The organism is Pseudomonas sp. MNR3A, assembly GCF_009650575.1.
Lineage (GTDB): Bacteria > Pseudomonadota > Gammaproteobacteria > Pseudomonadales > Pseudomonadaceae > Aquipseudomonas > Aquipseudomonas machongensis.
Map to the genome: position 1 here is coordinate 171,415 of NZ_VZZS01000025.1, position 84,101 is coordinate 255,515.

General features: G+C 63.7%; 75 protein-coding genes, 1 tRNA gene and 1 pseudogene (1 of these 77 running past the window's edge). 46 read left to right on the forward strand and 31 right to left on the reverse strand.

Annotated features, from left to right (window positions below; all coding sequences use genetic code 11):
* Positions 1-32, reverse strand: partial view of a PleD family two-component system response regulator gene (locus tag F6X62_RS17500; RefSeq protein ID WP_054894851.1) — the start only. Its footprint begins 370 nt before the window's first position; the window shows 32 of its 402 coding nt (coding positions 1-32); the start codon lies at positions 30-32; its stop codon lies off the left edge, out of view.
* A gap of 195 nt (positions 33-227) precedes the next feature.
* Between F6X62_RS17500 and gshB the strand changes: the two genes are divergently transcribed.
* The 14 genes from gshB (at position 228) to F6X62_RS17570 (ending at position 14,058) form a co-directional block, all read left to right on the forward strand.
* A complete protein-coding gene (gshB, locus tag F6X62_RS17505; protein ID WP_151926002.1) occupies positions 228-1,181 on the forward strand; it encodes a glutathione synthase in 954 nt (317 codons plus the stop codon).
* Positions 1,182-1,270: 89 nt separating this feature from the next.
* A complete protein-coding gene (locus tag F6X62_RS17510; RefSeq protein WP_063546554.1) occupies positions 1,271-2,170 on the forward strand; it encodes an energy transducer TonB in 900 nt (299 codons plus the stop codon).
* Between the two features lie 110 nt (positions 2,171-2,280).
* The gene (locus F6X62_RS17515; protein ID WP_125931242.1) at positions 2,281-2,850 is read left to right on the forward strand and encodes a YqgE/AlgH family protein; all 570 of its coding nucleotides are present in this window, start codon (positions 2,281-2,283) and stop codon (positions 2,848-2,850) included.
* Positions 2,850-3,275, forward strand: a complete 426-nt coding sequence (ruvX, locus tag F6X62_RS17520; RefSeq protein ID WP_153774260.1) for a Holliday junction resolvase RuvX — start codon at positions 2,850-2,852, stop codon at positions 3,273-3,275. The genes F6X62_RS17515 and ruvX overlap by 1 nt, the downstream gene beginning before the upstream one ends.
* A gap of 46 nt (positions 3,276-3,321) precedes the next feature.
* On the forward strand, positions 3,322-3,840 hold the full coding sequence (pyrR, locus tag F6X62_RS17525) for a bifunctional pyr operon transcriptional regulator/uracil phosphoribosyltransferase PyrR (protein ID WP_054894842.1): 519 nt from the start codon (positions 3,322-3,324) through the stop codon (positions 3,838-3,840).
* Between the two features lie 12 nt (positions 3,841-3,852).
* On the forward strand, positions 3,853-4,857 hold the full coding sequence (locus tag F6X62_RS17530; protein WP_054894843.1) for an aspartate carbamoyltransferase catalytic subunit: 1,005 nt from the start codon (positions 3,853-3,855) through the stop codon (positions 4,855-4,857).
* Positions 4,854-6,125 (forward strand): dihydroorotase, encoded by a 1,272-nt coding sequence (locus F6X62_RS17535; RefSeq protein WP_153774261.1) that lies wholly within the window; start codon positions 4,854-4,856, stop codon positions 6,123-6,125. Before F6X62_RS17530 ends, F6X62_RS17535 begins: the two co-directional genes overlap by 4 nt.
* 189 nt (positions 6,126-6,314) lie before the next feature.
* Positions 6,315-6,845: an ATP-dependent protease subunit HslV gene (gene hslV, locus F6X62_RS17540; RefSeq protein WP_054894845.1), complete on the forward strand. Its 531-nt coding sequence runs from the start codon at positions 6,315-6,317 to the stop codon at positions 6,843-6,845.
* 76 nt (positions 6,846-6,921) lie between these two features.
* The gene (gene hslU, locus F6X62_RS17545; RefSeq protein WP_153774262.1) at positions 6,922-8,265 is read left to right on the forward strand and encodes an ATP-dependent protease ATPase subunit HslU; all 1,344 of its coding nucleotides are present in this window, start codon (positions 6,922-6,924) and stop codon (positions 8,263-8,265) included.
* A gap of 152 nt (positions 8,266-8,417) precedes the next feature.
* Entirely contained in the window at positions 8,418-8,795 is a 378-nt protein-coding gene (locus F6X62_RS17550; protein ID WP_063546560.1) for a gamma-butyrobetaine hydroxylase-like domain-containing protein, read from the forward strand.
* A gap of 233 nt (positions 8,796-9,028) precedes the next feature.
* Entirely contained in the window at positions 9,029-10,708 is a 1,680-nt protein-coding gene (gene phaC, locus F6X62_RS17555) for a class II poly(R)-hydroxyalkanoic acid synthase (RefSeq protein ID WP_063546562.1), read from the forward strand.
* Between the two features lie 60 nt (positions 10,709-10,768).
* Complete coding sequence (phaZ, locus tag F6X62_RS17560; protein ID WP_063546564.1) at positions 10,769-11,620, forward strand: poly(3-hydroxyalkanoate) depolymerase; 852 nt, start codon at positions 10,769-10,771, stop codon at positions 11,618-11,620.
* Between the two features lie 136 nt (positions 11,621-11,756).
* Complete coding sequence (gene phaC, locus F6X62_RS17565; RefSeq protein ID WP_112899346.1) at positions 11,757-13,439, forward strand: class II poly(R)-hydroxyalkanoic acid synthase; 1,683 nt, start codon at positions 11,757-11,759, stop codon at positions 13,437-13,439.
* Positions 13,440-13,443: 4 nt separating this feature from the next.
* A complete protein-coding gene (locus tag F6X62_RS17570; RefSeq protein WP_054894783.1) occupies positions 13,444-14,058 on the forward strand; it encodes a TetR/AcrR family transcriptional regulator in 615 nt (204 codons plus the stop codon).
* A gap of 94 nt (positions 14,059-14,152) precedes the next feature.
* Here the strand turns inward: F6X62_RS17570 and F6X62_RS17575 are convergent, their stop codons facing one another.
* The 3 genes from F6X62_RS17575 to F6X62_RS17585 form a co-directional block, all read right to left on the reverse strand.
* Entirely contained in the window at positions 14,153-14,956 is an 804-nt protein-coding gene (locus F6X62_RS17575; RefSeq protein WP_153774263.1) for a phasin family protein, read from the reverse strand.
* A gap of 10 nt (positions 14,957-14,966) precedes the next feature.
* Positions 14,967-15,389 carry a phasin family protein gene (locus F6X62_RS17580; RefSeq protein ID WP_153774264.1) on the reverse strand — a complete coding sequence of 141 codons (423 nt, stop codon included), beginning with the start codon at positions 15,387-15,389 and terminating at the stop codon, positions 14,967-14,969.
* A 130-nt stretch (positions 15,390-15,519) separates the two neighbouring features.
* The gene (locus F6X62_RS17585; RefSeq protein ID WP_063546572.1) at positions 15,520-15,795 is read right to left on the reverse strand and encodes a polyhydroxyalkanoic acid system family protein; all 276 of its coding nucleotides are present in this window, start codon (positions 15,793-15,795) and stop codon (positions 15,520-15,522) included.
* Between the two features lie 124 nt (positions 15,796-15,919).
* On the opposite strand from F6X62_RS17585, the gene ubiE reads away from it, so the two are divergent.
* The 11 genes from ubiE (at position 15,920) to F6X62_RS17640 (ending at position 26,065) form a co-directional block, all read left to right on the forward strand.
* On the forward strand, positions 15,920-16,690 hold the full coding sequence (gene ubiE / locus F6X62_RS17590) for a bifunctional demethylmenaquinone methyltransferase/2-methoxy-6-polyprenyl-1,4-benzoquinol methylase UbiE (protein ID WP_054894788.1): 771 nt from the start codon (positions 15,920-15,922) through the stop codon (positions 16,688-16,690).
* On the forward strand, positions 16,690-17,313 hold the full coding sequence (locus tag F6X62_RS17595) for an SCP2 domain-containing protein (protein ID WP_054894789.1): 624 nt from the start codon (positions 16,690-16,692) through the stop codon (positions 17,311-17,313). Before ubiE ends, F6X62_RS17595 begins: the two co-directional genes overlap by 1 nt.
* Positions 17,310-18,920: a ubiquinone biosynthesis regulatory protein kinase UbiB gene (ubiB, locus tag F6X62_RS17600; protein ID WP_153774265.1), complete on the forward strand. Its 1,611-nt coding sequence runs from the start codon at positions 17,310-17,312 to the stop codon at positions 18,918-18,920. Before F6X62_RS17595 ends, ubiB begins: the two co-directional genes overlap by 4 nt.
* A 73-nt stretch (positions 18,921-18,993) precedes the next feature.
* Positions 18,994-19,386 carry a phosphoribosyl-AMP cyclohydrolase gene (hisI, locus tag F6X62_RS17605; protein WP_054894791.1) on the forward strand — a complete coding sequence of 131 codons (393 nt, stop codon included), beginning with the start codon at positions 18,994-18,996 and terminating at the stop codon, positions 19,384-19,386.
* A gap of 2 nt (positions 19,387-19,388) precedes the next feature.
* Positions 19,389-19,721, forward strand: coding sequence for a phosphoribosyl-ATP diphosphatase (locus F6X62_RS17610; RefSeq protein ID WP_054894792.1), 333 nt, complete (start codon positions 19,389-19,391; stop codon positions 19,719-19,721).
* Between the two features lie 77 nt (positions 19,722-19,798).
* Positions 19,799-20,083 (forward strand): twin-arginine translocase TatA/TatE family subunit, encoded by a 285-nt coding sequence (locus F6X62_RS17615; RefSeq protein ID WP_054894793.1) that lies wholly within the window; start codon positions 19,799-19,801, stop codon positions 20,081-20,083.
* A 3-nt stretch (positions 20,084-20,086) separates the two neighbouring features.
* Positions 20,087-20,461, forward strand: a complete 375-nt coding sequence (gene tatB / locus F6X62_RS17620) for a Sec-independent protein translocase protein TatB (RefSeq protein ID WP_065863874.1) — start codon at positions 20,087-20,089, stop codon at positions 20,459-20,461.
* Positions 20,458-21,249 (forward strand): twin-arginine translocase subunit TatC, encoded by a 792-nt coding sequence (gene tatC / locus F6X62_RS17625; RefSeq protein ID WP_063546576.1) that lies wholly within the window; start codon positions 20,458-20,460, stop codon positions 21,247-21,249. Before tatB ends, tatC begins: the two co-directional genes overlap by 4 nt.
* Positions 21,246-21,953 carry a 16S rRNA (uracil(1498)-N(3))-methyltransferase gene (locus F6X62_RS17630; protein WP_153774266.1) on the forward strand — a complete coding sequence of 236 codons (708 nt, stop codon included), beginning with the start codon at positions 21,246-21,248 and terminating at the stop codon, positions 21,951-21,953. Before tatC ends, F6X62_RS17630 begins: the two co-directional genes overlap by 4 nt.
* A gap of 99 nt (positions 21,954-22,052) precedes the next feature.
* The gene (locus F6X62_RS17635) at positions 22,053-23,969 is read left to right on the forward strand and encodes a methyl-accepting chemotaxis protein (protein ID WP_153774267.1); all 1,917 of its coding nucleotides are present in this window, start codon (positions 22,053-22,055) and stop codon (positions 23,967-23,969) included.
* A gap of 152 nt (positions 23,970-24,121) precedes the next feature.
* On the forward strand, positions 24,122-26,065 hold the full coding sequence (locus tag F6X62_RS17640; protein ID WP_153774268.1) for a methyl-accepting chemotaxis protein: 1,944 nt from the start codon (positions 24,122-24,124) through the stop codon (positions 26,063-26,065).
* A 74-nt stretch (positions 26,066-26,139) separates the two neighbouring features.
* Here F6X62_RS17640 and F6X62_RS17645 read toward each other — a convergent pair whose 3' ends face one another.
* The 7 genes from F6X62_RS17645 to pip all read right to left on the reverse strand — a co-directional run bounded on the left by F6X62_RS17645 (position 26,140) and on the right by pip (position 34,907).
* On the reverse strand, positions 26,140-26,874 hold the full coding sequence (locus F6X62_RS17645) for an amino acid ABC transporter ATP-binding protein (protein ID WP_153774291.1): 735 nt from the start codon (positions 26,872-26,874) through the stop codon (positions 26,140-26,142).
* Positions 26,867-27,829 (reverse strand): amino acid ABC transporter permease, encoded by a 963-nt coding sequence (locus F6X62_RS17650; RefSeq protein ID WP_054894812.1) that lies wholly within the window; start codon positions 27,827-27,829, stop codon positions 26,867-26,869. The genes F6X62_RS17645 and F6X62_RS17650 overlap by 8 nt, the downstream gene beginning before the upstream one ends.
* A gap of 78 nt (positions 27,830-27,907) precedes the next feature.
* Entirely contained in the window at positions 27,908-28,705 is a 798-nt protein-coding gene (locus F6X62_RS17655; protein WP_054894813.1) for a transporter substrate-binding domain-containing protein, read from the reverse strand.
* 221 nt (positions 28,706-28,926) lie between these two features.
* The gene (mdoH, locus tag F6X62_RS17660; RefSeq protein WP_153774269.1) at positions 28,927-31,500 is read right to left on the reverse strand and encodes a glucans biosynthesis glucosyltransferase MdoH; all 2,574 of its coding nucleotides are present in this window, start codon (positions 31,498-31,500) and stop codon (positions 28,927-28,929) included.
* Positions 31,493-33,238 carry a glucan biosynthesis protein G gene (locus F6X62_RS17665; RefSeq protein WP_153774270.1) on the reverse strand — a complete coding sequence of 582 codons (1,746 nt, stop codon included), beginning with the start codon at positions 33,236-33,238 and terminating at the stop codon, positions 31,493-31,495. The genes mdoH and F6X62_RS17665 overlap by 8 nt, the downstream gene beginning before the upstream one ends.
* Positions 33,239-33,501: 263 nt before the next feature.
* A complete protein-coding gene (gene dtd, locus F6X62_RS17670; RefSeq protein ID WP_065863878.1) occupies positions 33,502-33,939 on the reverse strand; it encodes a D-aminoacyl-tRNA deacylase in 438 nt (145 codons plus the stop codon).
* A complete protein-coding gene (pip, locus tag F6X62_RS17675) occupies positions 33,936-34,907 on the reverse strand; it encodes a prolyl aminopeptidase (protein WP_054894800.1) in 972 nt (323 codons plus the stop codon). Before pip ends, dtd begins: the two co-directional genes overlap by 4 nt.
* Before the next feature lie 177 nt (positions 34,908-35,084).
* On the opposite strand from pip, the gene F6X62_RS17680 reads away from it, so the two are divergent.
* Positions 35,085-40,586, forward strand: coding sequence for a dermonecrotic toxin domain-containing protein (locus F6X62_RS17680; protein WP_153774271.1), 5,502 nt, complete (start codon positions 35,085-35,087; stop codon positions 40,584-40,586).
* Between the two features lie 56 nt (positions 40,587-40,642).
* On the opposite strand, the gene hutG is transcribed toward F6X62_RS17680, so the two are convergent.
* From hutG to hutC, 11 genes are all read right to left on the reverse strand, one after another.
* Entirely contained in the window at positions 40,643-41,446 is an 804-nt protein-coding gene (gene hutG, locus F6X62_RS17685) for an N-formylglutamate deformylase (RefSeq protein WP_153774272.1), read from the reverse strand.
* 10 nt (positions 41,447-41,456) lie between these two features.
* Complete coding sequence (gene hutI / locus F6X62_RS17690) at positions 41,457-42,662, reverse strand: imidazolonepropionase (RefSeq protein WP_153774273.1); 1,206 nt, start codon at positions 42,660-42,662, stop codon at positions 41,457-41,459.
* A 15-nt stretch (positions 42,663-42,677) separates the two neighbouring features.
* Positions 42,678-44,081: an amino acid permease gene (locus F6X62_RS17695; RefSeq protein WP_153774274.1), complete on the reverse strand. Its 1,404-nt coding sequence runs from the start codon at positions 44,079-44,081 to the stop codon at positions 42,678-42,680.
* A 104-nt stretch (positions 44,082-44,185) separates the two neighbouring features.
* Entirely contained in the window at positions 44,186-45,718 is a 1,533-nt protein-coding gene (gene hutH, locus F6X62_RS17700; RefSeq protein WP_125931228.1) for a histidine ammonia-lyase, read from the reverse strand.
* Between the two features lie 23 nt (positions 45,719-45,741).
* The gene (gene hutH, locus F6X62_RS17705; RefSeq protein WP_153774275.1) at positions 45,742-47,265 is read right to left on the reverse strand and encodes a histidine ammonia-lyase; all 1,524 of its coding nucleotides are present in this window, start codon (positions 47,263-47,265) and stop codon (positions 45,742-45,744) included.
* Positions 47,266-47,273: 8 nt separating this feature from the next.
* On the reverse strand, positions 47,274-48,104 hold the full coding sequence (locus F6X62_RS17710; protein WP_054894807.1) for a glycine betaine/L-proline ABC transporter ATP-binding protein: 831 nt from the start codon (positions 48,102-48,104) through the stop codon (positions 47,274-47,276).
* The gene (locus F6X62_RS17715; RefSeq protein WP_153774276.1) at positions 48,101-48,952 is read right to left on the reverse strand and encodes a proline/glycine betaine ABC transporter permease; all 852 of its coding nucleotides are present in this window, start codon (positions 48,950-48,952) and stop codon (positions 48,101-48,103) included. Before F6X62_RS17715 ends, F6X62_RS17710 begins: the two co-directional genes overlap by 4 nt.
* Before the next feature lie 26 nt (positions 48,953-48,978).
* Entirely contained in the window at positions 48,979-49,947 is a 969-nt protein-coding gene (locus tag F6X62_RS17720) for an ABC transporter substrate-binding protein (protein WP_153774277.1), read from the reverse strand.
* A 153-nt stretch (positions 49,948-50,100) separates the two neighbouring features.
* Positions 50,101-51,780, reverse strand: a complete 1,680-nt coding sequence (gene hutU, locus F6X62_RS17725) for a urocanate hydratase (protein ID WP_063541406.1) — start codon at positions 51,778-51,780, stop codon at positions 50,101-50,103.
* 447 nt (positions 51,781-52,227) lie between these two features.
* A complete protein-coding gene (locus tag F6X62_RS17730) occupies positions 52,228-52,803 on the reverse strand; it encodes a HutD family protein (RefSeq protein WP_153774278.1) in 576 nt (191 codons plus the stop codon).
* Positions 52,800-53,510, reverse strand: coding sequence for a histidine utilization repressor (gene hutC / locus F6X62_RS17735; RefSeq protein WP_172964844.1), 711 nt, complete (start codon positions 53,508-53,510; stop codon positions 52,800-52,802). Before hutC ends, F6X62_RS17730 begins: the two co-directional genes overlap by 4 nt.
* Positions 53,511-53,653: 143 nt before the next feature.
* Here hutC and F6X62_RS17740 point away from each other — a divergent pair, with 143 nt between their 5' ends.
* Positions 53,654-55,018, forward strand: a complete 1,365-nt coding sequence (locus tag F6X62_RS17740) for a formimidoylglutamate deiminase (RefSeq protein ID WP_153774279.1) — start codon at positions 53,654-53,656, stop codon at positions 55,016-55,018.
* A 55-nt stretch (positions 55,019-55,073) separates the two neighbouring features.
* Here F6X62_RS17740 and F6X62_RS17745 read toward each other — a convergent pair whose 3' ends face one another.
* Both F6X62_RS17745 and bamE read right to left on the reverse strand, forming a co-directional pair.
* Positions 55,074-55,646, reverse strand: coding sequence for a lipocalin family protein (locus F6X62_RS17745; protein WP_153774280.1), 573 nt, complete (start codon positions 55,644-55,646; stop codon positions 55,074-55,076).
* Positions 55,643-55,897 (reverse strand): outer membrane protein assembly factor BamE, encoded by a 255-nt coding sequence (bamE, locus tag F6X62_RS17750; RefSeq protein WP_054895277.1) that lies wholly within the window; start codon positions 55,895-55,897, stop codon positions 55,643-55,645. Before bamE ends, F6X62_RS17745 begins: the two co-directional genes overlap by 4 nt.
* Before the next feature lie 222 nt (positions 55,898-56,119).
* Between bamE and F6X62_RS25695 the strand changes: the two are divergent.
* Positions 56,120-57,154 (forward strand): annotated as a pseudogene (locus F6X62_RS25695) (cache and HAMP domain-containing protein); the annotation flags it as partial.
* Positions 57,155-57,283: 129 nt separating this feature from the next.
* On the forward strand, positions 57,284-58,009 hold the full coding sequence (locus tag F6X62_RS25700) for a methyl-accepting chemotaxis protein (RefSeq protein WP_370671317.1): 726 nt from the start codon (positions 57,284-57,286) through the stop codon (positions 58,007-58,009).
* Positions 58,010-58,060: 51 nt separating this feature from the next.
* Here the strand turns inward: F6X62_RS25700 and F6X62_RS17760 are convergent, their stop codons facing one another.
* From F6X62_RS17760 to F6X62_RS17770, 3 genes are all read right to left on the reverse strand, one after another.
* Entirely contained in the window at positions 58,061-58,657 is a 597-nt protein-coding gene (locus F6X62_RS17760) for a DUF924 family protein (protein ID WP_054895278.1), read from the reverse strand.
* A 3-nt stretch (positions 58,658-58,660) separates the two neighbouring features.
* Entirely contained in the window at positions 58,661-59,671 is a 1,011-nt protein-coding gene (locus F6X62_RS17765; RefSeq protein ID WP_054895279.1) for a class 1 fructose-bisphosphatase, read from the reverse strand.
* 229 nt (positions 59,672-59,900) lie between these two features.
* Positions 59,901-62,351, reverse strand: coding sequence for a glycogen/starch/alpha-glucan phosphorylase (locus F6X62_RS17770; protein ID WP_153774282.1), 2,451 nt, complete (start codon positions 62,349-62,351; stop codon positions 59,901-59,903).
* Positions 62,352-62,537: 186 nt separating this feature from the next.
* On the opposite strand from F6X62_RS17770, the gene F6X62_RS17775 reads away from it, so the two are divergent.
* A complete protein-coding gene (locus tag F6X62_RS17775) occupies positions 62,538-62,942 on the forward strand; it encodes a YkgJ family cysteine cluster protein (protein WP_054895281.1) in 405 nt (134 codons plus the stop codon).
* A gap of 211 nt (positions 62,943-63,153) precedes the next feature.
* On the opposite strand, the gene typA is transcribed toward F6X62_RS17775, so the two are convergent.
* Together typA and thiI are read right to left on the reverse strand one after the other, a co-directional pair.
* Entirely contained in the window at positions 63,154-64,974 is a 1,821-nt protein-coding gene (typA, locus tag F6X62_RS17780; RefSeq protein ID WP_054895282.1) for a translational GTPase TypA, read from the reverse strand.
* Between the two features lie 127 nt (positions 64,975-65,101).
* Positions 65,102-66,556 carry a tRNA uracil 4-sulfurtransferase ThiI gene (gene thiI, locus F6X62_RS17785; RefSeq protein WP_153774283.1) on the reverse strand — a complete coding sequence of 485 codons (1,455 nt, stop codon included), beginning with the start codon at positions 66,554-66,556 and terminating at the stop codon, positions 65,102-65,104.
* Positions 66,557-67,036: 480 nt separating this feature from the next.
* On the opposite strand from thiI, the gene glnA reads away from it, so the two are divergent.
* The 4 genes from glnA (at position 67,037) to ntrC (ending at position 71,919) form a co-directional block, all read left to right on the forward strand.
* Entirely contained in the window at positions 67,037-68,443 is a 1,407-nt protein-coding gene (glnA, locus tag F6X62_RS17790; protein WP_063541420.1) for a glutamate--ammonia ligase, read from the forward strand.
* Between the two features lie 151 nt (positions 68,444-68,594).
* On the forward strand, positions 68,595-69,137 hold the full coding sequence (locus F6X62_RS17795) for a chorismate mutase (RefSeq protein WP_063541422.1): 543 nt from the start codon (positions 68,595-68,597) through the stop codon (positions 69,135-69,137).
* A gap of 263 nt (positions 69,138-69,400) precedes the next feature.
* Positions 69,401-70,486 carry a nitrogen regulation protein NR(II) gene (glnL, locus tag F6X62_RS17800; RefSeq protein WP_063541424.1) on the forward strand — a complete coding sequence of 362 codons (1,086 nt, stop codon included), beginning with the start codon at positions 69,401-69,403 and terminating at the stop codon, positions 70,484-70,486.
* Positions 70,483-71,919 (forward strand): nitrogen regulation protein NR(I), encoded by a 1,437-nt coding sequence (ntrC, locus tag F6X62_RS17805; RefSeq protein WP_063541426.1) that lies wholly within the window; start codon positions 70,483-70,485, stop codon positions 71,917-71,919. The genes glnL and ntrC overlap by 4 nt, the downstream gene beginning before the upstream one ends.
* A gap of 421 nt (positions 71,920-72,340) precedes the next feature.
* Here ntrC and F6X62_RS17810 read toward each other — a convergent pair whose 3' ends face one another.
* Positions 72,341-72,778, reverse strand: a complete 438-nt coding sequence (locus F6X62_RS17810) for a hypothetical protein (protein ID WP_125931223.1) — start codon at positions 72,776-72,778, stop codon at positions 72,341-72,343.
* Between F6X62_RS17810 and trmL the strand changes: the two genes are divergently transcribed.
* The gene (gene trmL / locus F6X62_RS17815) at positions 72,777-73,232 is read left to right on the forward strand and encodes a tRNA (uridine(34)/cytosine(34)/5-carboxymethylaminomethyluridine(34)-2'-O)-methyltransferase TrmL (RefSeq protein WP_153774284.1); all 456 of its coding nucleotides are present in this window, start codon (positions 72,777-72,779) and stop codon (positions 73,230-73,232) included. The two genes, F6X62_RS17810 and trmL, sit on opposite strands and share 2 nt — an antisense overlap.
* A gap of 77 nt (positions 73,233-73,309) precedes the next feature.
* On the opposite strand, the gene gabP is transcribed toward trmL, so the two are convergent.
* Positions 73,310-74,698 (reverse strand): GABA permease, encoded by a 1,389-nt coding sequence (gene gabP / locus F6X62_RS17820; RefSeq protein WP_153774285.1) that lies wholly within the window; start codon positions 74,696-74,698, stop codon positions 73,310-73,312.
* Between the two features lie 643 nt (positions 74,699-75,341).
* Here gabP and F6X62_RS17825 point away from each other — a divergent pair.
* From F6X62_RS17825 to F6X62_RS17875, 11 genes are all read left to right on the forward strand, one after another.
* A complete protein-coding gene (locus F6X62_RS17825) occupies positions 75,342-76,115 on the forward strand; it encodes an ABC transporter ATP-binding protein (protein ID WP_065863893.1) in 774 nt (257 codons plus the stop codon).
* A gap of 12 nt (positions 76,116-76,127) precedes the next feature.
* Positions 76,128-76,880 carry an ABC transporter substrate-binding protein gene (locus tag F6X62_RS17830; RefSeq protein WP_054895292.1) on the forward strand — a complete coding sequence of 251 codons (753 nt, stop codon included), beginning with the start codon at positions 76,128-76,130 and terminating at the stop codon, positions 76,878-76,880.
* A 57-nt stretch (positions 76,881-76,937) separates the two neighbouring features.
* On the forward strand, positions 76,938-77,633 hold the full coding sequence (locus F6X62_RS17835; RefSeq protein WP_063541434.1) for an ABC transporter permease: 696 nt from the start codon (positions 76,938-76,940) through the stop codon (positions 77,631-77,633).
* Positions 77,630-78,319: an ABC transporter permease gene (locus tag F6X62_RS17840; RefSeq protein ID WP_063541436.1), complete on the forward strand. Its 690-nt coding sequence runs from the start codon at positions 77,630-77,632 to the stop codon at positions 78,317-78,319. Before F6X62_RS17835 ends, F6X62_RS17840 begins: the two co-directional genes overlap by 4 nt.
* A gap of 117 nt (positions 78,320-78,436) precedes the next feature.
* Positions 78,437-79,654: a methyltransferase gene (locus F6X62_RS17845; protein WP_153774286.1), complete on the forward strand. Its 1,218-nt coding sequence runs from the start codon at positions 78,437-78,439 to the stop codon at positions 79,652-79,654.
* A gap of 491 nt (positions 79,655-80,145) precedes the next feature.
* Complete coding sequence (locus F6X62_RS17850; protein ID WP_054895538.1) at positions 80,146-80,724, forward strand: hypothetical protein; 579 nt, start codon at positions 80,146-80,148, stop codon at positions 80,722-80,724.
* Positions 80,725-80,733: 9 nt separating this feature from the next.
* Positions 80,734-80,940: a helix-turn-helix transcriptional regulator gene (locus F6X62_RS17855; protein ID WP_043211003.1), complete on the forward strand. Its 207-nt coding sequence runs from the start codon at positions 80,734-80,736 to the stop codon at positions 80,938-80,940.
* A gap of 129 nt (positions 80,941-81,069) precedes the next feature.
* Positions 81,070-81,339, forward strand: coding sequence for a hypothetical protein (locus F6X62_RS17860; protein ID WP_256674049.1), 270 nt, complete (start codon positions 81,070-81,072; stop codon positions 81,337-81,339).
* Positions 81,340-81,360: 21 nt separating this feature from the next.
* Positions 81,361-81,615, forward strand: a complete 255-nt coding sequence (locus tag F6X62_RS17865) for a hypothetical protein (RefSeq protein ID WP_226938352.1) — start codon at positions 81,361-81,363, stop codon at positions 81,613-81,615.
* A 97-nt stretch (positions 81,616-81,712) separates the two neighbouring features.
* A tRNA-Thr gene (locus tag F6X62_RS17870) sits at positions 81,713-81,788 on the forward strand.
* Between the two features lie 164 nt (positions 81,789-81,952).
* A complete protein-coding gene (locus F6X62_RS17875) occupies positions 81,953-83,281 on the forward strand; it encodes an integrase arm-type DNA-binding domain-containing protein (protein ID WP_153774288.1) in 1,329 nt (442 codons plus the stop codon).
* Positions 83,282-84,101 lie beyond the last annotated feature (820 nt).

Here is an 84,101-nt window from a genome sequence, read left to right on the forward strand (position 1 = left end):
TCGATCACCATCACCTTCAGGGGCTGTTCCATGAAATGCGTCACCCATCGCCAAGCCAGGAATGAAACCTCGAGGGCTGCCATGCAGCGCTCTGACTGGCATTTTTAACACAGTCCGGGTAGGCATTCCATCTGCCTCCCCCCTTGACCGGCCGCGTTCCCGGCGCCACCCTGAGCCACTTTTCTTTCGTGCCATCGCGGCCACCTGCCGCCAAGAGGAATTACCCCATGAGCGTTCGCCTCGGGATTGTCATGGACCCCATCGCGTCCATTTCCTACAAGAAGGACAGCTCGCTGGCCATGCTGCTGGCGGCGCAGGAGCGTGGCTGGAGCCTGTTCTACATGGAGCAGCGCGACCTCTACCTGGGTGCCGGCCAGGCCCGTGCACAGATGCGACCGCTGAAGGTGTTCGCCGATCCGGCCCGCTGGTTCGAGCTGGGCGATGAGCAGGACAGCGCGCTGAGCGAGCTGGACGTGATCCTGATGCGCAAGGATCCCCCCTTCGACATGGAGTTCGTCTACAGCACCTACCTGCTGGAGCAGGCCGAGCGCGAAGGCGTGCTGATCGTCAACAAACCGCAGAGCCTGCGTGACTGCAACGAAAAGCTGTTCGCTACGCAGTTCCCGCAATGCATGGCGCCAACCCTGGTCAGCCGCCGCGCCGACATCCTGCGCGCCTTCGCCGCCACCCATGGCGATGTGATCCTCAAGCCGCTCGACGGCATGGGCGGCGCATCGGTGTTCCGTCACCGCCAGGGCGACCCGAACCTCTCGGTGATCCTCGAAACCCTGACCCAGCATGGCCACCAGCAGATCATGGCGCAGGCCTACCTGCCGCAGATCGTCGATGGCGACAAGCGCATCCTGATGATCGACGGCGAGCCGGTGCCCTACTGCCTGGCACGCATCCCGGCCAGCGGCGAGACCCGTGGCAACCTGGCCGCCGGTGGCCGTGGCGAAGCCCGTCCGCTGACCGAGCGCGACCGCTGGATCGCCGCCCAGGTTGGCCCGACCCTGCGCGAAAAGGGCCTGCTGTTCGTCGGCCTGGACGTGATTGGCGACTCGCTGACCGAGATCAACGTCACCAGCCCGACCTGCATCCGGGAGATCGATGCTGCCTACAACACCCATATCGGCGGCCAGCTGATGGACGCCATTGATCGCAAGCTCAAGGCGCGCTGACCACCGACGCGGAGCAAAACCCTGGAGTGGGGTATGATGCCGGTCCATTTCACTCGACCTGCTGCCCCACTGCGGTTGCTGGATACCCGATGACGCTGCCTGCCGACATCCCATCCGACCTGCTGCCACCGCGCGTTCGCCCGGTGGACCGGCTCGGTTTCACGCTGTTTCTTGCCGCCCTGGTGCACCTTGCGCTGATCCTCGGGGTGGGTTTCAGCGTGGTCAAGCCCGCCGAAGTCCGCCAGACCATGGACATCACCCTGGCCACCTTCAAGAGCGAGAAAGCGCCGGAGAAAGCCGACTACCAGGCCCAGGACAACCAGCAGGGCAGTGGCACCCTGGACAAGAAAGCCGTCCCCACCACCACCGAAGTGGCGCCGTTCCAGGACAGCAAGGTCAACAAGATCACCCCACCTCCGGCAGCCCGGCCGGAAACGCCAGCGGCGCCGGCAAAATCCGTGGTGACGACCAAGGCAGCGAAACCGCAGAAAGCCGAAACCGCGCCAAAGGAAAGCAAGCCTCAACCCAAGCCCCCCGCACCGGTGCCGGACTTCGACAGCTCGCAGTTGTCGAGCCAGATCGCCAGCCTCGAGGCCGAGCTGTCCAACGAACAGCAGTTGTATGCCAAGCGCCCCCGCATCCATCGTCTCAACGCGGCCTCGACCATGCGCGACAAGGGGGCCTGGTACAAAGAGGAATGGCGCAAGAAAGTCGAGCGGATCGGCAACCTCAATTACCCTGAAGAAGCCCGACGCCAGCAGATGTACGGCAGCCTGCGGATGATGGTGTCGATCAACCGCGACGGTTCGTTGTATGAAGTGCTGGTGCTGGAATCCTCCGGGCAGCCGGTGCTGGACCAGGCCGCCCAGCGCATCGTTCGCCTTGCGGCACCGTTCGCGCCGTTCACCGGGGACCTGGCGGAGTTCGACCGCCTGGAGATCATCCGCACCTGGCGCTTCGCGCGTGGGGACCGGCTGTCGAGCAATTGACCGGTACGGGCTGTGTCGGCCCGTCGCTGCGACTTGCCCCGCGATGGGGCCGGTACCTACACCGCACAGCCAGCTTGTCAGCCTCGCCACCTGACGCCACACTACCCCTCATGAAAACCCTCACGCCGAGCTACCTCAAGCACCAGTTCCTGATTGCCATGCCGCACATGGTCGATCCGAACTTTGCCCAGACCCTCACCTACATCGTCGAGCACAACGCCAACGGCGCCATGGGCCTGGTGGTCAACCGCCCGCAGGAGCTGAACCTGGCCGATATCCTCGAGCAGTTGCGCCCGGATGAGGAACCGCCTGCCAGCACCCTGCAGATCCCGATCTACCAGGGTGGCCCGGTGCAGACCGACCGCGGCTTCGTGCTGCACAGCGCCGAATGCACCTACCAGGCCACCATCGAGCTGCAAGGCCTGTCGCTGTCGACATCACAGGATGTGCTGTTCGCCATCGCCGAGGGCGTCGGCCCGAAGCAGAGCCTGATCACCCTGGGCTACGCCGGCTGGGAAGCCGGGCAGCTCGAGGCGGAGCTGGCCGATAACGCCTGGCTCAACTGCCCGTTCGACCCCGAGATCCTCTTCGGCATGGCCTGCGAGCAGCGCCTGCAGGCCGCCGCGCAAAGCCTGGGCATCAACCTCAGTCTGCTGACCAGCCAGGCAGGGCACGCCTGATGGCCGAGCTGCGCCTGCTGCTGGGCTTCGACTACGGCACCCGCCAGATCGGCGTCGCCGTCGGCCAGGTCATCACCGGCCAGGCCCGCGAACTGTGTACGCTCAAGGCACAGAACGGCGTGCCGGACTGGAACCAGGTCGAGAAACTGATCAAGGAATGGAAACCCGACGCCATCGTCGTCGGCCTGCCGCTGAACATGGACGGCACGTCCAGCGAGATGAGCGAACGCGCGGAGAAGTTCGCCCGCCGCCTGCATGGACGCTACAACCTGCCGGTACATACCCACGACGAACGCCTGACCACCTTCGAGGCCAAGGGCGAACAGATGGCCCGTGGCGGCCAGCGTGGCAGCTACCGCGACAACCCGGTCGACGCCATCGCCGCTGCACTGCTGCTGCAGGGCTGGCTGGAGGCCAATACCTGACCATCCGCTTTGCTGCCGGCGATGCCGGCGCCCCAAGGAGCACGCAATGAGCCTACCCAATCCCGCCGACCTGATCCGGCAGATGGCCGTCGACCTTCGCGCCCACCTGGCGCGCCGCGCCATCGCAGAGCCACGCTTCATCGGTATCCGCACCGGTGGCGTGTGGGTTGCCCAGGCCCTGCAGCAAGCGCTTGGCGACCAGAGCCCGCTGGGCACCCTCGACGTGTCGTTCTACCGCGACGACTTCAGCCAGAACGGCCTGCACCCGCAGGTGCGCCCGTCCGAGCTGCCGTTCGAGATCGAAGGCCAGCACCTGGTGCTGGTGGATGACGTGCTGATGAGCGGTCGAACCATCCGCGCTGCGCTCAACGAGCTGTTCGACTATGGGCGCCCGGCCAGCGTGACCCTGGTCTGCCTGCTCGACCTGGACGCAGGCGAATTGCCGATCCGCCCGAATGTGCTCGGTGCGACGCTGTCCTTGGCGGCCCATGAACGGGTAAAATTGACCGGACCCGCCCCGCTCGCCCTCGAGCGCCAGGACCTCGCCCCCGCATCCGCCCTTTAAGAGTCCCCCGCGATGACGCCATTCGACGCCAAGCGCCCGCTGCAGCTCAACGATCAGGGCCAGCTACGCCATTTCCTCTCGCTCGACGGTTTGCCCCGCGAACTGCTCACCGAGATCCTCGACACCGCCGACTCCTTCCTCGAAGTTGGCGCCCGGGCCGTCAAGAAGGTTCCGTTGCTGCGCGGCAAGACCGTGTGCAACGTGTTCTTCGAGAACTCCACCCGCACCCGCACCACCTTCGAACTGGCCGCCCAGCGCCTGTCAGCCGACGTGATCAGCCTGAACGTGTCGACCTCCTCGACCAGCAAGGGCGAAACCCTGTTCGATACCCTGCGCAACCTGGAAGCCATGGCTGCCGACATGTTCGTCGTGCGTCACTCCGACTCCGGCGCCGCGCACTTCATCGCCGAGCACGTGTGCCCGGAGGTCGCGGTGATCAACGGCGGCGATGGCCGCCATGCCCACCCGACCCAGGGCATGCTCGACATGCTGACCATCCGTCGGCACAAGGGCAGCTTCGAGAACCTTTCGGTGGCGATCGTCGGCGATATCCTGCACTCGCGCGTAGCCCGCTCCGACATGCTCGCGCTCAAGGCCCTGGGTTGCCCGGACATCCGTGTGATCGGCCCGAAGACGCTGATCCCGATCGGTATCGAGCAGTACGGGGTCAAGGTCTACACCGACCTGGCCGAGGGCCTCAAGGACGTCGACGTGGTGATCATGCTGCGCCTGCAGCGTGAGCGCATGGCCGGTGGCCTGCTGCCCAGCGAGGGCGAGTTCTACCGCCTGTTCGGTCTGACCACCGCGCGCCTGGCCGGCGCCAAGCCGGACGCCATCGTCATGCACCCGGGCCCGATCAATCGGGGCGTGGAAATCGAATCGGCGGTGGCCGACGGCAAGCACTCGGTGATCCTCAACCAGGTGACCTACGGCATCGCCGTGCGCATGGCCGTACTGTCGATGGCCATGAGCGGCCAGAACGCGCAACGTCAACTCGACCAGGAGAACGCCCTGTGACCATCAGCATCATCGGCGCACGGGTCATCGATCCCAGCAGCGGCCTGGACCAGGTCACCGACCTGCACCTGGAGAACGGTCGCATCCTTGCCCTCGGCGCAGCGCCAGCAGGCTTCAGCGCCAGCCGCACGATCCAGGCCGACGGCCTGGTGGCCGCACCTGGCCTGGTCGACCTCGACGTCGCCCTGCGCGAGCCGGGCTACAGCCGCAAGGGCAACATTGCCAGCGAAACCCGCGCGGCCGTGGCCGGCGGCGTCACCAGCCTGTGCTGCCCGCCGCAGACCAAACCGGTGCTCGACACCTCGGCCGTCGCGGAACTGATCCTCGACCGCGCCCGCGAGGCAGCCAACAGCAAGGTCTACCCGATTGGCGCCCTGACCAAGGGCCTGGAAGGCGAGCAACTGGCCGAGCTGGTGGCCCTGCGCGACACCGGCTGCGTGGCCTTCGGCAACGGCCTCAAGGAGATCCCCAACATCCGGACCCTGGCCCGCGCCCTGGAATATGCCGCCACCTTCGACCTGACCGTGGTGTTCCACTCCCAGGACCGCGACCTGTCAGCCGGAGGCCTGGCCCACGAAGGTGCCATGGCCAGCTTCCTTGGCTTGCCGGGCATACCGGAAACCGCCGAGACCGTGGCGCTGGCGCGAAACCTGCTGCTGGTCGAACAGACTGGCGTGCGAGCGCACTTCACCCAGATCACCAGCGCCCGCGGCGCACGGCTGATCGCCCAGGCCCAGCAACTGGGGCTGCCAGTCACGGCCGACGTGGCGCTGTACCAGCTGATCCTCACCGACGAGGCGCTGCGCGATTTCTCCAGCCTGTACCACGTACAGCCACCGCTGCGCACCCCGGCCGACCGCGATGGCCTGCGCGAGGCAGTGAAGTCGGGCGTCATCCAGGCGATCTCCAGCCACCACCAGCCCCACGAGCGCGATGCCAAGCTGGCACCGTTCGGCGCCACCGAGGCGGGGATCAGCAGTGTCGAACTGCTGCTGCCGCTGGCCATGACCCTGGTCGAGGACGGCCTGATCGACCTGCCGACCCTGCTGGCACGGCTGTCCAGCGGCCCGGCCCAGGCGCTGCGCCTGCCGGCGGGCGAGCTGAAGGTCGGTGGTGCGGCAGACCTGGTGCTGTTCGACCCGAGCGCCTCCACCGTGGCCGGCGAGCAGTGGTTCTCCCGTGGCGAAAACTGCCCGTTCATCGGGCATTGCCTGCCGGGCGCAGTGCGCTACACCCTGGTCGACGGGCATGTCTGCCACGAAGCCTGAGTAAGAGCCTTCGCGGGCAAGCCCGCTCCCACAGGTGAGACAACTGTGGGAGCGGGCTTGCCCGCGAAGGACCCACTTCAATGCTCCTGCCGTGCCCGACCATTCATCCCCCCCGGTTGAAATCCTTCCCCCCTCACCCCATATGAGTCTGCAACAGGCATTTTCGCCCCGCTGCGTGGAGACTCTCTCTTGACCACCATCGTTTCTGTCCGCCGTAACGGCAAAGTCGTCATGGGCGGCGACGGCCAGGTATCCCTCGGCAACACCGTCATGAAAGGCAACGCCAAGAAGGTCCGTCGCCTGTACAACGGCGAGGTCATTGCAGGCTTTGCCGGCGCCACCGCCGACGCCTTCACCCTGTTCGAGCGCTTCGAATCGCAACTGCAGAAGCACTCCGGGCACCTGGTGCGTGCGGCCGTCGAACTGGCCAAGGAGTGGCGCACCGACCGCTCGCTGAGCCGCCTGGAAGCCATGCTCGCCGTGGCCAACAAGGACGCCTCGCTGATCATCACCGGTAACGGTGACGTGGTCGAACCCGAAGACGGCCTGATCGCCATGGGTTCCGGTGGCGCCTACGCACAGGCCGCAGCCCGCGCCCTGCTGAACAAGACCGATCTCTCGGCCCGCGAAATCGCCGAGACCGCACTGAATATCGCCGGTGACATCTGTGTGTTCACCAACCACAACCTGACCATCGAGGAGCAGGACCTGGCCGAGTGATCAGCTGATCTGGTGTCCCGCCCACTGCGGGACTTTTTCCCACGCTGACTCACCACACCCCAGGACCCAATTCACCATGTCCATGACCCCCCGCGAGATCGTCCACGAACTCAACCGCCACATCATCGGCCAGGACGACGCCAAGCGTGCCGTCGCCATCGCCCTGCGCAACCGCTGGCGGCGCATGCAGCTGCCTGCCGAGCTGCGTGCCGAAGTCACCCCCAAGAACATCCTGATGATCGGCCCTACCGGCGTCGGCAAGACCGAAATCGCCCGACGCCTGGCCAAGCTCGCCAATGCTCCGTTCATCAAGGTCGAAGCGACCAAGTTCACCGAAGTCGGTTACGTTGGCCGTGATGTCGAGTCGATCATCCGCGACCTCGCCGATGCTGCGCTGAAAATGCTGCGCGAGCAGGAAATCGTCCGTGTGCGCCACCGCGCCGAAGACGCCGCCGAAGACCGCATCCTCGACGCCCTGCTGCCGCAGGCGCGGGTCAGCAGCTTCAACGAGGAAGCCCAACAGTCCAGCAGCGACTCCAACACTCGCCAGCTGTTCCGCAAGCGCCTGCGTGAAGGCCAGTTGGACGACAAGGAAATCGAGATCGAAGTCGCCGATGCGGTGGGCGTCGAAATCGCTGCGCCGCCCGGCATGGAAGAGATGACCAACCAGCTGCAGAGCCTGTTCGCCAACATGGGCAAAGGCAAGCGCAAGGCACGCAAGCTGAAGGTCAAGGAAGCGCTGAAGATGGTCCGTGACGAGGAGGCGAGCCGCCTGGTCAACGAGGAAGAGCTCAAGGCCAAGGCCCTGGAAGCCGTCGAGCAGCACGGCATCGTGTTCATCGACGAGATCGACAAGGTGGCCAAGCGCGGCAACGTCGGCGGCGCCGATGTGTCCCGCGAAGGCGTGCAGCGCGACCTGTTGCCGCTGATCGAAGGCTGCACGGTCAACACCAAGCTGGGCATGGTCAAGACCGACCACATCCTGTTCATCGCCTCCGGTGCGTTCCACCTGAGCAAGCCGAGCGACCTGGTACCGGAGCTGCAGGGCCGCCTGCCGATCCGCGTCGAGCTCAAGGCCCTGACGCCGCAGGACTTCGAGCGCATCCTCAAGGAGCCGCACGCTTCGCTCACCGAACAGTACCGCGAGCTGCTCAAGACCGAAGGCCTGCACATCGCCTTCGCCGACGAAGGCATCAAGCGCCTGGCCGAGATCGCCTTCCAGGTCAACGAGAAGACCGAGAACATCGGTGCCCGCCGCCTGCACACCCTGCTCGAGCGCCTGCTCGAAGAGGTGTCGTTCAGTGCCGGCGACCTGGCCAGCGCCCATGACGAGACGCCGATCAACATCGACGCCGCCTATGTGAACAGCCACCTCGGTGAGCTGGCGCAGAACGAAGACCTGTCGCGTTACATCCTGTAATACCACCACCGCGGGCGAGCCCGCTCCCCATGGGTCACCACAATGCCGAAGTATGTGGTGCCTCTGGGGAGCGGGCTTGCCCGCGAATGGGCCCTTGAATCCCTCCATCAGAAGCTGGAAGCTTGTTCCATCAGCTCCCGAGAGATTCCCCCATGGCCCGCCTCCCCACCGCCATCAACCTGCACAAAGCCTCGAAAACCCTCACACTCACCTACGCCCCCGGCGAGGTCTATCACCTGCCCGCCGAGTTCCTGCGCGTGCACTCCCCCTCCGCCGAGGTCCAGGGCCACGGCAACCCCATCCTGCAGTTCGGCAAGATCAACGTCGGCCTCAGCGGCCTGGAACCTGCCGGCCAATACGCCTTGAAACTGACGTTCGACGACGGCCACGACAGCGGCCTGTTCACCTGGGAATACCTCGAGCAACTGTGCCTGCGCCAGGAACAGCTGTGGGCCGAGTACCTCGACGAACTGCACAAAGCCGGCAAATCCCGCGACCCGGTCGAGTCAGTGGTCAAGCTCATGCTCTAGGTCAAGCTTCCCAGGCGTTAGAGCGCATTTTCTAATGTGTTCTGTTTGAATGACTTACAGACAGCCAATGACTGGCTGTCTTGCGCATTGCATGAAAGTCGGGTAACCAATGGGGCTGGCAAGTTCCTGCATCTGTTCGTTATCACTGGTCACCCGAGCAGCAGTACCGGGCGGTCGTCTGTGTACCCGCCACAGGCAGCCGGTACTCGTCTCAGGACAACGGAGCGTCGTAGATGAGTAACAAGAACAACGATGAGTTGCAGAAACAGGCCTCGGAAAACACCCTCGGCCTGAATCCGGTCATCGGCATTCGTCGCAAGGACCTGCTGAGCTCCGCGCGCACCGTACTGCGCCAGGCGGTGCGTCAGCCGTTGCACAGCGCCAAGCATGTGGCCCATTTCGGCCTGGAACTGAAAAACGTGCTGCTGGGCAAGTCCAACCTGCATCCCGAGAGCGATGATCGTCGCTTCAGCGATCCGGCCTGGAGCCAGAATCCGCTCTATCGCCGTTACCTGCAGACCTACCTGGCCTGGCGCAAGGAGCTCAACGACTGGATCGCCGAGAGTGACCTGTCGCCCCAGGATGTCAGCCGCGGCCAGTTCGTCATCAACCTGATGACCGAAGCCATGGCGCCGACCAACACACTGGCCAACCCGCAGGCGGTCAAGCGCTTCTTCGAGACGGGCGGCAAGAGCCTGCTCGATGGCCTGTCCAACCTCGCCAAGGACATGGTCAACAACGGCGGCATGCCCAGTCAGGTGAACATGGAAGCCTTCGAGGTTGGCAAGAACCTCGGCACCAGCGAAGGTGCGGTGGTGTTTCGCAACGACGTGCTGGAGCTGATCCAGTACAGGCCGATCACCGAGCAGGTGCACAGCCGCCCGCTGCTGGTGGTGCCGCCACAGATCAACAAGTTCTACGTTTTCGACCTCAGCCCGGAAAAGAGCCTGGCGCGCTTCTGCCTGCGCTCCAACCAGCAGACCTTCATCATCAGTTGGCGCAACCCGACCAAGGCCCAGCGCGAGTGGGGTCTGTCGACCTACATCGACGCCCTCAAGGAAGCAGTGGACGCGGTGCTGGCCATAACCGGCAGCAAGGACCTGAACATGCTCGGTGCCTGCTCCGGCGGCATCACCTGCACCGCGCTGCTGGGCCACTACGCCGCGCTGGGCGAAACCAAGGTCAATTCGCTGACCTTGCTGGTGAGCGTGCTCGACACCACGGTCGATACCCAAGTGGCACTGTTCGTCGACGAACAGACCCTCGAAGCCGCCAAGCGCCACTCCTACCAGGCCGGCGTGCTCGAAGGCAGCGACATGGCCAAGGTGTTCGCCTGGATGCGTCCCAATGACCTGATCTGGAACTACTGGGTCAACAACTACCTGCTCGGCAACGAGCCGCCGATCTTCGACATCCTGTTCTGGAACAACGACACCACACGGCTGCCGGCCGCCTTCCACGGCGACCTGATCGAGATGTTCAAGACCAACCCGCTGACCCGCGCCGACGCGCTGGAAGTCTCCGGCACCGCCATCGACCTGAAGAAAGTGCAGTGCGATATCTACAGCGTCGCCGGCACCGCCGACCACATCACCCCCTGGCAGTCGTGCTACCGCTCGGCGCACCTGTTCGGCGGCAAGATCGAGTTCGTGCTCTCCAACAGCGGCCATATCCAGAGCATCCTCAACCCGCCAGGCAACCCCAAGGCGCGCTTCCTGACCGGTGAAGACCGCCCGGACGACCCGTTGGCCTGGCAGGAGAACGCGATCAAGCACGCCGACTCCTGGTGGCTGCACTGGCAGGCCTGGCTGGGTGAACGCGCCGGTGAGCTGAAGAAAGCACCGACGCGCCTGGGCAATCGCGCCTACAGCGCGGGCGAAGCGGCCCCGGGGACCTACGTGCACGAGCGTTGAGTCGCACCGCCGCGGCCACCCGGCGGGCTGCGGCGCTTCATCCATCACAGAGTCAGGCGCATGTCGCAACCCTACGTATTCAGGACCGTCGAGCTGGACAACCAGTCCATCCGCACCGCCGTCCGCCCCGGCAAGCCACACCTGACGCCGCTGCTGATCTTCAACGGCATTGGCGCCAACCTCGAGCTGGTATTCCCATTCATCGAGGCGCTGGACCCGGACCTTGAGGTCATCGCCTTCGACGTACCCGGTGTCGGCGGCTCGTCCACGCCCCGCCACCCCTATCGTTTCCCGGGCCTGGCCAAGCTCACCGCACGCATGCTCGACTACCTTGACTACGGCCAGGTCAATGTCATCGGCGTGTCCTGGGGCGGGGCGCTGGCCCAGCAGTTTGCCCACGACTATCCCGAGCGCTGCAAGAAACTGGTGCTCGCCGCCACCGCTGCGGGGGCCTTCATGGTGCCCGGCAAGCCCAAGGTGTTGTGGATGATGGCCAGCCCGCGGCGCTATGTGCAGCCGTCGCACGTGATCCGCATTGCGCCGATGATTTATGGCGGCGCCTTCCGCCGCGACCCGGACCTGGCGTTGCACCACGCCTCCAAGGTGCGCTCCGGGGGCAAGACCGGCTACTACTGGCAACTGTTCGCGGGGCTTGGCTGGACGAGCATCCACTGGCTGCACAAGATCCACCAGCCGACCCTGGTGCTGGCCGGTGACGATGACCCGCTGATTCCGCTGATCAACATGCGCCTGCTGGCCTGGCGAATTCCCAATGCCCAGCTACACATAATCGATGATGGCCACCTGTTCCTGATCACCCGCGCCGAGGCCGTCGCCCCGATCATCATGAAATTCCTCCAGGAAGAGCGTCAGCGTGCGGTCATGCATCCGCGGCCGGTGGCGCGCAGGTAAGCGGGCGCCAGGACATTCAGTTACTCGGCGGTGCTGCCTTCGCGGGCAAGCCCGCTCCCACAGATCCAGTGCAGGTGGGAGCGGGCTTGCCCGCGAAGGCAGCACCGCAGACAAGGATCGACGAGGGATTGTTGCCATGAAGGACAAACCGGCGAAGGGGACGACACCGATCCCGGCCACCAGCATGAACGTGCAGAACGCCATTGCCGGCCTGCGCGGTCGCGACCTGATTTCGACCCTGCGTCAGGTCGGACGCATCGGCCTGCGCAATCCGCTGCACACCGCCCACCATCTGCTGAGCCTCGGCGGTCAGCTGGGCCGCGTGCTGCTCGGCGACACACCCCACCAGCCGCACCCTCGGGACGCGCGCTTCAGCGATCCGACCTGGAGCCAGAACCCCTTCTACCGGCGCGGCCTGCAGGCCTACCTGGCCTGGCAGAAGCAGACCCGCCAGTGGATCGAGGAAAGCTCGCTGGACGATGACGACAGAGCCCGCGCGCACTTTCTGTTCAACCTGCTCACCGACGCCGTTTCACCAAGCAACTCGCTGCTCAACCCACTGGCGGTCAAGGAAATGCTCAACACCGGTGGCCAGAGCGTAGTGCGCGGCCTCGCCCACTTGCTCGACGACCTGCGCCACAACGACGGCCTGCCGCGCCAGGTCGACGATCGCGCCTTCGAAGTCGGCAGCAATCTGGCCGCCACCCCCGGCGCGGTGGTATTTCGCAACGAGCTGCTGGAGCTGATCCAGTACAAGCCGATGAGCGAAAAACAGTACACCCGCCCGCTGCTGGTGGTGCCGCCGCAGATCAACAAGTTCTATGTATTCGACCTGGGGCCGACCAACAGCTTCGTGCAATACATGCTCAAGAACGGCCTGCAGGTGTTCATGGTCAGTTGGCGCAACCCCGACCCGTGCCACCGCGAATGGGGCCTTTCGAGCTACGTACAGGCACTGGAGGAAGCGCTGGACGCCTGTCGCAGCATCAGCGGCAACCGCGACCCCAACCTCATGGGCGCCTGTGCCGGCGGGCTGACCATGGCCGCGCTGCAGGGGCATCTGCAGGTCAAGGGGCGCTTGCGCAAGGTGCGCAGCGCCACCTACCTGGTGAGCCTGCTCGACAGCCAGTTCGACAGCCCTGCCAGCCTGTTCGCCGACGAACAGACCCTCGAGGCCTCCAAGCGACGCTCCTACCAGCGCGGCGTGCTCGATGGCGGCGAGGTGGCGCGGATCTTCGCCTGGATGCGCCCCAACGACCTGATCTGGAACTACTGGGTCAACAACTACCTGCTCGGCAAGACGCCACCCGCCTTCGACATTCTCTACTGGAACGCCGACAACACTCGCCTGCCTGCAGCCCTGCACGGCGAGCTGCTGGACTTCTTCAAGCTCAACCCACTGGTGCAGCCGGGTGGCCTGGAGGTGTGCGGCACACCGATCGACCTCGGGCAGGTCACGGTCGACAGCTTTACCGTGGCTGGCAGCAACGATCACATCACCCCCTGGGACGCGGTGTACCGCTCGGCCCTGCTGCTGGGCGGCGAGCGACGCTTCGTGCTGTCGCACAGCGGGCACATCCAGAGCATCATCAACCCCCCCGGCAACCCCAAGGCCTATTACCTGGAAAACCCTCGGCTCTCCAGCGACCCACGCGCCTGGTTCCACGATGCCACCCGTAGCGACGGCACCTGGTGGCCGCAGTGGCTGGAGTGGATCTCACGCCGCTCAGGCAGCCTCAGACCGCCGAAGACCGAACTGGGCAGCCCCTCCTACCCACCGCTCGGGCCGGCGCCTGGCACCTACGTGATGGCACGCTGAGCCCATGAAGACCCGCGACCGCATCCTGGCCTGCGCCCTTGAGCTGTTCAACCGCCAGGGCGAGCCGAACGTCTCGACCCTGGAGATCGCCAACGAGCTGGGCATCAGCCCGGGCAACCTCTACTACCACTTCCACGGCAAGGAGCCGCTGGTACTGGGCCTGTTCGAGCGGTTCGAAGACGAGTTGATGCCGCTGCTCGATCCACCACTGGAGGTGCGCCTGGATGCCGAGGACTATTGGCTGTTCCTGCACCTGATCGTCGAGCGCATGGCGCAGTACAGCTTCCTGTTCCAGGACCTGTCCAATCTCACCGGCCGCCTGCCCAAGCTGGCACGCGGCATGCGCGGGCTGATCAATGCGATCAAGCGCACCCTGGCGGCGCTGCTGGCCAGTCTCAAGAGCCAGGGATTGGTGGTGAGCGAGACCCAGGCGCTGGGGCAACTGGTGGAGCAGATCACGCTGACACTGCTGTTCTCGCTGGATTACCAGCGGGTACTGGGGCGCGAGGGCGATGTGGGGATTGTGGTGTACCAGGTGATGATGCTGGTGGCACCGCATCTGCAGGAACCGGCGCGCAGGGCGGCGGAGCAGTTGGCGGGGAAATATCTGGACGTGTAGGGCTGAAGTTGCGGTGTTGCCACTGACGCATTCGCGGGCAGGTCGCAGCGGCGGTTCACCGATGCGACTTGCCCGCGAAACGCACGCCGCGATATCAGCTTTGGCTAGCTGGGCTCACCGGTGCCGACGGCGTATTGCCAGTTGCTGCTGCGCTTGCTGCCGGTGCCGTGGTTGCGGCCGGAGCGGCGGGCTTCGCGGCAGCCGGCTTGGCTGCAGTCGGCTTGGCCGGGGCTTTCTTCACAGCAGGTTTCTTCGCTGCCGCAGGCTTGGCGGCTACCGGCTTGGCTGCGGGTTTCGCCGCAGGCTTGGCGGCCGGCTTGACAGCTGCAGCTTTGGCAGCGGGCTTGGCCGCAGGTTTAGCCGCGGCGGTCTTGGCAGCGGGTTTTGCCGCAGCAGTCTTGGCAGTTGGCTTGGCAGCGGGTTTCGCCGCAGCCTTGGCCAATGGCTTGGCAGCGGTCTTGCTCGCTGCGGACTTCGACGCCGAGGCCTTGGACACCGGTGCCACTGAGGCGCCTGTCAACTTCTCGATCTGCTTGGTCAGGCTGTCGACCTGCTGGTGCAGCGCCTTGATCTCGTTACGGCTGGGGACGCCCAGACGCGAGATTGCACTGTTCAGACGCTTGTCGAAGGCCTCTTCCAGCTCGCTCCACTTGCCCAGCGCGCGATCCTTCACATCGGAGACTCGCGAGGTAGTCGCCGACTTGGCCGCATCGGCATCCTTCTTCGCCTGCTTTTCAGCCTTCTCGCCATCCTTCACCAGCGAATCGAAAAGCTTGGGGCCGTCCTGGTCGACCTTGGAGTAGATCCCCAGACCTGCCAGCCAGATCTTGCGGGAGTACTTCTCGATCCCGCCGATCCAGGAGCTGCCTTCTTTTTCGGTGTTCTTCTTGCCAGCCATCCTGCTCTCCTTATGGTTTGCGCGCGACACGCTCGAGCAACTCGGTCAGCTGTTCGAGTTTGATGGACAACGCCTCAACGTCATGTTTAGACGGAATGCCGATGCGATTCAAGGCGCGGGCCACCCGTGCGTCGAAAGCCTTTTCGATTTTGTCGAGCTGGCCCTCTACCTTGCCACGTACCCGGCTCACTTCCTCGGCCGCTTCATCGAGCTGGCCGTTGGCCGCGTCGAGCTTCTTGTCGAGGGTTTTCTTGCCGCGTTTCTCGACGCCTTCACCGGCCTTGACCAGCTCCTTGAAGTACTCCGAGCCTTCCTGGCCGACCCGGGCGTATGCGCCGATGCCTGCCAGCCAGATCTTGCGCGCGTAGCCGCGCACTTCGCTCAGGGTGCTGTCCTGGGCGTCTTCTTTCTTTTTCAGGGTCAACTTGGCCATGCTCTGCACCTCACGTTCGATGTGGATGGAGGAACTGCCCTTGAAATGCGGGCTTGAGCATGAAGATAGGGTGGGAAATTAGAATTCTCACCCTAAGGTGAGGGGTCAGGGCCGCCATGCAGCCCCGGTCTCAGGCCAGCGCCTTGTCCAGCGCGCGCTCGATCTCGCCCTTGATGGTCCCGCTCATCATCGACAGCATCATGCCCAGTTTCAGCTCGACACGGATGCTGTCCTCGCCGATGTGCACGCTGCCGTTGGCGCCGCTGCGCGCGACATCGACGCGGTCGCCGTTCCAGGTGGCCTTGAGGTCGTACTCGCGCGACAGCTTGTCGACCAGGCTTTCAGCCTTGGCCCGGGCAGCTTCGCGACCGAGGGAATGTTTGCGTTCGACGCTGATCTGAGTCATGCGGGGTATCCAGGCAATGAAGACATAATCGGCATTATGCCCGCGCCCGCGAGACGGCACACCCCGCCAAGACAAATCCGCCCGTTCGCCCTAGAATGGCGGTAATTTTTTTCGGTGAAGCGATATGAACGACCAGCGCAAAGGCGACCACGCCGAACCCACCACCCACTTTGGCTACCAGGACGTCCCCGAGAGCCAGAAGGCGAAGAAGGTCGCCGAGGTCTTCCACTCCGTGGCCGCCAAGTACGACCTGATGAACGATGTGCTCTCCGGCGGCATGCACCGCCTGTGGAAGCGCTTCACCATCGAGCTGTCCGGTGTGCGCCCCGGCAACCGCGTGCTCGACATCGCCGGCGGCACCGGTGACCTGGCTGCCAAGTTCTCGCGACTGGTCGGCCCGACCGGCCAGGTGGTACTGGCCGACATCAACGAATCGATGCTCAAGGTCGGCCGCGATCGCCTGCTCGACCGCGGCGTGGCCGGCAATATCGAGTTCGTCCAGGCCGATGCTGAAAAGCTGCCCTTCCCCGACAACCACTTCGACTGCGTGACCATCGCTTTCGGCCTGCGCAACGTGACGCACAAGGATGAAGCCATCCGCTCGATGCTGCGTGTGCTCAAGCCCGGTGGCCGCCTGCTGGTGCTGGAGTTCTCCAAGCCCACCAACAAACTGATGTCGCGCGCCTACGACGCCTACTCCTTCGCCTTCATGCCCCTGGCCGGCAAGCTGATCACCAACGACTCGGAAAGCTATCGCTACCTGGCCGAATCGATCCGCATGCACCCTGACCAGGAAACGCTGAAAAGCATGATGGTCGATGCCGGTTTCGACCGCGTCACCTACCACAACATGACCAGCGGCATCGTCGCCGTGCACCGGGGAATCAAACCCTGATGCTCCTGGCCGGGCTGCTCGCCAGCGTCGAGCACGGGCTCAACCGTGTGCTGCGTATGGACAGCACGGCGCTGCCGCGCCTGGGTGCACTGGAAGGCAAGGTGATCGCCATCGACTGCCGCCAGCCCGCCCTGCAGTTGTTCATCCTGCCCGATGACGAAGGCCTGATGCTCGCTGCGCATTGGGAGGGCGAGGTCGATTGCACCCTGCGTGCGCCGGCCGGCAGCCTGGCCCAGCTGGCCTTCGCCACAGACAAGAACGCCGTGCTGCACAGCCCGCAGGTCGAGCTGCATGGCGACAGCGCGGTGCTGCTCGACCTGGTCGGCGTGCTCCAGGACCTGGAGCTCGATTGGGAGTACGAGCTGTCGCGCTGGCTGGGGCCGGTCCCCACCGCGCTGATCGCCGGCCACTTGCGCCTGCGCGCACGCTGGACCCGGCAGGGCCTGTCGCGGTTCAGCCAGAATCTGTCCGAGTACCTGGCCGAGGAATCGCGTACCCTGGTCGGGCAGCGCGAAGCCGAAGCGGCATTCAGCGAGCTCGATGCGCTGAAGGTCGATATCGAACGTCTCGAGGCGCGCATCCGTCGCCTTTCCCACACTCTTGATTCCAGCGATAACGCATGAAGCTGCTCGCCGTCCGCCGTCTGTTGCGCATCCAGCGCGTCGTGATCCGCTACCGCCTCGATGACCTGCTGTTCGACCTGCCCCTGCCCTGGTGGCTGCTGAGCATCCGCCTGCTGCTGCCCTGGCGCTGGCTACCGCGCAAGCCCAGCGAGCTCAGCCGCGGCGCGCGCCTGCGCCTGGCCCTGCAGGACCTGGGGCCGATCTTCATCAAGTTCGGCCAACTGCTCTCCACCCGCCGCGACCTGCTGCCAACGGACGTCGCCGACGAGCTGATGCTGCTGCAGGACCGCGTGCCGCCATTCGACCCACAGAAAGCCGTGGCGCTGATCGAAGCGCAGCTCGGTGCGAAAGTCGGCGAGGTGTTCAGCCGCTTCGACGTCGAGCCACTGGCCTCGGCCTCGGTCGCCCAGGTACATGCGGCACGTCTCAAGAGCGGCGAAGAGGTGGTCGTCAAGGTGGTTCGCCCGGGGCTCAAGCCCGTGATCGCCCAGGACCTGGCGTGGTTGTTCCTGATTGCCAAGGTGGCCGAACGGGCCTCCGCCGATGCGCGCCGCCTGCACCCGGTGGAAGTGGTCAGCGACTACGAAAAGACCATCTACGACGAGCTTGACCTGCTGCGCGAAGCGGCCAATGCCAGCCAGCTGCGGCGCAACTTCGAAGGCTCGGATCTGATGTACGTGCCGCAGGTGTACTGGGACCTGTGCCGCCCGAAAGTGCTGGTGATGGAGCGCATCTACGGCGTGCCGGTCACCGACATGGCCACCTTGGCCGACCAGCGCACCGACATGAAGCTTCTGGCCGAACGCGGTGTCGAGGTGTTCTTCACCCAAGTGTTCCGTGACAGCTTCTTCCACGCCGACATGCACCCGGGCAACATCTTCGTCAGCACGGTCAAGCCGTGGAGCCCGCAGTACATCGCCATCGACTGCGGTATCGTCGGCAGCCTGACCGCCGAAGACCAGGACTACCTGGCACGCAACCTGATCGCTTTCTTCAAGCGCGACTACCGTCGCGTGGCGCAGTTGCACATCGATTCGGGCTGGGTGCCGGCACACACCAAGGTCAACGAATTCGAAGCGGCGATCCGCACCGTATGCGAGCCGATCTTCGAAAAACCGTTAAAGGATATTTCCTTCGGCCAGGTGCTGATGCGCCTGTTCCAGACGGCCCGTCGTTTCAATATGGAAGTTCAGCCGCAGTTGGTGCTGCTGCAGAAAACCCTGCTCAACATCGAAGGCCTGGGGCGCCAGCTGTACCCTGACCTGGACCTGTGGAGCACCGCCAAGCCCTATCTGGAACGCTGGATGCGCGAGCGCATGAGCCCCAAGGCGGTGTTCGGCAACCTCTATAGCCAAGCCGAGCAGTTGCCGCACCTGGCCGACATGACCCGCGACCTGCTCGAACGCTTGTCGCAACCGCACCTGCACGACCCGCAACTGCCAGAGCGCCGCCGGGCGGGCGACAACTGGGCGCTGCGCCTGCTCGGTGCCGGCCTGCTCGGTGGCGGGGCGACCCTGGCCACCGGTGCCGCGAGCCTCAGCGCCCCGGTCGCCTGGCCGGCGTGGCTGATGCTGGCTGCCGGGCTCTACCTGATCGTGCGCCGATAGCCAGCCGCGCTGCTGGCTGGCACACTAGGCGCAAAGGGCCCGGTACGGGAGCGGGCCTGTTTTGGAGTCGACGATGAAAGACTGGCTGGACGAGATCAAGTGGAACAGCGATGGCCTGGTACCGGCGATCGCCCAGGACCACAAGACCGGGCGTGTGCTGATGATGGCCTGGATGAACCGTGAATCGCTCGCCCTGACTGCCGCCGAGAACCGCGCCATCTATTGGTCGCGCTCGCGGGGCAAGCTATGGCGCAAGGGCGAAGAGTCCGGCCATGTGCAGAAACTGCATGAGCTGCGCCTGGATTGTGACGCCGACGTGGTCATCCTGATGGTCGAGCAACTGGGTCATATCGCCTGCCATACCGGCCGTGAAAGCTGCTTCTATCGTGTCTTCGAAAACGGTGAATGGAAGATCGTCGACCCAGTCCTGAAAGATCCTGACACTATCTACCACGCGGGGCACTGAACATGAGCGACACACTCGATCGCCTGGCCGAAGTGCTCGAACAACGCAAGCAGGCGGCCCCCGACAGCTCCTACGTGGCGAGCCTCTACCACAAGGGCCTGAACAAGATTCTGGAGAAGCTTGGCGAAGAGTCGATCGAGACGATCATCGCCGCCAAGGACGCCGCCGTGAGCAAGGATTACAGTGATGTCATCTATGAAACCGCCGACCTGTGGTTTCATAGCCTGGTGATGCTCAGCGCACTGGGGCAGCATCCACAGGCGGTACTGGACGAACTCGACCGCCGCTTCGGGCTTTCCGGCCATGACGAGAAGGCCGCGCGCCAACCGACCTGATCGCCATGCCCCTGCAGGAGCGGGCTCGCCCTGCGATAACGCCCGCTCAGGCTACACATCATTCAAGGGAGTACACCATGGGTATCTTTGACTGGAAACACTGGATCGTCCTGCTGGTCGTCGTAGTGCTGGTGTTCGGCACCAAAAAGCTGAAGAACTTCGGCAGCGACCTGGGCGAATCGATCAAAGGCTTTCGCAAGGCCATGAACGAGGAAGAGAGCAAGCCTGCCGAGCAGACTCCGCCGCCTGTACAGCCGTCCGTGCAACCCACCCAGCAGCCGCACAACACCGCGCCGCTGAGCCAGCCGCACACCATCGAGGGCCAGGCTCAGCCGGTCCAAGAGCCACAACGGAAAGACTGACCCATGTTCGGCATCAGCTTCAGCGAGCTGCTGCTCGTCGGCCTGGTTGCCCTGCTGGTGCTCGGCCCCGAGCGCCTGCCTGGCGCCGCGCGTACCGCGGGGTTGTGGATCGGCCGGCTCAAGCGCAGCTTCAACAGCATCAAGATGGAAGTCGAGCGCGAGATCGGTGCCGATGACATCCGCCGCCAGTTGCACAACGAGCACATCCTGCAGATGGAACAGGAAGCCAAGCGCATCCTCAACCCGCAGACACCGCCCGCGCAGCCCGTGAACACGCCAGCCGCGAGCGAGACTCCCGCACCTGCCGCCGACGCCAACGCCGCCCCTGCGGCGCCCACGACCACCCCTGAGCCGCACCAGCCGCCCCGAGCCCCATGAGCGAAACTCCGGAACACGACCAGCCCATGCCGCTGGTCTCGCACCTGACCGAACTGCGCACCCGCCTGCTGCGTTGCGTCGCCGTTATCTTCCTGATCTTCGCCGGGCTGTTCTCCTTCGCCCAGCAGATCTACACCCTGGTCTCGGCGCCCTTGCGTGCGCACCTGCCGGCCAACGCGACGATGATCGCCACCGACGTGGCATCACCGTTCCTCACGCCGTTCAAGCTGACCATGATCGTCTCGCTGTTCCTGGCCATCCCGTTCATCCTCCAGCAGATCTGGGGCTTCATCGCGCCGGGGCTGTATCGCCATGAAAAGCGCATCGCCATCCCGCTGCTGATTTCCAGCATCATCCTGTTCTACGCCGGCATGGCCTTCGCCTACTTCCTGGTGTTCCCGCTGATCTTCGGCTTCTTCGCCAGCGCCACCCCTGAAGGCGTGTCGATGATGACCGACATCGCCAGCTACCTCGACTTCGTCATGACCCTGTTCTTCGCCTTCGGCGTCGCCTTCGAGATTCCGGTGGCGGTGGTGCTGCTGGTGTGGATCGGCGTTGTCGATGTGAAGTACCTGAAGAAGATCCGTCCCTACGTGATCATCGGCTGCTTCGTGGTCGGCATGATCCTCACCCCGCCGGACATCTTCTCGCAAACCCTGCTGGCCGTGCCCATGTGGCTGCTGTTCGAGATCGGCGTGCTGTTCGGCGGCCTGATCCGCAAGCGCAGCCATCCGCAGGATGAAGCCGCGGACGACCACAACGACCAGCCACCAGCGACCCAGGCGTGAACCTGCTGCTGCTCGAGGAGGCCGACTTCGTCGCGGCCGACCGTGTCGTACTGGCCGACCGCCGCTTCACGCACATGCAGGACATCCACCGCGTGGCGGTGGGCGACACCCTGCGCGTAGGCCGCATCGGCGGCCTGATGGGCCAGGCCGAGGTAGTCCGCCTGGAGGGCCACGAAGCCGAGCTGCAGGTCAGCTTCGACCAGGAGCCACCGGCGAAGCTGCCGCTCACCCTGGTGCTGGCCGTCCCCCGCCCCAAGATGCTGCGCCGACTGTTCCAGACCATCGCCACCCTCGGCGTGCCGCGGTTGATCCTGGTCAACAGCTACAAGGTCGAGAAAAGCTTCTGGCAGACGCCGTTCCTGCAGCCGGACAGCATCCGCGAGAACCTGATCCTTGGCCTTGAGCAGGCACGTGACACCGTGCTGCCGGAAGTCATCATCGAAAAACGCTTCAAACCCTTCGTCGAAGACCGGCTGCCCGCCATCGCCGACGGCACGCTCGGCCTGGTTGGCCATCCCGGCCCCTACCCGGCCTGCCCACGCGCGGTGCAAGGGCCCGTGACCCTGGCGATTGGTCCGGAAGGCGGTTGGATTCCCTACGAAGTGGAACTGCTGGGCAAGGCCGGCCTGGCCCCCGTACAACTGGGCGAACGCATCCTGCGCGTGGAAACGGCGGTCACGGCTCTGCTTTCCCGAATATTCTGACCATTCGGTCAGCATCCTGGCATCAAGTTTCTCCCCAACAGGCCGATGGCCTTGCAACACAAGAAAATTCTGGCTTTTCAAGTCGCCGGGGAGATCGTCATGTACGGAAAGGTTGTCCAGTCGCTGGGAAACGTGAGCGTCAGTCGCAAACTGGGGGCCGGCTTCGGCCTGGTACTGTTGTTGACCATGGCGATCACCGCCACAGGCTGGCGCGGCATGGACTCGATCATCGACCGCGGTGACAAGCTGGGCAACATCTCCTTGATCCTCGGCTACAGCCAGGACCTGCGCATCGCCCGCCAGCAGTACGAACGCAATCGCGACGACGCATCGGCGGGCGAGCTGGAAAAAGCGCTCGGCAAGCTCGAGCAGCAGGTCGAGATGATGCTCGGGCAGATCGAGCATCCGCAGGATCGCCAGCGCCTGGAGCAGCAGCGTCAAGCCGTGCGCCAATACCGCCAGGCCTTCGTCGAGCTCAAGCAGGCCGGCCAGCGCCGTGAAGCCGCACGCAGTGTGCTGGGTGACAGCGCCGACAAGGCCGCTGCGCTGATCGGTCAGGTGCAGCAACGCCTTGCGCAAGGTGGCGACATCAGCCTCTATCAACAGATCGTGCAGGCCAGCGCCTTGCTCCAGCAGGCGCGCTTCCAGGTGCGCGGCTACACCTATAGCGGCAAGGCCGAATTCCAGCAGACCGCGCTGGATGCCATCGACCAGGCGCTCGCTGTGCTCAAGGCCCTGCCGGCCAGGGTGCCCGCCGAATACGCCGCCAGTCTCGATGATGCCGCCAATGCCATGGGCGCCTATCGCGATGCGGTGAAGCAGTTCGGCGCAGCGCAGACCAGCGCGGAGCAGACCTTGCAACGCATGGTTGTACAGGGCCAGGTGTTGATGGATGCCGGTACGCAGATGACCGCATCGCAGACCGCCGTGCGCAACAGTGGTGCCCTGCAGGCCAAGACCCTACTGGGCGGAGCCAGTGCCCTGGCCCTGCTGCTAGGCATCATTGCCGCCTGGGCCATCACCCGGCAGATCGTCGTGCCCCTGCGCCAGACCCTCAGCGCCGCCGAACGCGTGGCCAGCGGCGACTTGAGCCAGGACCTGCTGGTGCAACGTCGCGACGAACTCGGCCAACTGCAAGCCAGCATGCAACGCATGACCCAGGGCCTGCGCGAACTGATCAGCGGTATCGGTGACGGCGTCACCCAGATCGCCAGCGCTGCCGAAGAGCTGTCGGCCGTCACCGAGCAGACCAGCGCAGGCGTCAACAACCAGAAAGTGGAGACCGATCAGGTCGCGACCGCCATGAACGAAATGGCAGCCACCGTGCAGGAAGTCGCGCGCAACGCCGAGCAGGCGTCGGAAGCGGCGCTAATGGCCGATCAGCAGGCTCGCGAGGGTGATCGTGTGGTCGGCGAGGCCATCGCCCAGATCGAGCGCCTGGCCAACGAAGTGGGTAACTCCAGCGAAGCGATGAACCAGCTCAAGACCGAGAGCGACAAGATCGGCAGCGTGCTCGACGTGATCAAGTCGGTCGCCCAGCAGACCAATCTGCTGGCCCTCAACGCCGCCATCGAAGCTGCACGCGCGGGTGAGGCTGGTCGCGGATTCGCCGTTGTCGCCGATGAAGTACGCAGCCTGGCGCAGCGCACCCAGCAGTCGACCGAGGAGATCGAGGAGCTGATCGCCAACCTGCAGAGCGGCACCCAGCGGGTATCCAGTGTGATGGACAGCAGCCGCGAACTCACCGACAGCAGCGTCGAACTGACCCGTCGCGCCGGCAGCTCGCTGGATACCATTACCCGCACCGTGTCGTCGATCCAATCGATGAACCAGCAGATCGCTACGGCGGCAGAGCAGCAGAGTGCAGTGGCCGAGGAGATCAACCGCAGCGTGATGAATGTACGGGATATTTCCGACCAGACCTCGGCGGCCAGTGAAGAGACTGCCAGCTCCAGCGTCGAGCTGGCGCGGCTCGGCACCCACCTGCAGGGCCTGGTAGCCCGCTTCCGTCTCTGAGCGCCGCCGGGCAAGGAATAATCACTACCTGCCAGTGGAACTTTCCCACAGGATTTACAGGTCGAGTCCCACGCGCGCTCTGCCGATGAGCAGAAGGACCATGCTGGCAACCTACCAGCATGGTCCTTCTCTCATATGGATGGAGACTCGCCATGTTCGGATATCTCAATCGCTGCCTCGCCAACCTCAGCGTGCGACTCAAACTCACCCTCGGCTTCGCCGTGGTCCTGTTGCTCACACTCGCAACCACCGTCAGCGGCTGGCGCGCCCTGGACGGCGCCATCATCCGCTCGCAACAGCTCAGCGAGATCGTGCAGATCAGTGACCTGAGCAAAGACCTGCGCGCCGAACGCATCACCTACCGCGTGCTGGCCGACGACACTAGCAAGACACGCATCGACGCGATCCTCGACCAGCTCGAACGCCGGCTCACCGTGCTCCAGCAACGCAGCAGCGTCGACCAGTCGCGCGAGCTGCTCAGCGAGAAGCTGCGTCAGTTGCAGCGCCTGCGCGAGAACTACGCCGAGCTGCTGCGCGCAGTCGATAGCCGTGCCGAGCTGCGCAAGATCATGCGCGACAAGGACCGGATACTGGATGAAGTCATCGACGACCTGCAGACCCAAGCGCTGCTCAAGCTTCCCGCCGACCAGCCGCAGGGCAACCTGCTCGGACTGATGGACACGCTCACGCGCCAGGTCGACAGCGCCAACCAGCAAAGCCTGGTACCCGCCTACACGTTCTCGCCCGTCGAGGACTTCGCACAGGTCGGCAATGCGGCGCTCGATGCTGCGCAAGCCAGCCTGGAGCAAATGCTGACGGCACTTGCACCGCTCGCATTGTCGAGCGAGCTCATGGCGCGCCCCAAGCCCGCCCTGGCCGAGTACCGGGCCAGCCTGGAGCAATACCGTCGCGCGGCGATCCGCCTCGAACAACTGCAAAGCGACATGGAAGTCATCGGTAACGACCTGAGTGACGCCAGCGTGACGCTGGCCGAGCAGAAAGTTGCCCAACGCGACCATGAAGCCGTAGCCGCTCGCTCACTGCTGACCAGCGTGGCACTGCTGGCCTTGGCTGTCGGCGTGCTGGCCGGCTGGCTGATCACCCGGCAGATCACCGAGCCACTGCGCCAGACACTGGCCCAGGCCGCCCGCATCGCTCGCGGCGACCTCAGCCAAGTGGAAACGGTGGCGCGTCGCGACGAAATGGGCCAGTTGCAGCGCAGCATGTGCGAGATGACGCTGAGCCTGCGCCAGCTGATCGGCGGCATCGACCAGAGCGTCGAGCACTTGTCACAAGCGGCCTCGCAACTGGCCGGGGCCAGCGCAGACACGCTCGAGCGCATCACTCAGCAGCGCGAGGAAACCGACCAGGTGGCCACGGCGATGAACCAGATGAGCGCGACCGTGCAGGAAGTGGCACAGAACGCCGAACATGCCTCATTGGCCGCAACCGACGCTGACCAGCAGGCGCAAGTGGGCGATCAGGTAGTGGCCGAAGCCATCGCGCGTATCGAACAGCTGGCAACGCAGATGGACCGCTGCCTCACCTCGATGCAACACCTGGCGGGGGAAAGCCAACGGATCGGCAGTATCCTCGACGTGATCAAGTCGGTGTCAGAACAGACCAACCTGCTGGCCCTCAATGCGGCCATCGAAGCGGCACGTGCCGGCGAAGCCGGGCGCGGGTTCGCGGTGGTGGCCGACGAAGTACGGGGCCTGGCCCAGCGCACCCAACAGTCGACCGAGGAGATCGAGCACCTGATCGAAAGCCTGCACCAGGGCACCGATGAAGTCACTTCACTGCTCGACAGCAGCAGGACCCTGACCGAGCAAAGTGTCGAGCTGAGTCGCCGCGCGGGCGATGCATTGGGGCAGATCACCCGGACCGTATCGAACATCCAGGGGATGAACCAGCAAATCGCCACCGCCAGCGAAGAGCAGAGCGTGGTGGCCGAACAGATCAACCGCAGCGTGATCAGTGTGCGCGAGGCTTCCGATCACACCAGTTCGGCGAGCGAACAGACGGCCACTTCCAGTGGTGAACTACAGCAGCTGGGGCAGCAGTTGCGGGGGATGGTGGGGCGATTCAGCCTGTAGGAACGGTGGTGTGCCTTGGCGGGCAAGCTTGCGCCTACAAGAGGTCGGGCTTGCCCACGCAAAGAGCGATCCGATCAAAGCACCTGGCGCAAGAACGCCTGGGCCCGCGGGTCCCTCGGCGCCGCGAAGAACGCAGCGGGTGCCGAATCTTCCAGCAACTTGCCATGGTCGAAGAACAGCACCCGGTCAGCCACCTCACGGGCAAAGCCCATCTCATGGGTCACGCAGACCATGGTCATGCCTTCCTGGGCCAGGGTCTTCATGACATCCAGCACCTCGCCGACCATCTCGGGGTCGAGCGCCGAGGTCGGTTCGTCGAACAGCATCACCTTCGGATCCATCGCCAGGGCGCGGGCAATGGCCACCCGCTGCTGCTGCCCCCCCGAGAGGCGAGAGGGGTATTCATTGACCTTCTGGCCAATGCCGACCTTCTCCAGCAGTGCACGGGCCTTGGCTTCGCGGTCGGCCTTGCTACGTTTGCGCACCACCTTCTGCGCCAGGCACAGGTTCTCCAGCACGGTCATGTGCGGGAACAGGTTGAAGTGCTGGAACACCATGCCGACTTCACGGCGGTAGGCGTTGATATCGGTCTTGGGGTCTTCCAGGCGCAGCCCATCGATGGCCACATGGCCTTCGTCGAAATGCTCCAGGCCGTTCAGGCAGCGCAGGAAGGTCGACTTGCCGGAACCCGAGGGGCCCAGCACCACCACCACCTCGCCCTTGGCAACCTGGGTGGAGACGCTGTCCACCGCACGCACCACCTGGCCACGGGTGTCGAAGACTTTCAACAGGTCACGGACTTCAATCACTTTGCGCAAGCCTCCGCTCGAGCCGGCTGGCAATGTGCGACAGCGGCAGGTTGATCAGCAGGTACAGGCCTGCCACGCAGAACCAGATTTCGAAGGTCGAGAACGACGTGGTGATCGCCTCGCGACCGCTCTTGGTCAGCTCGGTAATGGCGATCACCGACACCAGCGAGGTGTCCTTGACCAGACTGATGAACTGCCCCGCCAGTGGCGGCAGCACACGCTTGAACGCCTGGGGCAGGATCACATGGCGCATCGACTGGCTGGCATTCAGGCCCAGCGAGCGCGCCGCTTCGTTCTGCCCCTTGGCGATCGACTGCACACCGGCACGGACGATCTCGGCCACATAGGCGCCGGTGAACAGCGCCAGCGCCGCCACCCCGGCGAACTCGCGGGACAGGTTGAGCACGGTGCCGATGAAGAAATAGAAGATGAAGATCTGCACCAGCAGCGGCGTACCGCGCACCAGTTCGACATAGACCGTGGACAGGTCGCGCAGGGTCGGGTTGCTCGACAACCGGCACAACCCGGCGAACAGGCCGATCACCAAACCGAACGCACCGGAAAGCACCGAGATCCACAAGGTGGTCCATAGGCCCCAGGCCAGCGGGCCGGCCGCCCAGTGGCGGGTGACGCCGATCTGGTCGCCCTCGGCGACATCGTCACCACGGCTCAGTTGCAGACTGTCCTTGACCACCTCCAGCACTTGCACCTCGCCGTCCTCGCTCTTGAGCGTGACGCGGGCGTCGTTGCCGGACACGACGATCTCCTCGACGGTGCCGTAGGCCGCGGCGCGCTGCACGTCTTCGGCCTGGAAGGCGAAGTACTGCGGCACACGGTTCCAGCGCCACTCGTAGGAAATCATCGAGGTGGCCATGTACAGACTGAACGCCAGGCCCACCAGCACCAGCGCGGTAAGCGCGTGCCAGGGCCACTGGGCTTTCTTGTGTTTGATCACGTGGGTGCTTCCGTAAATGCGAACGCGCAGGGGTTGCCTGCGCGTCAGGGTCATCGCCAGGGCTTGTGGTCCGGGCTCTTATTCCATGTCCTTCAGCCAGTCGGTCTTCTTGAACCACTTGTCGTGAATACGATCGTAGGTCCCGTCGTGCTTGATCTGGTGCAGGAAGTTGTTGATGAAGTTGATGCTGTCGTAGTCGCCCTTCTTCAGGCCGAATGCCAGCGGCTCGTAGGTGAAGGGTTCTTCCAGGTAGACCAGCTTGCCGGCGCCTGCCTTGTTCACCGCGACCACGTTGTACGGCGCGTCGTAGACGAAGGCATCGGCCTTGCCGTTGACCACGTCCATCACCGCTTCCTGCTCGTTGTCGTAGCCGTGGTACTTGGCCTTGCTGATCAGCTTCTTGGCGACCATCTCGCCGGTGGTGCCGAGTTTGGAGGTCAGGCGGTACTTCTCGTTGTTCAGGTCCTTGTACGACTTGATCTCGCCTGCCAGCTCCTTGCGAATCAGCAGGGTCTGGCCAACGACGATGAAGGGTTCGCTGAAGTTCAGGCGCAGGTTGCGTTCCTGAGTCAGGGTCATGCCGCTGCCGATCATGTCGAACTTGTCGGTCAGCAGGGCCGGGATGATGCCGTCATAGGCGGTGGAGACGGTTTCGAGCTTGACGCCCATGGACTTGGCCATCGCCTTGAGGATGTCGACCTCGAAGCCGACGATCTCGCCGCGCTTGTTGGTCATCTGGAACGGCATGTAGGTCGGGTCCATACCCACGCGCAGGGTGCCGCGCTTGACCGCATCATCGATGGCGCCCGCCTGGGCGGTTGTGACCGCGATCAGCGCGGTGACGCCGAGCAGCATGCGCGACAGGTATTTCTTCATCATCACCAGGTCCCCTAGCAAGAAGTACGCAGAATTTTATTGTGTGCACGATCGTTCCGACCGGTGCGTTGTGTCGGGACGGATGCTAACGCATGCAGGCCCTGGGACCTAGAGCCGGTGGGGACTTTGTTGGCCAAAAATCATGGCAGCAGAAAAAGCTTCGCGGGCAAGCCCGCTCCTACAGGCTTTGTAGGAGCGGGCTTGCCCGCGAATGCGATGGATCAGGCGCCGACGAGTGCCGGCTGACCTTCACCTTCAGGATGCAGCGGCAACAGCGGCGAGTGCGGATCGTTGGCGATGGAGTTGCGCCACACCTTGATCCACGCCTCGTTCTGCTCGGTCCACACCCGCTCGTGCAGGCGCGACAGCGCCACCGGATCGCTCAGCAGGGCCAGGCGAGTGTTGCCGTCGATCCCCTTGGGGCCGGCTTCCAGCGCCTTGGCGATGTGCTCGGCGCGCAGCGTCTCGATCGCGGCAGACTGGCCGTGACGGGCCGTACCCATGGCGCAGGCCAGGGCGTTCTGACGCGGATCGACCACGGCGCGAACGAAGCCATCCTTCAGGGCGTGCCAGCGGTTCTCGTGGGTGTACTGGTCGGTTGCCAGCAGCTCGTGCGGCGTGGCGTATTCCTCGGGAATCAGGAACAAGCGCTCGTCCTTGGCCGCCAGGCCCAGGCGCACACGGCTGGAGATCACCGAAACCGGGATCGACAGCACCAGCGAGCCGACGATCGGCGCCAGCCACCACAGGAAGCTCGGATTCAGCCAAGCCACCAGCGCAGCCCAGGCGATACCCAGCAAGGTCTGCGGGCCATGACGCCGCACCGCTTCGCTCCACGGGGTGGAATCGTCGTCACGCTGCGGCGAATTCCAGGTCGCTGCCCAGCCGAGGAACGCGGCCAACACGAAGCGGGTGTGGAAGATCATCCGCACCGGCGCCAGCAACATGGAGAACAGCATCTCCATCAGCATCGACAGGGTCACCCTGATCCGCCCGCCGAACTCGGTCGCGCCTTTGGCCCAGATCAGGATGATGCTGAGCAGCTTGGGCAGGAACAGCAGCACGATGGTGGTAGAGAACAGCGCGATGGCTTTTTCCGGGTGCCACTGCGGCCACAGCGGATACAGCTGGAACGGCTCGATGAAGTACTGCGGCTCCATCAGCGTGTTGGTTGCCAGCAACGCGGTCGACAGCACCAGGAACAGGAACCACAGCGGCGCCGACAGGTACGACATCACCCCGGTGAGGAACACCGCGCGGTGCACCGGGTGCATGCCCTTGACCAGGAACAGGCGGAAGTTCATCAGGTTGCCGTGGCACCAGCGCCGGTCGCGCTTGAGCTCATCGAGCAGGTTCGGCGGCAGCTCTTCATAGCTGCCCGGCAGGTCGTAGGCGATCCACACGCCCCAGCCGGCACGGCGCATCAGCGCGGCTTCGACGAAGTCGTGGGACAGGATCGCGCCGGCGAAGGCGCCCTTGCCCGGCAATGGCGCCAAGGCGCAGTGCTCGATGAAGGGCTTCATGCGGATGATCGCGTTGTGCCCCCAGTAATGCGATTCGCCCAGCTGCCAGAAGTGCAGGCCGGCGGTGAACAGCGGGCCGTACACACGGGTGGCGAACTGCTGCATGCGCGCATAGAGCGTGTCCATGCCCGAAGCCTTCGGCCCGGTCTGGATGATACCGGCGTCCGGGTTGGCCTCCATCAGGCGCACCAGGCTGCTCAAGCACTCACCGCTCATCACGCTGTCGGCGTCGAGCACGACCATGTACTTGTATTCGCCCCCCCAGCGACGGCAGAAGTCGTCGAGGTTGCCGCTCTTGCGTTTCACGCGGCGGCGGCGGCGGCGATAGAAGATACGACCGAAGCCTTTCGCCTCACGGCACACCTCGAGCCACGCCTGTTGCTCGGCAACGGCGATGTCGGTGTCGTTGGTGTCGCTGAGCACGAAGAAGTCGAAGCGGTCCAGGTTGCCGGTGGCGGCCACCGACTCGAAGGTCGCGCGCAGGCCAGCGAAGACCCGTGGCACATCTTCGTTGCAGATCGGCATGACGATCGCGGTGCGGGCATCGGCCGGGATCGGCTCGTTGCCGGCACTGCTGCCGGAAATCTTGTACTTGTCGCGGCCGGTGAGCAGCTCGAGGAAGCCCATCAGCGCGGTCCAGAAGCCCGCCGACACCCAGCAGAACAGGATGCCGAAGAGAATCAGGATGGAGGTCTGCAAGGCATAGGGCCAGACCTGCACGACGGTGTCCCAGATCGGCTGGTTGACCACTTCGTCCAGGTCGACGAACGACCAGCCCTGGTACGGCAGGATGCCCTTCATGTACCAGCCGGCGACGATGGTCTGGCCGATCATCAGCGCCAGCAGGATGTAGCGGCGCAACGAACCGACCCGGCGCCAGCGTGCCGGCGGCAACTCGCGCTTGGGCGGTTGCGGAGCGTTGGTGCGGCCAGTCATGCGCCGCCACATGCGCACCAGGATATTGGTGCGCCAGGGCTCGGGCAGGACCTTGGTACGCTTGATCGGCGGGGCGATCTTCAGGCACAGGCGGCCACCGCCGTCGACGCCGAGCATCTCGGCCTCTTCGAGCTCGGCGGCACTGCCAACCGTCAGACGGGAACCCACCGAAGCCTGGACGGCCTCGGTGGCGCTGGCGGCCGGATCGGCCGCCAGGCGTTGGTGCAGCTCGCTGAAGGAAGAGCAGCTGGCGAGTTCCGCTCGCTGCTCATCGCTCAGAGGGAGGTGGGCCAGGTACTCGCCAAGCGATTCCGGCCTTGCGCTTGAGTTACTCATCGGCAGGCAACTGATAGCTCCAGGTTTCGGTCAGCACCTTCTCGGTGGTGGCCGGGGCCCCGTTGGTGGACGCCGCGTCGGCGGCTGGTTGCTCGGCAGGCGTCTCGGCCTTCTCGGCCTTGGCATGCTGAGCCTTGGCGTGCTTGGCGGCCGCCTTGTCCTGCTTGGTTTCGGCAGGTTTGGTTTCCTTCGGCGCCTCGACCGGAACATCGCGTACCAGCGCGGCACGCATCTCGGTGGACTTCTTCGGATCCTTGACCTTCAACCGCAGGGTCAGACGCCAGCCCTTGATCTCAGGGTTGTAGCGTAGATTGTTCTCGACCAGCTCGGCATTGTCGCCCACGCTGACCTGGCTGCGCACCGCGGTGTCTTCCGGCAATGCCGCCAGCACCGGGCCGTTGAAGTCGACCAGGAAGGCCACGCTGCCATCGGCCTGACGGATCAGGTTGGCTTGCTTGACGTCACCGGTGGAACGCAGGGTCTGCTTGACCCAGCCAAGGTCCTGGGCCTGGAACTTGGGCTCGCTGATGGTCCAGTGCAGGCGGTAGTTGTACTCGAAGGGCTTGCCTGGCTCAGGCAAGGTTTCCGGGCTCCAGAAAGCAACGATGTTGTCGTTGGTCTCGTCGGCAGTCGGAATCTCGACCAGGTCGACGGTGCCCTTGCCCCAGTCGCCCTTGGGCTCGATCCAGGTGCTTGGACGCTTCTGGTAGTTGTCGTCGAGGTCTTCGAAGTCGCTGAAGGCGCGCTGACGCTGCATCAGGCCGAAACCACGCGGGTTCTCGACGCTGAAGTTGCTGACTGCCAGGTGTTTCGGGTTGTTCAGCGGACGCCACAGCCATTCGCCGTTGCCGGCGTGGATCGACAGGCCTTCGGAGTCATGCAGCGCCGGACGGTAGTTCTGTACCTTCGACGGCTGGTTCGGGCCGAACAGGAACATGCTGGTCAGCGGGGCGATGCCCAGGCGGCTGACGTGATCGCGCAGGAATACCTTGGACTTGACGTCGACGATGGTGTCGTCGCCTGGACGCACGGTCAGCTTGTAGGCGCCGGTGGAACGTGGCGAATCGAGCAGCGCGTAGATCACCAGGTGCTTGTCGGCGGGCTTGGGCTTCTCGATCCAGAACTCGCGAAAGCGCGGGAACTCTTCGCCGGACGGCAGCGCGGTGTCGATGGCCAGGCCACGGGCAGACAGGCCATAGGCGTGCCCCTTGCCGACCACGCGGAAGTAGCTGGCGCCCAGCAGGGTCATGATCTCATCCTGCTTGTCAGGCTTGTTGATCGGGTAGAGCACGCGGAAACCGGCGTAGCCGAGGTTCTTGGTGGCATCGGCGTCATGCGGTACGTCGCCGAACTCGAAGCGGCTCGGGTCGTACTTGATCTCTTCGACCCTCTTGGCGGTGATCTCGTTGATGGTCACCGGCGTGTCGAAGTGCATGCCCTGATGATAGAAGGAGAGCTTGAACGGGGTCTTGTCATTCGCCCATTCGGCCTTTTCCTGGATGAAGCGGATTTTCTGATAGTCCGCGTACTTCATGTCGCGGAACACCGGAGGCAGGTTGCTCTTCGGTGCTTCGTACTTCTGGCCGGCCAGATCCTTTGCCTTGGCTGCAACATCGTCAAGATTGAATGCCCACAGCTGGCCAGCGCTCATCAGGCCAACCAGCGCTGCGCCTGCCAACAAGGCCGTGCGCAGCCGATTGCCGGGGATTCTTGGTGCATTACAGGGACTTACAATCACGAGCAACCCTCGCCGTAAACAGATCATGAAACCAACGGCCAGCGACCAATGCCGGGTTGGCGAGCACTGTTCGGACCCCGCAAGGGCGCAATGATTCCCCAAACGGATCCAGACAATGCTCGAGTCAGAGTGAAACGAACCTGCGAACGCAGGCTCACGCAGCGCGCGATTATCCAGCAGGCTGCGTTACAACGCATCAGGCTGGACAAACTATTTATCGTACAAAACCCCTTGTTTTCCTACAAACAAGGGGTTTTTGCGGCTCATATTTGTAACATAAATGTTACGGGGCCATCATTGACCAGGTGAACCTGCATATCTGCACCAAAACGGCCACTCTCGACGTTCGAGTGCTGAAGCTTAGCCTGCTGCAAAAGATAGTCGAAAAGCTCGGCCCCCAGTGCAGGCGGCGCCGCCGTCGAAAAACCCGGCCGCATGCCACTACGGGTGTCGGCGGCCAGGGTGAACTGCGACACCAGCAGCAGCCCGCCGCCGATGTCCTTGAGCGACAGGTTCATCTTGCCTTGCGGGTCGCTGAACACCCGGTAGTTCAGCAGCTTGTGCAAAAGCTTATCGGCATGTTCGCGGGTATCTTCAGGCTCGACCGCCACCAGCACCAGCAAACCCTGGTCTACGGCGCCGACGATCTCGCCCTCGACTTCGACCCGTGCTGCGCGTACACGCTGCAGCAGGCCCTTCATGCTTCTTCCAGGGGCAGGTCGAGCAGGCGACGCGCCATCTGGTCTGCCGCGCGTACCAAGGCATCGGTGATGCCTGGCTCGGACGCGGCGTGGCCAGCATCGCGGATCACCTTGAGTTCGCTGTTCGGCCAGGCCTGGTGTAGCTCCCAGGCGTTGTCCAGCGGGCAGATCACGTCATAGCGTCCATGCACGATCACCGCCGGCAGGTGGGCGATCTTCGGCAGATCGCGGATCAGCTGGTCCGGCTCGAGGAAGGCATTGTTCATGAAGTAGTGGCATTCGATACGGGCGATCGACAGCGCACGCTGAGGCTCGGAGAAGCGATCGACCACCAGCGGATTGGGACGCAGCGTGGCAGTACGGCCTTCCCAGGTCGACCAGGCCTTGGCGGCTTGCATCTGGGCGATCTGGTCGTGGCCGGTCAGGCGCTTGTGGAAAGCCTTGACCAGGTCGCCGCGCTCATCGGCCGGGATCGGCGCGATGTAGTCCTGCCAGTAGTCGGGGAACAGACGGCTGGCGCCCGCCTGATAGAACCATTCTATTTCCTGGGGACGGCACAGGAAGATGCCACGCAAAATCAGGCCATGCACGCGCTCGGGGTGGGTCTGGGCGTAGGCCAGCGCCAGCGTCGAGCCCCAGGAGCCACCGAACAGTACCCATTTGTCGATGCCCAGGTGCTCGCGGATGCGCTCCAGGTCTTCGATCAGGTGCCAGGTGGTGTTGTTCTCCAGGCTCGCGTGTGGCGTGGAGCGCCCACAGCCGCGCTGGTCGAAGGTGATGATGCGGTAGAGGTTGGGGTCGAAGTAGCAACGACTCTGGGCGTCGCAGCCCGAGCCCGGACCTCCGTGGATGAACACCACCGGCAAACCTTCAGGCGAACCACTTTCATCGACATACAACACGTGCGGCGCTTCCACGGCCAGATCGTGCCGGGCGTAGGGTTTGATCTGCGGGTAGAGGGTCTGCATTGCGCACTCCGTGTGAGGATTGTTCGGCCGAGGGCCATCATAAACCTGAATTGCGCTTTGAGCATGTACCCGTGTGATGGGCCTGCCAGATCATTGCCCCACGGCCTCTATAAACTGTTATGTCAGCCTGGCCTGCGCGGCTCACTAGCATCGGCGATTTCCCCATGAGACACCGCCATGAAGCCTTCAGCCCCCCTCGCTCCCCACGCCTTGATCGAACACAAGATGCCGCCGTGGATGCACACAACCCCTGCCCATGCGCACACCATCATGCGCGAAACCCTCAAAACCCCGCCGACCTGGTTCGCGCAGGCCAACACTACTACCCGTGACCTTGCCCAGGCCTATACCGACTACCAGGCCCACAGCACCGAGCTCAATGCGCAACTGGGTGCGCTCCCGGCGCTGACAGCGTTCGCCACCCAGCACTTGCGCCAGGCGATTGAAAAGCGGTTCGCGTTGTCCCTCGACGTGTCCACCCACTACCTGATCAATGCCAGCAAGGCAGAAGCCTACAAACTGCAGCTGGAAGGCGATCCCGTCGTCAATGGGCAGCGTGCGTTGAAACTGGCCACGCAATCGCTGCTGCACTGTGCGCTGCAGAATTTCGAGGAGGCCGAAGCCGAGCCCAATGGGTTAGATGGACAATGGCTCAGCGCAGCCGTTGTCGACAGCAACACTTTTACGTTCCTTACGCCGGACGGGAAGCAACTCTCCATCGTTCCCCACGAGTTCGCGGCCCTGAGCCGTGAGCTGGACATCGGCGGCCAGTACCAGACGCTGATCGGCGACGTGTTGAACTCCGCGGCGCCAGCGCTGCGCGCGACCGAACAGGCGGCCTTGCGCGTGGAGGTGCATAAAGCCTTACTCAGCCAAGCGATCGACGCCGAATTGCACTCGATACTGCTCGCCCTCGTCGAGGACAAGCCAGCCGAGTACCAGGGCAGCCCGGTGCGTTGCGCCGGGCTGGCCCTGTTCGGGGTGCCGTTGACCGGGGCCATGGTCATCGGCGCCGTCCCCTCTCCCGAGCAGCTACTGACCTACGATCCGCTGCTATTGCCGCACAAAGGCCTCCTCGTCACCTACCTGCCCGGCAGCGACACCCCCTTGCAGCAGCACCATTCGGTGCACGAGGCACAGGCCCACTTGCGCGAACAGCTGTGGATGATGCCGATCGATCAGCTCAAGCGCGCAGTGCCGGCGCGTGACAGCGCCACCTTCTTCGAAAAGCTGCGCGACTGCCTGCAACCGGTCGACTGGAGCACCGTACAACCTGGCCCCGACGGCCAAGACGGCCAGGTCGAGCGGGTCCGCGACCCAGACGCCTGGGTTCCGGTGACCCTGGAGCCCTTGCGCCAGCCGCTGCTCACCCATCAGGTCGAGCACAAGCAGCAGCGGCTCAAGGACGACGCGGCATTCCACGCGGTGCCCACCGCCGTCGAGGACGAAAAGACCGCCGAAAAGCGTCGAGCCTACTTCACCCAGCTGGCATTCGACGCGCTCAACATCAGCGCCTTCTTCATACCCGTGCTGGGCCAGGTGATGATGGGCGTGGCCGCTATCCAACTGAGCTACGAGGTGTTCGAGGGTCTGGACAGCTGGGCCAGCGGCGACCAGCAACAGGCCTTCGAGTACCTGATGGATGTGGTCGAGAACGTGGCGCTCACCGCCGCACTGGGAGCCGCCGGCGGCACAGGCGAGGTACCGGCGCTCGAGCGTATTCCGGTGGAAACGCCCTCGTTCATCGAGGAACTCACCCCCATCGAACTGCCCGATGGCCAGACCCGCCTGTGGGCGCCCGACCTGCGGCCGTTCGCGCACGACATTCTGCTGCCAGCCGACCTGCAGCCAGATGAATTCGGCCTGTACCATCATCAAGGCAAGACCTGGCTGGCGCTGGATGGCACCCACTATTCGCTGAGCCAGGCGACGCCTACTGGTGAATACCGGCTCGAACACCCGCACAACCCGCAGAGCTACCAACCGAGCCTGCGCCACAATGGTGCCGGTGCCTGGCTGCACGAACTGGACCAGCCGCTGACCTGGCAGGCGCTTACCCTCATGCGTCGCGCAAGCCCGCTGGCCGCCGCGTTCGATGATGCAACCATCACCCGCATTCTGGAGATCAGCGACACCCAGGAAGACGTGCTGCGCCGGATCATCGCCGATAACCAGCGGCTTCCCGCACTACTGGAAGACACCCTGGCGCGCTTCACGCTGGACCAGCAGATCAGCCAGACGCCCGCCTACGCCGAGCCACACATGGCCCAGGCAGAATTCGCCACGCGTTACAGCGCCTTGTCGAGCAGCGTGACGCCGTCCGCAGAGCTCATCCAGCAGCGCTACCCGCAACTGCCGAATGCCATCGTCGAGGAACTGCTGCGCCACGCCACGCCCGAGGAGCTGCAAAGCCTGGCACAAGCCAAGGTACCCTACCGCCTGGCCCAGGAAATACGCCTCTATCAGCAACAGGTGCGCCTGGCGCGTGCCTACGAGGGACTATTCCTGGACTCGGTGCGCAATGCCGATAGCGAGCGGCTGGCGCTGTACACGCTGGAGCAGTTGTCCGACTGGCCAACCGGCACCCGCCTGACACTGGAGCAGTTGCCTGGCGGAACCTTCGAGATCGGCACCACCGACACGCAGGGCCAGACCCTCGTCAGCACCGCCTCAGGCTACCTTGCGGAATCGGCCACCTCCTTGTCCTCGCATACTTCGTTGTACAGCGCACTGCTCGAGGTGATACCCGCCGTCCTGCGTGAAACACTGACGGGCGACGGTGCCGAACAGACCCTTGCCTTGAAACGCCTGATCCAGGCCAACCTCCTGCCACGCGCTACGTTCAGGCGCCTGCTGGGCATGCAACCGCTGAACCCAGGCTACCGCTCACCGATGCGCCTGGCCGACGGGCGCATCGGCTACCCGCTGGGCGGTCGAGGTGCGGTTGGGGGTTCGTTCACCCGCCATACACTGCTGCGCATCATCCGCACCCTCGAACTGCCCGAACACCTCTCCCGCTCGGCCGAACAGATCCTGACCCGCCTTGAAACCAGCGGCATGAACCGTTCGGACATCCATAACCGCCTGCGCGAGCTGCAAGATCAGCGCACCGCCCTGCAGCGCTGGCTGGACGATTGGCGCACGGCGGTCCACCCCGACATCCTTGTCCCGCCACAAACGTTCTCCGAGCTTCAGGCACGCTTCATGAATCACTGGCACCGCAACGCATTGCCCGCCCTCGGAGACACCCAAGCCCCGCTGCACCTGGAGCGCATCGACCTCAGCAGCTTCCCTTCGGACCTGCCCGACTTCCTCAGGGCGACCATCACGCACGTGCAACTGACCGAGCCGTCATTTGGCAGTAGCGTGGGTTGGACAGCATACGAGCGGCACCTGAACAACCTGTTCCGACAGTTGCCAGGCGTGCGCTCACTCGAAATCAGCCGCCCCTACTCGCAAACCGCCGCCCCATCGCAAATGCTGTTCAGCGTTGGGTTGATGGCAATACACTTCCCCGAACTCGAATCGCTCAGCCTGCTGAACCAGAACCTGCAACTGTCCGAGAGCGACATCAACAGCCTCGCCGGCCTGCCTCGCCTGCGTCGCCTGGACTTCAGCGGCAACCGCCTTTCCGAACGCTACCGCCCGGATTTTCGCGAGCTCACGCTGGACTACCTTGGTCTCGACCGTATGACCCTCGACCACTGGCCGCAGGGTCTGGGCCTAGGGGCACTGGCGAACATCGGCGAACTTTCGCTACGCGACAACAACCTGCGGGTACTGCCTGGCATGCTGCTCAACAGCCACGCCGACGCACGCCCACACACCGTCATCACACTGGAAGGCAACCGCATCAGCGATGACCAATTGCTGCGCCTGCTGCTGGCCCAGGAAGCGTCGAGCCCCAACGTCACGGTCGATATCTCGCCCAGCCTGCGTACCCGTCTCGACCAGCACCTCCAGCAACGCCAGACGCTGCACGAGGCCATCGACCAGTGGGCCAACGCCTCCAGTTCGAGCGCACCGCCAAGCCAAGCCGCGACACTTGCCCGCCGCCGTATCGGCTCCGCGTTGAGCACCTTCTGGCAGAGCCAGGAACAAGGCCTGACCCAGACGACCTTGCGCTTGGAAGACATGGACCTGGGGCATTTCCCGCCACAGTTGCCGACCTTCTTCAACGAGCGGGTGCGCAACCTGTCCCTATCCCGAGCGAGTGGAAGCACAGAGCAGTTGGATGCGTTTCTCGCCCGACTCCCGAACGTCGAGAGCCTGAACCTGGTGGAATACATCGGCGCCACCCAGACCCTGCCCACGGCACTGCTCCGCCTGCCACGCCTGACCTATCTTTCGATGCGCGACATGAACCTGGAGGTGGACGACAGCATGCTTGCAACCCTCGCCCACTTGAGCAACCTGACAGTGCTGGACCTGGGCGGCAACCACATGGGCAACATCACCCAAGTGCCCGAAGCGCTACGCAACCTGCGCCGCCTCGACCTGAACAACATGGGCCTGCAGCAATGGCCGGCATGGATCGACAGCCTGCTGCCGATGGACATGCTGGATCTCAGTGAAAACCAGCTCACCGAACTTCCCGAATACATCCTCAGCAACATCGATAACGGTTTCCCGATCTCATCGATCGCATTGTTCGGCAACCCGTTGAGCATGGACACCATGACGCGCGCGCGCACCTCATCGGACAGCCAGCACAGCTATACCTTCGCCATGGACGTGCCCGAAGATCTGCTCTTGCTCACCTCTTCAGATGATGAAATGGCTGGCGGACACCTGCATAACCCGATGCTCTCTGCCGATAACGACCTGCCCAACGTCGACGACTGGTCGCTCGGCGCCCAGGCGCAGAACGAGGCCCTGAGAAGCGCCTGGGAAACCCTCGAAGAAAGCGGTGACGCTGCCAACCTGCTGGCGCTGGTCGGTCGGTTGCGCCAGGCTGCCCCCTATCGCAACGGCCAGACCCGCCAATCGTTCTGCGAGCGCGTGCGTCTGATGCTGGTCAAGGCCGCGGTCAATACCGAGGAGCGTCTGCTGTTCAACGCCGTGGCCGAAGAGGCCCTGGTGCAGCCCGACACCGGCAACCAGACCTGCCATGACGGCGCCCTGCTGGTGTTCCAGAACATCGAACTGCTGATCGACGGCCGGCGCTTGCTGACCGAGGCGGCAGAGTCGGAGCACACGCTCTACCGGGAGCTGCGTCGTCTCTTCCGCCTGCACCGGCTGGACGAGATCGCCCGGGACAAAGCCAGGGGGCGCGACGAGGCAGAGGTGCGCCTGGCCTATCGACGCGGGTTGAATGCGGAACTCAAGCTTGGCGTACCGGACGACAACATGCTGTACGAGGCTTTCGCCGATGTCAGCCGTAACGAGCTGGCGCTGGCCGTGGACCAGGTGCACCGCGAAGAACAGGGCGAGTCGTTCCTGAACTACGCCACCAGCAACGAAGAATGGATTCGCTACCTGCGCCACACCCACCAGGCGCGCTTCGAAGCGATCGAACAGCAGTACCAGGCGCAGGTACTGGCGTTGCCCGAGCAGTTCCCCGACAGCACCCTGGAGCAACTCGCGCCGGAGTTCGACAGCTTGAAGCATGAAAAGCAGGCAAAGGAAGCCCGCCTGATACAGGAGCTGACCCTCCAGGCCAACCCCGAGCGCGAATGACCCGCTGGCGACACCGCACTACCCCGGGCCGGCTTTGTCCCGGCCCGGGGTTGCCCTCACTTGCCGTAACGCCCCTTGCCCCATTCGAGCACGCTGGCGAGCAGGCGCCGCAGCACCTCCTGCGTGGGCCGCGCCAGGTCCTCGCGGTAGGCGAACGGCTCAACCTCTTCCATGTAGGTGCTCTGCGCCAGTTCCAACTGCACCGCGTGGACGTGGTTGGCCGGATCGCCGTAGTGACGGGTGATATGCCCGCCCTTGAAACGCCCGTTGAGTACATGGCTGTAGGCAGGTGCGTCGGCGCACACCGCCTCGAGCCGCTCGGCCAGCTCCGGGTCGCAGCTCGCGCCGTTGAAGGTACCGAGGTTGAAGTCCGGCAGCTTGCCCTCGAACAGGTGCGGAATCAGCGAACGGATCGAGTGGGCGTCCCACAGCAGCGCGTAACCGAACTCGGCCCGCAGGCGATCCAGCTCCTTGCGGAGAGTGCCGTGGTACGGGCGCCAGATCTTCTCCAGGTAGGTGGCACGCTCGTCGGCCGACGGCACCTGCCCTTCCTTGAACAACGGCTCTCCGTCGAACAGCGTCGCCGGGTACAGCCCGGTGGTGGCGCCGACGTACAACGGCTTGTCGTCGTCGGGCCGGTTCAGGTCGATGACGAAGCGCGAGTACTCGGCCGCCACCACGCTGGCCCCCAGCTCACGGGCAAAGTCGTACAGCTGCGGAATATGCCAGTCGGTGTCCGGCAGGCTCCTGGCCTCGTCCACCAGCCCGGCTTCGACCGCCGGGGTCAACGTGAGACCGGCATGGGGCATGCTGATCAGCAGCGGCAGGCGACCTTGATGAAAACTCAATACCTTGTCCATGACGCCTCGCTCAGTGGGAAATTTCGTGGCCCAGGCGCACCACGCGCTTGGGCAGGTCGCCACCCAGCCAGTAGGCCAGGTCGGCAGGACGGTCGATCTGCCAGGCGACGAAGTCAGCGACCTTGCCAGCCTCCAGCGAACCATGGCTGTCGCCCAGGCCCAGGGCCGTGGCGGCATGCACGGTGACACCGGCCAAGGCCTCTTCCGGGGTCATGCGGAACAGGGTGCAGCCCATGTTCAGCATCAGGCGCAGCGACAGCACCGGCGAGGTGCCGGGGTTGAGGTCGCTGGACAGGGCGATCTTCACGCCATGCCGACGCAGGGCGTCCATCGGCGGCAACTGGGTTTCACGCAGGAAATAGAACGCCCCCGGCAGCAGCACGGCGACGGTGCCCGCCTGGGCCATGGCGATGGCATCTTCCTCGGTCATGAACTCCAGGTGATCGGCCGACAGCGCCTGGTAGCGTGCCGCGAGGCTCGAACCATGCAGCGACGACAACTGCTCGGCGTGCAGCTTGACCGGCAACCCCAGCTCACGCGCCTTGATGAACACCCGCTCGACCTGCGCCGGCGAGAACGCCAGGTGTTCGCAGAACGCATCCACCGCATCCACCAACCCTTCGGCGGCCAGGGCCGGGAGCATCTCGTCGCAGATATGGGTGATGTAGTCATCGGCCCGGCCGGCGTACTCCGGCGGCAATGCGTGAGCGGCAAGGCAGGTGGCGCGCACGGTCACCGGCAGCTCTTCGGCGATGCGCCGGGCAACGCGCAGCATCTTGCGCTCATTGGCCAGGTCAAGGCCGTAGCCGGACTTGATCTCCAGTGTGGTGACACCATCGCGCAGCAACGCCTGAACACGCTGACGGGTGCTGGCCAGCAGTGCGTCCTCACTGGCCGCACGCGTGGCACGCACGGTGCTGGCGATGCCACCGCCCTGGGCGGCGATCTCGGCATAGCTGACGCCCTGCAGGCGCTGTTCGAACTCACCACTGCGGTTGCCGCCGAACACTGTGTGGGTATGGCAGTCGATCAAGCCAGGAGTGACCCAGGCGCCGCCCAGGTCGACCACACGCTCGGCATCGACGCCCGGCAGTTCGGCCTTGGGGCCGATCCATTCGATCAGCCCGGCATTGGTGACGATCGCCGCATCCTCGATGATCGAGTAGCTGCCGTTGGCCATGGTGGCCACGTGGCAGTGCTGCCAAAGGGTTCTCATAAAGCTCTCCACAAGTCAGCGGCGCAGTTCGGCCTGCTCCCGGGCGACCTGGCCCTGCCCCGAGCGCGGCTTGCACCACAACAGGTAGGACAACACCAGGAACACCACCCACGCCACGCCCACCAGCAGCGCCGCCTGGGTGTTCGGGAAGTAACCGAGCACACCGAAAATGAACAACATGAACACAATCGCCAGCGCCGGGCCCCACGGCCAGAACGGCACCGGGAACTCCAGCGCGGCCGCTTGCTCGCGGCTCATGCGCCGGCGCATGGCCACCTGGGTGACCAGAATCATCAGCCACACCCACACGGTGGCGAAGGTGGCGATCGAGGCGATCAGCAGGAAGACGTCTTCCGGAATCAGGTAGTTGAGCAGCACCCCCAGCAGCAGCGCAGCGCCCATCACCAGCACCGTCAGCCACGGCACGCCGTGCCGGGACAACTGTGCGAACCCTCGCGGCGCCTGGCCTTGCTCGGCCAGGCCGTACATCATGCGACCCGCACCGAAGATGTCGCTGTTGATCGCCGAGACCGCCGCGGAAATCACCACCACGTTCAGCACCGCAGCGGCCGAGCTGATGCCCAGGTTGCTGAAGATCTGCACGAAGGGGCTGCCCTGGGTGCCGATCTGTGGCCAGGGGTACAGGCACATCAGCACGAACAGCGTCAGCACGTAGAACAGCAGGATGCGCAGCGGCACGGCGCTGATCGCCTTGGGGATGACGCGCTTGGGATCCTGCGCCTCACCGGCGGTAATACCAATGATCTCGATACCGCCGAAGGCGAACATCACCACCGCGAACGAGGCGGTCAGGCCACCGATACCATTGGGCAGGAAGCCGCCATGCTCGAACAGGTTGGCGACCCCGACACCGGTTTCGGCACCGGCCTGGCCCAGACCGAACGCCATGATGCCGAAGCCGGCCACGATCATCGCAACGATGGCGCCAACCTTGAGCAGCGACAGCCAGAACTCCATCTCGCCGAACACCTTGACGTTGCACAGGTTCAGCCCGCCGATCAGGAACACGATGCCCAGTACCCAGATCCAGCGCGGTACCTCGGGGAACCAGAAGCCCATGTAGATCCCGAACGCGGTGACGTCGGCGATGCACACGATGATCATCTCGAAGGCATAGGTCCAGCCGAGCACGAACCCGGCCATTGGCCCGAGATAGGTGCTGGCGTACTGCCCGAAAGAACCGGCCACGGGGTTGTGCACCGCCATTTCACCGAGGGCGCGCATGACCATGAACACCGCCGCGCCGCCGATCAGGTAGGCCAGCAGCACCGCTGGCCCGGCCATCTGGATCGCCGACGCCGAGCCGTAGAACAGGCCGGTGCCGATGGCCGATCCCAAGGCCATGAATCGAATGTGTCGGGCTGTCAGCCCGCGTTTGAGTCCTTGTGCTGGTTGCATGGTTCGTCCTTATTGTTGTTCTCAAGAGCCTCATCGCGGGGCCAGCCCGCTCCTGCAGGTTCGACTGCGGGAGCGGGTTCGCCCCGCGAAGGCATGGACACCGATCACAGGCTCGGCAGCACTCCAGCCGGCAACAAGCCGGTCAGGCGCCCGTCGGCCAGCAGCTCCACAGCCACCTCGATATCCGGCGCGAAGAAGCGGTCACGGTCATAGTGCGGCACCTCGCGGCGCAGGGTCTGGCGCGCCTGCTCCAGCTTCGCCGAGGTCTTCAGGCCCTCACGCAGGTCCAGGCCCTGGCAAGCGCCCAGCCATTCGATGGCCAGCACGCCACGGGTGTTCTCCGCCATCTCCCACAGACGCTTGCCCGCGGCCGGGGCCATCGACACATGGTCTTCCTGGTTGGCCGAGGTCGGCAGGCTGTCGACGCTGTGCGGGTGCGACAGGGCCTTGTTCTCGCTGGCCAGCGCAGCGGCGGTGACCTGGGCGATCATGAAGCCGGAGTTGACCCCGCCGTTTTCCACCAGGAACGGCGGCAGCTGCGACATGTGCTTGTCCATCATCAGCGAGATGCGGCGTTCGCTCAGCGAGCCGATCTCGGCAATGGCCAGGGCGATGTTGTCGGCTGCCATGGCCACCGGCTCGGCGTGGAAGTTGCCACCCGAGATCACTTCATCCTCGGCGGCGAACACCAGCGGGTTGTCAGAGACGGCGTTGGATTCCACCGCCAGCACTTCGGCAGCCTGGCGCAACTGGGTCAGGCAGGCGCCCATGACTTGCGGCTGGCAACGCAGCGAGTACGGGTCCTGGACCTTGCCGCAGTTCTTGTGCGATTGCGAAACCTCGCTGGAGTCGCCCAGCAGGTCGCGGTAGCAGGCAGCAGCGTCGATCTGGCCACGTTGGCCGCGCACCTCATGGACACGCGCATCGAACGGCGAGCGCGAGCCCAGTGCTGCTTCCACGGTGAGCGCACCACAGGCAATGGCCCCGGCGAAGAGGTCTTCGGCCTGGAACAGGCCACGCAGCGCATAGGCGGTGGACGCCTGGGTGCCGTTGAGCAGGGCCAGGCCTTCCTTGGCAGCCAGGGTCAGCGGCTCGAGGCCGGCCACCGCGAGGGCTTCGTTGGCATTCAGCCATTGCCCCTGGTAACGCGCCTTGCCCTCGCCCAGCAACACCAGCGACATGTGCGCCAGCGGCGCGAGGTCGCCAGAGGCACCAACCGAGCCCTTCAGCGGAATGTGCGGATAGACCTCGGCGTTGACCAGGCTGATCAGCGCATCGATGACCTTGCGGCGGATGCCGGAGAAACCCCGGCTGAGGCTGTTGATCTTCAGCACCATGATCAGGCGCACCAGCGCGTCGTCCAGCGGCGCGCCGATCCCGGCAGCGTGGGACAGCACCAGCGAGCGCTGGAGGTTTTCCAGGTCGTGGCTGGCGATGCGGGTCGAGGCCAGCAGGCCGAAACCGGTGTTGATGCCGTAGGCCGTGCGGTCTTCGGCAAGAATGCGCTCGACGCAGGCAACGCTGGCGTCGATGGCGGCACCCGCGTCGGCATCCAGGCTCAGGCGCACCGGCGCCTGGTGGATGCGGCGCAACTGGGCCAGGGTCAACTGGCCGGGGGTCAGGGTCAAAGCTTCCATGTTCATGCTCCTTGTTATTTTGTCTAGTGCAGCGCAGCCAGCAACGGCTGCGGCAACCGGGGATCCTTGAGCAAGGCCGCGGTGCTGGCGATGTCCGGCGCCAGCCAGCTGTCCTGCAGGTAGGCCGGCACGCTCTCGCGCAGCAAGCGCCAGGCCGCGTCGGTGCCCGCGCCGAACCGCTGTTCCTTGAGGAATTCGAATGCCTGGGCGGCCAGCAGGTACTCGATGGCGAGGATCTGCGTGCAGTTCTCCAATACCTGGTGCAGCTTGAGTGCGGCATTGGTGCCCATGCTCAGGTGATCTTCCTGCAGCCCCGAGGTGACGAAATTGTCGAGCACTGCCGGCTGCGCCAACTGGCGGTTCTGCCCGCACAGCGAGGCGGCGACGTACTGGGCGATCATCATCCCCGAGTTGACGCCGGGGTTGCTGACCAGAAACGCCGGCAGGCCACTGACATGCGGGTTGACCAGGCGGTCCAGGCGGCGCTCGGCGATCGAGCCGATCTCGGCCATGGCGATCGCCAGCAGATCGGCAGCCAGGGCCACTGACTGGCCGTGGGGGTTGGCCTGCGAGACCACACGGAAATCGTCCGGTGTACCGAGCAGCAGCGGGTTGTCGGTGGCGCCGTTGAGCTCGGCCTCGACCTGGCGCACCACATGGGCCAGTTGATCGCGGGCCGCGCCGTGCACCTGCGGAATCGAGCGAATGCTCAGGGCGTCCTGGGTACGGATGCCTTTGCTCGCGGCGATCACTTCACTGCCATCGAGCAGCGCGCGCAGGTTCTCGCCCACCAGTTGCATGCCTGGATGTGGCTTGAGGGCGATGATCTCGGCGTCGAACGCAGCGATCTGGCCGCGCAGGGCCTCGAAGCTCATGGCGCCGATCACATCGGCCCATTGCAGCAGGCGGCTGGCGTCATCCAGCGCAAGGCTGGCGAGGCCGGTCATGCACGGCGTGCCGTTGACCAGGCATAGCCCGTCCTTGGCTCCGAGCTGCACCGGCGCAAGCCCGGCATCGGCCAAGGCCTCGGCGGCCTCGACGAGGCGCCCGCGATAACTGACCTTGCCCACACCCAGCAGGCTCACGCCGATGTGGGCCATGTGCGTGAGATAGCCCACCGAGCCCTGGGACGGGACCTGCGGGGTAATGCCCTGTTCGAGCAACGCCAGCAGCGCCTCGACCACCGAACGCTGAAGGCCCGACTTGCCGTGGCTGTAGTTGACGATGGCGGCGCAGATGATCGCCCGCGTCTGCTCGTCCGGCAGCGCCGGACCGACGCCGCAGGCGTGGCTGAGCAAGGTGTTGCGCGACAGTGCGCTGAGCTGCTCGCCCTGCAGCGAGACGTTGCACAGGGCGCCCAGGCCGGTGTTCACGCCATAGGCGCGCTCGCCGCTGTCGACGATACGCCGGACGATGGCCTGGGCATTGTCGATACGCGCCCACACCTGCGGCGCCAGCTCCAGGCGCGCGCCGTGGCGAGCCACGGCGGCAATGTCCTGCCAGCGTACCGGCCCGTTGCCGATCACCACGACTTCAGGTTTCGACATGATGCTCCTCATACCGCGACGGCGCGGCGCTGAACGAAACGGTCGACGTATTCGTCGGCCGGCGAGTGCAGGATTTCCTGCGGCGTACCAACCTGGATCAAGCGGCCATCCTTGAGAATGGCGATGCGGTTGCCGATGCGTACCGCCTCGTCCAGGTCGTGGGTGATGAAGACGATGGTCTTGTGCAGGGTTTTCTGCAGTTCCAGCAACTGGTCCTGCATCTCTGCGCGGATCAGTGGGTCGAGGGCGCTGAAAGCCTCGTCCATGAGGATGATGTCGGTATCGGCGGCCAGCGCCCGGGCCAGGCCCACACGCTGACGCATGCCACCGGAGAGTTGGTGCGGATACTTCTTCTCGTAGCCCTTCAGGCCCACGGTCTCGATCCACTGCAGCGCACGTTCCTGGCACAGCTGCTTGCTCTCGCCACGCACCTTCAGGCCGTAGGCGACGTTGTCCAGCACATTGCGGTGCGGCAGCAGCCCGAAGCTCTGGAACACCATGCTGATCTTGCGTCGGCGGAATTCGCGAAGGGCCTCCATGTCGTACTGCAGGATGTCCTCGCCATCGACCAGGATCTGCCCGCTGGTGGGGTCGATCAGGCGGTTGAAGTGGCGCACCAACGTGGACTTGCCCGATCCGGACAGGCCCATGATGACGAAGATCTCGCCGCTGCCGATCGACAGCGACAGGTCGTTGACCCCGACCACGCAGCCGGTCTGCGAAAGCACCTGCTCCTTGCTGCGCGCCTCGCGGATCAGTTGCAGGGCTTCCCCGGCGCGCTCGCCGAAGATCTTGAAGACGTTCTTCACTTCGATCTTGCTGATCGGCTGCGTGCTCATTTGCTCACCTCATGACGTGGCCGACCATAGGCCTGGGTAATGCGGTCGATCACCACCGCGAGAATCACGATGGCCAGGCCCGCTTCGAGGCCGCGGCCAACGTTGAGGGTCTGGATACCGACCAGCACATCCTCGCCCAGGCCACGGGCGCCGATCATCGAGGCGATCACTACCATCGAAAGGGCCATCATGGTGGTCTGGTTGATCCCGGCCATGATGCTTGGCAGTGCCAGCGGCAGTTGCACGCCGAACAGCTGCTGCCAGCGGTTGGCGCCGAAAGCATTGATCGCCTCCATCACCTCGCCATCGACCTGACGGATCCCCAGGTCGGTCAGGCGAATCAGCGGCGGCGCGGCATAGATGACCGTGGCGAAGATCGCCGGCACCTTGCCCAGGCCGAACAGCATCAGTACCGGAATCAGGTACACGAAGCTGGGCATGGTCTGCATGATGTCCAGCAGCGGCATCAACACCGCCCGCAGGCGGTTGCTGCGCGCCGACAGGATGCCCAACGGAATGCCCACCAACACCGAGATCAACGTGGCCACCAGCATCAGCGCCAACGTCTGCATCAGCTTGTCCCACAGGCCGACGGCGCCGACCAGGAACAGCAGGCCGGCGATCACCAGGGTCGGCAGGATGCGGCGGGTGGCGTGCCAGGCGATGGCCGCGACGATACCCAGCATCAGCCACCAGGGCGTTGCACGCAGCAGGCCTTCGAGGTTGACGATGGCCCACAGCAGGGTGTCGGAAATGTGCCGGAACACATCGCCGTAGTTGGTCACCAGCGCATCGACCCAACCATTGACCCAGTCGGCGATGGAGAATGTGAGATTGTCAGGGAACATAGGTACCACTCATCAGGTGAGGACGCTCAGAGCGCCGCATTGATCTTCTTGGCAGCGTCTTCACTGACCCACGCCTGCCAGACTTCAGGATGTTCCTTCAGGAAGATCTTGGCCAGCTTCGGCGATTCGATGCGTTCCTTGCTCATGCGCCCCAGGTTCTGGTTGAGAATGTCGATCGGGATATTGACCTTCTCCAGCACGCCGACCAGCTCCGGCGCTTGTTCGTGGAAGGCTTTCGACAGGCCGACCTTGATCGACACGGTCTTGTCAACACCCGGTTTTTCCTCGAGCTTGACCAGGTCGACCTGGCCCATCAGCGGGGTTGGCGTCCAGTAGTAGAAGAGGATCGGCTCGCCGCGCTTGTAGCTCGACAGCGCCGCTGCATCCAACGCAGGGCCGGTGCCCGGGCGGAAGTTGGTGAATTTGTCTTCCAGGCCGTATTCCTTGAGCATCTGGGTGTTGTCCAGCTCACAGGTCCAGCCGGCCGGACAGTTGTAGAAACGGCCTTTGCTCGGTTCTTCAGGGTCCTTGAAGAGGCTGGCGTACTGGGCCAGGTCGGCAACGTTCTTCAGGCCTGGCGCCTTGGCTTCGAGCTTGCGCTTGGCATCGCCCTCGATCACGTAGCGCGGCACGTACCAGCCTTCGACCGCACCGACCACCGGTGCGCCGACGCCGACCACCTTGCCGGCTGCCTCAGCCTTTTTCCACACTTCGCTGCGACCCACCCACTCCTCGGCAAAAACCTGGATATCGTTGGTGCCCAGGGCGTTCTCCATGGTGATGGAGTTGCCCGGCAGGCTGTCGGTCTTGCAGCCGTAGCCCTTCTCGAGCACGAACTGCATCACATCGGTCAGCAGCATGCCGCTTTCCCAGTTCAGCCCGGCGAATTTCACCGGTTTGCCGGATTCGCACCAGGTAGCGGCCTGAGTGGCACCGGCGCTGCCGAGCAGGCCAAGGGCGAACAGCGAAGCAAGCAAGGTCTTGTTGGTTTTCATTGCGTGACGCTCCCAAACTTAAGAAGTGGAAATCGGCAGTCCTTGCAAAGAAAGCAGAACCTGGCGCCGCATGGCGGCGCTTCGCGGGCAAGCCCGCTCCTACAGTAGGAGCGGGCTTGCCCGCGAAGAGGCGCAAAGCGCCCCCGAGGCCACTCAGCCAGTAATCATCGGCAGGTTCAGACCCTGCTCTTTGGCGCAATCGATCGCAATCTGGTAACCGGCGTCGGCATGGCGCATCACACCGGTGGCCGGGTCGTTGGTCAGGACGCGGGCAATACGCGCAGCCGCTTCGTCGGTGCCGTCACAGACGATCACCACACCCGAGTGCTGGGAGAAGCCCATGCCCACGCCACCGCCGTGGTGCAGGGAAACCCAGGTGGCGCCACCCGCAGTGTTGAGCAGGGCGTTGAGCAGCGGCCAGTCGGACACGGCATCGGAGCCATCCTGCATGGATTCGGTTTCACGGTTCGGGCTCGATACGGAGCCGGAGTCCAGGTGGTCACGGCCGATCACCACCGGGGCGGACAGCTCGCCGCTGCGCACCATTTCGTTGAACGCCAGGCCCAGCTTGGCGCGCAGGCCCAGACCAACCCAGCAGATACGTGCCGGCAGGCCCTGGAAGCTGATGCGCTCGCGGGCCATGTCCAGCCAGCGGTGCAGGTGCTCGTCGTCCGGGATCAGTTCCTTGACCTTGGCGTCGGTCTTGTAGATGTCCTGCGGGTCGCCCGACAGGGCTGCCCAGCGGAACGGGCCGATACCGCGGCAGAACAGCGGACGGATGTAGGCGGGCACGAAGCCTGGGAAGTCGAAGGCATTCTTCACGCCTTCTTCCTGGGCCATCTGGCGGATGTTGTTGCCGTAGTCGAAGGTCGGCACGCCGGCTTTCTGGAAGTCGAGCATGGCTTGCACGTGCACCGCCATCGATTGCTTGGCGGCCTTGACCACGCCAGCCGGGTCGGTCTTGGCGCGGTCGCGGTACTGCTCCCAGGTCCAGCCGATCGGCAGGTAGCCATTGAGCGGGTCGTGGGCGCTGGTCTGGTCGGTGACCATGTCCGGACGCACGCCACGCTTGACCAGTTCCGGGAGGATTTCAGCGGCGTTGCCATGCAGGGCGATGGAAACCGCCTTGCCTTCGGCGGTGTACTTGGCGATGCGCGCCAGGGCGTCATCGAGGTCGGTGGCCTGCTCGTCGACATAACGGGTGCGCAGGCGGAAGTCGATGCTGACCTGCTGGCATTCGATGTTCAGCGAGCAGGCGCCAGCCAGGGTCGCGGCCAGAGGCTGGGCGCCGCCCATGCCGCCGAGGCCTGCGGTCAGAACCCAGCGGCCCTTGAGGCTACCGCCGTAGTGCTGGCGACCGGCTTCGACGAAGGTTTCGTAGGTGCCCTGGACGATGCCCTGGCTACCGATATAGATCCAGCTGCCGGCGGTCATCTGGCCGTACATGGCCAGGCCCTTGGCATCCAGTTCGTTGAAGTGCTCCCAGTTGGCCCAGTGCGGCACCAGGTTGGAGTTGGCGATCAGCACGCGCGGGGCGTTGCTGTGGGTCTTGAACACCCCAACCGGCTTGCCCGACTGCACCAGCAAGGTTTCGTCGTCGTTCAACTCCTTGAGGGTGGAGACGATCTTGTCGTAGCACTCCCAGTTGCGCGCAGCACGGCCGATGCCGCCGTACACCACCAGCTCCTTGGGGTTTTCGGCCACTTCCGGATCAAGGTTGTTCATCAGCATGCGCAGCGGGGCCTCGGTCAGCCAGCTCTTGGCGTTCAGCTGGGTGCCACGTGGGGCGCGGATCTCGACGTCACGGAAAGTGGTGGGCTTTTTGTCAGTCACGAAAGGTGCTCCTTGAGCGATCTATTCAAACCCGACGAGATCGGCGGGCCGGGGCTGTTCGGTACCGTGCGGATGGGACGGCCTATCCACTATCGCGCACTTATCTTTACTTGTACATACAAGCATATGCAATTGAATTGCCAAGTCATCGAAACGGGTGGTTCGAGAGGTTCGGGCGATGGGCTGGAGGCCTCGTGGTTCAGGGCCTTGAGGCGTGAAGAAAAAATCGTGAGAAGGATTTGCCGGGGAGTTCAGACAGAAATGGCTTTGCGCCACTTTGGGGCATTCGGTAACAGGGCGCGCCGTTTGCGGGCGTTACCGGGTAACTGTTTTGCAGGGTTTTTGAGGGCCCTATCGCGGGACGAGCCCGCTCCTACAGGTTCAGCGCCCTGAATGACGCACTGAACCTGTAGGAGCGGGCTCGTCCCGCGATAGCGCCCTGAAGACTTACAACAGCTGAGGACTCAACTCGATAACGCAGCAGCGCCCCGATACCTCGACCTCCAGCAAACCCGCGTTACCGCTGAGTTGCAGGCAGTCATACAACCCAAGCACCGACGCCTGCCCCTGGATCCCGACGCGCAGGTCCGCCTCGGCACTGAACACCAGCACGGTCTCGGCCGAACTGAACAGGCGAGTACCCCCCATGAACCACTGCAACCGCGCGCGGTACCGGTTCGGCGCATAGATCAGGTTGAAGTCGCGGATCGGGCCACCCTGCAGCGTGCAGGCGACCTGGCTCTCGCCGCTGAACGCAAAGGCATCGAACGGCAGCAGCGGCCGGCTTTCGTGGCCGTCCACCGACAAGCGCATGCCATCGCCCTGCAGCACGGTGATGATCCGCTGATAACCGGTGAAACTGGAAAAGCCGCCGGAAGCCTCGATATCGGCGATCGACAGGCGCCAGCCGAAGCCGTCCAGGCCAACGCCCGCATCGCGGGTGATTTCTTCGGTGGACCCACCACCGTTCTTCCAGGGCATGCGCGGATAATCGTGGGCACGCAACAACTGCAGCTGGCTCATTTGCTGAAACGTCCTTCCAGGCGATGACGGGAACCGGGGTGAATCAAGCGCGCGGCGGTGACAGGCTGGCGGCCTGACCAGGTACGCCGACGGATGAGCAGGCACGGCTCGCCACGCTCGATCTGCAACAGCTTGCATTCGTCTGGGTCAGCCAGGATCGCTTCGACCACGTGCTCGCCTTCGGTCAGCGGCGCGACCTGGGACAAGTACGCATAAGGCGTCTGCCGGGTGAAATCCTGGCGCAGGTAATCCGGGGCGATCGCCGCGTTCACATAGCGATCCTCGATCTGCACCGGCACATCGTTCTCGTAGTGCACGATCAGCGAATGGAACACCCGCTGCCCCTCGCGCATGTCCAGGGCCATGGCGCGCTCGGAACCTGCGGCCTCCTCGGCGAGGATGATCACCTGGCAGCGGTGCTGATGCCCGCGGCTGGCGATCTCGTCGGCAATGTTGTTGACTTCGAACAGCGCCGAGCGCGTCTTGGGTTCGGCGACGAAGGTCCCGACGCCCTGCATGCGGACCAGCAGGCCCTCGGCGGTCAGCTCGCGCAGGGCGCGGTTGATGGTCATGCGGCTGAAGCCCAGCTGGCTGACCAGCTCGCTCTCCGACGGGACGCGATGATGAGGCGGCCAGCTGCCGTTTTCGATCTGCTGGACGATCATCTGCTTGACCCGCGCATACAGCGGCGCCGGCCCTTCGCCCATCTGGGCCACCAGCGCGGAGACGGAAGGTGTCGGCACGGCTATGCATCCTTGTGCAATTTGATTGACGGTAGCTTGCCGCAGTTTACCCGGCAGGCAAACGTCTGTATATGTATATACAAATAACGATACAGGATGACCGAGTGATGTCCGCCTACTTCGCCGAACGCGCCCTGCTCCCTTCAGGCTGGGCCAGCAATGTCCGCCTTGAGGTGTCCACCGCCGGACGCCTCGAAAAAATAGACGTGAACGCCAGCGCCGAAGGCGCCGAACGCTTGGCCGGCCCGCTGCTGCCGGGCATGCCCAACCTGCACTCCCACGCCTTCCAGCGCGCCATGGCAGGCCTGGCGGAGGTGGTCGGCAACCCCAACGACAGTTTCTGGACCTGGCGCGACCTGATGTACCGCCTGGTCGGCCTGATCACTCCCGAGCAATTGCAGGTCATCGCCCGCCAGCTGTACATCGAGATGCTCAAGGCCGGCTACACCTCGGTGGCCGAATTCCACTACGTTCACCACGACAATGCCGGCACGCCCTACGCAGACCCCACCGAGCTGTCGCGCCAGATCAGCGCGGCAGCGAGCGCCAGCGGCATCGGCCTGACGCTGCTGCCGGTGCTGTACTCCCATTCCGGCTTCGGCGGCCAGGCGCCGAACGAGGGCCAGCGCCGCTTCATCAACTCCACCGAGCAGTACCTGCGCCTGCAGGAGCAGCTCAAGCCGCTGCTGGCCGCGCAACCCGCGCAGCACCTGGGCCTGTGTTTCCACTCGCTGCGCGCGGTAACGCCACACCAGATCGCCGAAGTGCTGGGCGCCAGCGACAAGACGTGCCCGGTGCACATCCACATTGCCGAGCAGCAGAAGGAAGTCAACGACTGCCTGGGCTGGAGCGGCCGTCGCCCGGTGCAATGGCTGTACGAGCACGTCGAGGTGGATGCGCGCTGGTGCCTGGTGCATGCAACCCACGTCGAGGCCGACGAAGTCAGCGCCATGGCCCGCAGCGGCGCGGTGGCAGGGCTGTGCCTGACCACCGAGGCCAACCTGGGCGATGGCATCTTCCCGGCCGTCGACTTCCTGGCCCAGGGCGGGCGCATGGGCATCGGCTCGGACAGCCATGTTTCGCTGAGCGTGGTCGAAGAGCTGCGCTGGCTGGAGTACGGCCAACGCCTGCGCGATCAGCGACGCAACCGGCTGTACCGCAGCGACCAGCCGATGGTCGGCCGCACACTCTACGACGCGGCGCTGGCAGGCGGCGCGCAGGCCCTGGGGCAAGGCATTGGCGAGCTGGCGGTGGGCAAGCGTGCCGACTGGCTGGTACTTGATGGCCAGGATCCGTACTTGGCAACTTCAAGCGGAGACGGCATCCTCAACCGCTGGCTGTTCGCCGGCAGCGACCGTCAGGTACGTGATGTGATGGTCAACGGCCAGTGGGTGGTACGCCAGGGGCGACATGCGCTGGAAGAGCAAAGCGGGCAGGCATTCGCCGCGGTACTGCGCACGCTGCTGGGCTGAAACCCGGCGCGATCAGCTGCGGATCGCGCCAGGCCTGGTCTGGAGCCCGGCAGACTCAATGCCGGGCAACGATCGCCCTGTCCGACACCCGCCAGATCAGCCGACTGGTGTCATACCCCTGCTGGCGAGCCTTCGACAGCAGGTTCTCGCGCTCCCACGCCGGCAGGCTCGGAGTTCGCGACAGGATCCACAGGTACTTGCGATTCGGGCTGCCGACAATCGCAGTACGGTAGTGATCGTCCACGTACAGGATCCAGTAGTCCGCCTTGGTCAGCCCCGGTACCAGGCGCGTGAACCAGTTGTCGAACTCCACCCACAACTTGTCGGTGTGCCCCGGCGCCTCGATGCCCGCACGACCTTCGGCGCGTAACCATTCATCACCTTCGGTACGGCAACGATTGAGCACCCCCAGGCTGCCATCGGGCTTGAGGTTGTAATGGGCTTCGGATTGCGCGCAGCCTTCCTGGAAGCGCATCGGAAGGCGGGCCAGTTCGAACCACTTGCCCTGGTAGCGCTTGAGGTCGACGTTGCCAGCCGTCTTGGGCGCCAACGAATCCACCGACGAGCTGGCACACCCGCCCAATACCAACGCCAGACCCAGCGCCAGCAGCAGATGCGCGGCCCTCATTTGAGGCCCTGCCCGGAGTACATCAACACCTTGTCAGCGGCGTACTGAACACTGATGAAGCTCTTCTCGTCCCCCCAGGTACAGCTGCTCATGCCGAGCGCGCCCGAGCACTCCTTCGGCGACCCGAGCAGTTGCTCGACCTCGGCCTTGCTCATGCCGGCCTTGAGCTTGGAATAGTTTTCCTGGTTGATCTTGCTGCAGGCGGTCAGGACGACCAACAAGGACAACAGGGCGAGGGAACGCAACGACATGAAGGGCTCTCCTGGAGATGGATGCAACAGGCGAGACGGCCTGCAGAGACCTTAGAAGCGAAAATGCCTCCCCGGTTCCCTGCTACCCCTGCTTTCGTACCATGCCGTTGGTCGGGTCCCGTCACAAATCTCTCATGGCTAATTCATCACGGGCGACATAGCATTCAGCGATGTGGCCCTTTGCCGCACCCTCCTCCCGAAATGCCTGCGCAGACCTTGCACATGACAAAAAATCTCAAGTTCAGCCACAAGATCCTGGTGGCCGCCGCACTCGTGGTGGCCGTCGCCTTCGCCTGCTTCGTGCTGTTCAACGACTATCGCCAGCGCCAGTCGCTGCGCAGCGATACCGAAACCAACCTGCAGGAACTGGGCAACCTCACCGCGGGCAATATCCGCACCTGGCTCGACAGCCGCATCCAGTTGCTACAGTCGCTTGGCCAGCAGATCGCCGTGGACGGCCCGGAAAAGGCCAGCCTTGACCGCAGCCTGGCGCTGCCGGTCTACGCCAGCAACTTCCAGCTCACCTACTTCGGCGGCAAGGACGGCCGTATGCAATCGGTGCCGGCCGGCAATCGCGCCCCCGACTACGACCCGCGCGCCCGCGGCTGGTACAAGGCCGCCAGCGCCGCCAACCAGACCATCATCACCGAACCCTACATCTCGGCATCGGCCGGCAAGCTGGTGATCACCCTGGCCACGCCCGTGCAGCAGGCCGGCCAACTGATTGGCGTCAGCGGCGTCGACACCGACCTGCAGACCATCAGCAACCTGGTCAACGCCCTGGACTTCGGCGGCAAGGGCCATGCCTTCATCGTCAACGGCGAAGGCAAGATCCTCATCCATCCCAAGGCCGAGCTGGCACTCAAGACCCTGGCAGACGTCTACCCCAACAACACCCCGCGCATCGGCAAGGGGCTGGCCGAAGTCGAGGCAGACGGTCGCAGCCAGTTCATCAGCTTCACCCACGTCGATGGCGTGCCGGCGGACTGGTACGTCGCACTGGTCCTGGACCAGGATGCTGCCTTCGCCATGCTCGGCGAACTGCGCACCTCGGCGGTGGTGGCCACGCTGATTGCCGTGGTGGTGATCATCGCCCTGCTGGGCCTGCTGATTCGTGTGCTGATGGAGCCGCTGCACGTGATGGGCCGAGCCATGCGCGATATCGCCGAGGGCGAAGGCGACCTGACCCGGCGCCTGACCATCCACGGCCAGGACGAATTCGGCAGCCTGGGGCAGTCGTTCAACCGCTTCGTCGAGCGTATCCACGAGTCGATCCGCGAAGTGGCTTCGGCCACTGGCCAGGTCAACGCCGTGGCCAAGCAGGTGGTGAGTGCATCCAACGCCTCCATCGACAACGCCGACCAGCAGTCCAGCCGCACCAGCAGCGTGGCGGCGGCGATCAACCAGCTGGGCGCCGCAGCCCAGGAGATCGCCCAGAACGCCGCCCTCGCCTCGCAGCACTCCAGCGACGCCCGCGACCTGGCCGCGGAAGGCCAGCAGGTGGTTGGCCAGACCATCGATGTGATGAACAAGCTGTCGGCGCGAATCAGCGATTCGTGCGGCAATATCGAGACGCTCAACGCCCATACCGCGAACATCGGCCAGATTCTCGACGTGATCAGCGGCATCTCCCAGCAGACCAACCTGCTGGCGCTCAACGCCGCCATCGAAGCAGCGCGGGCCGGCGAGGCAGGGCGTGGTTTTGCCGTGGTGGCCGATGAAGTGCGCAACCTGGCGCACCGCACCCAGGAGTCGGCGCAGCAGGTACAGGGGCTGATCGAGGAATTGCAGGCCGGCGCGCAAGTGGCGGTGAGCACCATGAACCAGAGCCAGCAGCACAGTGATCACAGCGTCGAGATCGCCAACCGCGCAGGCGACCGCCTGGGCAGCGTGACCCAGCGCATCGGCGAGATCGACGGCATGAACCAGTCGGTAGCCACGGCGACCGAAGAGCAGACGTCAGTGGTCGAGTCGATCAATGTCGACATCACCGAGATCAATACGCTGAACCAGCAAGGGGTGCAGAACCTGCAGAGCACCTTGCGTGCCTGCAACGACCTGGAGCATCAGGTCGATCGGTTGAAGCAGTTGGTGGGGAGTTTCAGGATATAAGGTTCGGCGGCGCCTTCTTCGCGGATAAACCGCGAAGAAGGCGCCGCTGATTCAGAACCGGGAACCCGGCTCCAGCAGGAAGTCCATCTCTTCACTGGTACTGGGCCGCCCCAGCATCAAATTGCGATGCGGAAAACGCCCGAACCGCGCGATCACCCGCTGGTGCTGCTCGGCATAGTCCAGGAAGCCTTCGAACAACCGGCGATTGGCCTCGGGTTGCTCGTCCAGCAAGACCTGGTAGCGCTCCACGCACAGGTTCTGCCAATCCAGCACCTCGGCGTGCTCCAGCACCAGCAGCACGAACACGCGCTGGATAGGCAGCAGCTGATAGTCCCAGCCCTTCTGCAAACCCTGCATGGCCACCACCTGCGCGCGCCGGTCGCCGTCGAAGGCGCGCGGCGTGTCGCGGTAGATCATGCGCGGCAACTGGTCGAGCAGGATCAACAACCCCAACCAGCCCTGCGGGCTCTGCTGCCACTCATCGAGCCCACCCGCCAGGGCCTGCTCGACCAGATCGCCGAACAGTGCCTGGGCCTCGGCATCGTCATGCTTGCCGAACCAGCGGGTGTTTTTCTCGTCAGCCACGGCCTGGGCATTGGTGCCCCAACCGAACCACCATTCCAGCAACGGCTGCCAAGGTGCGAGCATGACTTACTCCTTGTGATAGGCGGTGACGCGCTCGACCTCTTCCTTCGAGCCCAGGATCACCGACACGCGCTGGTGCAGGCTCTCAGGCTTGATGTCGAGGATGCGCTCGTAACCGTTGGTCGATGCGCCGCCGGCCTGCTCGATGATGAACGACATCGGGTTGGCTTCGTACATCAGGCGCAGCTTGCCCGGCTTGCTCGGCTCACGAGCGTCGCGCGGGTACATGAACAGGCCGCCACGGGTCAGGATGCGGTGCACGTCGGCCACCATCGAGGCGATCCAGCGCATGTTGTAATTCTTTTTCAGCGGCCCGGTCTCACCGGCCAGCAGCTCGCCCACGTAACGCTGCACTGGGGCTTCCCAGTGGCGCTGGTTGGACATGTTGATGGCGAACTCGGCGGTGGTTTCCGGAACGCGGATGTTTTCGTGGGTCAGGACGAAGCTGCCCAGTTCGCGGTCCAGGGTGAAGCCCTTGACGCCATTGCCCAGGGTGAGGATCAGCATGGTCTGCGGGCCGTAGATCGCATAACCGGCGGCGACCTGCTGGGTGCCTGGTTGCAGGAAGGCGTTTTCGTTGAGGGTTTCGTTCTGGCTCAGGTACTCGTTCGGGCAACGCAGCACGGAGAAGATGGTACCGACCGAGACGTTGACGTCGATGTTCGACGAGCCGTCCAGTGGGTCGAAAACCAGCAGGTAGGCGCCTTTGGGATATTTGCCCGGGATCTGGTAGGCGTTGTCCATTTCTTCGGACGCCATGCCGGCCAGGTGGCCGCCCCACTCGTTGGCCTCGAGCAGGATGTCGTTGGAAATGACGTCGAGCTTCTTCTGCACTTCGCCTTGCACGTTTTCGGTGCCCATGCTGCCCAGCACGCCGCCCAGGGCGCCCTTGGACACGTGGTGGCTGATTTCCTTGCATGCGCGCGCCACCACTTCGATCAGGAAGCGCAGATCGGCAGGAGTGTTGTTGCTGCGGGTCTGCTCAATCAGATAGCGACTCAGGGTAACGCGGGACATGTATGGCTCCGAAGTGGAAAGGGGTAGAAAAACCCCCGCAGTTTACAGGGAGAGTGGCAGCCTAGCGAGCGAAGAGACTCGCCTGGCGGATCAGACGGTGGTTCGGGCGATGAGTTCAGGCAGTTGGTCGGCGGCGGCCCCATCGCGGGGCAAGCCCGCTCCTACAGGGCCAGCGCCGTCCTTTGCAGGAGCGGGCTTGCCCTGCGATCGGGCCGGAACTGACACCCTGCTAGTCCAATGCCTTCCATATCTCAGTGGCATATTCGCGAATGGTCCGGTCCGACGAGAACCAGCCCATCCGTGCGGTATTGAGCACCGCCATGCGCCACCACTCCTGCGGCGTATGCCACAGTTCCTCGACCCGCATTTGGGCATCCCAGTACGCATCGAAATCGGCACACAGCAGGAAGCGATCGTAGGCCACCAGGCCGTCGATCAGTCCGGCATAGCGCCCTGGATCATCCGGCGAGAACACCCCGCTGCGGATCGCCTGCAGGACATCGCCAAGGCGCCCCGACGCTGCCACGGCAGCCGCCGCACCGAAATCGCCCGCGCGCTTGCGCGCCTCGACCTGCTGGGCGGTCAGGCCGAAGATGAACATGTTTTCCGCGCCAACCTGCTCGCACATCTCGACGTTGGCGCCGTCGAGGGTGCCGATGGTCAGCGCGCCGTTGAGGGCGAACTTCATGTTGCTGGTACCGGACGCTTCGTACCCGGCAGTGGAGATCTGCTCGGAAAGGTCGGCCGCCGGGATGATGCTCTCGGCCAGGCTGACGTTGTAGTTGGGCAGGAACACCACCTTGAGCAGCCCGCGCACGGTGGGGTCGTTGTTGACCACCCGGGCGATGTCGTTGGTCAGCTTGATGATCAGCTTGGCCTGGTGATAGCTGGCTGCCGCCTTGCCGGCGAAGATCTTCACCCGCGGCGCCCACGCGGTGCCGGGGTCATTGCGCATGGCCTGGTACAGCGCGACGGTATGCAACAGGTTGAGCAACTGACGCTTGTACTCGTGGATACGCTTGACCTGCACGTCGAACAACGCTTCGGGATTGACCGTCACGCCGATGCGGTCCTGGATGATGCTCGCCAGTGCGCGCTTGCTGTGCAGGCGCTGGGCTGCGAACTGCTTGCGGAAGGTGGCTTTATCGGCATGAGGCGCCAGCGCCTTGAGCTTGCCCTCCGGATCGTCCAGCACCTCGGCGCCCAGGGCATCGACCAGCATGCCGGTCAGCTGCGGATTGGCCTGGTACAGCCAGCGGCGGAAGGTGATGCCGTTGGTCTTGTTGTTGATCCGTTGCGGATACAGCTTGTGCAACTCGGCGAACACCGTGCTCTTCATCAACTTGCTGTGCAGCGCCGACACGCCGTTGACGCTGTGCGAACCGAGAAACGCCAGGTTGCCCATGCGCACACGGCGGCCGTTGTCCTCCTCGATCAGCGACACCGCGCGCAGCACGTCGAAGTCGTGCAAGCCTTTGGCCCGCAGCGCGTCGATGTGGTACGCGTTGATCAGGTAGATGATCTGCATGTGCCGCGGCAGCATGCGCTCCATCAACGCCACAGGCCAGGTTTCCAGGGCCTCGGGCAGCAGGGTGTGGTTGGTGTAGGCCAGGGTGCCGACCGTCAGCTCCCAAGCCTTTTCCCAGGGAATCCCGTGCTGGTCGACCAGCAGGCGCATCAGCTCGGCGACGGCGATCGAGGGGTGGGTGTCGTTGAGCTGGATCGCCGCCGAGTCCGGCAGGTTGAGCAGGTCATCGTGCATGTTCAGGTGACGTCGCAGCAGATCCTGCAGCGACGCGGAGACGAAGAAGTACTCCTGGCGCAGGCGCAATTCCTGCCCCGCTTCGGTGCTGTCCGCCGGGTAAAGCACTCGCGAGATGCTTTCGGCCCGCGCCACTTCGGCCACCGCCCCCAGGTGATCGCCGGCATTGAAGCGCTCCAGGTGCAACTCTTCGAGCGCCCGGGCACGCCACAGGCGCAAGGTATTGACGCTGGAGCCGCGCCAGCCGACCACCGGCGTATCGTAGGCCACTGCACGAACGGTTTCGCCCGGCGTCCAGACCTGCCGCGCAGCACCCTGGGCATCGTGCAGCGTTTCGACACTGCCGCCAAAACTGATCGGGTAGATCACCTCGGCGCGCTCGAATTCCCAAGGATTGCCGAAGTCCAGCCAGTTCTCGGTCTGCTCCTGCTGCCAGCCATCGACGATGGCCTGGCGGAACAGCCCGTGCTCGTAGCGGATACCGTAGCCATGGGCGGCGATGCCTAGGGTCGACATGCTTTCCATGAAGCACGCCGCCAGCCGTCCCAAGCCGCCATTGCCCAGCGCCGCATCGGGCTCGAGCAGGCGGATGCGCTCAAGGTCCACGTCCAGCCCCTCGAGCGCTTCACGGGCGATTTCCAGATAGCCCAGGTTGCTCAGGCTGTCGTACAGCAGTCGGCCGATGAGAAATTCCAGGGAGAGGTAGTAGACCCGCTTCTGGCTGCGCCGGTAGGCCTGGCGGGTGTGGTCCATCCAGTGGTCGACCATGTGATCGCGGGCGGCCAGGGCGATGGCTTCGAACCAGTCATGGTCGAAGGCATGTTCCGGGTCTTTGCCGACCGCGTAGGTCAGTTTGTCCAGTACAGCGGCGCGAAAAGCGGCCACCTCGGCGTCACGAGCTTTGGGTTCCTGGGACATGCGGCATCCTCGGGCAAGTTGACGAATACGGAGGGAGATTGAAGAGACTAGACCCTTCGACAGGGAGTGACAGGCTCGGTTCGCAGTTTTCATGCCGACTTGGCGATTCCGGCAAAAGGTTGTTCACAAATTGAACAACTCCGGTATGATCGCGCGCCCCAAGACCGTGATCCGCCCACTATTAAAATGAAACCGACCCTGATCGCCGCCGCCGAAGTCGACCGCCTGGAGACCTGGCAGCGCTACACCAGCAGCATGTGCCATGGCTGCCATTCGACCTGCTGCACCCTGCCCGTGGAGGTGAAGATCAAGGATCTGATCCGCATCGGCGTGGTGGACGAGTTCGAGAAGGACGAGCCGCCGAAGAACGTCGCCAAGCGCCTGCAGAAAGAAGGCATCATCGAACGCTTCAACCAGAAGTCGGGCATCTTCACCCTGACCCGGATGAGCAACGACGATTGTATGTATCTGGACCGCAAGAGCCGGCTGTGCACCATTTATGACAAGCGCCCGGACACCTGCCGCAACCACCCCAAGGTCGGACCGCGACCGGGGTATTGCGCGTACAAGCCCAAGGTGGTTGGGCGATAGGCCTGTAGCGCCGGTACGGGCCTCTTCGCGGGCAAGTCGGGGCGCCGAACCGCCGCTCCCACAGGGGCCCCGCTGCCCCAGAGGCCGGCGGGGTCCCTGTGGGAGCGGGCTTGCCCGCGAAGAGGCCGGCATGAGCACAACGCAGTCTGCAGACAAACAAAAACGCCCCCGGCCTTTCGACCGGGGGCGTTTTCATTCAGCCTGAGCTAACTCAGTTCTTGGCTTTCTTGGCAGCGCGGGTACGCTCGCCTTCGTCCAGGATCTTCTTGCGCAGACGGATCGACTTCGGCGTCACTTCGCACAGCTCGTCGTCCTGGATGAATTCCAGGGCCTGCTCGAGGGTGTGGCGAACCGGCGGAACCAAGGCGATGACTTCGTCTTTGCCCGAAGCGCGCATGTTGTCGAGCTTCTTGCCTTTGGTCGGGTTCACGCCCAGGTCGTTGTCGCGGCTGTTCAGACCGATGATCTGACCGTTGTAGATCTCCTGGCCGTGCTCGACGAACAGCTTGCCGCGCGCCTGCAGGGTTTCCAGCGAGTAGGTCAGGGCCTTGCCGGTCTCGACCGAAACCAGAACACCGTTCAGACGACCGGACATCTGGCCCGACTTCATGGTGTCGTAGCGATCGAAGATCGAGGTCAGGATGCCTGCACCGTTGGTCAGGGTCAGGAACTGGTTACGGAAACCGATCAGACCACGGGCCGGAATGTTGTATTCCAGGCGCACACGGCCCTTGCCATCCGGGACCATGTTGGTCAGGTCGCCCTTACGCAGGCCCATCTCTTCCATGACCTTGCCCTGGGATTCTTCAGGGATGTCGATGGTGACGTTCTCGAACGGTTCCTGCTTCACGCCGTCCACTTCACGGATGATCACTTCAGGACGGCCTACAGCCATCTCGAAGCCTTCGCGGCGCATGGTTTCGATCAGAACCGACAGGTGCAGCTCACCACGGCCCGATACCTTGAACTTGTCAGGGGAGTCGGTTTCCTGAACGCGCAGGGCTACGTTGTACAGCAGCTCCTTGTCCAGACGATCCTTGATGTTGCGGCTGGTGACGAACTTGCCTTCTTTACCGCAGAACGGCGAGTCGTTGACCTGGAAGGTCATCGAAACGGTTGGCTCGTCGACGGTCAGCGGCTTCATCGCCTCTACCGCGTCCGGGGCGCACAGGGTGTCGGAGATGAACAGCTCGTCGAAACCGCTGATGCAGACGATGTCGCCAGCCTGGGCTTCTTCGACGTCGACGCGGTGCAGGCCGTGGTGGCCCATCAGCTTGAGGATACGGCCGTTGCGCTTCTTGCCGTCGGTGTCGATGGCGACAACCGGAGTGTTCGGCTTGACGCGACCACGGGCGATACGGCCAACGCCGATAACACCGAGGAAGCTGTTGTAGTCCAGAGCGGAGATCTGCATCTGGAACGGACCTTCACGGTCAACGTTCGGCGCAGGTACGTTGTCGACGATCGACTGGTACAGCGCGGTCATGTCCTCACCCATTTCGGTGTGGTCCAGACCGGCGATGCCGTTCAGGGCCGAAGCGTAGACGACTTTGAAGTCCAGCTGTTCGTCGGTGGCACCGAGGTTGTCGAACAGGTCGAAGATCTGGTCCAGAACCCAGTCAGGACGCGCGCCCGGACGGTCGACCTTGTTGATCACGACGATTGGCTTGAGGCCGGCTTCGAAGGCTTTCTTGGTTACGAAGCGGGTTTGCGGCATCGGGCCGTCCTGGGCGTCGACCAGCAGCAGCACCGAGTCGACCATCGACATTACACGCTCAACCTCGCCACCGAAGTCGGCGTGGCCGGGGGTGTCGACGATGTTGATGTGGTAGCCGTTCCAGTTGATGGCGGTGTTCTTCGCCAGAATGGTAATGCCGCGCTCTTTTTCCTGGTCGTTGGAGTCCATGACGCGCTCGTCGTTGAGCTCGTTACGCTCCAGGGTGCCGGACTGGCGCAGGAGTTTGTCGACCAGGGTGGTTTTACCATGGTCAACGTGGGCGATGATGGCGATGTTACGCAGATTTTCGATCACAACTGTATCTCGTGCAGAGGATTCGGTTTGCCGCCAGTCTAGGCGGCCAATATGAAGGTAAAAGGCTCAGCGGGCCCGCAGGTCGGGAGGGCGATGGCGGATGCTGCCGCCATACAGCCCTGGCGTCTTATGCCGGACGATAAACACGCACATTGGCATGTCCCTCACTGAGCAGGTGGTGTGCGTGCAGACGGCTCATCACACCCTTGTCGCAATAAAGCAGGTACTGCCGGTTGGCATCGAGCTGCTTGAACTTGCTGTTGATCGCGTAGAACGGCAGTGCCTGGACCTCGACGCCGTCGATCTGCAGCGGTTCGTCTTCCTGGGCGTCAGGGTGACGGATGTCGATGACGATCTGACCTGGCAGCGCCTCGGCCACTTCCTCGATATCGATATCCTTGCCCAACTCGTCGATCACGTGGTCGATGGAGATCAGCTTGGCGCGTTCCAGGGCGCGCTCGAGCACCGCCATGTCGAACTGCTTCTCTTCATGCTCCATGCGGTGGCGCTTGGCATGGGTGGTCGGGTTCACCGAGATCACACCGCAGTATTCGGGCATGTGCTTGGCGAAATCGGCGGTGCCGATCTGGTAGGCGGTATCGATGATGTCCTGCTTGTGGCTGGCCAGCAGCGGACGCAGCACCAGCTTGTCGGTGGCCGAGTCGATGATCGCAAGGTTGGGCAGGGTCTGGCTGGAAACCTGCGAGATCGCCTCGCCGGTGACCAAGGCGTCGATTTCCAGGCGATCGGCCATGCGCGCCGCGGCACGCAGCATCATGCGCTTGAGCGTCACGCCCATATAGCTGTTGTCGACCTTGCCGAGAATCTCGCCGACCACTTCCTCGAACGGCACGCTGATGAACAGCACGCGCTGGCTGCTGCCGTATTTCTTCCACAGGTAGTGCGCAACTTCCATCACGCCCAGCTCGTGGGCACGGCCACCGAGGTTGAAGAAGCAGAAGTGGGTCATCAGGCCGCGGCGCATCATCTGGTAGGCCGCCACGGTGGAGTCGAAGCCACCGGACATCAGCACCAGCGTCTGCTCCAGCGCACCCAGCGGGTAGCCGCCGATGCCGTTGTGCTGGTTGTGGATGACGTACAGGCGCTGGTCGCGGATTTCGATGCGCACCATCACTTCGGGGGTCTTCAGGTCGATGCCGGCGGCGCCGCACTGCTGGCGCAGCTGGCTGCCGACGTAGCGGTCGACGTCCATCGAGGTGAAGTCGTGGTGGCCGCCGCGCTTGCAGCGTACGGCGAAGCGCTTGCCGGCCAGCAGGTGACCGAAGTGCTGCCTGCATTTGTCGACGATGTCGTCGAAGTCGCCCAGCGGATACTCCTGCACCTGCAGGAAGTGGGTGATCCCTGGGGTGCAGGTCAGGCGTTCGATCATCTCGCGCTGGACTTTCTCGTCGTCGATGCGGGTGACCACCTCGAGATTATCCCAGACACCATCGACCACGAGCTCCGGATCCAGATCCTTGAGCACGTTGCGGATGTTCTTGCCGAGCTGGCGGATGAAGCGCTTGCGCACCGGCCGGCTCTTGATGGTGATCTCTGGGAAGACTTTGACGATAAGTTTCATTGGGTTAACAGCGCGCCCGGGGCCTGCCGAAAATGAGGGGCGCGAATTATAGCGGAAATGGCTCGAGGTTTGAGCAACTTTTGATCAGAGGTTTGTTCGAGGGCTTTCCAGGCGGGATTGATGGAGCCTGCAAAGGCCCTTTCGCGGGTAAACCCGCTCCCACAGGATCTGCGCCAACCGGTAACCCGTGGGAGCCGGCTTGCCCGCGAAGAGGCCCTCAAAGAACGCATCACGAATAAATAAGCGCACCAAAATGAAGCATTGGCGCGAGGAAATGCCTTTTATGGGTGCACAACCCCACTCCCTTCCCTCGCCAAACACCCGCAAAAGCCCACTTTCACCGCGCCCTCGCCATTTTCGGGCACTGGCATGCAATTTGCTCCCTTGTGATGCAGGTAAGCTTGGCCGACTATCCGCGCCCGGCGACACCCTTTTTCCAGGGCAGCGGCCAAGCGCACCCTAGACCATCCGGAGGACAACATGTCGAAGTCGGTTCAACTCATCAAAGATCATGACGTCAAGTGGATTGATCTGCGTTTCACGGACACCAAAGGCAAACAGCACCACGTCACCATGCCGGCTCGCGATGCGCTGGATGAAGACTTCTTCGAAGCTGGCAAGATGTTCGACGGCTCCTCCATCGAGGGCTGGAAAGGCATCGAAGCTTCCGACATGATCCTGCTGCCGGACGACTCGTCCGCCGTGCTCGACCCGTTCACCGAAGAGCCGACCCTGATCCTGGTCTGCGACGTGATCGAGCCGTCCACCATGCAAGGCTACGACCGCGACCCACGCGCCATCGCCAAGCGCGCCGAAGAGTTCCTGAAGAGCACCGGCATCGGCGACACCGTATTCGTCGGCCCAGAGCCTGAGTTCTTCATCTTCGACCAGGTGAAGTTCAAGTCGGACATCTCCGGCTCGATGTTCAAGATCTACTCCGAGCAAGGCTCCTGGATGACCGACCAGGACGTCGAAGGCGGCAACAAGGGCCACCGCCCTGCCGTCAAAGGCGGCTACTTCCCGGTTCCGCCGTGCGACCACGACCACGAAATCCGTACTGCCATGTGCAACGCCATGGAAGAAATGGGCCTGGTCATCGAAGTTCACCACCACGAAGTGGCGACTGCCGGCCAGAACGAGATCGGTGTGAAGTTCAACACCCTGGTCACCAAGGCTGACGAAGTCCAGACCCTGAAGTACTGTGTGCACAACGTTGCCGACGCCTATGGCAAGACCGCAACCTTCATGCCGAAGCCACTGTACGGCGACAACGGCTCGGGCATGCACGTTCACATGTCGATCTCCAAGGACGGCAAGAACACCTTCTCCGGCGAAGGCTATGCCGGCCTGTCCGACACCGCCCTGTACTTCATCGGCGGTATCATCAAGCACGGTAAGGCCCTGAACGGCTTCACCAACCCGGCTACCAACTCCTACAAGCGTCTGGTACCTGGCTTCGAAGCCCCGGTCATGCTGGCCTACTCGGCCCGCAACCGCTCGGCCTCGATCCGTATCCCTTACGTTTCCAGCCCGAAAGCCCGCCGCATCGAAGCGCGCTTCCCGGACCCGGCTGCCAACCCGTACCTGTGCTTCGCTGCACTGCTGATGGCCGGCCTGGACGGTATCCAGAACAAGATCCACCCAGGCGATGCCGCCGACAAGAACCTGTACGACCTGCCGCCTGAAGAGGCCAAAGAGATCCCACAGGTTTGCGGTAGCCTGAAAGAAGCCCTGGAAGAGCTGGACAAGGGCCGTGCGTTCCTGACCAAGGGCGGCGTGTTCTCCGACGACTTCATCGATGCCTACATCGAGCTGAAGTCCGAAGAAGAGATCAAGGTCCGTACCTTCGTTCACCCGCTGGAATACGACCTGTACTACAGCGTTTGATGCGCGCGGCGCCTGCGCCGTGACCGTCTAGAGAACGGCCTCCTTCGGGAGGCCGTTTGCGTTTTCACATCCAGGATTTACAGAACCTTCCTACTAGAAGGTTAGTTGAATTACTGCGAGACTCAGAGGCTCCAACCCCATGGAGACTCCCATGCGTCGTTCATTTATCACCTTCTCCTGCATCGCAGGGCTGTCCGCTTGCGTGAATGCCAACGAGCCCCGCTCCCCCTTCGATCCCCTGCTCGACAGCATCGAACAGCGACTGGAAATCGCCCAGGCTGTCGCACTGCATAAATGGGATCGTGACCAACCGGTTCAAGACAGCCCACGTGAGCAACAGGTACTGGCCAAGGTCGGCCAGGCAGCCAGTGCCCATCGATTGAGCGCCGACCGTGCCGAACAGTTCTTTGCCGATCAGATAGAAGCCAACAAGCTCAGGCAGTACCACCTGCTCAACCAGTGGCACCTGCAACATCAAGCGCCTGATATTCCGCGCCAGGACCTCGCCAGCGAGATCCGCCCCATACTGGATCAGCTCCAGGACCGATTGCTCGATGCACTGGCCGAGTTCGACCAGCAACGTCCGCAGCGCTGCAGTGAAGCCCTGGCTGAAGCAATTGCATCGAGAACTACCGATGCCCCGCGTCGCCTGTTCCTGATCAGGGCGACCGCCAACCTGTGCCAACGCCCCTGACGCTCTATGCTCTATATTGGTGCACAAAACCGCTGAACGCCCCGCAATGCACCCCAAATTAGGTCAGGAGAATCGGTAAACCAGGCTTTTCTGAGCCGATTTTGCGCATATCCAGCGCTTTATCGGGCAATTCCGCTTCTTTTCGGAGCCTTGGTTTGTTTCTTGCATTTTCAGGCTATCAGCGGATTACCAGCGTGCCCGCCCCTGGTCGAGCCAGGGGCGCCATGTGCCAGAACAGCGCCAAAAGAGGTCAACCACGCACCATGACCATCAGCGATGCACAGCACCGTCTGCTCCTGGACAACCTGACCACTGCCACCTTGCTGCTCAACAGCGACCTGCGCCTTGAGTACATGAACCCGGCAGCGGAAATGCTCCTGGCCGTCAGCGGCCAGCGCAGCCATGGCCAGTTCATCAGTGAGCTGTTCACCGAATCGACCGAGGCGCTCAATTCCCTGCGCCAGGCCGTGGAACAGGCGCACCCGTTCACCAAGCGCGAAGCCCAACTGACCTCGTTGACCGGCCAGAGCATCACCGTCGACTACGCCGTGACGCCGATCCTGCACCAGGGCAACACCCTGCTGCTGCTCGAAGTCCACCCGCGCGACCGCCTGCTGCGCATCACCAAGGAAGAGGCGCAACTGAGCAAGCAGGAAACCACCAAGATGCTGGTGCGCGGCCTCGCCCACGAGATCAAGAACCCGCTCGGCGGCATCCGTGGCGCAGCGCAGTTGCTGGCCCGCGAGTTGCCCGAAGACGGTCTGCGCGACTACACCAACGTCATCATCGAAGAAGCCGACCGCCTGCGTAACCTGGTCGACCGCATGCTTGGTTCGAACAAGCTGCCGTCGCTGTCGATGACCAACGTGCACGAAGTGCTCGAGCGTGTCTGCAGCCTGGTGGAGGCCGAAAGCCAGGGCGGCATCACCCTGGTGCGCGATTACGACCCGAGCCTGCCGGACGTGCTGATCGACCGCGAGCAGATGATCCAGGCCGTACTCAATATCGTGCGCAACGCCATGCAGGCAATCAGCGGGCAGAACGAACTGCGCCTGGGCCGCATCACCCTGCGCACCCGCGCGGTGCGCCAGTTCACCATCGGCCATGTGCGCCACAGGCTGGTGGCACGGGTCGAGATCATCGATAACGGCCCCGGCATTCCCGCAGAACTGCAGGACACCCTCTTCTATCCCATGGTCAGCGGGCGCCCGGACGGTACCGGGCTCGGGCTGGCCATTACCCAGAACATCATCAGTCAGCATCAGGGCCTGATCGAGTGTGAAAGCCATGCCGGCCATACCACCTTCTCGATCTTCCTGCCCCTGGAACAAGGAGCCACAGCCCCATGAGCCGTAGTGAAACCGTGTGGATCGTCGACGATGATCGTTCCATCCGCTGGGTCCTGGAAAAAGCCCTGCAACAAGAGGGCATGACCACCCAGAGCTTCGACAGTGCCGACGGGGTCATGGGTCGCCTGGCCCGGCAGCAGCCGGACGTGATCATCTCCGACATCCGCATGCCTGGCGCCAGCGGCCTGGACCTGCTCGCGCAGATTCGCGAACAGCACCCGCGCCTGCCGGTGATCATCATGACCGCCCACTCCGATCTGGACAGCGCGGTGGCGTCCTACCAAGGGGGTGCCTTCGAGTACCTGCCCAAGCCGTTCGACGTCGATGAGGCGGTGTCGCTGGTCAAGCGCGCCAACCAGCACGCCCAGGAACAGCAGGCGCTCGAAGCGCCGCCCGTACTCGCCCGCACGCCCGAGATCATCGGCGAGGCACCGGCGATGCAGGAGGTGTTTCGCGCCATCGGCCGGCTGAGCCATTCCAACATCACCGTGCTGATCAACGGCGAGTCCGGCACCGGCAAGGAACTGGTCGCCCACGCTCTGCACCGCCACAGCCCGCGTGCGGCTTCGCCGTTCATCGCGCTGAACATGGCGGCGATCCCCAAGGACCTGATGGAGTCCGAGCTGTTCGGCCACGAGAAAGGCGCCTTCACCGGGGCGGCCAACCAGCGGCGCGGACGCTTCGAACAGGCTGACGGCGGCACCTTGTTCCTCGACGAGATCGGCGACATGCCTGCCGACACCCAGACCCGCCTGCTGCGCGTGCTGGCCGATGGCGAGTTCTATCGGGTCGGTGGCCATGTACCGGTGAAGGTGGACGTGCGCATCATCGCCGCGACGCACCAGAACCTGGAATCGCTGGTACAGGCCGGCAAGTTCCGTGAAGACCTGTTCCACCGCCTCAACGTGATCCGCATCCACATCCCGCGCCTGGCTGACCGGCGCGAGGACATCCCGGCCCTCGCCCGCCATTTCCTGGGCCGTGCGGCGCGGGAGCTGGCGGTCGAGCCCAAGCTGCTGAAGCCGGAAACCGAGGAGTTCATGCGCAACCTGCCATGGCCTGGCAACGTGCGTCAGCTGGAGAACACCTGCCGCTGGATCACGGTGATGGCCTCGAGCCGCGAAGTGCTGATCGGCGACCTGCCGCCAGAGCTGCTCAACCTGCCGCACGATGCCGCGCCGGTCACCAACTGGGAGCAGGCACTGCGCCAGTGGGCCGACCAGGCCCTGGCGCGCGGGCAGTCGAACCTGCTCGACAGCGCCGTGCCGAGCTTCGAACGGATCATGATCGAGACCGCGCTCAAGCACACCGCCGGACGCCGCCGCGATGCCGCAGTGCTGCTGGGATGGGGGCGCAACACCCTGACCCGCAAGATCAAGGAGCTGGGGATGAAGGTCGATGGCGGGGATGACGATGAGGGTGAGGATCACTGAGGCCTGAACAATCGATCCTTGTAGGAGCGGGCTTGCCCGCGAAAAAGACACCGCGCTGCCTGGCACGGGCTACGCCCGTGTTCGCGGGCCAGCCCGCTCCCACAGGATGGGCTGACCTTTAGATTTTGACCAAGACAGTTGCCCCCACACAGATACATAGCCTGCCTACCCCTCCAGCCCTCCCCTGCACCGATCCTGTGCCACTTGCACCTCGGCAAGGCACAAATCCCCTCCAATCCCGGCAAAACCGCCCTGAAAGCCCAGTATTTCCGGGCCTCTCAAAACTGGCACGCCCCCTGCAATAGGTACTGTATCTCCAGTTTCGGGGACCTCGGTACAGGCAGGCCGGGACTCCCTCTTTTATTCGCAACATCGCCCGTTTTGGGGACCTTGGTACAGGCAGGCCGAGACATCCCCTCTTTTATTCGTGCAGCCTCACCTGCACCCGCCAGCGCCCAGCGTCCTCTGCAGCGGCCCACGTACCGCTCAGGGGACGCGCGGCCACCACCGTCAGCACCAGCCCTTCCTCGCTCTGCTGCAAACGCCAGCCCACCGGCTTGCCCTGCAGGCTCAACTGCCCACGCTGGGCCTTGCCCTCGGCCTGGAACACCACAGCCACCGTACCTTCGACGTTCTCGCCATGCAGCCTGGGCTCTGCGTTGAACCACAGGTCAAGGCCGTCCTGAACCGCCTCAACGCGCTCGAGCACACGATCTTCGGGGGCAGTCAGGCGACCGATCATCAGCCCTACCATCACGCCGACGATCGCCATCGACAGCAACACCCGTGGCCAAGCCTTCGAACGCGGGTCCGGTTCGAGGGTAGAATGCTCGTCATCTTCGTGCCTGGAGCCGTGCATGTTTCACGTCATCCTCTTTCAACCAGAAATTCCGCCGAACACCGGCAATATCATCCGCCTCTGCGCCAACAGCGGCTGCGACCTGCACCTGATCGAGCCGATCGGCTTCGAGCTGGACGACAAGCGCCTGCGTCGTGCGGGGCTGGATTATCACGAGTATGCCACGCTCAAGCGCCACGAGAGCCTCGAAGCAGGCCTGCAAAGCCTGGGACAACCGCGCCTGTTCGCCTTCACCACCAAGGCCTCGCACCCCTTCCATGAAGTGGCCTACCAGCCAGGCGATGCCTTCCTGTTCGGCCCTGAAAGCCGCGGCCTGCCCGCCGAAGTGCTGGACAGCCTGCCCGCCGAGCAACGCCTGCGCCTGCCGATGCGCCCCGGATGCCGCAGCCTGAACCTGTCCAATACCGTGGCCATCACGGTATACGAGGCCTGGCGCCAACAAGGCTTCGCCTGAGCAGGATCGCGATTCGCCGCCCATGAAAAAGGCCGCGTCCCTCACAGGACGCGGCCTTTTCATTTACGCGGTGCGGATCAGTTATCTAGCGCCACCTGCCCGGCAGCACCGCGTTTGCGGTGCAGCAGGAGGCCTGCCGCCACCACGGCGATACTCAGCAAGGCCGTCGCGATGATCTCGATCCGGTGATCTTCACGCAGCGCCATCACCACCAGCACAGCCACGATGAAGGCGATGGTCGCCCAGGTCAGCCCCGGGAACAGCCACATCTTGAACGAGATCTTCTCGCCGCGCGCTTCACGCTGGGCACGCATGCGCAGTTGGGAAACGGCGATCACCAGGTACACCAGCAGCGCAATGGCGCCGGAGCTGGCCAGCAGGAACTCGAACACCTGGGCCGGGGCGACGAAGTTGGCGAACACGCAGAGGAAGGCCGCAGCGGTCGACAGCATGACCGCCCAGTGCGGGGTGCCCGCCTTGGTGGTGCGCTGGGCCACGGCGGGTGCGTCGCCACGCTTGCTCAGGGAGAACAGCATGCGCGAAGAGGTGTACAGCGCCGAGTTCAGGCAGCTGGTCACCGCGATCAGCACGACGATGTCGACGATCAGCTTGGCATTGGGCACGCCGATCAGGCTCAGCACGGTCTGGTAGGAGCCTTTTTCCGCCAGGGTCGGATCGTTCCACGGCACCATGGCCACGACCAGGAAGATCGACACCAGGTAGAACAGGCAGATGCGCCAGATCACCGAGTTGGTCGCACGGCTGATCTGCTTGCCTGGATCCTTCGACTCGGCGGCCGCGATGGTGACGATTTCAGTGCCCATGAACGAGAACATGGTGGTCAGCATGGCTACCAGCACTGCCCCCAGGCCATTGGGCATGAAGCCCTGGGTGTCGAACAGGTGGCTGACACCGCTGACCTGGCTGCCCGGCACCATGCCGAACATGGCCGCGCAGCCGACGACGATGAAGGCGATGATCGCCAGCACCTTGAGCAGGGCGAACCAGAACTCGAACTCGCCGTAGTTCTTCACGCTGAACAGGTTGGTGATGGTCAGTGCCAGGGTGATGACCAGCGAGAACGCCCACAGGTCGACGGCCGGGAACCAGGCATGCAGGATCGCTGCAGCGGCGTTGGCCTCAAGTGGGATCACCAGCACCCAGAACCACCAGTACAGCCAGCCGATGGTGAAACCGGCCCAGCGCCCGATGGCGCGGTCGGCGTAGGTCGAGAACGAACCGGTGTCGGGCGAGGCGACGGCCATTTCGCCGAGCATGCGCATCACCAGCACCACGAGGGTACCGGCAGCGGCATAGGCGAGCAGGACCGCCGGGCCGGCTGCGGCGATGGCGTGGCCGGAGCCGACGAACAGACCGGCGCCGATGACGCCAGCAATGGACAGCATGGTGACATGCCGTTGTTTGAGCCCCTGAGCGAGGTCATTGGAATTGTGCTTACCGCTCATAAAACTACCTTTGTAAGGAGTGGACCACCCGATTGCTGATAACGAAGCGCGCCAGGGGTTGATTTAGACGCCTTGGCAATCGGCGCTTTCCAGCTGGCAATAAGTGCGCCAGCGCGGAAAATCATTCGTCTGAATAATGTCTCAGTCCCGAATGGCGGGGCCTTGCGGGCATTTGGCCAGGGTTTGACCGAATGCCCGTCGAGGCTCGCGGGCCAAGTGTGCATTACTGAAATACCCACTTACAAATGCACCAAAGGTAGTCCTTGGTAACACCTTTGCACCGATCAGGGGCATGAAAGGTGCAACCTCGGCGTGCAACCTTGAGTCGGTGGTGTGGCCTTCGCGGGCAAGCCCGCTCCTACAGTTTGGGCGGGGGCGCACCACCGAACAAAAGCAAAACTCCTTCCCTCCCCCGCCCAAAACTGGCACCATCGCGCCTTTTTTCATCAAGGCTCCGGTGCCAAGCGCAACGCATTGCGGACATCCGCGCGACGTTGCACTGCAGCGATGCGACAAACTGTCCCGCCAACGACCCGAGCCCGCTGCGACCCGGTTGGCCGCCATTACGCCGCTATGCTAGCGTTGCGCTCGCCAGGAAGGCCGCCAACAGCTGGGAACGCACCCGAACACATGAGGACCGCACATGGCCCAGGCCACGCCCGCGCTGGAAATCCGCAATCTGCACAAACGCTACGGCGATCAGGAAATTCTCAAGGGCATTTCGCTGACCGCGCGCGACGGTGACGTGATCTCGATCCTCGGTTCGTCCGGTTCCGGCAAGTCCACCCTGCTGCGCTGCATCAACCTGCTCGAGAACCCGCACCAGGGTGAAATCCTCGTCGCCGGCGAAGCGCTCAAGCTCAAGGCCACCAAGACCGGCGACCTGATCGCCGCCGACAACCGCCAGATCAACCGTCTGCGCAGCGAAATCGGCTTCGTCTTCCAGAATTTCAACCTGTGGCCGCACATGTCGATCCTCGACAACATCATCGAGGCGCCGCGCCGCGTGCTCGGCCAGAGCAAGGCCGAGGCCATCGAAGCGGCCGAGGCGCTGCTCAACAAGGTCGGCATCTACGACAAGCGTCACAGCTATCCCGCCCAGCTTTCCGGTGGCCAGCAGCAGCGCGCCGCCATCGCCCGCACCCTGGCCATGAAGCCCAAGGTCATCCTGTTCGACGAGCCGACTTCGGCGCTCGATCCGGAAATGGTCCAGGAAGTGCTTAACGTTATCCGCGCACTGGCCGACGAAGGCCGTACCATGCTGCTGGTCACGCACGAGATGAACTTTGCCCGCCAGGTGTCCAGTGAAGTGGTCTTCCTGCACCAGGGCCTCGTGGAAGAGCAAGGATCGCCGCAACAGGTCTTCGAAAACCCGACCTCGGCGCGTTGCAAGCAATTCATGTCCAGCCACCGCTAAACGGAGCAACACATGCAGACCTACAAGAAATTCCTCCTGGCCGCTGCCGCCACGCTGGTGATGTCGGCCAACGCCCTGGCCGCGGAAAAACTGCGCATGGGTATCGAGGCGGCCTACCCGCCGTTCAACAACAAGGATGCCAGCGGCAACGTGGTCGGCTTCGACAAGGACATCGGCGACGCCCTGTGCGCCAAGATGAAAGTCGAGTGCTCGGTCGTGACCTCCGACTGGGACGGCATCATCCCCGCCCTGAACGCCAAGAAGTTCGACTTCCTGGTGTCGTCGCTGTCGATCACCGACGAGCGCAAGCAGGCCGTGGACTTCACCGATCCCTACTACTCCAACAAGCTGCAGTTCATCGCGCCGAAGAACGCTGACTTCAAGACCGACAAGGCTTCGCTCAAGGGCAAGACCATCGGCACCCAGCGCGCCACCCTGGCCGGCACCTGGCTGGAAGACCACTACGGCAGCGATGTCGACGTGAAGCTCTACGACACCCAGGAAAACGCCTACCTGGACCTGATCGCCGGCCGCATCGACGGCATCCTGGCCGACAAGTACGTGCAGTACGAGTGGCTCAAGAGCAAGGACGGCCAGAACTACGAGTTCAAGGGCGACCCGGTGGAAGAGAGCGACAAGATCGGTATCGCCGTGCGTAAAGGCGACCCGCTGCGTGAGAAGCTGAACGCTGCTCTGAAGGAAATCATCGCCGACGGCACGTACAAGAAGATCAACGACAAGTACTTCCCGTTCAGCATCTACTGATACGCCCCGACTGGCACCGCCGCTGCGCGGTGCCGGTCCCTTGAACGCACCCTGCCCATGAATATCGACCTGCACGGATTCGGTCCGGCCATGTTGGCTGGCACCCTGATGACCGTAAAACTGGCGCTCTGTGCCTTGCTGCTGGGGCTGGTCCTTGGACTGCTCGGCGCGCTGGCCAAGACCTCGCCGATCAAGCCTCTGCAATGGCTTGGCGGCACTTACTCGACCCTGGTTCGCGGCGTGCCCGAACTGCTGTGGGTCCTGCTGATCTATTTCGGCACCGTCGGGCTGATGAGCAGCCTCGGCGATGCCCTGAACATGCCCGGCCTCGAGCTCAGCGCCTTCGCCGCGGGCGTGATCGCCCTGGGCCTGTGCTTCGGTGCCTACGCCACGGAAGTGTTCCGCGGCGCGATCCTGGCGATCCCCAAGGGCCACCGTGAAGCGGGCCTGGCACTGGGGCTGTCGAAGGGGCGCATCCTTTCGCGGATCATCCTGCCGCAGATGTGGCGCGTGGCCCTGCCGGGCCTGGGCAACCTGTTCATGATCCTGATGAAGGACACGGCGCTGGTGTCGGTGATCGGCCTCGAAGAAATCATGCGCCACGCGCAGATCGGCGTGACCGTGACCAAGGAACCGTTCACCTTCTACGCCGTCGCCGCGTGCATCTACCTGTGCCTGACCATCGTTGCCATGACCGGCATGCACTTCCTTGAAAAACGCGCCGCTCGCGGCTTCATGAGGGCCGCGCAATGAACTGGGAAGTCATCATCAAGTGGCTGCCACGCCTGGCCCAGGGCGCAACCCTGACCCTGGAGCTGGTGGCCATCGCGGTGATCGCCGGGCTGATCCTGGCCATCCCGCTGGGCATCGCCCGCTCCTCGCGCCACTGGTACGTACGCGCCCTGCCCTACGGCTACATCTTCTTCTTCCGCGGCACGCCGCTGCTGGTGCAATTGTTCCTGGTGTACTACGGCCTGGCGCAGTTCGACCTGGTGCGCGGCAGCTCGCTGTGGCCGTACCTGCGCGATCCGTTCTGGTGCACCGTACTGACCATGACCCTGCACACCGCCGCCTACATCGCCGAGATCCTGCGCGGTGCGCTGCAGGCGATCCCCAAAGGCGAGATCGAGGCGGCGCGCGCGCTGGGCATGTCGCGGGGCAAGGCGCTGTTCTACATCATGCTGCCGCGCGCCGCGCGCATCGGCCTGCCGGCCTACAGCAACGAAGTGATCCTGATGCTCAAGGCCAGCGCCCTGGCCAGCACCGTGACCCTGCTGGAACTGACCGGCATGGCCCGCACGATCATCGCCCGCACCTACCTGCCGGTGGAGATCTTCTTTGCCGCGGGCGTGTTCTACCTGTTGATTTCGTTCGTCCTGGTGCAGGGCTTCAAGCTGCTCGAGCGCTGGTTGCGCGTCGACGCCTGCCAGGGGCGGTGAGCTGAAACCGAGCTGACCTTTTCGCGGGCAAGTCCGCTACCACAGCTGCCCTGCATGATTGGAGGGTTGTTGTAGGAGCGGGCTTGCCCGCGAAGGCCTCACCACCGACCACCCTCCATGCCCTCGACCCCATTCCTCCACCCCGACCAACTGAGCGCGCGCTTCCAGGCCCTGGACCAGTTCCTGCTCCAGCACGAATCCCTGTGGAAACCCCGGCCCTTTACCGCCCTGCACCTGGAATGGGAATCCCGCTATCCCGAACTCGCCCAGTGGTTGCGCAACCGCACGCTGGAGCAGGCCGAGGCCGCCGAGCATCACCTCGAACAGTTGCCGGCCCCCGCGCCCTTCCCGCAGCTCGCGCAGCAGGCCCTGCAACTGTCGGATGTCGGCGAACTGCCCCAGGCGCCACTGCCACCGGGCGGCCACCGCCTGAACGTCCACGTCCCCGGCCGCAAGTGGCAACAGATCGAAGCCTTCGGCAGCCACCTGAGCTTCAGCCAGCCCACCCACCACTGGCTGGACTGGTGCTCTGGCAAGGGCCACCTGGGCCGTCGCCTGCTGCAACCCGGCCAGCAGCTCACCTGCCTGGAATATGACGCCGCACTGGTCAGCGCCGGCCAAGCCCTCAGCGACCATCACCACCTGCGCGCCAGCCACGTGCAGCAGGACGTGATGGCCAGCGACAGCGCCCATCACCTGGATGTCGACAAGAGCGTGGTCGCGCTGCACGCCTGCGGCGACCTGCACGTACGCCTGCTGCAACTGGCCAGCGCCCGAGGCTGCCGGCAGATCGCCGTCGCCCCATGCTGTTACAACCGCATCCAGGCCGAGCACTACCAGGCCCTGTCGGGCCCCGCGCAAGCCTCGCAGTTGCACCTGAGCATCACCGACCTGGGCCTGCCGCTGAGCGAAGCCGTCACCTCCAGCGCCCGCACCCGTCGCCAGCGCGACACCTCGATGGCCCGCCGCCTGGGCTTCGACCTGCTGCAACGCCAGCAACGACAGACCGACGAGTACCTGCCCACGCCCTCGTTGCCCACGGCCTGGCTGGAAAAATCCTTCGAAGACTACTGCCGCGACCTTGCCGCATTGCGCGAAGTGCCTTTGAACGGCAACCCCGACTGGGCCGCCCTGGAGGCCGCTGGCTGGCAACGACTGGCGCAAGTGCGCAACCTCGAACTGGTGCGCAACCTGTTCCGTCGCCCGCTGGAGCTGTGGTTGGTACTCGATCGTGCGCTGTTTCTTCAGGAAAACGGCTACAACGTGCGCCTGGGCGTGTTCTGCGACTACCCACTGACACCCCGAAACCTGCTGCTGCTGGGCGAGCGAAACTAGCCGGACAACCTGTGGATAAGTCTGTGAACAAGCTTGTGATGAAATTCACGGTTTATTGGATCCACTGGCTATTTCACACGCTTCGCTTATTCCCTCCAGTAAGCGAACGCCAGCAAAAACAGGCCTTTGCGCAAAGACCAACGGCGCAGCGCTTCGGCATGCCTTTCGCGCAGCGCCTGCATGCCGGTTGTGCATAAGCCAAATCCCGGGTCCTACGCAAGCCCCTTGCAGCAACTGTCTTGTTCAGAATCTAAAGGCCTGCCCAATCCCTGTGGGAGCGGCGGTTCGGCGCCCCGACTTGTCCCGCGAACACGGGCGCAGCCCTGCCAGGCAGCGCGGTGTCTTTTTCGCGGGTAAACCCGCTCCCACACCTGGTTCAAGATCCCACTGCGGCAAAGCGTCGCAAAAGCACAAAACCAAAAACTAATTATTGTATTACGATAATTTATCAAGAATAATCCGACCCGTTCATCACTGTACGGAGGCACCCCATGAACAGTAGATCCGTCGCCTATGCGCGCTCCCGATTGCGCACCATCGGCGCCCTGGCCGCCCTTCTGGCCTGGACCACCGCTGCCGTCGAGTTCGGCGGCACGCCGCTGCTCTGGCTGCTCGACTACCCCACCATGGTTTCTGCCTACCTGCAGGCCTACGGCGACCAGATGCCGCTGCTCCTGGCCGAAGGCTACCAACCGTCCCACCTGGCGATCGGCCTGGTGTTCTTCCTCGACCTGATTCCCACCGCCATCTCGGCATTCGCCCTGCTGCTGACCGGCATCTTCTTCATGCGCCTGTCCAAGGGCCAGACCTGGACCCTGCCCAACATCCGCCTGCTCTGGTGGGTCGGCCTGCTGTGTATCGGCTCGCCGCTACTCTGGTCGCTGATCGGCACCTTCGAGGGCCTGGCGCTGGCCATCGACCTGCCTGCTGGCGAAAGGAGCTTCAGCGTGTCGATCGGTGTATCATCCGAGGCTGTCTACGAGATCATGAAAGGCATTCTGCTCTGCGCCTTCTCGCTGCTCATGCGTGACGCCAAGACCATCAGCGATGAACACAACTGTTATGTCTAGCCACCCCTTATGCCGATAATCATCCGCCTCGACGTCGTCATGGCCCGGAACAAGATCCGTTCCAAGGACCTGGCGGAAATCATCGGCATAACGGAAGCGAACCTGTCGCTGCTGAAGAACGGCAAGATCAAGGGCTTCAAGATCGAGACCCTCGAGAAGCTGTGTCGCGCGCTGAACTGCCAACCCGGCGACCTGCTGGAGTTCAGCGAGGAATGATCAAGGACTGCAACACCCATGTATTTGCCCCACAAAGGTTTACTCGCCGTACTGCTGGCCACCTGGCTGATCAGCGGCTGCGGCCCGAGTTACACGTATAGGTATTCGCCACCGCCTAGCGCGCATGGCATGAACTGCATCAACAACTGCTCGAGCGAGCGCAGGCATTGCCAGCAACTGGAGCGTCTGGAAGAAAACAGCCAGCGCGCCCTGTACCAGGCCGAAATGCGCGCCTACCAGTACTGCAAGACCGGCAAGAGCAAGAAGGAAGCGCGTCACAACTGCTACCAGCCGAGCTACCCATTCGGCAGCTCGTCCAGCTACAGTTGCGGCCGCGATTACGACAGCTGCTACATGGCCTGCGGTGGCACCATCCAGCGCATTCGCAACCCAGATTGATAGATGAACGGATTTCGACACGTGAAATACACCACGCCTTTCACCCTTCTGGCCCTTGGCCTGGCCCTGAGCGGTTGCTCCAGCAGTAGCAGCAGCTACACCCCAAGGACTTCGAACCTGGACTGGGAAACCCCCGGCATGCAGCTCGGCGGCGACCGCGGCCTGCCCCTGCGAGTGGACGACCGCTGCCGCAAGCGCGGTTGCGACAACCACAAGCTGTTTTTCAACCCCGCAGAGCCTGAACCGAGCGTCAACACCATCCACCGCGGCTGGTAGGATTTTCTCCTTTTGGGGCGGTGACTTAGGCGATTTCGCGTTGAATGCAAGGAAGTGGTTTACAGCAGCCAACCGATCGCTATAATGACGCCCCTGTGCCGGTATAGCTCAGATGGTAGAGCAACTGACTTGTAATCAGTAGGTCCCGGGTTCGATTCCTGGTGCCGGCACCATATCCAGCTCCATCGCGTTCCACCGAATGCCTTGGAAGCCCCTAAAACCCGCCCTTTGGCGGGTTTTTTCGTTCCAGGACCCTCCGTCGGGATCCAACAAAATACCCCATCCCCGGGGGTATTTTTAGGGTACAGCGTCTTGCCTGCATGGAGAACGTACCCTTATGCCACGTCTAGCCGTTCCTCTCAGCGACCTCAAATGCCGTACGGCGAAACCTCGCGAACGTGCCTACAAGCTATTCGACGGTGGCGGCATGTACCTCTTCGTGAAACCCAACGGCGTGAAAACGTGGCGATTGCGCTACTTCAAGCCCAGCGGCAAGGAAGGCACGCTGATCATCGGCAACTACCCCATCATCTCGCTGGCCATCGCCAGGACCAAGCGCGATGAAGCCAAGGCCCTGTTGATCGACAACCTCGACCCTATGGAAGAGAAGAAGAAAGCGAAGGTAGCTGCTCAACGAGCTTCCCTGCTTTTCGAAACCGTCGCCCTGGAGTGGCACGCCGAAATGTCCCGGCGCTGGACAGAGGGACACGCCAAGACCGTCATGAGTCGGTTGCGCACCCACGTCTTCCCCCTGATAGGCCAACGCCCCATTGCTGAACTCGATACTCATGATCTGCTTGAGGTAACCCTCCGTATCAAAGAGCGCGGCACCATGGACGTTGCCCTTCGCGTGCAGAACTATCTCTCCACAATCATGCGGGGTGCGAAGCGGGCGCGGCAGGTCAGCCAGAATCCGGCGCTCGATCTGGCAGGGTCGATCCATGCCCCGCGTACCGTGCACCGCCCTGCCCTCTCACTCAACCGCCTCCCCGAACTACTCGGCCGGATCGACAACTACAACGGCCGTGAGCTAACCAAGCTGGCTGTACTGCTGACGCTGCACGTGTTCGTGCGCTCCAGCGAACTGCGTTTTGCGCGCTGGGATGAGTTCGACCTGCAAAGGGCGATGTGGGAAATCCCCGACACCCGCAAGCCAATCGACGGCGTGCGCAATTCCACTCGTGGCACCAAGATGAGCGGAGACATACAGATGGTGCCGCTCTCTCCCCAAGTCATCACAATCCTTGAACGGCTGCGCGGCTTGAGTCGCTTCTCCGAACTGGTGTTGCCCGGTGACCACAGGTATTGGAAACCCTTGTCGGAGAACACGGTTAACCAGGTGCTGCGCAATATGGGCTACGACACCACCAAGGACGTGTGCGGGCATGGATTCAGGACCATGGCTTGTAGTGCTTTGCTCGAATCAGGGCTGTGGACGGACGCGGCGATTGAGCGGCAGATGAGCCATCAGGAGCGTAACCGCGTGCGCGCTGCTTACATCCACAAGGCCCAATTTCTGGAGCAGCGTCGGTTGATCATGGCGTGGTGGAGTAACTACATCGATGCCAACAGATCGGGCCATGTCACTCCGCATGAGTTTGCCCATCCAGCTGGCGATAACATCACCTCCTTGCCAAGTGGGCGTGGCGCATTCAGTCGTCGGTGAACCCTCCAGAACACCGTTGGCCGCTCTTTAATTCGGGTCCATCCAAACAGGGCTGCAAAGCCGCCCTGTTTGGATGGACCTCGCTTTGCAAAGCTAACAGCCGACACTAATCCTTTGGATACCACTGATTTCCACCGGTGGATAATTTCATGCACAAGCCCAGATACCCCGTGGATTCTGGCGTTGACCAAATTTATCCACAGGCGTAGAACTGAGGGTGCAAACGCTGTCTTGGACAGCACCCAGGTGACCAGAACCTTGAAGGTCACGCCGCTCTCGCGGTGGTTCTCCCCCCAAATGGCGATTCGCATCCGGCAGCTCGCCCGGTCACCTCCCCGGTGATGGATGCCTACTTAAGATCATGGCCCTCGTGCGCCAGACAACACCTCCTACTTCGCTGCCCTGCAGCAATCCGCTTGGCCGAATCTTGCGCCAACCTGCGCCCGTCTCTTTCTCCTGGAAAGAGACGGGCGCTTCTAACACTGCTGCAGCCCTCATCGCACTTGGCTTTGCGGCTACTCCACTTGTGACAATCGGCGTGACAAACGCCGATGTCATCAGCAACAGCGCTGTAGATGATGGTGCCGCAGACCACGGAATGGACTGCACCTGGCTGACAGCCAGGCATGCCCCGGTCATCGTATCGCTGCGTTAACCCGGCTCAGGATCTCGCGGCACTGGTCTCGTCAGCCAATGCAGCCTCCACCCGCCCACCGGTAACGGTGCTTAGGAGGCCAGATCATGAGATGCCCTTGCTCCCGGACGTAAGGAGCCGCCAGTCCCGCGCTAGAGGACATCCCCACAGGTCGCAGGGGCCTTG

Coding starts and splice junctions, on each gene's coding strand:
- F6X62_RS17840 (WP_063541436.1), top strand. CDS start 77,630: ATGAACTGGGAAGTCATCATCAAGTGGCTGCCACGCCTGGCCCAGGGC.
- F6X62_RS17515 (WP_125931242.1), top strand. CDS start 2,281: ATGAAAACCCTCACGCCGAGCTACCTCAAGCACCAGTTCCTGATTGCC.
- F6X62_RS17710 (WP_054894807.1), bottom strand. CDS start 48,104: ATGAGCACGCAGCCGATCAGCAAGATCGAAGTGAAGAACGTCTTCAAG.
- phaZ (WP_063546564.1), top strand. CDS start 10,769: ATGTCGCAACCCTACGTATTCAGGACCGTCGAGCTGGACAACCAGTCC.
- gshB (WP_151926002.1), top strand. CDS start 228: ATGAGCGTTCGCCTCGGGATTGTCATGGACCCCATCGCGTCCATTTCC.
- F6X62_RS17635 (WP_153774267.1), top strand. CDS start 22,053: ATGTACGGAAAGGTTGTCCAGTCGCTGGGAAACGTGAGCGTCAGTCGC.
- F6X62_RS17550 (WP_063546560.1), top strand. CDS start 8,418: ATGGCCCGCCTCCCCACCGCCATCAACCTGCACAAAGCCTCGAAAACC.
- F6X62_RS17835 (WP_063541434.1), top strand. CDS start 76,938: ATGAATATCGACCTGCACGGATTCGGTCCGGCCATGTTGGCTGGCACC.
- F6X62_RS17580 (WP_153774264.1), bottom strand. CDS start 15,389: ATGGCCAAGTTGACCCTGAAAAAGAAAGAAGACGCCCAGGACAGCACC.
- hisI (WP_054894791.1), top strand. CDS start 18,994: ATGAAAGACTGGCTGGACGAGATCAAGTGGAACAGCGATGGCCTGGTA.
- thiI (WP_153774283.1), bottom strand. CDS start 66,556: ATGAAACTTATCGTCAAAGTCTTCCCAGAGATCACCATCAAGAGCCGG.
- dtd (WP_065863878.1), bottom strand. CDS start 33,939: ATGAAGGGCCTGCTGCAGCGTGTACGCGCAGCACGGGTCGAAGTCGAG.
- F6X62_RS17585 (WP_063546572.1), bottom strand. CDS start 15,795: ATGACTCAGATCAGCGTCGAACGCAAACATTCCCTCGGTCGCGAAGCT.
- hslU (WP_153774262.1), top strand. CDS start 6,922: ATGTCCATGACCCCCCGCGAGATCGTCCACGAACTCAACCGCCACATC.
- F6X62_RS17855 (WP_043211003.1), top strand. CDS start 80,734: ATGCCGATAATCATCCGCCTCGACGTCGTCATGGCCCGGAACAAGATC.
- pyrR (WP_054894842.1), top strand. CDS start 3,322: ATGAGCCTACCCAATCCCGCCGACCTGATCCGGCAGATGGCCGTCGAC.
- F6X62_RS17765 (WP_054895279.1), bottom strand. CDS start 59,671: ATGTCCCGCGTTACCCTGAGTCGCTATCTGATTGAGCAGACCCGCAGC.
- F6X62_RS17610 (WP_054894792.1), top strand. CDS start 19,389: ATGAGCGACACACTCGATCGCCTGGCCGAAGTGCTCGAACAACGCAAG.
- F6X62_RS17730 (WP_153774278.1), bottom strand. CDS start 52,803: ATGAGCCAGCTGCAGTTGTTGCGTGCCCACGATTATCCGCGCATGCCC.
- F6X62_RS17860 (WP_256674049.1), top strand. CDS start 81,070: ATGAACTGCATCAACAACTGCTCGAGCGAGCGCAGGCATTGCCAGCAA.
- F6X62_RS17830 (WP_054895292.1), top strand. CDS start 76,128: ATGCAGACCTACAAGAAATTCCTCCTGGCCGCTGCCGCCACGCTGGTG.
- F6X62_RS17795 (WP_063541422.1), top strand. CDS start 68,595: ATGCGTCGTTCATTTATCACCTTCTCCTGCATCGCAGGGCTGTCCGCT.
- F6X62_RS17845 (WP_153774286.1), top strand. CDS start 78,437: ATGCCCTCGACCCCATTCCTCCACCCCGACCAACTGAGCGCGCGCTTC.
- F6X62_RS17715 (WP_153774276.1), bottom strand. CDS start 48,952: ATGTTCCCTGACAATCTCACATTCTCCATCGCCGACTGGGTCAATGGT.
- F6X62_RS17680 (WP_153774271.1), top strand. CDS start 35,085: ATGAAGCCTTCAGCCCCCCTCGCTCCCCACGCCTTGATCGAACACAAG.
- ntrC (WP_063541426.1), top strand. CDS start 70,483: ATGAGCCGTAGTGAAACCGTGTGGATCGTCGACGATGATCGTTCCATC.
- F6X62_RS17850 (WP_054895538.1), top strand. CDS start 80,146: ATGAACAGTAGATCCGTCGCCTATGCGCGCTCCCGATTGCGCACCATC.
- ubiE (WP_054894788.1), top strand. CDS start 15,920: ATGAACGACCAGCGCAAAGGCGACCACGCCGAACCCACCACCCACTTT.
- bamE (WP_054895277.1), bottom strand. CDS start 55,897: ATGTCGTTGCGTTCCCTCGCCCTGTTGTCCTTGTTGGTCGTCCTGACC.
- gabP (WP_153774285.1), bottom strand. CDS start 74,698: ATGAGCGGTAAGCACAATTCCAATGACCTCGCTCAGGGGCTCAAACAA.
- F6X62_RS17825 (WP_065863893.1), top strand. CDS start 75,342: ATGGCCCAGGCCACGCCCGCGCTGGAAATCCGCAATCTGCACAAACGC.
- hutG (WP_153774272.1), bottom strand. CDS start 41,446: ATGGACAAGGTATTGAGTTTTCATCAAGGTCGCCTGCCGCTGCTGATC.
- F6X62_RS17695 (WP_153774274.1), bottom strand. CDS start 44,081: ATGCAACCAGCACAAGGACTCAAACGCGGGCTGACAGCCCGACACATT.
- ubiB (WP_153774265.1), top strand. CDS start 17,310: ATGAAGCTGCTCGCCGTCCGCCGTCTGTTGCGCATCCAGCGCGTCGTG.
- F6X62_RS17760 (WP_054895278.1), bottom strand. CDS start 58,657: ATGCTCGCACCTTGGCAGCCGTTGCTGGAATGGTGGTTCGGTTGGGGC.
- tatC (WP_063546576.1), top strand. CDS start 20,458: ATGAGCGAAACTCCGGAACACGACCAGCCCATGCCGCTGGTCTCGCAC.
- F6X62_RS17595 (WP_054894789.1), top strand. CDS start 16,690: ATGCTCCTGGCCGGGCTGCTCGCCAGCGTCGAGCACGGGCTCAACCGT.
- F6X62_RS17740 (WP_153774279.1), top strand. CDS start 53,654: ATGTCCGCCTACTTCGCCGAACGCGCCCTGCTCCCTTCAGGCTGGGCC.
- F6X62_RS17720 (WP_153774277.1), bottom strand. CDS start 49,947: ATGAAAACCAACAAGACCTTGCTTGCTTCGCTGTTCGCCCTTGGCCTG.
- F6X62_RS17510 (WP_063546554.1), top strand. CDS start 1,271: ATGACGCTGCCTGCCGACATCCCATCCGACCTGCTGCCACCGCGCGTT.
- F6X62_RS17770 (WP_153774282.1), bottom strand. CDS start 62,351: ATGTCCCAGGAACCCAAAGCTCGTGACGCCGAGGTGGCCGCTTTTCGC.
- hutH (WP_153774275.1), bottom strand. CDS start 47,265: ATGTCGAAACCTGAAGTCGTGGTGATCGGCAACGGGCCGGTACGCTGG.
- ruvX (WP_153774260.1), top strand. CDS start 2,850: ATGGCCGAGCTGCGCCTGCTGCTGGGCTTCGACTACGGCACCCGCCAG.
- F6X62_RS17615 (WP_054894793.1), top strand. CDS start 19,799: ATGGGTATCTTTGACTGGAAACACTGGATCGTCCTGCTGGTCGTCGTA.
- hutH (WP_125931228.1), bottom strand. CDS start 45,718: ATGGAAGCTTTGACCCTGACCCCCGGCCAGTTGACCCTGGCCCAGTTG.
- glnL (WP_063541424.1), top strand. CDS start 69,401: ATGACCATCAGCGATGCACAGCACCGTCTGCTCCTGGACAACCTGACC.
- F6X62_RS17875 (WP_153774288.1), top strand. CDS start 81,953: ATGCCACGTCTAGCCGTTCCTCTCAGCGACCTCAAATGCCGTACGGCG.
- F6X62_RS17745 (WP_153774280.1), bottom strand. CDS start 55,646: ATGAGGGCCGCGCATCTGCTGCTGGCGCTGGGTCTGGCGTTGGTATTG.
- F6X62_RS17775 (WP_054895281.1), top strand. CDS start 62,538: ATGAAACCGACCCTGATCGCCGCCGCCGAAGTCGACCGCCTGGAGACC.
- F6X62_RS17570 (WP_054894783.1), top strand. CDS start 13,444: ATGAAGACCCGCGACCGCATCCTGGCCTGCGCCCTTGAGCTGTTCAAC.
- phaC (WP_112899346.1), top strand. CDS start 11,757: ATGAAGGACAAACCGGCGAAGGGGACGACACCGATCCCGGCCACCAGC.
- glnA (WP_063541420.1), top strand. CDS start 67,037: ATGTCGAAGTCGGTTCAACTCATCAAAGATCATGACGTCAAGTGGATT.
- phaC (WP_063546562.1), top strand. CDS start 9,029: ATGAGTAACAAGAACAACGATGAGTTGCAGAAACAGGCCTCGGAAAAC.
- mdoH (WP_153774269.1), bottom strand. CDS start 31,500: ATGAGTAACTCAAGCGCAAGGCCGGAATCGCTTGGCGAGTACCTGGCC.
- F6X62_RS17575 (WP_153774263.1), bottom strand. CDS start 14,956: ATGGCTGGCAAGAAGAACACCGAAAAAGAAGGCAGCTCCTGGATCGGC.
- pip (WP_054894800.1), bottom strand. CDS start 34,907: ATGCAGACCCTCTACCCGCAGATCAAACCCTACGCCCGGCACGATCTG.
- F6X62_RS17810 (WP_125931223.1), bottom strand. CDS start 72,778: ATGCACGGCTCCAGGCACGAAGATGACGAGCATTCTACCCTCGAACCG.
- F6X62_RS17655 (WP_054894813.1), bottom strand. CDS start 28,705: ATGAAGAAATACCTGTCGCGCATGCTGCTCGGCGTCACCGCGCTGATC.
- hutC (WP_172964844.1), bottom strand. CDS start 53,510: ATGGGCGAAGGGCCGGCGCCGCTGTATGCGCGGGTCAAGCAGATGATC.
- F6X62_RS17530 (WP_054894843.1), top strand. CDS start 3,853: ATGACGCCATTCGACGCCAAGCGCCCGCTGCAGCTCAACGATCAGGGC.
- tatB (WP_065863874.1), top strand. CDS start 20,087: ATGTTCGGCATCAGCTTCAGCGAGCTGCTGCTCGTCGGCCTGGTTGCC.
- trmL (WP_153774284.1), top strand. CDS start 72,777: ATGTTTCACGTCATCCTCTTTCAACCAGAAATTCCGCCGAACACCGGC.
- hutI (WP_153774273.1), bottom strand. CDS start 42,662: ATGAGAACCCTTTGGCAGCACTGCCACGTGGCCACCATGGCCAACGGC.
- F6X62_RS17640 (WP_153774268.1), top strand. CDS start 24,122: ATGTTCGGATATCTCAATCGCTGCCTCGCCAACCTCAGCGTGCGACTC.